Origin of the sequence: Mitsuokella sp. AF33-22, from assembly GCF_003475755.1 — a bacterium.
GTDB lineage: Bacteria > Bacillota > Negativicutes > Selenomonadales > Selenomonadaceae > Mitsuokella.
This window is the reverse complement of record NZ_QRQA01000008.1, coordinates 1-115,343: the sequence shown is the minus strand read 5'-3', so window position 1 is coordinate 115,343 and position 115,343 is coordinate 1. Positions and strand designations below refer to the sequence as shown.

General features: G+C 56.0%; 111 protein-coding genes and 3 tRNA genes. 15 read left to right on the top strand and 99 right to left on the bottom strand.

Translation table 11 applies throughout. From position 1 onward, the window contains the following. Positions 1 to 9 precede the first annotated feature (9 nt). From DWZ54_RS06685 to DWZ54_RS06660, 6 genes are all read right to left on the bottom strand, one after another. On the bottom strand, positions 10 to 492 hold the full coding sequence (locus DWZ54_RS06685; protein ID WP_118474993.1) for a mannose/fructose/sorbose PTS transporter subunit IIB: 483 nt from the start codon (positions 490 to 492) through the stop codon (positions 10 to 12). Beyond that, on the bottom strand, positions 492 to 926 hold the full coding sequence (locus tag DWZ54_RS06680) for a PTS sugar transporter subunit IIA (protein ID WP_118015899.1): 435 nt from the start codon (positions 924 to 926) through the stop codon (positions 492 to 494). The genes DWZ54_RS06685 and DWZ54_RS06680 overlap by 1 nt, the downstream gene beginning before the upstream one ends. A 297-nt stretch (positions 927 to 1,223) precedes the next feature. Then, positions 1,224 to 4,022, bottom strand: a complete 2,799-nt coding sequence (locus tag DWZ54_RS06675; RefSeq protein WP_118474992.1) for a sigma 54-interacting transcriptional regulator — start codon at positions 4,020 to 4,022, stop codon at positions 1,224 to 1,226. A gap of 207 nt (positions 4,023 to 4,229) precedes the next feature. Next, a complete protein-coding gene (locus tag DWZ54_RS06670) occupies positions 4,230 to 6,827 on the bottom strand; it encodes a heavy metal translocating P-type ATPase (RefSeq protein ID WP_118474991.1) in 2,598 nt (865 codons plus the stop codon). Positions 6,828 to 6,875: 48 nt separating this feature from the next. Then, the gene (locus DWZ54_RS06665; RefSeq protein ID WP_118474990.1) at positions 6,876 to 7,229 is read right to left on the bottom strand and encodes a metal-sensing transcriptional repressor; all 354 of its coding nucleotides are present in this window, start codon (positions 7,227 to 7,229) and stop codon (positions 6,876 to 6,878) included. Between the two features lie 101 nt (positions 7,230 to 7,330). Continuing rightward, on the bottom strand, positions 7,331 to 8,371 hold the full coding sequence (locus DWZ54_RS06660; protein WP_118474989.1) for a tetratricopeptide repeat protein: 1,041 nt from the start codon (positions 8,369 to 8,371) through the stop codon (positions 7,331 to 7,333). Between the two features lie 179 nt (positions 8,372 to 8,550). Between DWZ54_RS06660 and DWZ54_RS06655 the strand changes: the two genes are divergently transcribed. The 3 genes from DWZ54_RS06655 to DWZ54_RS06645 all read left to right on the top strand — a co-directional run bounded on the left by DWZ54_RS06655 (position 8,551) and on the right by DWZ54_RS06645 (position 8,790). Beyond that, positions 8,551 to 8,626: transfer RNA gene (locus DWZ54_RS06655), tRNA-Thr, on the top strand. 6 nt (positions 8,627 to 8,632) lie between these two features. Beyond that, positions 8,633 to 8,708 (top strand) — tRNA-Thr (locus DWZ54_RS06650). A gap of 6 nt (positions 8,709 to 8,714) precedes the next feature. Further along, a tRNA-Thr gene (locus DWZ54_RS06645) sits at positions 8,715 to 8,790 on the top strand. A 116-nt stretch (positions 8,791 to 8,906) separates the two neighbouring features. On the opposite strand, the gene DWZ54_RS06640 is transcribed toward DWZ54_RS06645, so the two are convergent. From DWZ54_RS06640 to pyk, 7 genes are all read right to left on the bottom strand, one after another. Next, a complete protein-coding gene (locus DWZ54_RS06640) occupies positions 8,907 to 10,256 on the bottom strand; it encodes an amino acid permease (protein WP_118474988.1) in 1,350 nt (449 codons plus the stop codon). A gap of 139 nt (positions 10,257 to 10,395) precedes the next feature. Beyond that, positions 10,396 to 10,869 carry an SsrA-binding protein SmpB gene (smpB, locus tag DWZ54_RS06635; RefSeq protein WP_118474987.1) on the bottom strand — a complete coding sequence of 158 codons (474 nt, stop codon included), beginning with the start codon at positions 10,867 to 10,869 and terminating at the stop codon, positions 10,396 to 10,398. Positions 10,870 to 10,896: 27 nt separating this feature from the next. Further along, on the bottom strand, positions 10,897 to 13,602 hold the full coding sequence (gene rnr, locus DWZ54_RS06630; RefSeq protein ID WP_118474986.1) for a ribonuclease R: 2,706 nt from the start codon (positions 13,600 to 13,602) through the stop codon (positions 10,897 to 10,899). A 13-nt stretch (positions 13,603 to 13,615) separates the two neighbouring features. Continuing rightward, a complete protein-coding gene (locus DWZ54_RS06625; RefSeq protein WP_367180997.1) occupies positions 13,616 to 14,392 on the bottom strand; it encodes an alpha/beta hydrolase in 777 nt (258 codons plus the stop codon). Positions 14,393 to 14,462: 70 nt separating this feature from the next. Then, positions 14,463 to 14,675 (bottom strand): preprotein translocase subunit SecG, encoded by a 213-nt coding sequence (gene secG, locus DWZ54_RS06620; protein ID WP_118015889.1) that lies wholly within the window; start codon positions 14,673 to 14,675, stop codon positions 14,463 to 14,465. Positions 14,676 to 14,894: 219 nt separating this feature from the next. Further along, entirely contained in the window at positions 14,895 to 15,107 is a 213-nt protein-coding gene (locus DWZ54_RS06615) for a hypothetical protein (protein WP_118015888.1), read from the bottom strand. A 205-nt stretch (positions 15,108 to 15,312) separates the two neighbouring features. After that, entirely contained in the window at positions 15,313 to 16,740 is a 1,428-nt protein-coding gene (gene pyk / locus DWZ54_RS06610) for a pyruvate kinase (protein WP_118015887.1), read from the bottom strand. A 412-nt stretch (positions 16,741 to 17,152) separates the two neighbouring features. On the opposite strand from pyk, the gene DWZ54_RS06605 reads away from it, so the two are divergent. Next, positions 17,153 to 17,698: a glutathione peroxidase gene (locus DWZ54_RS06605; RefSeq protein ID WP_118015886.1), complete on the top strand. Its 546-nt coding sequence runs from the start codon at positions 17,153 to 17,155 to the stop codon at positions 17,696 to 17,698. Between the two features lie 67 nt (positions 17,699 to 17,765). Here DWZ54_RS06605 and DWZ54_RS06600 read toward each other — a convergent pair whose 3' ends face one another. Next, positions 17,766 to 18,359 carry a nitroreductase gene (locus DWZ54_RS06600; RefSeq protein WP_118474984.1) on the bottom strand — a complete coding sequence of 198 codons (594 nt, stop codon included), beginning with the start codon at positions 18,357 to 18,359 and terminating at the stop codon, positions 17,766 to 17,768. Between the two features lie 242 nt (positions 18,360 to 18,601). On the opposite strand from DWZ54_RS06600, the gene rpiB reads away from it, so the two are divergent. Next, positions 18,602 to 19,063 carry a ribose 5-phosphate isomerase B gene (gene rpiB / locus DWZ54_RS06590; RefSeq protein ID WP_118015879.1) on the top strand — a complete coding sequence of 154 codons (462 nt, stop codon included), beginning with the start codon at positions 18,602 to 18,604 and terminating at the stop codon, positions 19,061 to 19,063. A gap of 6 nt (positions 19,064 to 19,069) precedes the next feature. Next, positions 19,070 to 19,915 carry a deoxyribonuclease IV gene (locus DWZ54_RS06585; protein WP_118474982.1) on the top strand — a complete coding sequence of 282 codons (846 nt, stop codon included), beginning with the start codon at positions 19,070 to 19,072 and terminating at the stop codon, positions 19,913 to 19,915. Positions 19,916 to 19,944: 29 nt separating this feature from the next. On the opposite strand, the gene DWZ54_RS06580 is transcribed toward DWZ54_RS06585, so the two are convergent. From DWZ54_RS06580 to DWZ54_RS06510, 15 genes are all read right to left on the bottom strand, one after another. Further along, positions 19,945 to 20,718 (bottom strand): response regulator, encoded by a 774-nt coding sequence (locus tag DWZ54_RS06580; protein ID WP_118015877.1) that lies wholly within the window; start codon positions 20,716 to 20,718, stop codon positions 19,945 to 19,947. A gap of 229 nt (positions 20,719 to 20,947) precedes the next feature. Further along, on the bottom strand, positions 20,948 to 22,252 hold the full coding sequence (locus tag DWZ54_RS06575) for an RNA-guided endonuclease TnpB family protein (RefSeq protein ID WP_118474981.1): 1,305 nt from the start codon (positions 22,250 to 22,252) through the stop codon (positions 20,948 to 20,950). Beyond that, positions 22,200 to 22,856, bottom strand: coding sequence for an IS607 family transposase (locus tag DWZ54_RS06570; RefSeq protein ID WP_118474980.1), 657 nt, complete (start codon positions 22,854 to 22,856; stop codon positions 22,200 to 22,202). Before DWZ54_RS06570 ends, DWZ54_RS06575 begins: the two co-directional genes overlap by 53 nt. A gap of 76 nt (positions 22,857 to 22,932) precedes the next feature. Beyond that, entirely contained in the window at positions 22,933 to 24,639 is a 1,707-nt protein-coding gene (locus tag DWZ54_RS06565) for a sensor histidine kinase (RefSeq protein WP_118474979.1), read from the bottom strand. A gap of 87 nt (positions 24,640 to 24,726) precedes the next feature. Beyond that, the gene (locus DWZ54_RS06560; RefSeq protein WP_118014992.1) at positions 24,727 to 26,394 is read right to left on the bottom strand and encodes an iron ABC transporter permease; all 1,668 of its coding nucleotides are present in this window, start codon (positions 26,392 to 26,394) and stop codon (positions 24,727 to 24,729) included. Then, positions 26,391 to 27,458 (bottom strand): ABC transporter ATP-binding protein, encoded by a 1,068-nt coding sequence (locus DWZ54_RS06555; RefSeq protein WP_118015006.1) that lies wholly within the window; start codon positions 27,456 to 27,458, stop codon positions 26,391 to 26,393. Before DWZ54_RS06555 ends, DWZ54_RS06560 begins: the two co-directional genes overlap by 4 nt. 68 nt (positions 27,459 to 27,526) lie before the next feature. After that, on the bottom strand, positions 27,527 to 28,552 hold the full coding sequence (locus DWZ54_RS06550) for an ABC transporter substrate-binding protein (protein ID WP_233519460.1): 1,026 nt from the start codon (positions 28,550 to 28,552) through the stop codon (positions 27,527 to 27,529). Positions 28,553 to 28,758: 206 nt separating this feature from the next. Continuing rightward, positions 28,759 to 29,490, bottom strand: coding sequence for an energy transducer TonB (locus DWZ54_RS06545; protein WP_118474978.1), 732 nt, complete (start codon positions 29,488 to 29,490; stop codon positions 28,759 to 28,761). Then, complete coding sequence (locus tag DWZ54_RS06540) at positions 29,487 to 29,903, bottom strand: biopolymer transporter ExbD (RefSeq protein WP_118474977.1); 417 nt, start codon at positions 29,901 to 29,903, stop codon at positions 29,487 to 29,489. Before DWZ54_RS06540 ends, DWZ54_RS06545 begins: the two co-directional genes overlap by 4 nt. Next, entirely contained in the window at positions 29,903 to 30,529 is a 627-nt protein-coding gene (locus DWZ54_RS06535; RefSeq protein ID WP_118014989.1) for a MotA/TolQ/ExbB proton channel family protein, read from the bottom strand. Before DWZ54_RS06535 ends, DWZ54_RS06540 begins: the two co-directional genes overlap by 1 nt. A gap of 51 nt (positions 30,530 to 30,580) precedes the next feature. Then, entirely contained in the window at positions 30,581 to 31,678 is a 1,098-nt protein-coding gene (locus DWZ54_RS06530; protein WP_118474976.1) for an ABC transporter substrate-binding protein, read from the bottom strand. After that, the gene (locus DWZ54_RS06525) at positions 31,671 to 32,477 is read right to left on the bottom strand and encodes an ABC transporter ATP-binding protein (protein ID WP_118474975.1); all 807 of its coding nucleotides are present in this window, start codon (positions 32,475 to 32,477) and stop codon (positions 31,671 to 31,673) included. Before DWZ54_RS06525 ends, DWZ54_RS06530 begins: the two co-directional genes overlap by 8 nt. A gap of 48 nt (positions 32,478 to 32,525) precedes the next feature. Next, positions 32,526 to 33,530: an iron ABC transporter permease gene (locus DWZ54_RS06520; protein WP_118474974.1), complete on the bottom strand. Its 1,005-nt coding sequence runs from the start codon at positions 33,528 to 33,530 to the stop codon at positions 32,526 to 32,528. After that, positions 33,527 to 34,540 carry an iron ABC transporter permease gene (locus DWZ54_RS06515; protein WP_233541640.1) on the bottom strand — a complete coding sequence of 338 codons (1,014 nt, stop codon included), beginning with the start codon at positions 34,538 to 34,540 and terminating at the stop codon, positions 33,527 to 33,529. Before DWZ54_RS06515 ends, DWZ54_RS06520 begins: the two co-directional genes overlap by 4 nt. A 17-nt stretch (positions 34,541 to 34,557) precedes the next feature. Continuing rightward, on the bottom strand, positions 34,558 to 36,783 hold the full coding sequence (locus DWZ54_RS06510) for a TonB-dependent siderophore receptor (RefSeq protein WP_118474973.1): 2,226 nt from the start codon (positions 36,781 to 36,783) through the stop codon (positions 34,558 to 34,560). Positions 36,784 to 37,054: 271 nt separating this feature from the next. Here DWZ54_RS06510 and DWZ54_RS06505 point away from each other — a divergent pair, with 271 nt between their 5' ends. Next, positions 37,055 to 37,369: a helix-turn-helix transcriptional regulator gene (locus DWZ54_RS06505; RefSeq protein WP_118474972.1), complete on the top strand. Its 315-nt coding sequence runs from the start codon at positions 37,055 to 37,057 to the stop codon at positions 37,367 to 37,369. A 66-nt stretch (positions 37,370 to 37,435) separates the two neighbouring features. Further along, positions 37,436 to 38,485 carry an ACR3 family arsenite efflux transporter gene (gene arsB / locus DWZ54_RS06500; protein ID WP_118474971.1) on the top strand — a complete coding sequence of 350 codons (1,050 nt, stop codon included), beginning with the start codon at positions 37,436 to 37,438 and terminating at the stop codon, positions 38,483 to 38,485. A 144-nt stretch (positions 38,486 to 38,629) separates the two neighbouring features. On the opposite strand, the gene DWZ54_RS06495 is transcribed toward arsB, so the two are convergent. The 56 genes from DWZ54_RS06495 to DWZ54_RS06220 all read right to left on the bottom strand — a co-directional run bounded on the left by DWZ54_RS06495 (position 38,630) and on the right by DWZ54_RS06220 (position 93,703). After that, on the bottom strand, positions 38,630 to 39,073 hold the full coding sequence (locus tag DWZ54_RS06495) for an Hsp20/alpha crystallin family protein (RefSeq protein WP_118014982.1): 444 nt from the start codon (positions 39,071 to 39,073) through the stop codon (positions 38,630 to 38,632). A 267-nt stretch (positions 39,074 to 39,340) separates the two neighbouring features. Further along, positions 39,341 to 40,117 (bottom strand): histidinol-phosphatase HisJ family protein, encoded by a 777-nt coding sequence (locus tag DWZ54_RS06490; RefSeq protein WP_118474970.1) that lies wholly within the window; start codon positions 40,115 to 40,117, stop codon positions 39,341 to 39,343. An 8-nt stretch (positions 40,118 to 40,125) separates the two neighbouring features. After that, positions 40,126 to 40,386, bottom strand: a complete 261-nt coding sequence (locus DWZ54_RS06485) for a TIGR03905 family TSCPD domain-containing protein (protein WP_118014980.1) — start codon at positions 40,384 to 40,386, stop codon at positions 40,126 to 40,128. A gap of 52 nt (positions 40,387 to 40,438) precedes the next feature. Next, complete coding sequence (locus DWZ54_RS06480; protein ID WP_118474969.1) at positions 40,439 to 41,965, bottom strand: Na+/H+ antiporter NhaC family protein; 1,527 nt, start codon at positions 41,963 to 41,965, stop codon at positions 40,439 to 40,441. A gap of 77 nt (positions 41,966 to 42,042) precedes the next feature. Further along, positions 42,043 to 42,921 carry a 16S rRNA (adenine(1518)-N(6)/adenine(1519)-N(6))-dimethyltransferase RsmA gene (gene rsmA, locus DWZ54_RS06475; RefSeq protein ID WP_118014978.1) on the bottom strand — a complete coding sequence of 293 codons (879 nt, stop codon included), beginning with the start codon at positions 42,919 to 42,921 and terminating at the stop codon, positions 42,043 to 42,045. Then, a complete protein-coding gene (gene rnmV / locus DWZ54_RS06470; RefSeq protein WP_118014977.1) occupies positions 42,921 to 43,493 on the bottom strand; it encodes a ribonuclease M5 in 573 nt (190 codons plus the stop codon). The genes rsmA and rnmV overlap by 1 nt, the downstream gene beginning before the upstream one ends. Before the next feature lie 31 nt (positions 43,494 to 43,524). After that, positions 43,525 to 44,199, bottom strand: a complete 675-nt coding sequence (locus DWZ54_RS06465) for a thymidylate kinase (RefSeq protein ID WP_118475015.1) — start codon at positions 44,197 to 44,199, stop codon at positions 43,525 to 43,527. Then, positions 44,192 to 45,733, bottom strand: a complete 1,542-nt coding sequence (locus DWZ54_RS06460) for an aminotransferase class I/II-fold pyridoxal phosphate-dependent enzyme (protein WP_118474968.1) — start codon at positions 45,731 to 45,733, stop codon at positions 44,192 to 44,194. Before DWZ54_RS06460 ends, DWZ54_RS06465 begins: the two co-directional genes overlap by 8 nt. A gap of 112 nt (positions 45,734 to 45,845) precedes the next feature. Continuing rightward, positions 45,846 to 46,040: a hypothetical protein gene (locus DWZ54_RS06455; protein ID WP_147369903.1), complete on the bottom strand. Its 195-nt coding sequence runs from the start codon at positions 46,038 to 46,040 to the stop codon at positions 45,846 to 45,848. Between the two features lie 39 nt (positions 46,041 to 46,079). Then, positions 46,080 to 46,535, bottom strand: coding sequence for a nitrous oxide-stimulated promoter family protein (locus DWZ54_RS06450; protein ID WP_118014974.1), 456 nt, complete (start codon positions 46,533 to 46,535; stop codon positions 46,080 to 46,082). 111 nt (positions 46,536 to 46,646) lie between these two features. Next, complete coding sequence (locus DWZ54_RS06445) at positions 46,647 to 47,411, bottom strand: TSUP family transporter (protein WP_118474966.1); 765 nt, start codon at positions 47,409 to 47,411, stop codon at positions 46,647 to 46,649. Between the two features lie 175 nt (positions 47,412 to 47,586). Beyond that, entirely contained in the window at positions 47,587 to 48,021 is a 435-nt protein-coding gene (locus tag DWZ54_RS06440) for a F0F1 ATP synthase subunit epsilon (RefSeq protein WP_118474965.1), read from the bottom strand. 3 nt (positions 48,022 to 48,024) lie between these two features. After that, on the bottom strand, positions 48,025 to 49,434 hold the full coding sequence (gene atpD, locus DWZ54_RS06435; protein ID WP_118474964.1) for a F0F1 ATP synthase subunit beta: 1,410 nt from the start codon (positions 49,432 to 49,434) through the stop codon (positions 48,025 to 48,027). Between the two features lie 22 nt (positions 49,435 to 49,456). Continuing rightward, positions 49,457 to 50,314 (bottom strand): ATP synthase F1 subunit gamma, encoded by an 858-nt coding sequence (gene atpG / locus DWZ54_RS06430; RefSeq protein ID WP_118474963.1) that lies wholly within the window; start codon positions 50,312 to 50,314, stop codon positions 49,457 to 49,459. Between the two features lie 16 nt (positions 50,315 to 50,330). Further along, positions 50,331 to 51,848, bottom strand: coding sequence for a F0F1 ATP synthase subunit alpha (gene atpA, locus DWZ54_RS06425; RefSeq protein WP_118474962.1), 1,518 nt, complete (start codon positions 51,846 to 51,848; stop codon positions 50,331 to 50,333). A 24-nt stretch (positions 51,849 to 51,872) separates the two neighbouring features. Further along, complete coding sequence (atpH, locus tag DWZ54_RS06420; protein WP_118474961.1) at positions 51,873 to 52,415, bottom strand: ATP synthase F1 subunit delta; 543 nt, start codon at positions 52,413 to 52,415, stop codon at positions 51,873 to 51,875. After that, the gene (atpF, locus tag DWZ54_RS06415) at positions 52,409 to 52,912 is read right to left on the bottom strand and encodes a F0F1 ATP synthase subunit B (protein ID WP_118014967.1); all 504 of its coding nucleotides are present in this window, start codon (positions 52,910 to 52,912) and stop codon (positions 52,409 to 52,411) included. Before atpF ends, atpH begins: the two co-directional genes overlap by 7 nt. A gap of 39 nt (positions 52,913 to 52,951) precedes the next feature. Then, positions 52,952 to 53,203, bottom strand: coding sequence for a F0F1 ATP synthase subunit C (gene atpE, locus DWZ54_RS06410; RefSeq protein WP_118014966.1), 252 nt, complete (start codon positions 53,201 to 53,203; stop codon positions 52,952 to 52,954). 69 nt (positions 53,204 to 53,272) lie between these two features. Beyond that, positions 53,273 to 53,950 (bottom strand): F0F1 ATP synthase subunit A, encoded by a 678-nt coding sequence (gene atpB / locus DWZ54_RS06405; RefSeq protein WP_118014965.1) that lies wholly within the window; start codon positions 53,948 to 53,950, stop codon positions 53,273 to 53,275. A gap of 32 nt (positions 53,951 to 53,982) precedes the next feature. Continuing rightward, complete coding sequence (locus tag DWZ54_RS06400) at positions 53,983 to 54,354, bottom strand: hypothetical protein (RefSeq protein WP_118474960.1); 372 nt, start codon at positions 54,352 to 54,354, stop codon at positions 53,983 to 53,985. A gap of 295 nt (positions 54,355 to 54,649) precedes the next feature. Beyond that, positions 54,650 to 54,916, bottom strand: a complete 267-nt coding sequence (locus DWZ54_RS06395) for an AtpZ/AtpI family protein (protein ID WP_118014963.1) — start codon at positions 54,914 to 54,916, stop codon at positions 54,650 to 54,652. Positions 54,917 to 55,041: 125 nt separating this feature from the next. Beyond that, positions 55,042 to 56,187 carry a non-hydrolyzing UDP-N-acetylglucosamine 2-epimerase gene (gene wecB, locus DWZ54_RS06390; protein ID WP_233541642.1) on the bottom strand — a complete coding sequence of 382 codons (1,146 nt, stop codon included), beginning with the start codon at positions 56,185 to 56,187 and terminating at the stop codon, positions 55,042 to 55,044. A gap of 40 nt (positions 56,188 to 56,227) precedes the next feature. After that, entirely contained in the window at positions 56,228 to 57,280 is a 1,053-nt protein-coding gene (locus tag DWZ54_RS06385; RefSeq protein ID WP_118474958.1) for an MraY family glycosyltransferase, read from the bottom strand. A gap of 157 nt (positions 57,281 to 57,437) precedes the next feature. Further along, positions 57,438 to 57,899 carry a dCMP deaminase family protein gene (locus DWZ54_RS06380; RefSeq protein ID WP_118014960.1) on the bottom strand — a complete coding sequence of 154 codons (462 nt, stop codon included), beginning with the start codon at positions 57,897 to 57,899 and terminating at the stop codon, positions 57,438 to 57,440. After that, on the bottom strand, positions 57,892 to 58,305 hold the full coding sequence (locus DWZ54_RS06375) for a pre-16S rRNA-processing nuclease YqgF (protein WP_118475014.1): 414 nt from the start codon (positions 58,303 to 58,305) through the stop codon (positions 57,892 to 57,894). Before DWZ54_RS06375 ends, DWZ54_RS06380 begins: the two co-directional genes overlap by 8 nt. A gap of 113 nt (positions 58,306 to 58,418) precedes the next feature. Further along, positions 58,419 to 59,675: a DUF3084 domain-containing protein gene (locus DWZ54_RS06370; protein ID WP_118474957.1), complete on the bottom strand. Its 1,257-nt coding sequence runs from the start codon at positions 59,673 to 59,675 to the stop codon at positions 58,419 to 58,421. 57 nt (positions 59,676 to 59,732) lie between these two features. Then, positions 59,733 to 60,827, bottom strand: coding sequence for an LptF/LptG family permease (locus tag DWZ54_RS06365; RefSeq protein WP_118474956.1), 1,095 nt, complete (start codon positions 60,825 to 60,827; stop codon positions 59,733 to 59,735). 14 nt (positions 60,828 to 60,841) lie between these two features. Then, positions 60,842 to 61,561 carry an LPS export ABC transporter ATP-binding protein gene (gene lptB, locus DWZ54_RS06360; RefSeq protein ID WP_118474955.1) on the bottom strand — a complete coding sequence of 240 codons (720 nt, stop codon included), beginning with the start codon at positions 61,559 to 61,561 and terminating at the stop codon, positions 60,842 to 60,844. A 42-nt stretch (positions 61,562 to 61,603) separates the two neighbouring features. After that, a complete protein-coding gene (locus tag DWZ54_RS06355; protein WP_118014955.1) occupies positions 61,604 to 62,299 on the bottom strand; it encodes an LptA/OstA family protein in 696 nt (231 codons plus the stop codon). After that, complete coding sequence (gene lptC, locus DWZ54_RS06350) at positions 62,296 to 62,862, bottom strand: LPS export ABC transporter periplasmic protein LptC (protein ID WP_118014954.1); 567 nt, start codon at positions 62,860 to 62,862, stop codon at positions 62,296 to 62,298. The genes DWZ54_RS06355 and lptC overlap by 4 nt, the downstream gene beginning before the upstream one ends. Then, positions 62,859 to 63,773 carry a lysophospholipid acyltransferase family protein gene (locus tag DWZ54_RS06345; protein ID WP_118474954.1) on the bottom strand — a complete coding sequence of 305 codons (915 nt, stop codon included), beginning with the start codon at positions 63,771 to 63,773 and terminating at the stop codon, positions 62,859 to 62,861. The genes lptC and DWZ54_RS06345 overlap by 4 nt, the downstream gene beginning before the upstream one ends. 56 nt (positions 63,774 to 63,829) lie before the next feature. After that, positions 63,830 to 64,390, bottom strand: a complete 561-nt coding sequence (locus tag DWZ54_RS06340; RefSeq protein ID WP_118014952.1) for an HAD family hydrolase — start codon at positions 64,388 to 64,390, stop codon at positions 63,830 to 63,832. Between the two features lies 1 nt (position 64,391). After that, positions 64,392 to 65,360 (bottom strand): SIS domain-containing protein, encoded by a 969-nt coding sequence (locus DWZ54_RS06335; RefSeq protein WP_233519458.1) that lies wholly within the window; start codon positions 65,358 to 65,360, stop codon positions 64,392 to 64,394. Positions 65,361 to 65,374: 14 nt separating this feature from the next. Further along, a complete protein-coding gene (gene kdsA / locus DWZ54_RS06330) occupies positions 65,375 to 66,199 on the bottom strand; it encodes a 3-deoxy-8-phosphooctulonate synthase (RefSeq protein ID WP_118474953.1) in 825 nt (274 codons plus the stop codon). A 67-nt stretch (positions 66,200 to 66,266) separates the two neighbouring features. Continuing rightward, a complete protein-coding gene (gene kdsB, locus DWZ54_RS06325) occupies positions 66,267 to 67,001 on the bottom strand; it encodes a 3-deoxy-manno-octulosonate cytidylyltransferase (protein WP_118474952.1) in 735 nt (244 codons plus the stop codon). Next, entirely contained in the window at positions 66,998 to 69,517 is a 2,520-nt protein-coding gene (gene lpxK, locus DWZ54_RS06320) for a tetraacyldisaccharide 4'-kinase (RefSeq protein ID WP_118474951.1), read from the bottom strand. Before lpxK ends, kdsB begins: the two co-directional genes overlap by 4 nt. A 14-nt stretch (positions 69,518 to 69,531) precedes the next feature. Beyond that, positions 69,532 to 71,262, bottom strand: coding sequence for a lipid A export permease/ATP-binding protein MsbA (gene msbA / locus DWZ54_RS06315; RefSeq protein ID WP_118014947.1), 1,731 nt, complete (start codon positions 71,260 to 71,262; stop codon positions 69,532 to 69,534). Position 71,263: 1 nt separating this feature from the next. Next, a complete protein-coding gene (gene lpxB / locus DWZ54_RS06310) occupies positions 71,264 to 72,412 on the bottom strand; it encodes a lipid-A-disaccharide synthase (protein ID WP_118474950.1) in 1,149 nt (382 codons plus the stop codon). Positions 72,413 to 72,533: 121 nt separating this feature from the next. Next, a complete protein-coding gene (locus tag DWZ54_RS06305; protein WP_118014945.1) occupies positions 72,534 to 73,337 on the bottom strand; it encodes an LpxI family protein in 804 nt (267 codons plus the stop codon). Positions 73,338 to 73,380: 43 nt separating this feature from the next. Beyond that, positions 73,381 to 74,193: an acyl-ACP--UDP-N-acetylglucosamine O-acyltransferase gene (gene lpxA, locus DWZ54_RS06300; protein WP_118475013.1), complete on the bottom strand. Its 813-nt coding sequence runs from the start codon at positions 74,191 to 74,193 to the stop codon at positions 73,381 to 73,383. Between the two features lie 179 nt (positions 74,194 to 74,372). Beyond that, a complete protein-coding gene (gene fabZ / locus DWZ54_RS06295; RefSeq protein ID WP_118014944.1) occupies positions 74,373 to 74,813 on the bottom strand; it encodes a 3-hydroxyacyl-ACP dehydratase FabZ in 441 nt (146 codons plus the stop codon). Positions 74,814 to 74,857: 44 nt separating this feature from the next. Then, positions 74,858 to 75,700, bottom strand: a complete 843-nt coding sequence (gene lpxC, locus DWZ54_RS06290) for a UDP-3-O-acyl-N-acetylglucosamine deacetylase (RefSeq protein WP_370245749.1) — start codon at positions 75,698 to 75,700, stop codon at positions 74,858 to 74,860. 63 nt (positions 75,701 to 75,763) lie between these two features. Then, a complete protein-coding gene (locus DWZ54_RS06285; protein ID WP_118014942.1) occupies positions 75,764 to 76,630 on the bottom strand; it encodes a lysophospholipid acyltransferase family protein in 867 nt (288 codons plus the stop codon). A 72-nt stretch (positions 76,631 to 76,702) separates the two neighbouring features. After that, positions 76,703 to 77,722, bottom strand: a complete 1,020-nt coding sequence (gene lpxD, locus DWZ54_RS06280) for a UDP-3-O-(3-hydroxymyristoyl)glucosamine N-acyltransferase (protein ID WP_118474948.1) — start codon at positions 77,720 to 77,722, stop codon at positions 76,703 to 76,705. A 15-nt stretch (positions 77,723 to 77,737) separates the two neighbouring features. Beyond that, on the bottom strand, positions 77,738 to 78,175 hold the full coding sequence (locus tag DWZ54_RS06275; RefSeq protein WP_118014940.1) for an OmpH family outer membrane protein: 438 nt from the start codon (positions 78,173 to 78,175) through the stop codon (positions 77,738 to 77,740). 53 nt (positions 78,176 to 78,228) lie between these two features. Further along, positions 78,229 to 79,353: a hypothetical protein gene (locus DWZ54_RS06270; RefSeq protein ID WP_118474947.1), complete on the bottom strand. Its 1,125-nt coding sequence runs from the start codon at positions 79,351 to 79,353 to the stop codon at positions 78,229 to 78,231. A 106-nt stretch (positions 79,354 to 79,459) separates the two neighbouring features. Next, a complete protein-coding gene (locus DWZ54_RS06265) occupies positions 79,460 to 79,924 on the bottom strand; it encodes an OmpH family outer membrane protein (RefSeq protein WP_118014938.1) in 465 nt (154 codons plus the stop codon). An 85-nt stretch (positions 79,925 to 80,009) separates the two neighbouring features. Beyond that, positions 80,010 to 81,302 (bottom strand): acylphosphatase, encoded by a 1,293-nt coding sequence (locus DWZ54_RS06260; RefSeq protein ID WP_199663281.1) that lies wholly within the window; start codon positions 81,300 to 81,302, stop codon positions 80,010 to 80,012. A 59-nt stretch (positions 81,303 to 81,361) separates the two neighbouring features. After that, positions 81,362 to 83,383: an outer membrane protein assembly factor gene (locus DWZ54_RS06255; RefSeq protein ID WP_370245748.1), complete on the bottom strand. Its 2,022-nt coding sequence runs from the start codon at positions 83,381 to 83,383 to the stop codon at positions 81,362 to 81,364. Between the two features lie 39 nt (positions 83,384 to 83,422). Further along, positions 83,423 to 84,001 (bottom strand): hypothetical protein, encoded by a 579-nt coding sequence (locus tag DWZ54_RS06250; protein ID WP_118474945.1) that lies wholly within the window; start codon positions 83,999 to 84,001, stop codon positions 83,423 to 83,425. A 158-nt stretch (positions 84,002 to 84,159) separates the two neighbouring features. After that, complete coding sequence (locus DWZ54_RS06245) at positions 84,160 to 84,792, bottom strand: sigma-70 family RNA polymerase sigma factor (RefSeq protein WP_118474944.1); 633 nt, start codon at positions 84,790 to 84,792, stop codon at positions 84,160 to 84,162. A gap of 33 nt (positions 84,793 to 84,825) precedes the next feature. After that, entirely contained in the window at positions 84,826 to 89,157 is a 4,332-nt protein-coding gene (locus DWZ54_RS06240; RefSeq protein ID WP_118474943.1) for a translocation/assembly module TamB domain-containing protein, read from the bottom strand. Between the two features lie 49 nt (positions 89,158 to 89,206). After that, positions 89,207 to 90,802 (bottom strand): TolC family protein, encoded by a 1,596-nt coding sequence (locus DWZ54_RS06235; protein WP_370245746.1) that lies wholly within the window; start codon positions 90,800 to 90,802, stop codon positions 89,207 to 89,209. Positions 90,803 to 90,880: 78 nt separating this feature from the next. After that, on the bottom strand, positions 90,881 to 92,167 hold the full coding sequence (locus DWZ54_RS06230; RefSeq protein ID WP_118474942.1) for an MlaD family protein: 1,287 nt from the start codon (positions 92,165 to 92,167) through the stop codon (positions 90,881 to 90,883). A gap of 20 nt (positions 92,168 to 92,187) precedes the next feature. Further along, positions 92,188 to 92,922, bottom strand: coding sequence for an ABC transporter ATP-binding protein (locus DWZ54_RS06225; RefSeq protein WP_118474941.1), 735 nt, complete (start codon positions 92,920 to 92,922; stop codon positions 92,188 to 92,190). Positions 92,923 to 92,935: 13 nt separating this feature from the next. Beyond that, the gene (locus DWZ54_RS06220; RefSeq protein ID WP_118475010.1) at positions 92,936 to 93,703 is read right to left on the bottom strand and encodes an ABC transporter permease; all 768 of its coding nucleotides are present in this window, start codon (positions 93,701 to 93,703) and stop codon (positions 92,936 to 92,938) included. Between the two features lie 160 nt (positions 93,704 to 93,863). On the opposite strand from DWZ54_RS06220, the gene rnhA reads away from it, so the two are divergent. Then, a complete protein-coding gene (gene rnhA, locus DWZ54_RS06215) occupies positions 93,864 to 94,574 on the top strand; it encodes a ribonuclease HI (protein ID WP_118474940.1) in 711 nt (236 codons plus the stop codon). A 12-nt stretch (positions 94,575 to 94,586) separates the two neighbouring features. On the opposite strand, the gene DWZ54_RS06210 is transcribed toward rnhA, so the two are convergent. The 3 genes from DWZ54_RS06210 to DWZ54_RS06200 all read right to left on the bottom strand — a co-directional run bounded on the left by DWZ54_RS06210 (position 94,587) and on the right by DWZ54_RS06200 (position 97,402). Next, entirely contained in the window at positions 94,587 to 95,141 is a 555-nt protein-coding gene (locus DWZ54_RS06210) for a UbiX family flavin prenyltransferase (protein WP_118474939.1), read from the bottom strand. 56 nt (positions 95,142 to 95,197) lie between these two features. Then, the gene (serS, locus tag DWZ54_RS06205) at positions 95,198 to 96,478 is read right to left on the bottom strand and encodes a serine--tRNA ligase (protein WP_118014929.1); all 1,281 of its coding nucleotides are present in this window, start codon (positions 96,476 to 96,478) and stop codon (positions 95,198 to 95,200) included. Positions 96,479 to 96,676: 198 nt separating this feature from the next. Continuing rightward, on the bottom strand, positions 96,677 to 97,402 hold the full coding sequence (locus DWZ54_RS06200) for an aspartate/glutamate racemase family protein (protein ID WP_233541639.1): 726 nt from the start codon (positions 97,400 to 97,402) through the stop codon (positions 96,677 to 96,679). A gap of 157 nt (positions 97,403 to 97,559) precedes the next feature. Between DWZ54_RS06200 and DWZ54_RS06195 the strand changes: the two genes are divergently transcribed. Beyond that, the gene (locus DWZ54_RS06195; protein WP_118474937.1) at positions 97,560 to 98,513 is read left to right on the top strand and encodes a LysR family transcriptional regulator; all 954 of its coding nucleotides are present in this window, start codon (positions 97,560 to 97,562) and stop codon (positions 98,511 to 98,513) included. A gap of 95 nt (positions 98,514 to 98,608) precedes the next feature. On the opposite strand, the gene DWZ54_RS06190 is transcribed toward DWZ54_RS06195, so the two are convergent. Beyond that, positions 98,609 to 99,595, bottom strand: a complete 987-nt coding sequence (locus tag DWZ54_RS06190; protein WP_118474936.1) for a diaminopimelate dehydrogenase — start codon at positions 99,593 to 99,595, stop codon at positions 98,609 to 98,611. A 254-nt stretch (positions 99,596 to 99,849) separates the two neighbouring features. Here DWZ54_RS06190 and DWZ54_RS06185 point away from each other — a divergent pair, with 254 nt between their 5' ends. The 4 genes from DWZ54_RS06185 to DWZ54_RS06170 are packed head-to-tail and all read left to right on the top strand — an operon-like array spanning position 99,850 to position 103,266. Next, positions 99,850 to 100,353, top strand: a complete 504-nt coding sequence (locus DWZ54_RS06185; RefSeq protein ID WP_118474935.1) for a PTS glucose transporter subunit IIA — start codon at positions 99,850 to 99,852, stop codon at positions 100,351 to 100,353. 23 nt (positions 100,354 to 100,376) lie between these two features. Then, a complete protein-coding gene (locus DWZ54_RS06180; RefSeq protein ID WP_118475009.1) occupies positions 100,377 to 101,207 on the top strand; it encodes a PRD domain-containing protein in 831 nt (276 codons plus the stop codon). A gap of 44 nt (positions 101,208 to 101,251) precedes the next feature. Next, positions 101,252 to 102,634, top strand: coding sequence for a PTS transporter subunit EIIC (locus DWZ54_RS06175; protein ID WP_118474934.1), 1,383 nt, complete (start codon positions 101,252 to 101,254; stop codon positions 102,632 to 102,634). Continuing rightward, on the top strand, positions 102,631 to 103,266 hold the full coding sequence (locus tag DWZ54_RS06170) for an HAD family phosphatase (RefSeq protein ID WP_118474933.1): 636 nt from the start codon (positions 102,631 to 102,633) through the stop codon (positions 103,264 to 103,266). The genes DWZ54_RS06175 and DWZ54_RS06170 overlap by 4 nt, the downstream gene beginning before the upstream one ends. Positions 103,267 to 103,351: 85 nt before the next feature. On the opposite strand, the gene DWZ54_RS06165 is transcribed toward DWZ54_RS06170, so the two are convergent. Both DWZ54_RS06165 and DWZ54_RS06160 read right to left on the bottom strand, forming a co-directional pair. Beyond that, positions 103,352 to 104,395: a ribonucleotide-diphosphate reductase subunit beta gene (locus DWZ54_RS06165; RefSeq protein WP_118474932.1), complete on the bottom strand. Its 1,044-nt coding sequence runs from the start codon at positions 104,393 to 104,395 to the stop codon at positions 103,352 to 103,354. A gap of 74 nt (positions 104,396 to 104,469) precedes the next feature. Beyond that, positions 104,470 to 106,737, bottom strand: coding sequence for a ribonucleoside-diphosphate reductase subunit alpha (locus tag DWZ54_RS06160; protein ID WP_118474931.1), 2,268 nt, complete (start codon positions 106,735 to 106,737; stop codon positions 104,470 to 104,472). Positions 106,738 to 106,977: 240 nt separating this feature from the next. Here DWZ54_RS06160 and DWZ54_RS06155 point away from each other — a divergent pair, with 240 nt between their 5' ends. Next, positions 106,978 to 107,223, top strand: a complete 246-nt coding sequence (locus DWZ54_RS06155) for a DUF896 domain-containing protein (protein ID WP_118014920.1) — start codon at positions 106,978 to 106,980, stop codon at positions 107,221 to 107,223. Positions 107,224 to 107,310: 87 nt separating this feature from the next. Here DWZ54_RS06155 and DWZ54_RS06150 read toward each other — a convergent pair whose 3' ends face one another. From DWZ54_RS06150 to DWZ54_RS12160, 8 genes are all read right to left on the bottom strand, one after another. Continuing rightward, positions 107,311 to 108,249, bottom strand: a complete 939-nt coding sequence (locus DWZ54_RS06150; RefSeq protein WP_118474930.1) for an NAD-dependent epimerase/dehydratase family protein — start codon at positions 108,247 to 108,249, stop codon at positions 107,311 to 107,313. A gap of 38 nt (positions 108,250 to 108,287) precedes the next feature. Next, the gene (locus DWZ54_RS06145; RefSeq protein ID WP_118475008.1) at positions 108,288 to 108,980 is read right to left on the bottom strand and encodes a response regulator transcription factor; all 693 of its coding nucleotides are present in this window, start codon (positions 108,978 to 108,980) and stop codon (positions 108,288 to 108,290) included. Between the two features lie 6 nt (positions 108,981 to 108,986). Next, a complete protein-coding gene (locus tag DWZ54_RS06140) occupies positions 108,987 to 110,486 on the bottom strand; it encodes a HAMP domain-containing sensor histidine kinase (protein ID WP_158573630.1) in 1,500 nt (499 codons plus the stop codon). A gap of 30 nt (positions 110,487 to 110,516) precedes the next feature. Beyond that, on the bottom strand, positions 110,517 to 112,067 hold the full coding sequence (locus DWZ54_RS06135) for a glycosyltransferase family 39 protein (protein WP_233541638.1): 1,551 nt from the start codon (positions 112,065 to 112,067) through the stop codon (positions 110,517 to 110,519). 151 nt (positions 112,068 to 112,218) lie between these two features. Further along, positions 112,219 to 113,967, bottom strand: coding sequence for an autotransporter outer membrane beta-barrel domain-containing protein (locus DWZ54_RS06130; protein WP_158573629.1), 1,749 nt, complete (start codon positions 113,965 to 113,967; stop codon positions 112,219 to 112,221). Between the two features lie 233 nt (positions 113,968 to 114,200). Then, a complete protein-coding gene (locus tag DWZ54_RS11855) occupies positions 114,201 to 114,377 on the bottom strand; it encodes a hypothetical protein (RefSeq protein WP_158573628.1) in 177 nt (58 codons plus the stop codon). 374 nt (positions 114,378 to 114,751) lie between these two features. After that, a complete protein-coding gene (locus DWZ54_RS06125) occupies positions 114,752 to 115,120 on the bottom strand; it encodes a P-II family nitrogen regulator (RefSeq protein WP_118014915.1) in 369 nt (122 codons plus the stop codon). 77 nt (positions 115,121 to 115,197) lie between these two features. Beyond that, a complete protein-coding gene (locus tag DWZ54_RS12160; protein WP_370245750.1) occupies positions 115,198 to 115,299 on the bottom strand; it encodes a hypothetical protein in 102 nt (33 codons plus the stop codon). Between the last annotated feature and the right edge of the window lie 44 nt (positions 115,300 to 115,343).

Below are 115,343 nucleotides of genomic sequence, written 5' to 3'. Positions count from 1 at the left end.
TGAAATGGATTACTGTTTGTTCAGCACATCCATCATCATCACTTTCTTATCGGAGTCCACCTTGCGGATCTCAAGCTCAATCCCCATTTCATTGAGCTTCTTGAATGCCGCAATGTCTTTGTCGTCAACCGATACGGCGCTCGTGATCTGATGCTTGCCTTCGTGGAAGCTCATGCCGCCGATGTTGACACTCTTGATTGGCACGCCGTGCTCGACGAGGTACAAGACACTCGCCGGATTCGTAAAGAGCAGCAGGCAGCGGTCGTTCTCATACTTCGGATTGTTGTAGACACGCACGGCCTTCGCGAGGTCTACGACGTGGCTCTTGATGCCAGCCGGTGCGACCTGTTTCAGAAGCGTCGAACGGATCTTGTCCTTGGCGACTTCATCGTCACAGACAATGATGCGCTGGCAGTTCGTTGCCTTCGACCACACGGTTGCGACCTGGCCATGAATCAGGCGGTCATCGATTCTTGCCAATACGATCTTCATTATAAATCATCCTCCTCATCTTCTGCGATCTGGCTTGCATGGAATACCTGCAGGCCGCTCTTGCCCGCCTCCACTGCTTTTGCCATGATATCCTGGATCGTAAGGGATTTATCATCCATCATCTGCAGGCTGCACATCTCGATGAGCATCGGCAGGTTGACACCCGTCACGATGCCGTACGATTCATTGCTGATGACAAGACGGCAGGCGGCGTTGTACGGACTGCCGCCGAACAAGTCGTTGAGGAACAGCACGCCATCCGTGCAGTCCAGCTCCTTGATCGCAGCCTCGTACTTCTTGACCACGTCATCTGGTCCTTCACCCGGGACGAGCGTTACGGCGCGGACATTTTTCTGCTCACCGCAAATCATCTCACAGGATTTGACAAGTTCCTCGGAAAAACGGCCATGCGTGCCAACAAGAATAGCAAACATCCAACATTACCTCCTTGAATGACCTCGAATGATTTCATAATATTTTACGCTATGTCCTCACGTCCTTTTATAATGCAAGATTCATGCCAACTTTGTGTATCAAAATTTTTGATATTCTCGAATGGCCTAATTTCGTAACCTTTTGCTTTCGATACGGATAAAACAATACTATTACTGTTCAAATAATACTCTTTTCTATTATTTTCCACGCGTTTCGATACAGTATCAACGATGTTTATGCGAAAAAAATACACTATCGCACACATCCAAGCGATAGTGTATTCAGTGTATCAAAAGTCAGATCATTTCTGCCATAAAGCAGAGTTCATCCTCAGGGACATGCAGCTGCAGGCTTTCCTCAAAGACTTCTGCCGCGGTCTGCAGTGCGGCCAGTTTTTCGGCGGGAAGCTCGCTTCGGTCAGCCGTATACGTCAGGGGACTGCGCGTGACGATGCGTTCAAGTGCGCAGCCGCAGTGAACGAGCAGGCGGATGCGCATCGGATTCGGCAGTTTCTTCTGCAGGCGTTCCTCCAGCCGCTGGTCAAAGGAGAGCAGCAGCGGCAAGACCTTGGCGGGGTTGAGATACGTCAGGAATTTCTGCAGGGATTCCTCGCAGAGTTTCTTGACGACGAGGCTGCGGTTTTCGGGTGAAGGAATCGTATGGCGGCGGCCCGTGACGAGCTCGCGCAGGATGGCTTCGCCTTCGCCGTCGATGAGCTGCTCGAGCGGGATGAAGGGAATGCGCATCTTCGGCTTCTTCATGCCAACGGCCGCCACGATGCGATGGTCTTCAGCGATTTCCGCCAGACGCTCCTCGAGGTTGACGAGACCTACGGGAATGACTTCCATGACACAGCCGGCCTGACGCAGGATATCCTTGACGAGGGCCTTGAGTTTCAGCGCCGTTCCCTGCCCCGTCGAGCAGATGGTCACGATGACTTCGTGAGCCTGTTCGGCCAGCCGTTCTCCTTCGGCCATGTCGACAGCTTCATAGCCGTGGAAGCTGCGCAGCGAATCATAGACCGTATCAAGATCCATGCCCGCGACATCCACCTTGCGCATGGCCTCGAGGATCAGCGGCGTCGACACCATATCGATCGTGCGCACGGGGACCCTGAGACGTTCGGATAGCAGCGGGCCGAAGTTGCAAAGCGAGCCCATGTCCGCGAGGATCAGGATTCCCTTCTGGCAGCGCACGGCACGCAGCATGGCCGTAATCTTGTCGAGGACCTCCTGCGGATTGACGTCGAGCGGCATATCGACGGCCAGCGTGCTGTTGTCGGTATTGCCGAAGAGGCGCTGGGCGACCTCAAGCATTGAACTGGCCGTGCCCTTGCCGTGCGCCAGCACGAGGATGACGATCTTGTCCTCGAGGTCATCGTCTTCAGCCGATTCGAGCAGCAACGCGATGTATTCGATTTCGACACGCGGCACTTTGATGTGATAGTGCTGCTCGATGAGGCCGCCGATCTCCATCGCTACAGCCAGGCACAGGGAATTTTGCGGCACCGCACCTTCGATTTCCGTGTACGGGATGGTTTCCTTGGCCTTGACGCGCTTGAGGAAGGCGGAAAGGTGCAGGCTGAACGCATAGAGGAAACGGTCCCGGTAACTCCTGTTCATGCGCTTCTGCACGTAGAGCGAGATCTGCTCCGAGAAGTCCACGAGAGAGGCGTCGACGATTTTCAGCAGGCGCTCCCGCGTCGTCATGTTGACGGAGTTCTTCTTGTTGTAGAGATTCTTGACGTAAACGTTGACATCCGTGGCCACGATCTGCTTGATGAGATCGCTGCTGATGCCCTCCTCCTTGAGCAGATCGACCTTGTCCTCGACGACCTGGTAAAGATTGAAGGGTTCCCGCGCTTCATCATCGTCCTCGAGCTGAAGCTTACGCCCCGGTGGCAGGATGACGAGGAACTGTTCGCCGCCAAGCCGTTTCGTCAGTTCCATCAGGTCCTGGCGGTTGGCTGAGAGCGTCAGGAGGCCCTCCTTGAGCTGCGTCGGCAGGATCTTGAAATCCACCTCCATGCATTTCGGGTTGTCGATGCCGTTGAGGAAGGCCTGTGCACAGAGCAGCTTGATGTTCGATTTGAGCTGGCCCACATTGCCGTTGCCGATGCTGCCGACAAGCGCCTTGACGGATTCGACGCCGACGCGGATGGGCTTCTTGACGCGCTGTGCTTCATCCTGGAACATCAGCCGGATAATATCGAGCTTTTCATCGAGTGTGCGCTCTGAGAGCGGGTGAATCCGGATGATGTTCGGAATGCGGCGCACGAACGTCTTGGTCAGCGCAGAATTGGGGTCTTCCGTCGTCGCGCCGATGATCAGGACTTTCGCGTGGCGGCTGCGCGTCGTCTCGCCGAGGCGGTTGAAGGTGCCCGTGTCCATGAAGTAGAAGATCATCTCCTGGCCTTCGGGCGGCAGGCGATGGATCTCGTCGAGGAAGAGCACGCCGCCGTCCGCCTCCTCGACAAGGCCGGCCTTGGCCGTATCGGCGCCGGTGAACGCGCCCTTCATATGGCCGAAGATGTGCGAGATCAAAAGCTGCGAGTTGTTGTAGTAATCGGCACAGTTGAACGTGACGAACGGCGCATCCTCAGCAAAGCGATGCATGACCTTGCCGTATTCGAACATCAGGTGCGCAAAGAGGGTCTTGCCGACGCCCGTCTGGCCAACAATCAGCGTGTGCAGGCCATCCGGCGGATAGAGGATGGCTGCCTTGGCCTGCTCGACCTGCTTCCTGAGGCTGCGGTCTGCACCGATGAGACGCACAAAGGGGTTGACCGGCTTCGCCTCAGCCAACGGCGCGATCTCCTCAACCGACTCAAACTGGAAGGGGCCCACTCCGAGCTGTACGCCGAGACGGCTCTCGAGTTCCCCTTTATCAAAATAGCGCACAGGACGCCCGAGGAACTTGACAATCATGCCCTGCCGGTAGAGGGAATTGAGTTCCTTCGAGACATTGTTGCGCAGGATGTCGAGCGCCGATGCGATTTCCTGGGCGTCAAACCCCACGCGCCCCTTGAAGTCGTCCCCGGCCATATTCTGCGACTGTGTCTGGATGTATTCGTAAATCCGTTCCTCACGCTTCATCTGCTCGCCTCCGATCAGTGAGATACTTCCATTATATCAACATTGAAAAAAGGACGCAAAACATACTGTCGCCACAGCCCTGCGGATTCCTTCTAATTGCAAGAACAGCCTGAGGAAACAAGGAAGCTTAATAAGAAAAAAATCCCAGCAGATAAGAAATAAATTCCATATCTGCCAGGATTTTTCCAGTTCAAATTCTCAAGAATATCAGCCTACGAGTTCGTAACCAGCCTCTTCGATGACCTTGCGGAAATCTTCCTGCGGAATCTCGCGGCTGGCTTTGACATCGGCCTTGCCGCCCTCGAGATCGACGGTGACATCCGTGACGCCATCCATCTTGGCGAGTGCATCGTGAACGTGTTTCTGGCAATGTGCACACATCATGCCTTTGATCGTGAGAGTCTTTTCCATGGTATCTTCCTCTTTCTGCTTGATAGAATGATGGTCCGCCGCAGCCGGTACAGCCGGCGCGGCATCTTTATGGACAACGGCGGCCTCCTGGGCTTCGCCGCGATCGGTCTTGAAGAAACGCAGGCGCAGGGCATTCATGACGACGCAGACGCTCGACATGCTCATCGCGGCAGCGCCGACGACTGGCGAGAGCTTGATGCCGAAGGCCGGATACAGGATGCCTGCCGCGACGGGGATGCAGATGACGTTGTAGATGAGCGCCCAGAACAGATTTTCCTTGATGTTGCGCAGCACGGCCTTCGAAAGGCGGATGGCGCTGACGGCATCGAGGAGGTCGCTCTTCATCAGGACGGCATCGGCACTCTCGATGGCCACATCCGTGCCGGCGCCGATGGCCATGCCAAGATCTGCCTGCGCGAGCGCCGGCGCGTCATTGATGCCATCGCCGATCATCGCAACCTTGTGGCCTTCAGACTGAAGCTTCTTGATGTGTTCTGCCTTGTTCTCCGGCAGGACGCCCGCAATGACCTTCGGGATGCCCATGCGGCGGCGGATGGCTTCCGCCGTACGCTCGTTGTCACCGGTCAGCATGACGACATCGATGCCCATCTCGCGGAAGCGGGCGATAGCCTCTTTGCTCGTCGCTTTCTCGACATCAGCAGCCGCGAGGATGCCGATCACGTGGTTGTCCTCGGCAAAGATCAGCGGCGTGCAGCCGTCATCGGAGAGCGCACCGAGATGGCTTTCATACGAGGCAAGATCAATCTGCTGCTCTGCCATGAGCTTGGCATTGCCCGCATAATATACATGCCCGTCGGCCCTGGCCTCAACACCGCGGCCAAAGAGTGCCCTGAAATCCGTCATGGCTTTTGCCGCGATCTTCTTCTCTTCGGCATAATTCATGACGGCTTCGGCGAGCGGATGCTCGCTGCCCTTCTCAAGGCCTGCCGCAATCGCCAGGAGCTTCTGCTCCGAGAAGGCGTCAGCTGCCAAGACGGACGTGACCTCCGGACGGCCCTCGGTGATCGTGCCCGTCTTGTCCATGACAACCGTATCGACGGACTGCGCGATCTCGAGCGCCTCACCGGATTTTATGAGAATGCCGTTTTCCGCGCCCTTGCCCGTACCGACCATGATGGCCACCGGCGTGGCAAGGCCGAGCGAACACGGACAGGAGATGACGAGGATGCAGATGGCGATGGAGAACGCGAATTCCACGCTCGCGCCCATCGCGAGCCAGGCGGCACCGGCAAGGACGGCCACCGTGATGACAGCCGGCACGAAAACACCGGCAATCTTGTCAGCCATGCGCGCAATCGGCGCCTTCGAAGCACTGGCCTCATCGACGAGCCGGATGATCTGACTGATGGTCGAATCGGCACCGACACGCTCTGCGCGGAAATGGATGAAGCCCTGCTTGTTGATGGTCGCCGAGGTCACCTTATCCCCCTGCTGCTTCTCAACGGGGATGGGCTCACCCGTGATGGCCGATTCATCGATGCTCGTCGTGCCCGAGAGCACGACACCGTCAGCGGGGATGCGCTCGCCGGGGCGCACGACAATCTCATCGCCGACGGCGAGCTGCTCGACAGGAACGACCTGTTCCACACCACCGCGCACAACGGCCGCCTGCTTCGGCGCAAGATCCATGAGCTTCTCAAGGGCCTTGCTCGTCTGCCCCTTCGCGCGGGCCTCGAGGTATTTGCCCACGGTGATCAGCGTGACAATCATGCCGGCCGACTCAAAATAAAGATTCGTGCTGTACTCGGTGACAAGCGCCCAGTCGTTATGGCCAAAGCCCCAGCCCATGCGGAAAATCGCAAAGGCACCGAAGAGCGCGGCAGCCATCGAGCCCATGCCGACAAGGCTGTCCATGTTCGGCGCCCCGTGCAGGAGATTGCGGAAGCCTGCGATATAATAGCGGCGGTTCAGGTACATGATGGGCAGCACGAGCAGGAACTGGGAGAACGCAAACGTGATGGCATTCTCGGGGCCGTCGAAGACCTGGCTGATGAGCTGCGGCACCGGCAGGCCGAAGAGCTTCTGGAAGAGCCCGTGCATCGAGATGTAGAGCGTCGGCATCAGGAAGATGATGGACCAGATGAGGCGATGCTTCATCTCGGCAATATTCTTCCTGACGGGGTCTTCCTCGGGAAGCGCGGCGGCCTTTGCCCTCTCCGCACCTTTGACCGAAGCGCCGTAGCCGGCTTCAACGACGGCCGCAATGATGGCCGGCACATTCGTCTTCGACTCATCATACTCGAGCTGCATGCTGTTCGTCAGCAGATTCACGCTGACATCCTTCGTGCCGTCGACCTTGCTGACGGCTTTTTCCACACGGGCCGAGCAAGCCGAGCACGTCATGCCCGTGATCGTGAATTTTTCTTTTTTCATCTTGGAATTGAGCCTCCTTGGTGGCTGTTGGGAAAACGATGGGATAACTTACTTCATGACCTTCTGGAGCGTCGCGACGAGTTCGTCGACGACCTCATCATGCCCCGCGCGGATATCGTCGACGACGCACGACTTGATGTGCTGCGCGAGCAGCTCTTTATTGAACGCATTGAGCGCTGACTGGATCGCGCTGACCTGCGTGAGGATATCAACGCAGTAGCGGTCGTCCTCGACCATCTTGCAGACGCCGCGGACCTGGCCCTCGATGCGCTTGAGCCGCGAGACGAGGCATTTGTATTCCTTGCTGTCCTTGTCGCGGTATTTATGCTTGACACAGCCGCAGCAGCTCTTTTCCGCATTCTCTGCGGCGGCCTCGCCTTTTGTTCTTTCACATGCACACATAAAATATACCCCCTAACGGTATTTTATAATATACCACTAGGGGGTATCTGTCAAGCAAAAATATATCCCCCGGCAAGCGGGGGAATCCTGCTCAAACAGGTTCAGCCATTGGAGCCCTTGTCAATCGAATGGATGATGACATCCGTGAGGATCTTCGTCCAGTTGATCCGTCCATTGTCTTCCGATCCGGATTCCTGCTGCGGCTCCGGCGGCGGGTTCTTCGCGCGTTCGGCAGCCATGCGCGCCGTGCGCAGGTCATCTGCCAGCGCCCGATCCCGTTTATCGGAATAGTTCCAGGCAATCTCGAGCTCGCGCACGGCCTCGTCGTAGCGGCCCTCATCGTAATAGATTAAGCCCTCATACTGATGGCAGCGCCAGATGGGATATGTCGTATTGTCATGGTCCGTGTTGTTGGCCATGCTGAAATCCTCGAGGGCATCGTGCGGACGGTTGAGCCCGTAATAGGCCCGGCCGCGCAGATAGTAGGCATAGGCGCGCGGATTACCCTTGACGGACCGGTCTTCGATGAGCGTCGTGAGCTCATCGATGGCCCGCGTGTACTCGCTGCGCTGGATATAGCCCATGCTGCGGTCAAAAATCTTCTCGTAATCGTAGCTCGACTCGAGACGCGTGCCGAGCCGTTTCTTCTCCTGGCCATTGGCCTTCTGGTATTCGGCAAGCAGTTCCTCATTCTGCTTCTTCAGAGCATCGCGTTCCTGCTGCAGCTTCTCGAGCTCCGTCTTCTTGTCCATCATGGCCTTGAGGTCGATGTCATCCGTATCCACTTCGGCGACCAGATGCACCGTGTATTTCCAGGTCGTTCCCGAAAGCTCCGGTACCGAATCCTCCTTGATGACCTTGAGCACGGCACCCGAGATCATCTTGACGTCATCCTCCGTGAGCTGCATGTTTTTCGTGCGTGAATAGCTCTCGACGTAGACGCCGGCTTTCTCCACCGCCACGCGCATGGCCTCCTGGCGCGCGGCATCGCGCGCGATCTTCGGGGAGTCGTTATCCCCCATGACGTAGACGCCCGTCGCCTCGATGCGCTGCGGCGCAGCCTCTACAGTTCCGCCCTGCCACAGGCAGCAGACAGCCAGGAACGTCAGCAGCACCAGGCAGGCCGTTCCTATTCTCCTCATATCGAAACACCATCCTTCGTAATAGTGTACCTCGTCAAATACTATTATACGGAACTCCCGTCCGCTTTCCAATTAGAAACGCATAAATTTCCCGCTCCGTAAAATTTTTAAAAAAACCAGTTGACACCGGGCGGCAAAACCGATATACTATATTCTGTCAGTTGCGAAAAGCGACAGATGCTGATTTAGCTCAGTTGGTAGAGCAGCTCATTCGTAATGAGCAGGTCGTAGGTTCAAGTCCTATAATCAGCTCCATATCTTGCTGATTTAGCTCAGTTGGTAGAGCAGCTCATTCGTAATGAGCAGGTCGTAGGTTCAAGTCCTATAATCAGCTCCATATCTTGCTGATTTAGCTCAGTTGGTAGAGCAGCTCATTCGTAATGAGCAGGTCGTAGGTTCAAGTCCTATAATCAGCTCCATTGGAAAAGCAAGGCTTCCGTGTGCGGAAGCCTTTTTTGTATCTTCTGTTTACATGTCAGGAAAAGGCACAACCCCTTCCCCACCGGGAAAGAGATTATGCCTTTTCTTTATTTCTTCATTTTTTCCGGCGATAGCGGCAGTAGCCGAGCCAGAGCACGAACAGCCAGATGGGCAGGAACAGGACTGCCAGCTGCATATCCGGGATCTGTGACACGAAGAAGACGACACCGGCCAGGAAAAGCAGCGACAGGTAGTTGGCCCATGGATACAGGATGGCATGGAATTTCGTTTGCTTACCATGCGCCTTGCAATAAGCGCGGAATTTCAGATGCGTGATGCAGATGACCACCCAGCTGATGACGGCCGCACAGGTCGCGATCATCATGAGATACATGAAGACGTGTCCCTGCAGGAAATAATTGAGCGCGACGACAATCAGCGTGATGCCCGAGGAAACCAGGATGCCGCGCACCGGCACGCCGTGCGGCGAGAGCTTGCGGAAGAAGGCCGGAGCCTCGCCCGTGCCCGCCAGACCGTAGAGCATTCGGCTGTTGCTGTAGATGGCAGAATTGTAGACCGAGATGGCCGCCGTCAGCACGACGAAATTCAGGATGTGCGCCGCAGCGGGGATGCCAACATTGTTGAAGATTTGGACGAACGGACTCGCCTCCATACCGACCTTGTTCCACGGCCAGAGCGCCATGAGCACAACCATCGTGCCGACGTAGAAAATCAGGATACGCCAGATGACCTGGTTGATGGCGCGCGGAATCGTGCGGTCCGGATCCTCCGCCTCACCAGCCGTGATGCCGATGAGCTCGATGCCGCCGAACGAGAACATGACGACGGCGATGGAGAGTGCGAGTCCCCAGAGACCGTTCGGCAGGAAGCCGCCATTTTTCCAGATGTTGCTGAAGTTCTCGGGGAAGGGCTGCCCGCTCGAGAAGATCAGGCCGAGCCCCAGGAGTATCATGCTGACGATGGCGGCAATCTTGATGAGCGCCATCCAGAATTCGGCCTCGCCGTAGGCCCGGACATTGACGAGATTCAATGCCGTAATGGCCACGAGACAGACCAGCGATGAAATCCACTGCGGCAGGTCCGGGAACCAGAAATTCATGTAGATGCCAACGGCCGTGAGTTCCGCCATCGACACGAGCACGTAATTGAACCAATAATTCCAGCCGGAAAGGAAGCCCGGGAACCTGCCCCAGTACTTCGTCGCATAATGACTGAATGAGCCTGATACCGGCTCATCGACAGCCATCTCCCCCAGCATGCGCATAATGAGGAAAATCACGACGCCACCGATCAGATAGGCGAGCATGACGGACGGTCCCGCCAGCGCAATCGTCGAAGCCGAACCATAGAACAGTCCCGTGCCGATGGCGCCGCCGAGCGCAATCATCTGCAAATGACGGTTCTTGAGTCCGCGCTTCATCGTTATATTCTTTGCATCCTCCATAGATTCATCTCCAATCAAGAAAATATGCTTCCATTATAGCATTATTGGACATCGCTTTACAATTTATCAAAATAAGACAAAGAGCTGCCGGCCACAGGATGTTCCCGTGACCGGCAGCTCCTTTGCTGTCAGTCTGCCGTCAATAACGCTGACGGTCCTTGAGGGCACGCTCAATCTCACGTTTCGCGGCCTTCTCATGAAGGTCCTGACGCTTGTCGTAATTGTGCTTGCCCGAAGCCAGCGCCAGCTCGAGCTTGGCCCGGCCGTGCTTGAAATAGATCTTCAGGGGCACGAGCGTGAAGCCTTTTTCGCGCGTCTTGGCAAAGAGCTTCACGATTTCCGCCTTGTGCATCAGAAGTTTCCTGCGGCGCAGCGGGTCGTGGTTGAAGATATTGCCCTGATCATAGGGGCTGATATGCAAGTTCTCGACGAAAAGCTCGCCGTTCTGAATGCTCGCATAGCTGTCCTTGAGGTTGGCCCGTCCGGCGCGCAGGGACTTGACTTCCGTTCCCTGAAGGGAAAGGCCGGCCTCAAACGTTTCGTGTATGAAGTAATCGTGACGAGCCTTGCGGTTCTCGCAGACCGTCTTGATTCCTGCATTCTTTCTTCCCATCGTATCACCTGAATGGTTCTTTATCGCTTATTTATTGGGTGCCGTGCCGCCTTCCGTCTTGCGGTGCGGGCGCGGACGATGCTTCGAGGAAGCCGACGCAGACTTCTGCTTCTCGGCCTTGGCCTCCTCGCGCATTTTGCGCTCATGGTAGCCCGGCGGATCCGGCCAGACGGCACTGTTGAGCCCCGTCACCCTGACGCGGTGATAGTCGCGGCTCTCCTCTCCGCGCGCTTCCTCGCGGCGTTCCCGGCGGTTGGGCTTGCGCTCCGGACGGTCGCTGCGCTCCAGGCGCTCATGCTCGCGTTTCTCGCGGCCCTTCTCCCTGCGTCCTTTCGCCGGTTTATGCTCCGGCTGCGGCAGCTTCTCACCCGAGGCCCCGCGATTCTTCCTGCGGCCGCCGTTCTTCGGGCGCCGCTTCTGCTTCGAGGCATCCTCTGCAGGCGTCAGCGATTCCGCAATGATGTCGTCTTCCTTGCGGCGCGGCGGACGCGTGCCGCCCTTGCGGTCGTCCTTCTTGTCCCGGCCATTGCCGCCTGACTTGCCGCCCTTGCTGCGGCCGCCGCGCACGGCATTCTGCATGGCCTGCGGGTCATAAGCGCCATTGTCCTTGAGTACGAAGTCGAGATTGCGTTCCTCGACATTGGCGCGTACAAGCAGGACTTCCACCTCGTCGCCGAGACGGTATGCCTTTCTCGTGCGCTCGCCGATCATCGCATACTGTTCTTCCACGTATTCGTAATAATCGTTGACCATGGTCGAGACGTGGACGAGGCCCTCGACGCCGTTATCCAGCTCGACGAAAATGCCAAAGGCCGTGACACCGCTGATGATGCCGGAGAATTCCTCGCCGACGAACTGTGCCATGTACTCGATCTTCTTCATGTCCGTCGTCTCGCGCTCCGCCTCAATGGCAATGCGCTCGCGCTCCGAGGCATGCTCGGCGATGCCCGGCAGGATGGAGCGCAGTTTTTCCTGGCGCTCGCGCGGAATCGTGCCCGTCGCAAAAGTCTCACGCAGCAGGCGATGGACGATGAGGTCCGGATAGCGGCGGATTGGCGACGTGAAATGCGTGTAATAGCGGGCTGCAAGGCCAAAGTGACCGAGGCTCAGGTCGCTGTAACGCGCCTGCTGCATCGAGCGCAGGGCCACCGTGCTGATGATGCGCTCCTCCGGCTTGCCCTCGACCTTCTCGAGTACCTGCTGGACATCCATCGGGACAATCTCGCCATTCTCATTCTGCTTGACGAACAGGCCGAACGTCGAGAGCAGATTGTTGAGGCGTTCGATTTTCTCCGTCGACGGCTGCTCGTGAACGCGGTACATGAACGGCAGGTTCTTCGTATCCATATGACGCGCCACCGTCTCGTTGGCAATCAGCATGCATTCCTCAATGATGGATTCTGCCAGCGAACCCTCGCGCTTGATGAGTGCGACCGGATGGCCCTGCTCGTCGAGCTTGACCTTGACCTCGGGCAGATCGAAATCGATTGAACCGCGGCGATGACGCTTGGCCTTGAGCGCATTGCGCAGGTCGGCCAGCGTTTCGAGCATGCCGCGGATATCCTGATTGTCCGAATAGAACGGTTCCTCATGGTCGACGAGGACCTTGTTGACGATGTTGTACGTCAGGCGGCGGTAAACATGGATGACCGTCGGCACGATCTCATAGCTCAGGACTTCGCCGTCTACCGAGATCTGCATCTCGCAGGCCATGGCCAGGCGGTCGACGCCGGCATTGAGGCTGCAGATGCCGTTGCTGAGTTCCTTCGGCAGCATCGGGATGACGCGGTCGACGAGGTACACGCTCGTGCCGCGCTCATACGCCTCGCGGTCAAGCGGCTGGTTCTCACGCACGTACCAGCTGACATCGGCAATGTAGACACCGAGGAAGAAGGAGCCGTCCTCGTTGCGGCGGGCAAAGACGCCGTCGTCGAGGTCCTTGGAATCCTCACCATCGACCGTGACAATCGGGAAGTCGCGGCGGTCGCGGCGGCCGCGGTACTCCTCCGGAGCCGGCTCCTGCTCCATGGCAGAAGCGGCTGCCTGTACATCTTCAGGGAACGTCTCGGAAAGATCATACTGACGCATGACTGAGAGGACATCGACACCCGGATCGCCCACCTTGCCGAGTACTTCGATGACCTTGCCCTCCGCATTGCGGCGGCGGTCCGGCCACTTCGTGATCTCAACGACGACCTTGCTGCCCGTCTTCGCACCGTGGAATGCCTTCTTCGGCACGAAAATATCCTGACTGAGCTTCGTGTTGTCTGGCGTCACGAAGCCAAACGTCTTGCTGTTCTCAAACGTGCCGACGATCTTCTCATTGGCACGTTCGAGGATGCGGATGATCTCGCCCTCGCGCGAACGGCCTTCTTCGACAGCCGGCGCCACGCGCGCCACGACACGGTCGCCGTGCATGGCCGTATTGAGATCTGCGCCCGGCACGAACACGTCCGTCTCATCCTCGGAAGCACGCACATCGGGGATGATGAAACCAAAGCCCTTGGCCGTCATCGACAGGCGTCCGACCACGAGGTGCATGCGGCTCGGAATGCCATAGAGATCGCTGCGGTTTTTGATGACCGCGCCCTCTTTCTCGAGTTCCTCGAGCGCAGCATCAAACTCCACAAGCTCTTCCTGCGTCAAATGCATGCCTTCTGCCAGGTCTTCCGCCAGCAGCGGTTTATAAGCCTTCTCTTTCATGTAGGCTAAAATACGTTCTTTTAAATCCATGTTCTTCTCTCCACTACTTCCTTTGTGTACGTTCTATGAAATCCTGACCGCTGCCCGTCAGCCGCGAGAGGAAGGCGGCCGCGGCCGCAAAGACCTGATCGCGCTCCTCGCCTACGGGAATCAGATGGCCAGAGGTCTTGAGCCAGACAATCTCTTTTTCACTGCTGCCGAGATGCTCCCGGATGTAGATGGCGCTCTCGGCATCGGCCGTGCGGTCGTTCAGACTGTGCAGGATCAGTGCCGGCACCCGTATGGACGGCAGAGCCTGCTTCGTCCTCTCCATGAGCCCAAGCAGCTCATGGACGCCTGTGAGCGGCATGGAGCGATACGTCTGATTGACAGCCGGAGGTACATTGCGCAACCGGCGCCTCGCCTTCGGCACGAAAACTCCAGCACAAAGGCGGCGCGGCGGCAGTTTGGCAATGCCTCGTTCTTCCGCAATGTAGATGGGCGCAGACATCGAGATGACACCCATGACCTCCTGTTCCGCCGCCAGCAACAGGGCGAGCAAACCGCCCATGGAGTGGCCGCCTGCCACCACGTGATCACAGCAGCCGCGCAGTAGGGCATAGCCATCGCGAACGGAATCAAGCCAATCCTCGCCCGTCATATGGCTCATGTCCTCTGCCGTCGTGCCGTGTCCGGCCAGCCGGACACCGAGCACCGTGCAGCCCTGTGCCTGCAGGTATTTGCCCATGAGCAGAAGTTCCGCCGGCAGGCCCGTAAAACCATGGATGAGGAGCACGCCCGTCCTGCCGCCCGGCAAGAAGAACGGCTCTGCACCGGACATGATCACGGGCAATCCCCCCTTTCAAGAAAAGTACCCCCGCTCAGCAGCAGGGGGTACAGATAAGCCGATATCAATTCGTCATGCGAGCAATCACGAGTGTAATCACTGCAAACAGGATGGCGAAGACAACCGTCACGCGAGCCAGCAGGGCATCCATGCCGCGGGCTTTGCTCGAAAAGACCGTATCGGCGCCACCGCCCATACCGCCCATGCCGGCGGACTTTGCCTCCTGCCCCAGAACGGATGCAATGAGGATGATCGCAATGATGGCGTCCAATATCATCAAAATGGTAAGCAAATGTATGGCCTCCCTTATTTCCTTTACACTTTCTTTCCTATCATACCATAGATGGACCGCCTTCCGCAAGAAAAAGCAAGGCCTGCGCCCTCCAATAAAAATGCGCAGGCCACAACGGGTCTGCGCATCTCAGCAGGGGCAGAATACCCCTTTCCTCTCATAGCCGTCTGCATGTACGATTCATCATGCAGGATTCTGTAAATTTTACTGCTGCTTTTCTGGCATCATAGCAGCTCTCTGCTTGGACAAGGGAATGCCGTTATAGCATTTGCTGACATATTTTGCGGAAAGATACACCGAGTCATCTGCTGTCGTAATCGAATAGATTGACTCATGGACAACAGCCGCATCATCGTCAACATGGAACTCTGCCTGATGCCACTCTCTTTTCGGTTTCGCCGTATCCAGCCAACCCATAGATACGTCCCCCTTTCTATCCAATTCTATCTCAATCATATCATATTCAGGCTTATTTAACAAGATAAAATACGGTTTTTATAAAAAATATTCATCACAGAAAGATTTATATATTCTGAAGCAGGACAAAGTAAAACCGCAATGAAACAAAAAATGAGGAGAACCGGACGGTTCTCCTCATAAAAGTGTCAGAATAGAAACAAGATCAAATCTTGTAAACGCGAATCATATTCGTGTTGTTGCCAACGCTCGTCTTGCTCTGGAGCTTGATGCCAGAGGTGATGATCGTCGTATCGCCGCGCTTGACGAAACCGTCCTTGACGGCCGCAGATACGGCGTTCGTGATCATCTCGTCGACGTCGTTCCACTGCGTGCCGAGAATCGGGTATACGCCCCAACGCAGGTTGAGCTGACGGACAACCTTCTCATGCGGCGTGTAAGCAACGATGGCTGCTTTCGGACGGAAGCGGGATACAATCTTCGTCGTGTAGCCGCTGTCGGTCGGCGTGATAATAGCCGGAACATCGAGCTCATAAGCCATCTGTACCGTGGCATGTGCAACGGCACGCGTACGGCTCTCGCTGTGCTCGAAACCACGCTCAACGAAGAGGTTCTTGTACTCGAGAGATTCCTCGATGCGACGAGCAATGCGGTTCATCGTGGAAACAGCCTCGACCGGATAGTCACCGGAAGCCGTCTCACCGGAGAGCATGATGGCATCCGTACCATCGAGGATGGCATTACCGACATCGGAAACCTCTGCGCGCGTCGGACGCGGGTTACGCTCCATGGAATCGAGCATCTGCGTAGCGACGATAACCGGCTTGCCGGCCTTGTTGCACTTCTTGATGATCTCTTTCTGGATCAGCGGAACATCCTCGGCCGGAACCTCAACGCCGAGGTCGCCACGAGCGACCATGATACCGTCGGAGACTTCGAGGATAGCATCGAAATTCTTGACGCCTTCGAGGTTCTCGATCTTCGGCAGGATCTCCATGTGGCCGTTGTGCTCCTCAATGAGCTTGCGGATGGCCAGGACATCTTCCGGACGCTGGATGAAGGAAGCGGCAATGAAGTCCATATCCTGCTCACAGCCGAAGATAATGTCCTTCGCATCCTGCTCGGAAATCGGCGGCAGGCCAAGGGAAACGCCAGGAGCAGCAACGCGCTTCTTCGTGCTCATCTTGCCGCTGTTCTGGATCGTCGTGATAATGTCCTTGCCCTTGATCTCATCGACTTTGAGCGCAACGAGACCATCGGAGAGAAGCAGCGTATCGCCCGGCTTCACTTCCGTATAAAGGCCTTTGTGGTTGACGGATACATGCGTTTCATCGCCCGGCGTGTCTTCATACGTCAGCGTGAACTTGTTGCCCTTCTCGAGCATGACCTTACCGTCTTTGAACTCGCCAAGACGCATCTCCGGTCCCTTCGTGTCCAGGATCAGGGAAATGACCTTACCTGCCTTCTTGGCTGCTTCACGAACCATTTTGATGCGGCCAAGATGCTCTGCATGATCACCATGGGAGAAGTTGAAGCGTGCGCAGTTCATGCCATTGGCAATCAGCGCATCGACAACGCCCGGTCTCTCCGTGGCAGGTCCCTGCGTGCAGATAATTTTCGTCTTCTTTAACATGTGTGAATCCCCACCTATTCCTTTATTCTACTTATATTTAGACGGATGCTGACTTTATTGGTCATTGTCGCTGCTCAGCCTCCGCCTCGGCCTGTTTTATGAGGAAAACGGGTCCTCGTACACCCCTATTCTACACTGTTTAAACAGAGAAGTAAAACGCTTTCCAGCAAATTTATTCAAAATAAATTTATTCTGAAAAGTCACCGTCATAATCCTTATTTATTGAGTATATTTGCCCTGTCAGAAGGCAAAAATCATAGGAATCCGCACGAAAACGGCAAAGAAAAAAATCCATAATTCTCCTTTTTTTGCTTAAATAATTTTGTAAAATTTAATTTGACAAAATTATAAAAGTACAGTACAATGAATTCACATAGATAAAACGACAACTCGATTATATAGGAGAAAACACATGAATATTTATGATTTCACCGTCAAGACCAACCAGGGCCAGGAAAAGTCCCTGGCAGACTACAAAGGTAAAGTACTGCTGATTGTCAATACAGCCAGCAAATGCGGCTTTACGCCGCAGTTTGAGGAGCTGCAGAAGCTCTACCTCACCTACAAAGATCAAGGACTCGTGATTCTCGGCTTTCCTTGCAACCAGTTTGCCGAGCAGGATCCGGGCAGCAATGCCGAAATCGAGCAGTTCTGCCGTTACAATTACGGTGTAACGTTCCCAATCTTTGCCAAGGGAGATGTGCGCGGTGAGCACGCCCAGCCCCTCTTCCAGTATCTGACGAAAGAGAAGGGGTTCGCCGGGTTTGACGAGGATCACCCGAACGCCCCGATCCTCAAAGATGTCCTCGAAAAGAATTTCCCGGAAATTCTCGAGGGCGATGGCATCAAATGGAACTTCACGAAATTCCTCATTGACCGTGAAGGCCATGTCGTCAGCCGCTTTGAGCCAACCAGAGTGCCGTCGGCCATCGCCAAGGATATCGAAGCACTTCTCTGACGCCCCCAATAAAAACGCCGTTCCGTGCAGCCAGCAAGGAACGGCGTTTTTCTATGCGTTTAATTGCTCAATCAACATATGTGACCGGATTGCCCGTCACATCGAGGATGCGGCGATTAGGCAGGCCATCGGGCAGAGCCGAATAGCCGAGGCTCAGGGAAGCGTAGACACGCTCATCCTCTGCCATGCCGAGCTCCCGCAAATAAGACAGCAGCACCGGGTTCTCATTGAGCCAGCGCAGCTGATTGATCCAGCAGCTGCCAAGATCAAGCGCATTGGCCGCGAGCATCATGTTTTCCATGGCGCACGAGGCATCGGCCATATTGTTGCCATAAGATGCCTTGTTGGCCACAATGATGAGCACGGGCGCATTGTAGCGGAACACATAATCCCCCTTCTTCGACCGCTTGATGGCCCCACCGAAATTCGCCTCATTCTCCGGCGTGACCTCCATCTTGGCAAACTCCTCGCGCACGAGATTCGTCAGGCGCTCCAGCACCTCCGGCTTGCGCACGACGAGGAAATGATTCTGGTTCATATGCTTGCCGCTCGGCGCCAGCCGCCCAGCCTCAATGACCTGATGCAGCAGCTCATCCGGCACCATATCGGGTTTAAAGTTGCGCGTGCTGTGACGTGTGGCAATGCAGGATAACGTATCCATGAAAATCCCTCCAGTCCACTATGACATTATTATCATCCTTATTGTATACCATTCTCAGCCGAAAGAAAATGCCGGAAAACAGCTCACTCCTGCATACAGCCAGCAGCAGGTACACGATATTTTCCTTGCCAGGCAGTCATTTGACCATCTCAAGCACAGACTTGACGTCGCCGGGCCGCATCAGTAAGATGAAAGTACAGAAGTCAGTCAAAAATCCACGTTATTATCGAGGAGGAATCATCATGAAAATTGCAATGGCAAATGATCATGCCGGTACGAAGCTTAAGGAAGAAATCAAGGCATACCTTGAGAGCGAGGGACATGAAGTCAAGGACTTCGGCACGTATGACGAGGAGTCGTGCGACCTGTCGGATTTCGTTTATCCGGCGGCCAAGGCTGTAGCTACGGGAGAATGCGACCGCGGCATCTTTGTCGATGGCGTCGGCTATGGCAGTGCGATGATTGCCAACAAGCTGCAGGGCATCTTCGCCGTGGTCTGCCAGGATCCATTCTGCGCCGCACTTGCCCGTCAGCACAATGACAGCAATGTACTCTGCCTCGGCGGCAAGATCATCGGACCGGCAATTGCCATGGAAATCGTCAAGACCTGGATGCACACGGAGCCCCTGACGGCTGAAAAATATCAGCGTCGCATCCAGAAGGTCAAGGCCATCGATGCCGCTCACTGCGTCCCGGTGAAATAAAGCATCATGAACGAACAGACTTTACACATCGGCTGCCATCTGTCTTCGGCCAAGGGCTTCCTCGCCATGGGCAGGGAGGCTGTAGCGCTTGGAGCTGATGTCTTTGCCTTTTTCACGCGCAATCCGCGCGGCGGCCGGGCCAAGGAACTCGATCCCGCGGATATCGAGGCCTTCCTCGCCTTTCAACAGGAACACGGCATCGGCACGCTGGTCGCCCATGCACCGTATACCATGAATGCCTGTGCCGCCAAGGAGAATCTGCGGACCTTCGCGCGTGAGACCATGGCCGACGACTTAAACCGGCTCGACCATCTGCCGGGCAACCTCTACAATTTCCATCCCGGCAGCCACGTCAAGCAGGGTGCCGAAACTGGCATCGAATTGATTGCGCAACAGCTCAACGAAGTCCTGCACCCGGAGCAAAGGACCACGGTGCTGCTTGAGACCATGGCCGGCAAAGGCACGGAAGTGGGACGAAGCTTTGAAGAGCTCCGCGCCATCATCGACCGCGTGGAACACGCGGAGCTGCTCGGCATCTGTCTCGATACCTGCCACGTCTGGGATGCCGGCTATGATATCCAGAACCATCTCGATGAGGTACTCACGGAATTTGACCGCATCATAGGGCTTTCACGCCTGCGCGCCATCCATCTCAATGACAGCCAGAACGGGCTCGGCAGCCACAAGGACCGCCACGCACGCCTCGGCGAGGGCGAGATCGGCCTCGAAGCCCTGACCCGCGTCGTGCGCCATCCGGCGTTATGCCACCTCCCCTTCATTCTCGAGACACCAAACGATGCCGCCGGCTACGCCCGCGAAATCGCCATGATGCGCGAGTTTGCCTCAAAATAGAACGTACAAACGAACACATTACCGTTACATCAGGCCTGACGTCCTTCTTTATATTCAGAAGGTGTCAGGCCTGTTATGCGTCGAAATACCATACTGAAATAACGAGTATCTTTATAGCCACAAAGCTCCGCAATTTCATAAATCTTGCGGTCACCGTCATGAAGCAGACGTATTGCCCGCCGTATACGGCACATGGTCAGATATTCTCCAAACGTATAATTCGTATATTTAACAAAAAGACGATGAAGATACGACGGACTGATTTTTACTATGTCGGCTACGTCACGGATCGTCATATTGTTTTGACACTCAGTTTCCATATAACAGATAGCTTTTTCCAGATATTGATTTTTACTCTTACCTTCTCCAAAGTTACGAAATATATCCAGCTGGCTTCCATTTGCCAGCTCTATTTTCTTGCGCCTTTTTTCTTCATCCACGTAAGAAGCCGCTTTCCGAACAGCTTCAAGCAACTCATCATCATCAACGGGCTTTAACAGATAGTTACGCACCCCTAAACGAATCGCCTGCTGTGCATAGGAAAATTCTCCATAGCCTGATAAGATAATATATTCTACATGCATCTCTCTTTGCATCTTTTCGATTAGTTCCAAGCCTGATTCACCCGGCATGCGTATATCGACGATTACAATATCCGGCTGTAATTTCCGCATGATTTCCATGCCTTCCTGTGCATTGGCAGCTTCTCCTACGACCTGACATCCCACTTCTTCCCAGGGCGTCATAGAAACCAGCCCCTGTCGCTGGATCTGCTCATCATCAATCACAACAACTCGTTTCAAGACTGCGGTACCGTTACTGAAAACTTATAAAAAGCCATAGTCTATTGATGAAAAACTGACTTTTACGTTTCATTCCTCGTTCATCGCATTCGTTTTTGCCATCCCGAAGGACAAGCTACTCACGTTTGATATAATGCTCCGGAGGCTTTGACATGACACTCCTTACCATCGCAAGAAGGCACGTCTGTTCCCGACTAACGAATCGGTACATATCTGCATGGACTTCTTTCTAGTAGTTTGCCAATTTCACTTGCTCTGCTTCCCCATAACGTTTGAGGTTCAGCGCTGCCTGGAAGTCACGATCAATTATATTGCCACATACAGGACAAATATACGTCCTTTCCAATAGGTTCAGTTCTTTCTTTACATGACCGCAGATAACACAAGTTTTGGAGCTCGGATACCATCTATCTGCTATGACAACGGGTATCTTGGCCCAGTGTGCCTTGTATTCAATCTGTCTGCGGAATTCATAAAGATTCTGTTCCTGAATCTTCTCGGATAAATATCGATTCTTCATCATACCACGAACATTCAAGTCTTCGAGGCACACAAAGCTTGGTTTTCGCTTTATGATTGATGTCGTAGCCTGATGCACATGATTCTGACGAATATTTGCCAGTCTGTGATTGATCCGTAAAAGTCGTTTTTCACTTTTTATAAGGTTGCTCGTTTTGCAGTAACTATCTCCTTTCTTATTCATCTGGTATTTTTGAGATACCTGACGCTGCAACCGGCGTCTTTTCTTCTTGAGTTTTCTTATTGCACGGGTCTTGTTGATATTCCCGACTTTCGTGGCGTCAGAAAGTACCGCCAAGTCCTTGATGCCTAAATCAATGCCAATTCCTTCTGAGCGAGCATATCGCCGTTTCTTGCAAACAAACGACAGTCCGCGCAAAGGTTTCAGTTTTCGGGCTGTCTGTATCCCTACCGAGAGCCACCAGCGCTCACCATCGAACGCGATCCGCGGGTTCGTGTATTTCGCTCGGACAGGAATCCTGTTCCTTTCAGCAAGCCGAACCCAGTTCAAACGCTGACGGTTCTTCCGCCTGCTTCCTGCAAGGCTCTCCAGTTTGACGTGCGTTCCTGTGAATTGAATCTTGACATTGTCCTGATAGAAACGGAAGTCTCCGTTCTTCTTGCTCCTGAACTTGGGATGCCCGTTCATGTCATAGACAGTCAAACTCTTGCCGATGCGGTTATAATGAGTAATTTTCTTAGAGGAATACTTGATGTAGATGGGCTGCTTCTGCTTGTGAAAGAAATTCTTGTAAGCAATGCACAAGTCTTTGATGGCCTGCTTCGTGACGTTGTTCGATATATCCAAAAGCCACTTGTTTTCCTCTGAATGCCGCAAGAGCGTGAATGCTTTGCGAAGCTCATGGTCCGTCTGGAGTTTGCGGCCTTCACGGAAGTTATCCATCTGCTTGTCCAACGCCCAATTGTAAGCATATCTTGCAGCACCAGCGAACTGGAATAGTTTAGTCTTCTGTTTGTTGTTCGGCAACAGCTGTACTCGGATTGACCTTATCATCTGAATCGTCTCCTGCCAACTCTCGTATCATCTTCTTCGCTTGATGCGCTCGTTTTCCCTGAAGCTCGCAACTGAACACTGTGATGATTTGGACCAAATCTTCAACCAGTTCCTGTTGCTCGCTTTTCCGGGCCATATCGACAATCTCAATCTTACATCCATGGATGGTTGCAATCGTTTCAAGAAGCTCAAAACCGAAACGTACGAGCCTGTCCTTATAGAGGACAACCACTTTCTCGACCTGGTTGGCTTCTATCCTGTGAATCAGCTCTTGGAGTCCATCCTTCTTGTAATTGATTCCAGAACCGATATCTGTGATGATTTCAAATGGATTTCCTTGTGCGTACAGATAGGTCCTCAGATTCTCTACTTGTCGTTCAAGATCATCCTTTTGCTTGCGGCTTGATACCCTGCAATATCCGATGACTTTTCTGGGTGCGAACTGAATCCCTGTCACAGCACATAATTGCTCTTCTGAATAGTAGCGGTAGCCATTCGTCGAAGTATGATGAGGATGAAGCCTGCCGCTTCTATCCCAGTTTCTGAGAGTTTGTGGGGTGACCCCGATGATCTTAGCAAATTTATTGATCGTATAGTATTTCAATGGTATCACCTCAATACCATTTTACCAATAAATTGACTTTTCAGCAAGAGTATTTATAGTATTTTACAACTTAACTTCAACTGTTAGTTCCCTCCTCCAAGACCAATAAACGGATAATCACACGAGTTCCCCCTTCTGCCTGAGGCTTGATCGTAACACCACAAGTCGCATCTCCATTAAGTTTAGCACGCAGATGTACGTTATAGAGTCCCACATGCTGATCATCATGACCTTCAAGATATTGTTGAGCTTTGGCAAGATCCATTCCTGCACCATTATCTGCAATCTCAAATTCCATGTATTTTCCTTTCAAGCGGCTCGAAACACAGATTCTTCCTTTTTCTGTCACGCTCCCCAGCCCATGCTTCACGGCATTTTCCAACACAGGTTCCAAAATCAGTTTGGGCAGATACTTGTCTGCCAAATCCGGTTCCAATAAAAATTCGACTTGAATCCGGTCACCAAATCGCTTTTCCTGTATCGTCATATACGACTGTAAAATCTCAAACTCTTCCCGAACCGTGATAAACGCCGACTTCCCCAAAATCTTACGCAGCAACCGTCCCAATGATACCGCTAAAAGTGCCACCGTCTTCGTATCGCCAGCTTTGGCACTCCATTTGATCAGATCCAGTGTATTATAGATGAAATGCGGCTTGACCTGTTCCTGCAGTCCTTTGATCTGCGCAATGCGCAAGGTTTCTTCTTTTTGCTTTGCCTCTCGCAGCAGACGACGGATATGGTAAACCATTTTATTAAAAGTTGCCGCCAGAGCACCAATTTCATCCCTTCTTCGAATCGGGATTCGCACGTCTAAATTATTTTGCCGAACACATTCCATCCCCGTAACTAAATCCCCCATAGGTTTCCATAAGTCACGTGTCAACTTATACGAGAGCAGAATAATAATAGCCAATACGACCAAATCAAAAATTGCAATAGTACGTCGCAATGCATAAAAGCCACTTCTATCCGTGATTTCTTTTTGCATCACGCCAATATGGTATTTGGGTTCGTGAAAATAATAAAGCTTTTTATCCGGATTGTCGGGGTCCCTGACAATTCCACTAGTCGAAGAAAAAGATCCGCTGCCGGTAATCCCGGATACCACACCCTCTTTACTGCTTCCCAGGGTATCATAAAAAACATAATGATACTGATCCGTCAGAATAATATCCTGCGAAGAATAGTTATTCAAGATATCCCATATGGCCCGGCGTTCAATATCAATAATGACATAACCGATAATCTGTTGATCTTTGCGTACAGCCCTGCACACGGTCAAAACGACATTCCGAAAATCAGGATCCTGCTTTGGTGCCGATATCAGTACGGCATCCTTGGACCGTGCAGCTTTTGCAAATACGCCCCAGCCATTATTCTGAGGCAGTTTATAGCTATGCGGTATGTCCGATGTAGAAAGGGCTACCTGTCCATTCCCAGATAAAACATATAGCGTAGCCTGCTCATGATTGCCCCGCATCAATAAGAACATCTGCGCATATGCTTCGCGTACATTATCAGAGGATTGTTCCAGGACATGTTCAATAACCACAGATTCAGATAACGTATCTACCAGCTTAACATATCCATCGACAGAGCTTGAAACCTGCTCAGCGACACTATGAATATTTTGATATGCCTCCTGTGCCTCCGTTCTATCAATATTTTGATAAACAATCAGCAAAACACCTGCAGATAGTACCAGAACAGGTAAAAAACCGACGAGAAACATATAGGACAGGAGACGCAGCCGATAACTCATTTTCCATTTATGGAGCATCCTGCTTACCTCCTGTCCCCAATTCCCGCTTACCACTATGGTATCATTTTATCACAGGTAAGCCTTGTTGGTAATATTTAGAACATTTTATAAGGAAATCTTACCTCCTGACAAGCGCTTGCAAAGCCAAAGAGAGCAAATCGTGGCAACTGTAAGGACTGTAGCCAGAGCCGCTGCTGTACCAAAATGAGCCTTACTCGTAACCTCGTTGAAAATGGCTACCGATATTGTCTGCGTTGCGCCAGTATAGAGAATCATCGAAGAGCTCAATTCATTCATCGTCGCAATCCAGCTCAAGATGGCTCCCGATATGACTCCCGGCAGCATCAGCCGCGCCGTAATCTTAAAGAATGTCTTAAACGGCGGCACGCCCAGACTAATGGATGCTTCTTCTACGCTTGATTCAATCTGATACAGTATGCCAATGCTGGAACGCAGCGTAAATGGCATCTTGCGAATCACATACGAGAGGATCATGATGCCAGCCGTTCCGGTCAACAACAAAGGCTTGGAGTTGAAAGCTGAAACGAGCATGATACCAAGTACGGCACCTGGTACAACGTAGGGGAACATGACCAGCATATCAATTAAATTAACGACACGAGAGCTTTTACGCACAATCAAATAAGCCAACAGCATGGCACAGAAAATCATAATGGAAATCGCGATAATGGAGAACATGAACGAGTTAGAAATTGCCAGAGACATTTTAGAAAAGGCTTCGCGGTAGCTGTCCAAGCCAACACCAGGTAAAAAGACAGGACCGCTTGTCTTGACAAAGGAGGTGGCCACTACCGTGATCTGCGGCAAAACCCCCAAGAAGGCAACCAGGTAGACGCCTGCCGTAACGACCATACGAGAAATCGGTGGCAGAGATTTTACTTTAGGCGGCCGCAGGTTGCTCATGGTATAATTGCGCCCTGCAATTGCCTTTTTTTGCAGCAGCAGCACCAGCATCGCAAAAGCAATCACCACGACGCTCAATACGTTGGCAAAAGCCGTATTTCCACCCAGTTCACTCATGTATTCATCGTAAATACATACCGGCAATACGCGAAACCCTTCACCAATCAAAGCAGGAGTACCAAAATCTGCCAAAGAAGTCATGAACACCATCAAAGCAGCGGATAAAATCGTCGGCATAATCAAGGGAAATGTTATCGTACGCAATTTCTTCCAGCCTCCAACGCCGAGGCTTTCCGCTGCTTCCTCCAAAGAAGCATCCATGCTTCTCAAGGCTCCTGACACATAAAGATACACATAGGGAAATAGTTTTAACGTGAAAACCAATAAGATGCCCACAAATCCATAGATGGACGGCATGGAAAAACCAAAGTGCGACTGCATGAATTTCGTTATGAAGCCGGCTCGACCCAGGAGTACGACCCAGGAGTAGGCGCCAATAAAAGGTGGCGACATCATGGCCAGGATACAAAGATTATCAATCAAGGGTTTTCCCGTAATGTGATAGCGCGACGTGAAATACGCCATAGGAATGCCGATTATACAGGCCAGTACCGTTGCACTCAACGATACAATGAAGCTGTTGAACAAAGTCTGAAGATAGTAGTCGCTATGGAAAAATGTTACATAGTTGGCAAAAGAGATCTCGCCTGTTTCTGTAACAACAGAATGAATCACCAGGACCGAAAATGGATAGATGATGAACAGCAGGATCAGGCACAAAGAAGCAACGGTAATAATGGTCCAACAGTTGAAACGATCGTAAAGAGACATCGTATGCCAATTTTTCATGACAACAGCACCTCCCCGCTCGCATCATAGATATTCATATGTTGGGCAGACAAACGTAAGCCCACTTTATCGCCAGCATGATAGACCTCATCCGAATGGATGTTATAGGCATTGACTTTGACGTGTGTTCCATCCGCAATCGCAATCTCATATTCGTACCGTGTGCCGAGGAAAACCGCGCGTACAATCTCCCCTGGAATACCTTCACCATGTCCGCGTAACAGAACAATCTGTTCCGGACGTACAGAAATCTGTACATCGCCTTCGTATGGCGTTTTTGGCGAAAAATCATACATAGCCTGATCCAGGATTGCCAACTGTCCTTCCTTCACCGTACCATGAATAAAATTCGATGTACCGATGAAATTGGCAACAAAAGTATTGGCAGGATGTTTATAAATATCTTCCGGATTGCCAACCTGCATGATCGTGCCACTGTTGATTACCGCAATACGGTCGGAAATAGCCAGTGCTTCTTCCTGGTCATGCGTGACATAAATCGTCGTGATACCCAGAGTCTGCTGGATATTCCGTATCACAGAACGCATCTCCAAGCGTAATTTTGCGTCCAAGTTAGAAAGAGGCTCATCCATCAGCATGACATCCGGTTCAATCACGATAGCACGTGCCAAAGCCACGCGCTGCTGCTGGCCGCCGGATAACTGCGATGGCATGCGGTCTGCCAGGTTTTCGATCTTCATCATGGCCAAACCTGCCCGCACCTTTTTGTCTAATTCTTCGCCTTTAAAATTGCGCGCCTTCAAACCATACGCAATATTGTCAGCTACACTCATATGAGGAAATACGGCATAATTCTGAAAGACCATGCCAATATTGCGGAGATAGGAGGGAACATCATTGATGACGCGATCATCAAACGATATGGTGCCGCCGTCAATCGGATTAAAGCCGGCAATCATGCGCAAAAGCGTTGTCTTACCACAGCCGGACGGCCCCAGCAGCGTGAAGAATTCTCCATTCTTTATAGAGAGCGTTATATGGTTAACCGCTAAAAAATCGCCATATTCCTTGACTACATCTTGAATATGTACAGCAAAACTCATTGGATTTTCCCCCTTTTTCATGATTTAAAAAGGAGGGTGGTCATCCACCCTCCTCCACCTGTTTACTTTTACTGTGTTACAGCTTTGCGCCAGAGGCCTAAGAACGTATCTTTGTATTCAACAGCATGCTTCGTGTCAAATGGCACATAATTGATTTCCGAAATCGGCTTCAAATCCGATGGGGCTGGAATATCGGTACGCGTCGAACGACGCTGATACTGAGCAAAACGTTCATGAACTTTTTTACTCATAGCAAAATCGATGAATTTCTTTGCATTCTCCATGTGTTTTGCACCTTTGATGATGCCAATGCCGCCCGTGCTGATTGCCGTTCCTTCTGATGGATAGACAATCTTCATATGCGATCCATTGACGATATATTTCATAACCGCTTCTTCAAATGTCGCGGTCAACGCATACTCGCCATCCGAAAGGGATTTAATTTGTGCAGCCGAGCCACTTGCGATCTTGCCATCCAGATTTTTAACCAGTTGATTGACAATAGCCGGATCACCGCCCAGTTTATCCATCATAGTTAAGAGGACCGCATACGTGGAGCTTGATTTTGCCGGATCAGCAATGGCAATTTTGCCTTTCCATTTTGGATCCAGTAAATCCTTCCAGCCCGTCGGTGCTTCTCCCGGATTGACTAAATCTGTATTGTACGCTATGACATAGGGATCCATGGTAATGTTGTAGAACGAATTGTCTGCAACAACAAACTGCGGATTGATATTTGCCTTCTCGGGGGATTCATATGGTTCCAGATACGGCGAAAGCGCCAGATAAGAATCACCAGAGCCGCCCCACATGACATCGCCGAGCGGATTGTCTTTCTCCGCTTTCACACGTGCCATCAATTCACCAGAGCCACCTGAAACAAGCTGTACCTCGATACCGGTTTCTTCCTGGAATTCCTTGACAATCGGTGCTGTCCAATCATCCGTATTGCAGTTGTAGACGACCAGCACGTTTCCATCGTCCTTGGCGTTTGAACTGCTGGAAGAATTGCTTTCGCCACCACACCCTGTCAAAAGCATGCTGCCCGCCAGAGTCGCCGCGGTCAAGAACATGGTTATTTTCCCGAATTTCATATTTGCTCCTCCTTTGCCTTTTGATTCGTTACTTTAATTCTCCTCCTTTGTCCTTTGATTCGTTACTTTAATTTTATGATTTTTCTCAATTCAAAACAATGCGTTGATTCTGGACTTTGGTAGGGCAATTCTGCAAAAAAAATTGACCATCTGACGAGTTGACGTCAAATGGTCGTTTTGCTGATTCTCACGAAAGAGTTATACCATCATAGATGGAAGTTGAAGGTCTTGGCCCAATAGCTCTTGACGGGTTCGTCGTAGTCGTTGCGGGCCGGTGTGTAGCGGTAAGTCATGATGGCCGACGTGGCGGCGGCATCGAGCTCCGGCGTGCCGGAGGAAACCGTGATTTCGGGGTTGCTGACGCTGCCGTCTTCATTGATGACGTACTTGACCGTCACGCTGCCCGAGACGTTGCGGGCACGCAGGCTTTCCGGATACGACGGCGCCGAGCCGCCGAGCTCCTGCGCACGCATCTTGACGTGCTTGGCTTTGCCCGGGTCATGCGGTGCGGGGCCCTGCTGGCCGCTGCCGCCATGGCCGTCCGGCTTGCCCCGCGCATCCCCATGGGGATTCTTGCCCGCAGCCTTGGCATCGCCGGCGGGTTTATCCGCATGCTTCTCCTTGTCCGGCTTTTTTTCATCCGGCTTTTCCTTCTGATCCTGTTCCACCGCCGGCGCCGGGACATCGGGATTGACGACGATGGGATCCACAGCCGGCGTTTCCGCGGGCTCAGCTGCCGCATCGTCAGCCGCTGCTTCCTCGGCGGACGAGTCATCTTCATCCGTCATGTTCTCGTAGATCTCGACATCGACGGGACGGCTCTCGCTCGAAACGGCCTGGAAAAGGCCGGTGGCGGCGACCAGCAGCAGAAGGATGACATGAACGCCCACGGAGGAACACCAGCCGATCAGCCGGTCTTTATCTTCTGTGGTCTTCATGATTTTCCTCCCGCCGAATCGGCAGCCAGGCCGAAGCGGCTGATACCAGCTGCGCGGAAATGATCCAGAAGCTCGACAACCTTGCCGTAATCGATGCCTTCATCGGCGCGCACGACAATCGCGAAATGCGAGTTCTGGCGGTTCTCTTCCTTGGCACTCTTGATGAGCGCCGCTTCTTCAATGGGCTTATCCTCAAGGTACAACGTGCCATCCTTCTTCATTGTGACGAGGTACGTCACGTTCATCTGGGTCTGGGCGTGCTGTGCCTGCGGCATGTTGACATCAACCGTCTTGAGGTTGACCATGTAGAGCGTGCTGATCATGAAAAATACGAGCAGGAAGAACATGATATCGATCATCGGGATGATCATGACTTCCGGCTTGGCAAAGCTCCGTCTGTCTCTAAGTCGCATCAGGCCGCCTCCTCACTTGCCCCGGCCGTCGCTTCGACCAGCGAGAAGCACTGCTCCATATCCGTGACGATGTTCTCGACGCGCTGCGTGAAGTAAGCGTGAACAGCCAGCGAGAAAATCGCAACACAGAGGCCCATGGCCGTAGCGATCAGGGCCTCGCCGACGCCGCCCGTGATGGCCGTGGCCTGACCGGACTCCAGATTGAAGACCGAGAACGAGGTAATCATGCCGCTGATCGTGCCGAGCAGGCCCAGAAGCGGTGCCATCGTGACGATGACGCTAAGGTAGTACAGGCGGTTGCGGAGCTTTGCGAGAGCGATGCCGGACTGGATTTCCATGTAGGCGGCAGGGTTCACGGCTGCTTCCGGCTTCTTTGTGATGACGGTGAAGAGGATGTCCGCCAGGGCTCCGCGGGAATCATCGGCCAGCTTGCGCGCCTTCTGCCAGTTGCCGTTGGAAAGTGCCAGATAGAAGTCACGGGCAAAGCCGCGGCCGGAATCCATGCGGCGGAAATACAGTGCACGCTCCACGCCGATCGAGACGACGAAAATCGAGCAGAGCAGAAGGATGTACATGACGATGCCGCCCTTCTGGAAAAATTCAAAACCGGTTGCGAGAAGTTCCATAATGTTTTTTCCTCCTGTGTTCACGTATATTCACGAATAGAGATATGCTTGTCATCGGTCTGCTGCGGCCCCATGCCCCAGCCAGTTCACGAGGTCCTCGATGGCCAGTTCCTTGGCGATGAGGCCATGCGCATTCCAGACGACGGAATTGACTTCGAGCAGATGGCCCTTGCGCACGGCAGGCAATGTCTGCCAGAGCGGGTCCTCACGCAAAGCAGCATAGCGCTTCGCGGCAGCCTCCTGATTGCCCGCCGCACCCGCGCCGTACCCGCTGGAAAGCACGAGATAATCGGCGTCAAGGTCCGGCAGGGACTCCATGGAAAGCACCATGTTGTTCTTGTTTGCATCGAGCGCCACGACCATGTCCGGCGGGCGCAGATTCAACAGCTCGTACATGAAGCGGTTGGTTGCATTGGCCGAGTAGGGATAAAGACGGATTTCCTTCTGCAGGACGCGCAGCAGTGACACCGTCTGATTGCCGATTTGCTGCTTGATGGCCAGACGGGCCTGCCTGACCGTGGCATAGTACGAGAGCAGGCGGCTCTCGCCGAGCTCCGGCCGGCCCACGGCTTCTGCCATGGCCAGCTCCGTCACTTCCTCATCCTGCAGGTCAAGCGGCGCCACCGGCGCAATTTTCGAGAGTGCCAGATACGTATTCTTGTCATAGCTGTCACGAAGCAGGATGAGGTCCGGATGGACGTCCTGGACCTCTTCAAGGTTGACCGTGCGCGTATCCGGGTTGATATGGATATTCGCAAGGTCCATATCCTTCATGAAGGGATAGAGATACGACGTAGATACGACATGCGCGGCGACGATGGGCAGATGCATGGAAACGGCTGTATCCTCCAGCCCTACCACGGCAATGCGCTGCGGGTGATCCGGCAGCATGGTCTGCCCGTATTTATGCATCAGGATCTTATGGCCGTCCTCCTCCGTGAATTTCTTGCGCGCTTTTTTCTGTATGGATTGGAAACGGGCCGTAAGTTCCGCGTCAATCGCTTCAGGCGTATCCTCGCGCGGCACGGCAGGGTCAAAGAGCGCCGTGCTTTTCTTGGGTGCTGCCTGTTGTGCGCCGCAGCCTGCCAGGCAAACGGCGGACAACAGCACGAAAAGCACGAGAAGAATGGCGTACGGCCGCTTACGCATGCTGTGGCTCCTTTCTCTCCCGTTGCACGTAGGGAATGCAATACGGGCTGCCGGAGCGCGGATCGCGCAGGATTTCCGCATCGATGCCAAAGACCGTGCGCAGCATGTCCTGCGTGAAGATTTCCGCCGGCGCTCCTTCGTAGAGCAGCTGCCCCTTCTTCATCGCCAGCAGATGGTCGGCAAAGCGGGCAGCCTCGTTGAGTTCGTGAATGACCATGACGATGGTCTTGCCGTACGCCTGGTTGAGGTGGCGCACGAGCGTCAGCACGTCGAGCTGATGTGCCACGTCGAGGAAACTCGTCGGTTCGTCAAGTAACAGGATTTCCGTATCCTGCGCAATGGCCATGGCGATCCAGGCACGCTGACGCTGGCCGCCCGACAGAGCTTCCACGGGACGGTCGACAAATTCCATCATGTCGGTTTCCGCAAGTGCCCACTCCACCATCTCGCGGTCCTTCTTCGTCGTGCGGGCGAAAAAGCGCGGACGGTACGGTGCCCGTCCATAATTGACGAGCTCGCGTACCGTTAGCCCGGAAGGGGCCGTCGGGTTCTGCGGCAGGATGGCGAGTTTCCGCGCGAGCGTGCGGCTGTCTTCGTCGTGAATGGGCCTGCCATCCAGGAGGACCTCGCCGCCCAGTGCCGGCTGGATGCGGCAGATCGTCTTGAGAAGAGTCGATTTGCCGCAGCCGTTGGCACCGATCAGTGCTGTCACGCGGTGAGCCGGGATCTTGAGATTCATCCGTTCAATGATGACGGCATTCTCATAACCGGCCCTGAGATTGCGAGCTTCAAGCTCCATGTATCTGTAACCTTCCTTTCTGAGGCTGTCTGAGCGTTTGCGGCTGCATCAGCCTCTGCTGCGCGCCAGGATATAGAGGAAATACGGCGCGCCGATCAGCGAAACGATGAGGCCCACGAGCATCTCGTCCGGTGCGATCACGACGCGCGCGACGCCATCGGACAGGACGAGCAGGATGCCGCCCAAAAGTGCCGTCACCGGCAGGAAGCGCCGATGCATGACACCCACAAGGCGGCGGGCGATATGCGGGCAGATGAGCCCAATGAAGCCGATGCTGCCGGCTACAGCCACACAGGAGGCAGCGAGCACCACGGCCGCCATCAGGTAGAGAAAACGCGCCCGGTTGATGGGAATACCGAGGCCGATGACCGTTTCTTCCTTGAGCGACAGGATGTCGAGCGTCTCATGGCTGGCAAAGAAGAATGCGAGGAAAAGGCAGACAATCACCAGGAGCACCGTGACCTGACTCCAGCTGTTGCCGAAGATGCTGCCGATCAGCCACGTATTGACCTGATGGAATTTCGTCGAATCCAGGCCGACGAGGCAGAGGATCTGCAGGGCGTGGAGCCCGGCGGTCACGGCAATGCCGTTGAGCACCAGCGTGTACGTCGAGGTCATATGCCCGCTGCGGTACGTCAGGCGGTAAATGGTCAGTGCCGCCAGCGCGCCGCCGAGTACCGCGGCCAGCGGCTGCTCCCAGATTTCAAGGCCCTTGGCTGCATCCGTCATGTAGATGAGCAGCATGACCATGAGCCCGGCGCCGGCATTGACGCCCAAAAGGCTCGGACTCGCGAGCTCATTCTTGGAGACGGTCTGGAAGATGGCGCCGGAAATGGCCAGCCCCATGCCGATGAGCACGGCCAGCAGGGAGCGCACCATGCGGAAATCGTAAACCGTCAGCATCTCCTGCGGCGTCCCTCCAAAAATCAGGATGGAAGCCAGCTGTTCCTTTGACAGATAGTGATACCCCAAAGAAAGATGCCAGAAGAACAGTACCGCCAGGAAGAGGACCAGCACGGTGATCAGTGCGGGATAACGCAGGGTGGATTTCATCCGCGGCGCACCTCCTTCCGGTTGGCCAGGTACAGGAAAAACGGCACGCCGACGACAGCTGTCACGGCACCGAGCGGCGTCTCAAACGGAGGCGCCACCATGCGTGCCAGGATATCGGCAATCATGACGAGATTGGCGCCGAGCACAGCTGAAAACGGAATGACCAGACGGTAATCGATGCCCACCAGCCGCCGCACGATATGCGGGACGACGAGGCCGACAAAACCGACGGGACCGGCCACCGCCACGGCGGAACCGGCCAGCAGCAGCACGGAAAGTCCCGCGAACACGCGGATGCGCGGGAGCCTGCCGCCGAGGCCGATGGCCATTTCCTCACCGAAGGACAAAAGCGTGATGGAGCGCGAGATCGAGAGCGCCGTCAAAAGACCAACAGCTGTCCAGGGCAGGACGGAAAGGATTGTCGGCAGCTTGATGCCGGAGATACCGCCCGCTGTCCAATAACTGAGTTCCTGCGCCACATCGAAGTAGACGACGAGCACTTGCGTGACCGCGAGAAAGACGGCGCTGACGGCCGTACCAGACAAGGCGATGAAGACAGGCGATACCTTGCCCTGGCGCGCGGAGGCCAGAAGCAGGATGAGGGCCGTCGCCAGCGCCGCACCGGCAAACGCGCAGAGAATCGTGGCCTGGAACGATGCCAGCGGCCAGGCGATCATCGCCACGGCCAGCCCGAAGCTCGCCCCCGCATTGATGCCCAGGATGGACGGGCTTGCCAGCGGATTGTTGGTGACGCCCTGCATCAGGGCGCCTGCCACCGCAAAGCTCACACCACAGACGATGGCTGCCAGCAGGCGCGGAAAGCGCAGCGTGCGCACGATGAGCCCCTGCACATCCGAGGGATCGGCCGCCGTAAAAGCATGCAGGATATCCCGCAGCGGGATATCCTGCATGCCGATCGTCAGGAAAAAGAGAGAAAGTCCGAGGAAGAGAACAACCGAACAGACCGCAAAGAGTGCACAATATCTCGTTGAAATCAGTCTCGCTTGCAAGATATACCCCTTCCCACTCAGAAATCGGCACTCAGCGACAGCATGAACGTCCTCGACTTGCCGAGGAAGACACCGTCATTGATGAGTGCACGCCAGTAATTGCGGTTCGTGATGTTGTAGACATCACCGCGCAGCGTCATGGGGATGTGGCCAGCCTTGAATTTGTAGCGGGCACCCATGTCCCAGGTAGCCCATGGCGAAACACGGAAGCTGTTGCTCTCGTTCGTATAGGCATCGCTGTTGTACGTGAGGTTCGTCGTGAGCGTCAGACCCGGCACCGACGGGATGTCCTGCTCGAGGCCGAATACGGCATTCCAGCGCGAGGTTGCGGCCACGCGGTTGCCGTCGTACTGGCCGTCCTGCGTATTGCGGTATTTCGCATCGAGGAACATGATGCCGCCCATGATGCGCGTGCCCTGATGCGGCTCACCGTAGACATTCCACTCAATGCCGCGATGACGGATCTCGCCGCTCGGGGAGTAATAACCGGCACCGTCACTGATCAGCGTCGGCGACTGGATATCGAAACCGGCGAGTGTCGTTGCCCATTTGCCGAAGTCGTATTTGACGCCGACCTCATACTGCTTCGTCTTGAACGGTGCAAAGGCTTCGCCGTAGTTCTTGGCCGTCGTATCCGAGACAACGGAATCACCGGCATCGAGGCCCTGCATGTAGTTTGCATAGAGCGAGACATTCTTGCGCGGCTTGTAGACGGCGGCAAAGGCCGGCGTAAAGACGGATTCATCGTAATGCGCTTTGACGGCACCGGTCTTCGTATTGTACGTATCGACCTTGACATTCTGCTCGCGGGCACCCATGATGAGCTGCCATTTCTCGTTCGGCGATGAGATGATATCGGAGATGGCCATGCCCGTGAAGGTATTCTCATCGTTTTTCGGCTCAGACCAGGAATACGGGTTTTCCGGCGTCTGGAAATCAATGTTCCAGAGGTTCGTCTTGAGTGACGACCCCACCTTGCGGTTATTCATGTAGCGGGTGTAGTGGATGCGGTTGGCCGAGAGCGTCAGCTCATGCTTCCAGTCACCCGTGAAGACTTTACCGCGCACGCCGACTTCGCCGGAATCCGCCTTGTTGACCTGATTGTTGTAATTGTACTGCATCGTGGCATTGCCCAGGGCATCCGACAGCTTGAAATTGTTGTAGAAGTACTCCATCTTCGTATTGCGCAGGCCATACGAGAAATACGCCGTCCAATCCTTGTTCAGGTCGTATTCACTGTGGATCATGCCGTAATTCTCATGGATGGAGCGATAGCCGCCATCCGCGCCGAATTTCGTATCGCGCGGCACGCGGAACATGCTGTTCATCGTCTTGAGGGCACCGGCACCGATCGTCAGCTGATACTGCTGATCGGAAACCTTGTTGTAGACCGAGCCGAAATCAAAGCTCGTGCGCCAGCGGTCCGTCTTGTAATCGGCGCCGATCGTGATGGACGAAGTGCGATTGTGCTCGTCGAGGGAAGATTCACCATTGCGGTTGAGGATGTTGATGCGCAGGCCAGCCTTGCCATCGTCCGTGCGGCGGCCGATATCGAGGTGCTGCGTAAAGATCGTGCCGTCACCGAATGAGAGAGTCAGGCGCGTCAGCGGTTCCTGATCTGCTCGCTTCGTGACGTAGTTGACCGTGCCGCCCAGCGAGCCGTTCGGTGCGATACCGGCCAGAAGGACACTCGGTCCCTTGAGCACATCGACGCGCTCGACGCCTTCGATGCCACCGTAGAAGCGCGGCGCCACACCGTAAAGACCATTGAGCTGGACATCCTGCTGCTGCGCCTTGAAGCCGCGGATATTCCAGGCGCTCGAAACGCCCGACAGCGTCTGATTGCTGATGGATGGATCATTGGCGATGAGGTCTGCCACCTGCGTGACTTGTTTGTTCTCAATGGTCTGCTCCGTATACCCCGTGATGCTGAACGGCGCATCAAGTGCCGGCTTATCCCCCAGGATGCCAAGGTCAACATTCTTGGCCACCTGACCGCCTGCATAGGCATTCTCAGCCGGCTGCTCCGGTTCTGCTACCGGTTCCACAGAAGGTGCTTCGGGAGCTGCCTTCTCTTCCACCGCTGGCGCCGGTTCGGCATTCTTGGCGGCATAGATATCAACCGCACCAGAATCATAGACTTCTTCATCGGCCGCTAAAGCAGAATGCATCGAAAACGGTGCAAACAGACAGCCGCCTACTACGGCCAACGCGATTTGACGTTGGATGAATCTCTTTTTCATAATGTGTCTTTCCCTCTCTTTTTCACAATTGATACTCATTACCATCCATTTTCTTTTCTACCATATTATCAAAACAGAAACTCATTATCAACTGTCAAAGCAAAATATAATGCAAATTTTATGTTATAATCATCTTCTTAATTATAATTAATATTTATGTATTCATATGAAATACCACATCAGTGCCATCATTCTCTCTTATATATTGACGTATGTAAATGTATTATCTATAATGAAAACAAGAGATCGATGAAGGAAAGGAAGATACAACATGATATCATCCGCACAACGCGTAAAGGTATTCAAAGCCCTGGGCGATGCCAACCGTCTGCATATCCTGCAGCTGTTGCAGCAGGGGGAGCAATGTGCCTGTGTCCTGCTTGAGAATCTCAATCTCTCCCAGCCCACGCTCTCCCATCACATGAAGATTCTCTGTGATGCCGGTCTGGTCCGGAGCCGCAAGGACGGCAAATGGGTCTATTATACGCTGCAGGCCGATACCATAAAGGAAATTTCCAACTGGCTCTCAGAGCTGCAGCACGTATCGGCAGCCGTCCCCGGAAAAAACTGCCGCTGCCAGGACTGAGCTCCTGGTTTTATCCCTTTTTAATTCATATATTTCAATCTGTCTATTTATAAGGAGTCTTTTGCCATGCGTTCGCCAAACAGCAGTCCCATCAATTTCTTCCAGCGGTACCTGACAGTCTGGGTACTGCTCTGCATGCTTGCCGGTGTCGCCATCGGCCATTTCCTGCCGGCCATCCCCGCCGCCCTCGGGAAGATGGAGATTGACGGCATTTCCATCCCCATCGCCATCCTGATCTGGCTGATGATCTACCCCATGATGATCAAGGTCGATTTTGAGAGCATCCGTGCGGTCGGCCGGGCACCGAAGGGGCTCTTCGTCACCTGGATTGCCAACTGGCTCATCAAGCCATTCACGATGTATGCACTCGCGTATGCGTTCTTCTTCGTCCTGTTCCGTCCGCTCCTGCCCGCAGATCTTGCGACCTCCTATCTGGCAGGAGCCGTCCTTTTGGGAGCCGCGCCCTGCACGGCCATGGTCTTTGTCTGGAGCACGCTGACACGCGGCAATCCGGCCTATACGGTTGTCCAGGTCGCCACGAATGACCTCATCATCCTCGTGGCCTTCGTGCCCATCGTCAAATTCCTGCTGGGCGTCTCACATGTCAGCGTCCCGTACGATGTGCTCTTCCTGAGTATCTTCCTGTTCGTCGTCATTCCGCTCGCCGCAGGCGTTGCCACGCGCCTCTTCGTCGTGCGGAAAAAAGGCCTTGCTTATTTCGAACAGGAATTCGTTCATTCCTTTGACGGCATCACGACGGCAGGCCTCCTGCTCACACTCGTCATCATCTTCAGCTCACAAGCCCAAATCATTCTTGAGAATCCGCTGCACATCCTGCTGATTGCCGTGCCGCTGATCCTGCAGACGTTCCTGATTTTCGGCCTGACCTACGGCGCCTGCTGTCTGCTGCGCCTGCCCTTTTCCATCGCGGCACCGGCCGGGTTCATCGGTGCGTCGAATTTCTTTGAGCTGGCCGTGGCCGTAGCGATTGCCCTGTTCGGTGTGACAAGTCCCGCTGCACTCGCGACAACCGTCGGCGTGCTCACGGAAGTTCCCGTCATGCTGACGCTCGTGCGACTGGCCAACCTTACCCGGGACCATTTTCCAAGGCCATGAGTAAGGACACGGCATGTTCCCTGCCTCTCCCGATCCTCCTCTTATGTACAAAAGAGCGGGGACCGCAAGATCTGCGGTCCCCGCTCTTTTTATCGTTAGAGAGAGTTATGAGGGAAAGCTAAAGTAATGGTATTCAAGCCGACATCAGCCATTGATGGCAATCGTATGGCCTGCGGCGGATTCTTCCGTCTTTTTCGGCATGTGGACACAGAGGACGCCATCCTTGTAATCGGCCTGGCATTTCGTCTCATCGATGTTGTCGATGTAGAAGGAGCGGCTCATGGAACTCGTGCGGCGTTCACGGCGCACATAATTGCCTTTCTCGTCCTTCTTGTCTTCATTCTCATCCTGCTTCGTCGCAATGGTGAGGTAGTTGTCTTTATAACTCAAGGAGATGTTCTCTTTCTTGAGGCCCGGCAGCTCAGCCATGAGATCGTAGCTGTCGCCGTTATCCTTGACATCGACCTTGAAATCCGGTGCCTTGAAGTTCGTCAGGAACGGTTCGTCAAAGACATCAAACAGGCGGTCGAAATCATTTTCTTCTCTTGCCAGATCTTTACCGGATACAAATGGAACTAAACCAAACATAATCAAAATCCCCTTTCTGCAAGCTTGCCTGAGCGGCACACCCGAAGCGGTGCTCGCTGCCCGGGAACTTTTTGGAAATATTGTCATCGTGGAGTTCCGGGTTCCTTGCGGTTCCCTTTCCTCTTTACAATTCTTATTATAGCTCAAATGGTCAAAATGTCAATAGGTCAAAATAACAATTCATCAAAAAAAATAGAGGTGCCGCGGCAGCAGGTATTTTGCCTGTTGCCGCAGCACCTCTATGCAACAGAATGCTGCAGGTGATGTTCAGCTTTGCTGGCAGAATTCCAGCTGGCGGCTGCGGAACGTGACAATCTGCAGCCCCAGCGTGTCCACAAGCTCTTCCGCCGTGTGGAAATGACAGGCGACGGCATCGGCCGTATGGGCATCGGAACCCACCGTCACATAGCGGCCGCCGAGTTCCCGGTAGCGCTGGTAGACGGGCACAAGTTCCTTGAGTGCGCGGCGGCTGCCGAGGCGGCGCGTGTTGAGCTCAAGCACCGTTCCCGTCTCGATGACAGCGCGCAGCACGTCATCGATATCTTCTCGGAAATCTCCATACGAGATTTCCGGATTATCGTACGGCGCATAGCGCGCGATGTAGTCGATATGCGCGAGCACGTCGACAAAATCGTGACGGCGAAGATTTTCTGCCATCTGTTCATAATAGCGGTGGTAAACCTCCGCTTTCTGACGGCCAGCATAGAATTCCGGGTAGTAGATATCGCCGCCGTCGACGAGATGGATGGCGCCGATGACGAGATCAAACGGCACCTCTTTTGCAAAGGCTGTGCTGCGCTCTCTCGTCTGCTCCCACATGCCGATCTCCACGCCAAGGCGGACGCCCTCGCCCCGCAGCGGCTCATATGCCTGCCAGTAGGCATGCGGATCAAAGGTAAAGTCAATCTCCCCCGGATAGTCGAGGTCGAGATGCTCCGTGAAGACGATGCCGACGCCGCGCTCCTGCGCGTTCTTCAGAGCATCCTGCGCCCGCATCTCAGAGTCAGCTGAGAAGGCCGTATGGCTGTGACTGTCGAAGATCATGAGCCACCTCAGCCTTTCTGCTCAGCTTCGTAAGCGGCCTGCAGGGCCTTGGCCAGCTGGTCGGGGCAGGAAGTCGGACGCGCGCCACAGGTATTGCCCTTGAAGCGTCCGATGACAAAATCGATATCGAGGCCCTCGACGAGCTTCGAGATGCCCTTGAGGTTGCCGTTGCAGCCGCCCTCGAAGGAGACGTGCCTGATGGTCTTGCCATCGAGCTCAACCTGGATGCGGCGGGAGCACGTGCCCTTCGTCTGATACGTGTAAATCATGTGTATCGCTGCCTTTCTTTCCATCAGAGAATATCAGGGAATACGATGAGAATCAGCGCTGACTCTCATCATTGGCGATTGCTGGGACACGGGCCAGGATATAGGCCATGCAGATGCCCAGGCAGATGAGAGCCGTCACAAGGCCCAGCCAGCCGTTTGCCGTAAAGCCGTCCACGAGGTAGCCGAGGAAACTGCAGGATGCCACCACTGCGACATAAGGAATCTGCGTGCTGACGTGGTCGATATGGTGGCACTGTGCACCCGCAGAAGCCAGGATGGTCGTATCGGAAATCGGCGAAGCATGGTCGCCGCCGACAGCGCCCGAAAGGATGGCGGCAACGCAGACGACGAGCATGTTGGGGTCATTCGTGCCGAGCACGGCGATGGCAATCGGGATGAGGATGCCAAACGTCCCCCACGAGGTTCCCGTCGCGAAGGCCAGGCCGATGGCCACGAGGAAGAAAATCGGCGGCAGGAACAGGATGATCGAGGCATGCGCGCTGACGACGGCGCCGACAAAGCCGCCGAGGTCGAGGTATTCCTTGCTGCAGATGCCCGAAAGCGTCCAGGCCAGGCAGAGGATGAAGATGGCCGGCGTCATGGCCTTGAAGCCCCAGCCAAAGCTGTCACAGAACGCATTGAACGTGACGATGCGGCGCGGCAGGTACAAAAAGCCCGTGAAGACGAAGGCGATGAACGAGCCGAGTACGAGGGATTTCGAGGAATCGCAGTTTGCAAAGGCCTCTGCGACGCTCTTGCCCTCATAGATGCCGCCCGTGTAGAGCATGCCGAAGATGCAGGCGGCAATGAGGACGAGCAATGGCAGCAGCAGATCGATCATCTTGCCATGCCCCTGATCCTCATGCTTGATCTGGGATTCATCGGTATCCTGATATTCCTTCGGAATCTCAAAATGCTTCTTGTTGGCGAGGATGCTCTTGCCCATAGCTGCAAAATCACGCCCCGTCCAGATGATGAAGACCATGAAGAGGATTGTGAGCCAGGCATAGAGGTTGAATGGAATCGTGTGCAGGAAGAGCGCGAAGCCGTCGATGGTCGTATCTTCCGGCAGGGAGGAGCCGACGGCGGCTGCCCAGCTCGAGACGGGAGCGATGATGCAGACCGGCGCAGCCGTCGCATCGATGATGTACGCGAGCTTCGTGCGCGCAATCTTGAACTTGTCGGTGACTGGACGCATGACGGTGCCAACCGTCAGGCAGTTGAAGTAGTCATCGATGAAGATGACGACGCCGAGCAGCGCCGTCAGGAGCAGCGCGCTGCGCGGGCCGTGGATGGTCCTGACGGCCCAGTCACCATACGCCCTGGTTGCGCCCGAGCGCGTGATGGCGGCCACGAGGATGCCGAGGATGACGAGGAAAACGAGGATGTTGACGTTGCTGCCGACTTTATCGGCCATGACCTCAAACATCGTGAGGATTGCTGTGAGGACGTTGCCGCCCGTGAAGAGCAGTGCTCCCGAGAAAATGCCGATGATCAGCGACATGTAGACCTCTTTGGTCCACAGTGCCAAGACGATCGTGATGATTGGCGGGAGGATTGACCAGGCTGTTGCTGCCATTATCATACCTACTTTCTTTGCTTATTCCTAGTGTTACAAAGGTATTCTATAACAAAAGCATCATACTAGCAAATGTTTTATGCATTTTTCTGCGCGGCAAAGGCATCGGCCAGCTGGCCAAACTCCGCGAGCGTGAGCGTCTCTCCGCGGCGAATCGGGTCAATGCCGGCAGATTCAAGGGCGTCGCGGACCTGCTCCTTCGGGAAGCCGGCGCCGCGCAGGGCATTGGCCAGCGTCTTGCGGCGCTGTCCGAAGGCGGCCTTGACGACACGGAAGAAGAGCTTTTCATCCTGGACATCTACGGCCGGCTTCCGGCGGACGCGGCACGAGACAACGACGCTCATGACCTCCGGCGCGGGGATGAACGAGCGCGGCGGCACATCGAGCACGATTTCCGGTTCCGTGTAGTACTGGACGGCAACCGAGAGTGCCCCATAGATGCGTGAACCCGGTTTGGCGGTCATGCGCTCCGCCACTTCCTTCTGGACCATCGTGACCATGTGCGTGATGGGCAGGCGGCGTTCGAGCAGCGTCATGAGGATTGGCGTCGTGATGTAATACGGCAGGTTGGCCGCGACCTTGAACGGTCCTTCGCCCATGATCTCGGGGATATTGACCTTGAGGATATCGCCCGGCACGATCGTGACGTTGTCGTAGGCCTTGAGCGTTTCCTTGAGCACGGCGGGCAGCTTCTTGTCAAGCTCGACGGCCGTGACCTCAGCCCCGGCTTCCGCAAGGCCCTGCGTCAGCGTACCGATGCCCGGGCCGATCTCAAGCACCCGGTCGCCCGGCTTGATCTCAGCGGCATCGACGATGCCCTGCACAATGCGGGCATCGATGAGGAAGTTCTGACCGAGCTTCTTGCTCATGCGCAGTCCAAAGGCCTTGAGAATGTGTGTCGTCACTTCACGGCTCGCGATCTTGGGCTGCAATACCTTCTCGTCTTCTGCGTTCATCAGATTCCCTCCTGCTTTCCTGCGTGTTCTTCGTCTTCCTGTGCCATCTCGGCGATGGCGCGGTCAAATTCCTCGCGGCTCACGCCGTAATGATTGAGGCGCGTCAGGAATGTCTTGGCATTGGCAAAGCCGAGTCCGAGCTTCTCGCCAAGGCGCGCCCGGCGCGAAGAAGCCTCCGGTGCACCCGAAAGGCCGTGAATGATGAGATCGGCCCCCGAAAAGATCTGCTTCGGCTCCCAGTCGAGCGTGCGGACTTTTGCGAGTGCCTTGCGGATGGCCTCCGGCTTCGCCTGCTCAATGCCGATATCGTCATGAGCCGTCGCTTCCTCGACCGGCACGAACGCGTGCTTGGCCTCGGGGAAACGCTTCGACAGGAATTTGCGGATGCGTTCCCCTGCCGAATCCGGGTCCGTCATGATGATGATGCCCCGTTTCTTATAAGCCTGCTCGATGTTTTTCAAAGCCTGCGGCTTCAAATTGAAGCCCTCCGTGATGATGCAGTCGGCTTCGACTGCCTTGTCGATGGCCACGACATCCATTTTGCCCTCGACCACCAATACTTCTTTAATCATGTCGTTCCTTTCCTGTTCGATGAAATGCAATTTACGCCAATACCGATTGAACGGCCGCATAGACGTCCCGATGGATTGCTTCGACGGCGCGCGGCTCGCCGCCTTCGCTGCAGGCCACGCGCGCCCAGCCGTACTGCCGGGCCAGGCTGACATAGGCCGCATGGCAGCGGTGCAGGTAGTCCGTATCGCGTTCATGGATGTCCTTCTCCGTCTGCATCTTGGCCGCACGGGCAGCGATCAGGCGGTCCGCGACGGCGGGGTCCATGTCGAGGAAGACGACCTTATCCGGTACGGGCAGGCCGAGCTTCGTGAATTCAAAGTCCCAGAGCCAGTCGAGGAACGCCTTGCGCTCGTCCTCATCCGCAATCTTGATGGCCTGATGGACCATATTCGAGGTCGTGTAGCGGTCAGCCAGGATGATGTCGCCGGCATCGTAAAACGATTTCCATTTCATGCGGAAAGAGGCGTAGCGGTCCACAGCAAAGAAGGTCGACGCGGCAAAGGCATTGACATCTTCCGCATGGCCGCCGAAGTCCCCCCGCAGGTACATGCGCACGGGCATGGAGGCATCTGAGGCGTAATCGGGGAATTCCACGCGATGGACGCGGTGGCCGTCACGGCGCAGATGCTCGTAGAGCGCTTTGGTCTGCGTAGCCTTGCCCGAGCCGTCTCCGGCTTCAATGATGATGAGTTTTCCCTTATTCATATCCATATCTCTTTTCTTCATCCTGTACATGCGTGGAGTCCTCCGCCAGAACCTGCAGATGCTGCAGGGAGGCGTCCTGCGGCCCCACGACCTTGAGTCCGAGCTCCTGCATATACCGGATGTAATGCAGGCTCGCCTCGTCGATGCGGTCACCGGGGCAGAGAATGGGGATGCCCGGCGGGTAAAACATGACCTGTTCAGCCGCCACTCGTCCAGCAGCCGTCGCAAAGGACACCGGCTCCTTGCGGGCAAAGAAGGCCAGACGCGGCGAGCAGCCGGCGCCAGGCAAAGGCGGCAACGGCGGCACATCGAATCTGCCCTCTCTGTCTCTTGAGTGATGATGTGCGGCCAGCTCCTGCAGCGCATGGAGCAGATAAGACGTCTCGCGCTCCGTGTCGGCATAGGAAATGATGAAGAGCACGTTGCGCGCATCGGAGAGTTCACACTGGATCTTGTACGTATGGCGCAGGATGGCTTCGGCCTCGACACCGGTCAGGCCGAGACCTGTCACCGTGACCGTAACCTTCGTCTCGTCGAGTCCCGAGGCGCCCGGATGTCTGACGTATTCAGGGCCGAAGGACCAGAGGCCGTCGATCTCATTGATGCCGGCGCGCAGCTGCCGTGCCAGGCGTACCGCACGGCCCACGAGCCTCTCCCCGTCCTCTGCCATCTGCAGCCGCGCGATGTCAAGGGATGCGAGCAGCAGCTGATTGGGGCTCGTGGACTGCAGCAGGCTTGCCGCCTCGCGCAGGCGTTCAAAATGAACGCGCGGCCCCTTGGCGAGCAGCATTGAGGTCTGTGTCATGGAGCCCAGCATCTTGTGCGTGCTCTGTGCGACGATATCCGCGCCACAGTCAAGCGCCTGCGGCGGCAGTTCCCCGCTGAAACGCAGATGCGGGCCATGGGCCTCGTCAACGAGCAGCAGCATGCCGTGCGCATGGACGAGCTTCGCCAGCACCGAAAGATCGAACGTCACGCCGTAATACGTCGGGTGGACGAGCACGAGAGCCCGCGCTTCCGGATGCGCGTCAATGGCGGCTTTGACTGCGGCCGCAGTCAGCCCCATGGCGATGCCGAGCCGCTCATCGATTTCCGGCTGGATGAAGACCGGCCTGGCCCCCGAGAGGATCAGGCCGCCGATCACCGAACGATGCGCATTGCGCGGCACGAACACCGTGTCGCCGGGACAAAGGCTGCCCATCAGCATGGCATGGATGGCTCCCGTCGTGCCGTTGATCATGAAGTAGGCCTGATCGGCACCGTAAAGCTCAGCTGCGAGTTCCTGTGCCTCGCGGATGCACATGGTCGGCTCATGCAGGTCATCGAGCTCTTCCATCAGCGAGACTTCCTCGCGCAGCCCCTCCGGCGTCACGAGTTTGCGCAGCAGCGCATGCGCGCCGAGTCCCTGCTTATGCCCCGGCGTGTGGAACGCCAGTGCCCCATCCTCTGCGTAGGCACGCATGGCCTCGGCAATCGGGGCGTGATGCGCCCGTTTCTCCTTCCTTTGATCGTTTCCCGGCAATCTGCCATCCATCCTTTCTCTTTTCCACATGCAGATGCGGGTTATCCACCGCTTCTGTTGAAAATGTGCATAAAAATGTGGATAACTGCGCCGCAAACAGCCGAGTTATCCACAGGTCGTACCATTATTTTTTCTGCTGCCGCTTCGTCAAGCGATGAATCACGATGAGGACAACCACGGATCCTATCAGGATATAGCCATCCCTGGTGCGCACCAGGGATTCCGTCCCTTCCGTCTCCATCTTCGCATATATGGCAGCCAGTACGAGCAAGGCAACCAGGATATTCATGATTGCCTTGGCGTGTCGTTTCCAGAACAAAGAAACCGCCCCCTCGTCATGCATCGCAAAATGCGGAGATTATTTCTTCCCCTTGCGCTCCTTGGCACGCTCCTTCGATGCCTTCTCCTTGGCCTTGACTTTATCGTCAAGCTTCTTCTGCTGCTGATACTTCGCGTAATCGACGCCCATGCTGGCCAGCTTGTGCTTGAACGTCATGACCGGATGGCGCAGGAACATGCGCTTCTGCGTGCTGTTCATGATCTTGAGGAATTCCTGCGTCTGCTTGGCGCCGAAGCACGGACGGTCACAGCGGTCGCAGATGGGCTTCGTGATGCCATAGGGGCAGCGGTTCATCTTCGTCATGACCGTTGCGAGAAGTGCCGTGCACTTCGGGCAGAGCTTGTCGCCCGAGGTGCCATGATGGCTGTGGCAGTAGATGCCGAACGTCTTCTTTATGTTCGCTTTTTCCTTCGGGATATTATTTTTGATCTCTACCGGTTTCTTTTTCGGCAGGAATCGCGAAAAAATGCTCATAGTCAATCACCTTTCACCATGATTCAGATATAGATTAGTACTTTTCTATTTTACGGTTATTCGCGTATAAAAGCAAGAAAACTTTCCTCAGGGCAGATCCCCTGCCATCACTCATTTGAAAAGCTCCAGCAGCTGCTTGCCGATGAGGACCGTCGTCATGATGATGAAGAGCGGCCGCACGTAGCCGGCACCCTTGGACAACGCAACGCGCGCACCGCACCAGGCCCCGACGATCATCGAGAGGCCCATCGGGATGGCATGCGCAAAGTCCACGATGCCGAAATAACTGAACAGCACGGCCGCCGCGATGTTGCTGGCAAAATTCAGCGCACGCGCATTGGCCGCCGCACCGAGGAAATCGAAACCGACCATCAGGAAGGCAAACAGCAGGAAGGAACCCGTGCCCGGGCCAAAGAAGCCATCATAGAAGCCAAAAGTAAAGGCGACCACCCCCGAGAGCGCGAGCAGACGCGTGCTCATGCCGCTGTAAGTGGACTCCTTGCCCCAGTCCTTCTTGAGCACGCTGTAGATGAGCACGAGGATCAGCATGACGACGACGAGCGGGCGCAGGAATTCCGAAGGGATCTGACGCACGGCCAGCACGCCGACGGCCGAGCCGATCAAAGAGATGGGGAACAGGCGGCGGATGAGCCAGCCGTCGACCTTGCCCGAGCGCACGAAGGTCATGAAGCTTGTGAACGCGCCCATGACGGCCGCAACCTTATTCGTGCCGAGCACCGTAAGCGGCGGCAGGCCCGTCCACATGAGGGCCGGGATGGAAATCAGCCCGCCACCGCCGACAACGGAATCGATGAACGCTGCCATAAAGCCGAAAAATACGAGGAACCCCAAGGTATTGATATCCAATAACTCCATACATAACGCCCTTTCCATGTACTCACGCGTGCATATCGCAAAAGCTTTGTTTATTATATCATAGCCAGGGCTTTACTGTCCTCCCCGTGCTCATGCTTCGCTGCTTTTACCGCAAAAAAACTGCTGCGCAGAGCATTTGCTTCGCGCAGCAGTTTTCAAGTCCTGTATGACCGGATCAGTCTTCAAACTCTGTTTTCGTGGCACGCAGACGCGCGATGGCGCGCTGCAGGGCGAGTTCCGCCCGTTCCACATCGATATCCTTCGATTCCGGCGTATGCTGGTGGAACGCCTCGATGCGGGCCTTGGCGCGGGCCATGGCCTCCTTGGCGCGGTTGATATCGATATCGATCGGCTGCTCAGCAGCCGTGGCGAGCACCGTGATCTTTTCCGGCGTGACTTCCATGAAGCCGCCGGCCACTGCGATGAGCTGCTCGTCGCGGTCAGCGCCGAGGCGCACGCGCATGGCATGCGGCACCAGGCCTGTCACGAGCGGCGCATGATGCGGCAGGATGCCGAGCTCACCGCCCGTCGAACGGACGATCAGCATGCTGATGTCGTTCGTATAGACCACTTTATCCGGAGAGACAATCTCTAGCTTGATAGTCGCCATCGATTACTCCTCCTCTTTGATCTTCCGTGCCTTCTCCACTGCCTCATCGATCGTGCCGACCATGTAGAATGCATTCTCCGGCAGGTCATCGTACTTGCCTTCGAGAATCTCCTTGAAGCCGCGTACCGTCTCCTTGAGCGGCACGTACTTGCCCGGCGAACCCGTGAATACCTCTGCAACGAAGAATGGCTGCGAGAGGAAACGCTGGATCTTGCGGGCGCGCGATACCGTCAGTTTATCCTCATCGGAAAGTTCTTCCATACCGAGGATGGCAATGATATCCTGGAGTTCCTTGTACTTCTGAAGCACAGCCTGGACGCCGCGGGCGACCTGGTAATGCTCCTCGCCGAGGACCTCTGCATTGAGGATACGGCTCGTGGAATCGAGCGGATCAACGGCCGGATAAATACCGAGCTCTGCGATCTGACGCGAAAGAACCGTCGTGGCATCGAGGTGCGTGAACGTACCAGCCGGTGCCGGGTCCGTGAGGTCATCGGCCGGGACATAGACAGCCTGGACCGACGTGATGGAACCATTCTTCGTCGACGTGATGCGCTCCTGCAGAGCACCGATATCCGTGGACAGCGTCGGCTGATAACCAACGGCCGACGGCATGCGGCCGAGCAGGGCCGAAACCTCAGAACCTGCCTGAATGAAACGGAAGATGTTATCGATGAAGAGGAGCACGTCCTGATGCTGGACATCGCGGAAGTACTCTGCCATCGTGAGGCCCGTCAGTGCAACGCGCATACGTGCTCCAGGGGGCTCGTTCATCTGACCGTAAACGAGAGCCGTCTTGTCGATGACGCCCGACTCCGTCATTTCGCCCCAGAGGTCATTGCCCTCGCGCGTGCGCTCGCCGACGCCGGCAAATACGGAATAACCGCCGTGCTCCGTTGCGATGTTATGGATGAGCTCCATGATAAGGACCGTCTTGCCGACACCAGCGCCGCCGAAGAGGCCCGTCTTGCCGCCCTTCGAGTACGGAGCAATGAGATCGACGACCTTGATGCCCGTCTCAAGGATCTGTGCACTCGTCTCCTGTTCGTCGAACTTCGGAGCCGGACGATGAATCGGCCAGGATTCCTTGTTGCCGACCGGAGCCGGATTATGGTCAACCGTCTGACCAAGGACGTTGAATACGCGTCCAAGGCATTCCGTGCCGACCGGGACCATGATCGGATGGCCCGTATCGACAGCTTCCATGCCACGCATCAGACCATCCGTCGAGCTCATGGCGATGCAGCGCGTCACGCTGTCGCCGAGGTGCTGCATGACTTCGACCACGAGGTCAATCTTGACGCTCGTCTCGCCCTTGATGGTGACTGCGTTGAGAATTGCCGGCAGTTCACCTGCCGGGAATTCGATATCTACGACAGGTCCGATGACCTGTACGACTTTACCTTTTGCCAATGGTAAACCTCCTTATATGCCCTTATTTGAGGGCTTCGGCGCCGCCGACAATCTCCGTGATCTCGCGGGTGATGCCAGCCTGACGTACCTTGTTGTAGTGCAGGTTCAGCTTGTCCATGAGGTCTTCTGCATTGTCCGTCGCGTTGCTCATCGCGTTCATGCGCGACGAGAGCTCGCTGGCTGCCGACTGCAAAAGTGCCGCGTAGATAACCGTGAAGAGGTACTGCGGAAGCATGAAGCCGAGCACCGTAGCTGCGTCCGGCTCATAGATGTACTCCGTATGCAGGGTATCTTCTTCCTCAGCCTCCAGCGGTGCAAACGGGAGGATTGCTCCCGACTTCGGCTCGCAGCTGATTGCGGAAACGAATTTCGTATAGATCATCGTCACTTCACGATACTTACCGCTCTTGTAAAGGTCAATGAGCGACATTGCAATCTCATGTGCCTTCTCTGGTGTAGGACGCTCGCTGATGCCGATGTATTCCTGAATGACCTTATAGCCCCGGCTCTTGAAATGACCGACGCCTTTGCGGCCGACAATGACGAACTCCGTATCGTCTTCCTTCTCGATGAGGGCTTCCGCCTCTTTGCAGGCATTCGAAGAATACGCACCTGCGAGGCCCTTGTCCGACGTGATGAGGAAGATGAGCTTCTTGCCGTCTTTATGCGTTTCAAGCAGGGGATGCGAGAAATCCGTACCCGCATTCTTCGCGATGGCATGAACGACTTCGCTGACCTTTTCTGCATAGGGACGATTCGACGTCGCAGCCTCTTTGGCGTGACGCAGACGGCTCGTGGCGACCATGTTCATGGCACTCGTGATCTGCTTGGTACTCTTTACACTCCTGATGCGATGGCGAATATCCTGTAAACTAGCCAAAAAGAATCACCTCGCCTTATGCCATTTTATACGGTACAGTTTCCTTGAACTCCTCGATGGCCTGCTTGAGCTGCGTCTCAAGAGCATCATCGAGCTTCTTCTGCTCGATGATCTTCTGTGCGACTTCCGGATGCTGCGTGTGCATGAAGGCCAGGAAATCCTTCTGGAAATCGACAACCTTCTCCACGGGAATATCCGCAAGATAGCCCTTGACAGCCGTGTAGATGATCATGACCTGATCCTGGACGAGCAGCGGGCTGTACTGAGCCTGCTTCAGCGTCTCGACCATGCGTGCGCCACGGTCGAGCTGTGCCTTCGTCTCCTTGTCGAGGTCCGAGGCGAACTGCGAGAACGCTGCGAGTTCGCGATACTGAGCGAGATCGAGTCGCATCGTACCGGCGACCTGCTTCATAGCCTTGATCTGAGCCGAACCACCGACACGCGATACGGAAAGACCGACGTTGATAGCCGGACGGATACCGGAATAGAATGCATCCGTCTCGAGCATGATCTGACCATCAGTGATGGAGATGACGTTCGTCGGGATATAAGCAGAAAGATCACCAGCCTGCGTCTCAATGATTGGCAGTGCCGTGATGGAGCCGCCGCCGAGTTCATCGTTGAGCTTGGCTGCGCGCTCGAGCAGACGGGAATGCAAGTAGAATACATCGCCCGGATATGCCTCACGTCCTGGCGGTCTTCTGAGCAGCAGGGACATGGCGCGGTATGCAGCTGCATGTTTCGTGAGGTCATCGTAGATGCAGAGGCAAGCCTTGCCCTGATACATGAAGTGCTCCGCCATGGCAACACCGGCATACGGTGCCAGGTACTGCAGCGGCGAGGAATCAGCAGCCGTTGCCGCGACGACGATCGTGTACTTCATGGCGCCGCGCTCTTCGAGCGTCTTGACGACACGTGCAACCGTCGAAGCCTTCTGGCCGATGGCAACATAGACGCAGATACAGTTCTGGTCATGCTGATTGAGGATCGTATCGATGGCGATTGCCGTCTTGCCGATGCCGCGGTCGCCGATGATGAGCTCGCGCTGGCCACGGCCAATTGGTACGAGGGCATCGATGGCCTTGATACCAGTCTGCAGCGGCTCCTTGACCGGCTTGCGGTCTGCAATGCCAGGTGCCGGATACTCGACCGGACGCGTGGCTTCCGCATTGATCTTGCCCTTGCCATCGATCGGACGGCCGAGTGCATCGACGACGCGGCCGATCATGGCCTCACCGACAGGAACCTGCATGATCTTGCCCGTACGCTTGACCTGCGTGCCCTCTTTGATTTTCGTCTCACCGCCTAAGATAACGGCACCGACGTTGTCCTGCTCAAGGTTCAGGACCAAACCATAAATATCATTGCCGAAATCGAGCAGCTCGCCCGCCATTGCCTTCTCGAGGCCATGGATATGCGCGATGCCGTCACCGATTTCGATAACCGAACCAACATCATCGACATTGAGATCCACATCGTAGTTCTTGATCTGGTCTTTGATGATGGCCGTTATTTCTTCCGGATTCATTTTCATAACTTCGCTGTCACCCCAGTTTCATCACTCGTTAGCCAGTAATTGTTTCTTCAGCGTGGCAAGACGGCCAGCTACACTGCCGTCGATGCGGCGGTCGCCAATCTGGACGACGACGCCGCCGATGAGGGCCTTGTTCTCATGGAGGCGGAGCTCCACTTTCTTGCCCGTCACCTTCTCGAGCTTCTCGGCAATGGCCTTCTGCTGCTTCTTCGTCGCAGCAGAAGCCGTCGTTACATCTGCGATCAGGATGCCTCTGGCCTCATTTGAAAGTGCGCGGTACTCTTCCGTGATGGCCGGCAGCAGGGCAAAGCGATGCTTGTCAACCAATAACAGCAGAAAATGGTACACATTCTGCGAGAGTTCCTTCTCGAAGCATTTCTTCAAGAGGTCCTTCTTCACCTTCGGCTCGACCTGTGGATTGGAGAGGAATTCAATGGCCTGCGGCACGGACTCCAGTCCCTCGCGCGCGGCATCGAGCTCCTTGCCATACTCCACAAGCTTATCCTCTTCCTGTGCAATCTCGAAGATTGCGCGGGAATACTTCCGTGCAAGCTGTATGTTTAGCATGGCAAATCACCAATCTTGTCTTTGTTGAGCTTGTCGACGAATTCCGCAACGAGTGCCTCGTTCTCGGATTTGTCGATATTCTTGGCAATGATCTTACCGGCTGCCGCCATGGACAGCGTAATCATCTCAGCGCGCATCTGCTCAACGGCATGTTCGCGCTCGCGTGCGATCTCAGCCTGGGCAGCCTTGCGCATCTGCTCGATCTCACGCTTCATCTCCTCACGTTTTGCCTCACGTTCTTCACTGGCGCGCTTTTCTGCGTTCATGACGATCGTCTCGGCTTTCGCGTTGGCCTCAGCAAGCTTTGCCTTGTACTCGGCAAGCAGCTTGTCCGCTTCAGCGACGTCAGAATCCGCTTTGTTCAAGCTTTCCTGGATCCTGTCCTGACGAGCCTTGAGCATGCGGATAACCGGTTTATAGGCAAACGCGCGAAGGATTCCCACTAAGATCAAGAAGTTCAAGATCTGAGCGATCAATGTGGCATTGATATCTATCAATTGCTATGCCTCCCTTTTACGTTTTTCATCAAAATGGAATTATTTGATGAGCGGGTTAGCATAGAGCATGATCAGGGCTACGACCGTCGCAATGATGGCCATGGACTCGATCAGACCTACGGAAATCAGCGTATTCGTGAAGAGCTTGCTCTGTGCTTCCGGCTGACGCGTGATACCCTCGATGAAGCGGCTCGTGACGAGACCATCACCAAGACCTGCACCGACTGCTGCCAAGCCCATGCAAACACCTGCACCGACCAGAGCTGCTGCTACCATGATTGCGTTTTCCATGAAAAGATCCTCCTTAAAGTAAAAAGAAAGTAAAAGATTGAATGAATGTTCCTTGAACCATTTTCGACATTACGACTCTTCTTCATCTTCCTTGACGGCATTGGCGAGATACGCCATTGTCAGCATCGTGAAGATGAAGGCCTGGACTCCGCCGATGAAGATACTGAACGCCAGCCAGATAACTGACGGGATCGGCATCCAGATTGGCATCAGCTTGAGCAGGATGATGATCAGGATCTCACCTGCCAAGATATTGCCGAATAGACGGAAAGACAACGTGATCGGCTTTGCGATTTCTTCGATGGCGTTGATGATGACAAAGACTGGCGTTGGTTTAAAGAAATGAGCGATATAATGCCCGCCTTTCATATGTACGCCCAGTACATGTACCATCACGACGACGAGGAGCGCCAGCCCCAAGGTGGTGTTCAAGTCGTTCGTCGGCGAAGACAACGTAGGAACAAGTCCCAACCAGTTCGACACCAGCAGGAACATGAACAGCGACACGATGAACGGCGCAAGGAAATGACCTCGCTTGCCCATCATCGAGTCGACCTGTGCTTCCAGCCCCGTGACGATGATCTCGACCACATTCTGCCAGCCCGTCGGAACCATCTTGAGATTCCGCGTGGCCAGCCATGCGATCAGGATGACGATCGCCATCGTGAGCCAGGTCATGCACAGGGTTTCCCAGTTGAACGTCAAGCCGGCGCAATGCACTACTTCACGAACACCGATTTCATGCATAACCTATACCTCCCTCCCAGGTAAAACCCGAGTTATTTTTTATCGAGATTCATGCGGATCATCAGGAACAGGGACAGCCCGTAGCAGGTCAAAAAGCCGATTGCCACGACGTTGAAGACGTCGACGGAAATCGCTGCCGCCGCAAACAGGACCAGGAAGAGCAGGAGCATCCGGAGCACCATGCCCCAGAGCATCTGCCGCTTGCCTCCCTGCCGCAGGAATGTCAGGCGCCAGAGGCGCCATGCCTGATTCCAGACAAACACCAGCGCTGTCAGATACCCGAGAAAAAGCGCTGCGATGAGTGTCCCGTCTCCTCTTGCGAAGAGCCCGGCACCAATCACGAGCGTGGTGATTCCCAGGGCCAGTGACAGCCGCTTCACGAATATCGATAAAAGTTGTTTCATATTCCTCCTCTGACAGCGACCCCGCCGTCTTCGATGAATATCACAGGAAAACCGGAGATATCATGAATCTCCATCTTTTTTATTTCGACAAAATCCATCATACTCCTGCTCCACAAAAATTCTTTGTCATCTGCATTTTGTATCACGATTTATGCCGTAAATAAACAGTGTTTATCATTCGATAAATCAACGGTATTGTTTTCTATTGATTCATCGCATGGACTATTATATGCGATAAAAGAAGATATAGCAAGCCTTTTTTACCAGAAAAGCAAAATACCTCATCATCCGGTCTTCAGACGACGCCATTCCGCTTGAGCTGGCGAAACAGCGTGTAAAAGGCACCGGGAAAACCGATCAGGATACCGGTCAGTTTGCCACCATAACCATCCCCCAGCAGGAAGCGGTCGGCAAGGTCGCCGAGGAACAGGCAGATGCCGACAAAGACCACGAGGTAGATGCCGACGCCGCTCAAGACGGCAAATGCCTTTACCGCCTGATGCAGTCCCGCCCTGAGTCCCTCATGCGAATCCTCATGCTCTTTCGGTTTCTTCTCCGTCATTCCCTCTCCCCCTATCGTTTTATTATCTCTGTAGTCTTTGCAATTCGATGCAAACCGACAAAACAAATAAAAAAGCAAGACGGGATATGCGTTTCCTGTCTTGCTTTGACATGCTGGATATGCGTTTAGCGGATGTGGCTCTCAAAGACATCCGGGCGGCCATCGGCCAGTCCGTAATGATACAGGATGGCGTGGATGATGCGGCGGGCTGCCTGGCCGTCGCCATACGGGTTGACCGCTTCGGCCATGCGGCTGTACTCATCCTTGTCCGTCAGGAGCTTTTTCGCTTCCGCATAGACGCGCTCACGGTCCGTGCCGATGAGCTTGACTGTTCCAGCAAGCACGGCCTCCGGACGTTCCGTCGTATCGCGCAGCACGAGGACCGGCTTGCCGAGTGCCGGTGCTTCTTCCTGCACGCCGCCCGAATCCGTCAGAATCAGATACGCCTTGTTCATGAGGTTCGCGAACGGCTCATAATCGAGCGGATCGATCAAATGGACCTTCTCGAGGCCGCCAAGTTCCGCATTGACGACCTCGCGCACCTTTGGGTTCTTGTGTACGGGGAAGACGATTTCCACATCGTCGAATTCTTCCGTCAGAGCTTTCAGTGCCTTATAGACGTGGCGCATCGGCTCGCCGAGGTTCTCACGGCGGTGCGTCGTCACGAGAATCACGCGCTTATGAGCGAAATCCACGTGCTGCAGCAGCTCATCGTCAAAGGAAAAATCATCACGTACCGTGTGATGCAGGGCATCGATGACCGTATTGCCCGTCACGAAGATGGATTCCGGCGCTGCATTCTCTGCCAAGAGGTTCTGCTCCGACGTCTCCGTCGGGGCGAAATTGAGATCAGCAATGCAGCCCGTGAGACGGCGGTTCATCTCCTCCGGGAACGGCGAATACTTGTTGTGCGTGCGCAGACCGGCCTCCACATGGCCGACCGTCGTCTGATGATAGTAGGCGGCCAGAGCACCGGCAAAGGTCGTCGTCGTATCACCGTGCACGAGGACGATATCCGGCTTCTCTTCCGTCAGGACCTTGTCGAGGCCGCACATGGCCTTCGTCGTGATGTCAAACAGGGTCTGGCCTGCCGCCATGATGTTGAGATCGTGATCCGGCTTGATATGAAAGAGATTCAGCACTTGGTCAAGCATCTCGCGGTGCTGTGCCGTAACGGCCACCACCGGCTCAATCGTATCCGGATGCTTCTGGAGTTCCAGCACGATGGGCGCCATCTTGATGGCTTCCGGCCGCGTGCCGAACACAGTCATGACCTTGATTTTCTTCTTTTCCACTACAAGCCCCTCCTCTTCAATGCTGATGCGCGGAATCATTCATATGGAATATGCCGAGTTTCTTGGCGCCGAACAGGACGACGACAACGACGACACAAACGATGGCTATGGCAATCTGGCTGCTGACCTCCGTCAGGGCCACGGCGCTAAGACCGAGCATCGCGCTGATGACGTACATCAGCAGGACAGCCTGGCGCTGCGAGAAGCCCAGATCGAGCAGGCGATGGTGCAGATGACCCTTATCCGGCTTGAAGATCGGCACGCCACCGCGGTAGCGGCGCACGATGGCAAAGGTCGTATCGAGGATGGGCAGGCCAAGGGCAAGGATTGGGACGATGAGCGCAATCGTCGCTGCACTCTTGACCGCACCGATGACCGAAATGCCCGCGAGCATGAACCCCAGGAACTGACTGCCGGAATCCCCCATGAAAATCTTGGCCGGATTGAAATTGTAATAAAGGAACCCGAAGGCAGCGCCCGCAAGCGCAGCCGTCAGCACGGCCACGAGCATGATGCCCTGCTGCAGGGCCACGAGGAAAATCGTGATGGATGCGATGGTCGATACGCCTGCTGCCAGGCCGTCAAGACCATCAATGAGGTTTACGGTGTTCGTCAGCCCGACCAGCCAGAAGACCGTCGCCGGAATGGCAAGCCACTCGAGATAGAAATAATCGCCGAACGGGTCCGTGATGAAGTCGATGCGGACATCGAAGGCAATGACAAGCACACAGGCCGCGATGATCTGGCCCAGGAGCTTGACCTTGGCCGGCAGATTCTTGTAATCATCGATGACACCGACGATCACGATCAGCGTGCCGCTGACCATGAGCCCGATGAGCTCCGTCATCACCTCATGCGTCACTTCCGTGAAGGACAGGACGCTGAGGACAGCAATCATGAACGCAAAATAAATGCCAATGCCGCCTATGCGCGGAATCGGCTTCTTGTGAACCTTTCTCGGATCTGGAGCATCCATGGCTCCCGTTTTCGCTGCAAAACAAATGACCCCTGGCGTCACCAACAGTGCCACACCGGCAGCGATGATAAACGCCAACATATAGTCTGGCATACAAGCGCACTCCTTTTCAAAATCCATAACTGCCCCATTCAAGGGACACCATACAGCATATCTATTTTAACGCACCGCCAGAGTAGTGTCAATCACTTCCAGCCCCTGATGATGGTTCTCGAAAGTGCCGTCAGGCCTTGTGAAATCAGCACATCGGTCAGTCATGGATCTCATCTGGACGGCAGGAGACGACGCTGCCGTCCGTCTCGTAATAAACGACCTTTGCGAGCTTGGCATTGCGCAGCATGCGGCGGCAGAGCAGGCACGGCTTGCCTGAGGCCAGGCTGCCATCGGCATTGATGCCGACGATGTAGATCGTCGCGCCCTCCATCGCGGCGGAATCCGCGTTGATGATGGCATTCTGTTCCGCATGCACGGCCACGCAGAGCTCATAATTCTGTCCCTTCGGCACGTGGAGGCGTTCGCGCTCGCAGATGCCCGTGTCGATGCAGTTGGCCTCGCCGCGCGGTGCGCCGTTGTACCCCGTGCTGATGATGATCTTGTCCTTGACGATAATGGCGCCGTAGCGGCGGCGCAGGCAAGTGGCGCGGCGGCCTACGGCTCTGGCAATGTCCAGGAAGTATTCCGTCCAGTCAGGACGATGCTGTTTCTCATTCATGATGGTGTTCCTCCAAAAAGCGGTGACCGAGGATGACGGCCACGAAATCATCGACAGGCACCGGCGGCACCTGCATCGTGACGGGCAGCAGGCGTCGCCAGCCATGCGGCGGATTGGCCTGCCAGTAGGCTTTCTTCGCCATGTCCGTCGTGCGGTATTCATCGACGACCTCGATGCGAAGATCCGGCAGGACCTCGCGGATCCTGCTGCGTGCGGCTTTGCTCGTCGTGCCGTTCCCTTCCACCAGCACCTCAAAGGAAAAATCGGCCTGTGCCTGCTGCACCTCCGCTTCCAAGTGCTGCGTCTCGATGACGCGCTGCATGAGCACGCGGCCATCCTGCCGCAATATGGCAAAGCCGCATTTGTCGCGGCCGGGATCGAGCGCCGCAATCGTTCGTTGCTTCATATCCATGCATCCTGCCTCACTTTCCTATAGAAAACGGGCCCGCGCAGAGCTGCCTGCTGCGGGCCCGGAACGTTTCTTCATCTGCATGTGCTCCCGCACCCGGCTCAGCGCCTTCAGGGCTGGTCGGGCAGCTGCTCGGCCTTGATATTGAGGCGCAACGGTCCAAGTGCATCCGTATTGCCGCGGGCGTAGGCGGAGAGCACCACCGTGCCGCGGCGGCCGGCCAGATCATTGACGATGTCGTAGAACTGAGCACCATCCATGACACCCACGGATCCGCGGATTGGATCCTGCAGGATTCCCTTGCCGGAAGCCGCGATATTGACCTCCTTGAGGAAGCTCATGACCGTCTGCTCGGCCTCACCGCTGGATCCCTTGAGCTGATAAGCGCGGGCGATGATGAATTCCTTGTCTTGGTAAATGACACTGTTCTTGTAAAGCTGCAGCGAAGCGCGAACCTCTTCACCGCGCACCAGATTGCCGGCAGCCACCACGCGCACGACCATATCCTGCGGGCTCTTGGCGATGGTCTGGACGGCTGATTCGAATTCCGGCTTGTAGATCCAGACATCCTTGTCCGAGACATCCTGTCCGAGACGCGCCGATACATTGCGGCTTGCGAGCTGTGCGAGCGCCTGCATGTCCGCCTCGACTTCCGCGACCGGACGGTTGCCGCGGATGACACCGCTGGCGATGACCTCGCCGGCCCGGAAGATGATATCGCCCTCGCGAATCGTTATGAGGCCATTACGCAGCGCTTCGGTACGCTGCTCAAGCGTCTTGTTGTCCGCGGTCAATATCTCATTGCGGCCGGAAAGCTCAGCGTTGCGGCTCGTCAGTGAGTCATTGGCGGAGAGCAGCATATCGTTCTGCTGCCCCAGCTTATCGTTGTCGGCAGCCAGCACATCGTTGCGCTGCATGAGTTCCTGCTTGGCAAGCTCCAGGAGGCGGTTGCCCTCCTGCAGCTGACGCGATTCTTCCTCCAGCGACTTCTGCTGCTCCTGAAGATCCGCAATCTCCTTATGCGACTGCTCCAACGCTGCATTGGCCGCTTCCTGCTCCTGCTGAGCAGCGGCGAGATCCGCCGACACCTGGTTGAGATTGTTCTGGGTCGTCTGCATGCGCTGATTGAGCTTTTCCATGCCGAACAGAGCCGTGCGCACGTTCTTCGACGTCGCTGCCATGACGCCGAACGTCAGCGTCGTAATGCACACGCCGGTAAAAATCGTGACAATGATTGATGTATGACGCGGACGCAGGCCGAAGATGGAAAGTTTTTTCTTGCCTACCTTCGTGCCGAGCCGGTCACCGATAAAAGCGATGGCTCCGCCAGTGATGATCAAGACTACAATGAGAAGGACACCATACATCCTGTTTCTGCCACCTTTCCTGAAAGTTTTTCTGCTCCCGCAGCGACAGGCCCCGGATCAGAGGGATGCCCTGCGTATGAGGATAACGCCTGCTATCAGTCCGACAATATTCGGAATCCAGACGGCGATAAGCGGCGCCAGCATGCCGCTGCGCGCCAGGGCATTGCCCATCGTCATCAGCGCGTAATAGAAGAAAATGATGATGACGCTCATCGCAAAGCCGGCCGATGAACTGTTGCGCGTCGGCTGCAGCCCCAGCGGCACGCCGATGAGCGCGAAGATCAGGCTCGCCATCGGCACCGTGATGCGCTGATAGAGCTCTGCCTCAAGCTTGTTCGTATCGACATACTGCGTCTTCATGATGTTGATCTGAGCACGCAATTCTTTCATCGTGAGTTCTTCCGGATCCTTCTGTTCCCGCACGATCTGCTTCGGATTGGCCTTGATCGGCAGCACCTGCGTATCAAAGCGCATGCTGTGCTCGCTCTGGCCCTCCGAGATGTCATAGAGCATGCCGTTGTGCATGACCCATTTGTCCATGCTGTACTCGGCGTACTCGGCATTCTCCACGTGACGGACCTTGCCCTCTTCGTTGAAATCCTGCATCGTCACGCCCTGCAGCGTCTGTGTATCGCCATCGTAACGGCGCGCGTAGACGAGGCGCTGGATCTTCCCGTTCTCGATATCCTTGAGGATGATGTGTTCCTGGGACTTCATGCCGTTGTTGCCCTGGATCTCATAGTAGAGCACGTTGCGGTAAGCCGTATTGGCCCACGGCACCACGTACTCGTTGAACGCGATAGCGCCGATGCTGACGATGAGGCCCATGAGCACGGCAGGTGCCGCGATGCGGTAAAAACCGATACCACAGGATTTCATGGCCGTGATCTCACTGGAACTCGACAAACGGCCGAACGTCAGCAGCGTGGCGAGCAGCATGGACATCGGGAAGGTCCACATGATAACGGACGGCAGCCCGAAAATGAAGATCTTGACGACGGCCGGCAGCGAAGCGCCGTAGTCGGTGATGTACTTGGCAATCTTGAAGAGCGTACCGGAGCCGATGAATACGGCCGAGAACGCGCAGATGCCGAAGAGGAAAGCCTTGAACACTTCCCTGAATATATACTTGTCTAGGATTCTGATGTGCATGGCTTGTCTCTCCGTTACAACGTGAAATTATCGCCGAGGTAGAATTTCTTTGCTACCGGGCTGTTGGCAATCGTCTGGCTGTCGCCCTCCAGCAGGATCTTGCCGCTGTTGAGGATGTAAGCGCGGTCGACGATCTGCAGCGTCTCGCGGACGTTGTGGTCCGTGATTAGGATGCCCATGCCCCGTTCCCGGAGATACTGGATGATTTCCTGGATATCAGCCACGGCCAGCGGGTCGACGCCGGCAAACGGCTCATCGAGCAGGATGAACTGCGGTTCGAGAGCCAGGCAGCGCGCAATTTCCACACGTCGGCGCTCGCCGCCGGAGAGTTCCGTGCCCTTGCGTTCCCGCACATGCGTGATATGGAATTCCTCGAGGAGTTCCTCGAGCTTGTCTTTCTGTTCAGCCCGCGAGAGCTTTGTCGTCTCCAGGATGGCCTTGATATTCTCGTCGACGGTCAGTTTGCGGAAAATCGAGGCTTCCTGCGTCAGATAGCTGATGCCCAGAGCTGCACGGTGATACATCGGCTCATCCGTGATATTGACATCCGACAGGAATACCTCGCCGGACGTCGGACGTTCCAGGCCGACAATCATGTAAAATGTCGTGGTCTTGCCCGCGCCATTCGGCCCCAAAAGGCCGACAATCTCCCCTTTTTCCACGCGCAGAGACACGCGGTCAACCACCGTGCGCTTCTTGAATGTCTTTACCAGGTTTCTTGCCTCGATATGCAAAATCGTGTCCTCCAACATACGCCTTACGCTATTTCCATCACTTTATTGTACCTTAGCTGACCCGTCATCGGCAAGATAAATCGTCATGCGGTTGCTGCGCATTGTGTTATTTTCCTGTACAGCCCAGGCATTGCCCGTGATGACCGCCTTTTTATCTTCCTTACCGTAGTAATCCATCTGGTCACCTCCGGCTTCCATGCCGCGGGACGGGCTTACCACGTGGGCATTGCCCTGGCCGATGTAATGCTCATCCTTGAGCCAGCCGTAGATGCGGTTTGCCGTGAAGGTATCGTCGCCCTGCGTCATCGTGCCGCCGCGATCGATGACCACGTAGTCATTCTGCTGCGGGAAATAGTCCACCTGCTCACCGGAGAAGCTCTTGTCGCCCTGCGTCGCATGGACATTGCCCGTCGCCATCATGTGCTCCTGGCCATCGGACATCAGGTGATCGCAGGTCATGCGCAGATCGTCGCGCACGGCGATGACGTTGCCGTCAACCGTGGCGGCCTGCGTCTTGGAATTATACGTGGCATGCGCACCGGCCACCTTCGACGTGCCACGCTTCAGGAGCACGTTGCCAACGGCCACGGCCTCACCGGTATTCATGTCGTATTCCAGCGTATCGGCATCGAGGGATGCCGGGACATCCCCGCTCTCGGCCGCATAGATTGTCCCCATCTGCAGGGAAGTCAAAGCGGCCAGGGCAATGAGCAGCCCTTTCAGTTTACCATTCTTCATTGTTGCGTCTTCTCCCCTTCCAACAGTTTCTCAATATGGGCCTTGCCAGAAATCTTGATTTTCTTGAATCCGTCTGTACTGTCGATGCGATCGCCCCAGGCCCGGATTGTATCATTCGAAACCTTGGCCTGACCGACAGCCGAGAGCATCTGCTGCTCAGCAGTCCACAGGAGCTGGTCGCTCGTCAGCTCAGCACCGTCGCTCGTCGTAATGATGACATTGCCGTCGATTTCGATATCCTTGCTCGTATTGTCGTACGAGGCATGGTCTGCCTTGACCTCGGCCGAACGGCCGTCCTGCTGGTAAAAATGCCCGGTGATCCCGGTCATCTCCGCGTTGCGCGTATCGATATCGACATCGATGTGGTCAGCCGTCAGATCCCAGATCTTCACGCCATCCTTCTCTTCGCTGATGGTGTTGTTATCGTACGACATGACCTTCGGGCCGTCATTCTGGTCCTTGTTGACCTGCGGCGTCTCCGGGACTGTCCGCACGGCCCAGACCACAAGGCAGACAAAGAGGAGCAGACCAAGTGCCACAAGGGCTTTTTGTTTCCCATTCATTTCTTGCTTTCCTGCCCCCTTACCGTATGGTGCTTGCCGGTTTTCTGCTGTTCCGGCTTCGTGTTCCAGCGTTTCTGGAACCAGAGCCACTGCGTCGGATTCTCACGGATGATGTTCTCCACGACTTTCGTCATGCGCGCCGTGAGTTCCAGGAGATCCTTGTCAGTATCCCCTGTATCATGATACCGCATGACCTCGCCGACGACAACCTTGTGCTTGCCATTCGGCTGGCGCAGGATGAAAGCCGGCAGCACCGGCGAGTTGAACTTGCGGGCAAAGACGGCAGGCCCCATCGGCGTCGCGGCGATGCGGCCGAGGAACGGCAGAAACGCACCGCCGGGGCCCGCATCCTGATCGACGAGAAAGCCCAGGATCTTGCCGCTCTTAAGCGCCCGGGCCGCTGCGATGAGCTCGCTCGTGCCGCGCGAGAAAATCTCGACGTGGATCGTCTTGCGCAAATCGTTGAGCGCATACGTGTACTGCATGTTCGGCTGCGGCTTGGCGATGGCCGTGACCGGCAGGCCATTGAGCGTGAAGGCAGCCGAAAGCCATTCCCACGTGCCGATGTGACCCGTTACGATGGCCACGCCATGCCCTTCGGCCAGCGCCGCCTTGAGCCGCTCCAGATGATCGATCTCGATGTACTGCTCAAAGTTCTTTTCATTGAGATGCGGCATATAGAGGATTTCCAGCACGTTGCGCGCGAGATTCACAAAGGATGCGCGCACCAGGCGGCGCGCTTCCTGCTCCGGAATGCCGAGAGCCGGCATCATCTGCGCCACTGCGCGCTCCCGCTCCTTCTTGACGAGGAGATAGTAGAGATTGCCGAGCACATAGCCGATTGCCATCAGCAGCCGGTAAGGCGTATGGCAGGCTACCTTGCTCAAGAACATCACAAGTTTATACTGCATGGATGAAATGCCTCCAATGTCGTTCGCAAATAATATCCCGTATCATCACGGGGCGTTCACTGTGCGAGGCCGTCCGCCTCGTCGAGTGCCTTGAAATCATCGAGGAGCGCCTGCCACTTGCCCTGTGCCTTGAGGATGAACTCGATGAGCTCGCGCACGGCGCCATGCCCGCCCGGGAACCCCGAGACGGCCACGGCAGCCTCCCGCACCTCCGGCACGGCATCGCCCACGGCTGCCGGGAACCCGACCTGGCGCATGATGGCCAGGTCCACGAGGTCATCGCCAAAGTAAGCGATTTCCTCATCGGCAAGGCCCAGCTTTGCCTTCAATTCCCGATAAGCCGCACGCTTGTCGAGATTGCCCTGGAAGACCTCCGTGATGTGGAGTTCCTGTGCGCGGTACAGGAGATGACGCGACTGTCGGCCCGTGATGATTGCCGTCTTGAGGCCCGAACGGTGTGCCATGGTCACGCCGAGGCCGTCGCGGCAGAAAAACGGCTTGAAGAGTTCGCCCTCCGCACCGATATAGATGCCGCCGTCCGTCAGGACGCCATCGACATCAAAGATGATAAGCCGTACCTTTTCGGCGCGGCGAATCGCTTCTGCTGTAAATTCCATATCAGACCACTCCCTGACGCAGGAGGTCGGTCAGATGCACGATACCGACCGGCACGCCCTTCTCATCGATGACTGGCAGGACCGTAACGGGACGAGGCTTGTGCTTCTCCATGACGGAGAGCGCCGCCGCCGCCATCTGCTGCGGTGCAATGGTCAGCGGTTCCTTGAACATGATGTTCTCGACGGCTTCATCGAGGAACTTGTAATCCTTGGCCAGAGCACGGCGAATGATGCCATCGGTGATGAGTCCGACGAACTTGCCGTCGTCATCAATGACGGAAACGGCGCCGAGGCCCTTGTCCGTCATGACGAAAAGCGCATCCTTGGCCGTCTTGCCGCAGTGGATGAGCGGATTCTCTTCACCCGTATGCATGACATTCTCCACCTTGAGCAGCAATCTGCGGCCCAGGGCTCCGCCCGGATGATAGAGTGCAAAATCCTGCTTCGTGAAATTGCGTTCCGACATGAGTGCCATCGCGATGGCATCGCCCATGGCGAGCGTTGCCGTCGTGCTGGCCGTCGGCGCGAGGCCGAGCGGGCAGGCTTCGCGCTCGACGCTGATGTCGATGAAGTAATCGCAGAACTTGCCGAGCTGGGAGTCGCGGCGGCCGCTCATCGCGATGATCGTCGCACCGATGCGGCGGATGATAGGCAGGATGTTGACGACTTCCGTCGATTCCCCGCTGTTGGAAATCGCGATGACGATATCCTTCTCCGTGACCATGCCGAGGTCGCCGTGGAACGCCTCGGCCGGATGCATGAAGAACGATGGCGTGCCCGTGCTGGCGAGCGTGGCCGCAATCTTGCGGCCCACATGGCCCGATTTGCCCATGCCCGTCACGACGACGCGTGCCGGACAATCCAGGATGCAGCGCACGGCCGCAACGAATTCATCGCCGATGCGGTCCTTGAGTGCCAGCACCGCCTTGCCTTCGATATCAAGAGTCTCGATTGCCTTTTCCTTGATCACGTTTCCCGCTCCTCTCACGCCTGATGATGTACGTATTTGTGAATAGCCAGGGCATCCTTCAGGAGGCCTTCCAGCTTGTCAAGATAAACCATGTTGGCACCATCGGAAAGTGCCTCCTCCGGATTGTCGTGGACCTCGAGGAACAGGGCATCGACGCCGACACCGACGGCCGCGCGCACGAGGTATTCCACATATTCGCGGTTGCCCGCCGACGTCGTGCCGTTGCCGCCCGGCAGCTGAACGCTGTGCGTGCCGTCGAAGACGACCGGATAACCGAAGCTGCGCATGATGGGCAGGCTGCGCATATCGACGACGAGATTGTGGTAGCCGAAGGACGCGCCGCGCTCCGTGAGCATCATCTGATCGCAGCCGCTCTCATGGAGCTTGTCGACGACATTGCGCATGTCTTCCGGTGCCAGGAACTGGCCTTTCTTGACATTGACGACGCGGCCCGTCTGAGCAGCTGCGTGCAGGAGATCCGTCTGACGGCACAGGAAGGCCGGGATCTGCAGGATGTCGGCGACCTCCGCCGCCGGAGCGGCCTGATACGTCTCATGAATATCCGTCACGACCGGCACGCCGAGCTCATTCTTGATGCCCTGCAGCATCTCCAGGCCCTTCTCGAGGCCCGGACCGCGGAAGCTGTGGAAGGACGAGCGGTTTGCCTTATCAAACGATGCCTTGAAAACGTAATTGATGCCGAGACGCTCGCAGATTTCCTTGATGGTGCGGCCGATCAGCAGGCAGCGGTCCAGGCCCTCAAGAACGCAGGGGCCGGCCAAAAGAGCCAGCGGCTCACCTTCGCCAATCATGAAATTCCCAACTTTGACCTTATTCATATCATTCACCTTCCACTTTCTTTCGCAAGGAACAGCCGGCACCTGAACGGCCGGCCCATCTGTCGTGTTACGCGTTGGCCATCTGACGGAAAATCTCGTTTACCTTCGCGAGATCCTCCTCCGTATCGACGCCAACAAAACGGTAGGGCGTCTTGATGACCTTGATGCGGTAGCCGTTTTCAAGGGCCCGCAGCTGCTCGAGGCTTTCTGCATGCTCAAGCGGTGTTTCCTCCATTTTCGCATAGCGGAGCAGGAAGTCGCGCTTGTAGGCATAGATGCCGATGTGCTTGTACACGGGCGTGCCCGCGTGGCGCGGATACGGCATCAGGGAACGCGAGAAATAAAGGGCATAGCCGTTTTTGTCCATGACGACCTTCACGTTATTCGGGTTCTCCTGTTCTTCCTTATCCTGGATTTCCGTGCAGACGGTCGCCATCTTCAGCGCCGCATCCTCCTCAAAGGCTGCGGCCAGCTCATCGATGAGCGACGGCTCAATGAGCGGTTCATCGCCCTGGACGTTGATGATGAGATCGACATCCGGATACTTCTCCGCCACTTCGGCCAGGCGGTCCGTCCCCGTCGGATGGTCCTTACGCGTCATGACAGCCTTCCCGCCATGCTGGCGTACGGCCTCATAAATGCGTTCGTCATCCGTGGCCACGATGGCGGCCGCGATTTTCTCCGCTTCAGACGCGCGGTCATAGACACGGCAGATCATCGGTTTGCCGGCAATATCCTTGAGCGGCTTGCCGGGCAGGCGCGTCGATGCATAACGCGCCGGAATCACACAGAGAACCTTCATGACTCAATCGATCCTTTCTCTTCTTTCTCTCGGCTGCCCAATCGTTCAGCCAGCCGCTTGCGCAGCATATCCTTGAATGTCTCCGCCTCCTGCTGGAAGGTAACCTCCACGCAGATGACGTAGACCGGGATGGACCATTTCTCCCGCGCGACATCCGCGGGAATCTTGACGGCATCCTTCTCTGTGATTACGATGGCCTCGACGCCGACATTTTCAGCCTGCTGGAACACATCGGCCATCTCGGACATCGTGTAATCATGATGATCCGGGTAGCGAAGGCTCTCGACGATCACGGCACCGATATCCGAGAGCGTCTGTTCAAACGAAGCAGGGTTGCCGATGGCCGAGACGGCCATGATGCGCTTGCCCTTCATGAGGCTGACGTCAATGCCCTCACCGGCGATATTCACATACCAGTCCGACAGGGGAATGAAGCAGCGCGGCTGATGGATGCTCTCAAAGATCTGCGCCTTCGGATTGTAATGATGGACGGTCTTGCGGATGTAATCGCAGGAACCCTCCGCCGCCTGATCGACCTTCGTCATGAGGCAGACATCGGCGCGGCTGATATGGGAAACCGGCTCGCGCAGCGTGCCGCGCGGCAGGATGTAGCCGTTGCCAAAGACATTGACCGCATCGACGAGCAGGATATCGAGGTCGCGCTCCAGCTGCCAGTGCTGGTAACCGTCGTCGAGGATTGCGACTTCAGCGCCGAAATGCTCCATCGCGTAGCGTCCCGTCTTGGCGCGTTCTGCGCCGATGAGCACGGGGACCTGCGGCAGGTGCTTCGCGAGCATGTACGCTTCATCGCCGGCTTCCGCCGCATCCATGTGCAGGCGGCGGCCATCGGAGACAATGCCGACATCGCCGTGCCACTTGGCGCGGTAGCCGCGGTTGAGGATGACAACGCGGTAGCCCATATCGCGGATATCCCGTGCGAGACGCTGCGCCGTCGGCGTCTTGCCCGTACCGCCGACCGTCACATTGCCCAGGCTGATGACGAAACAGTCGAGATGGTCACGCTTGAACACCCCGTATTTGTATCCGGCCAGCTTGATGTTGACGAGCAGACCGTAAATCAGCGAGAAGATGTAGAGAATTCCCATGATGACATTGGGAAAGAAGCCCTCTACCTTCTTACTATGGACAAGGTCGATGAAATAGGTCTGGAAGTTCGTGATCTTCTGCGTCGATCGGACCCGGTGGAAATTCTCCGCACAGCTCTCGTATGCATCGAGCATCTGATGGAGCAGGATGGCGGATTTGCGCGAGGCGCCCTTGTTCTCGGAGACGATGGCGCGCGTCTCCTCCTCCATGCGATGACGGTGCTCCGGTTCGTCGAAGAGGCGCGTGACCTCCCGGGCCAGTTCGGCGCCGTGGTGGACCGTGATGCAGGCATCGCGGTTCTTGAAGAGCGCGTACGTATCCTTGAAATTGAACATGTGGGAACCGACGATGATGGCCTTGCCATGAGCGGCCGGCTCGAGAATGTTGTGGCCGCCATGCGGCACGAGACTGCCGCCGACATAGACCACATCGCCGATGCTGTAGACACGTCCAAGCTCGCCGATGGTATCGAGGATCACGATGTCCTCATCATGCGGCTCCTCATGCTGCAGGCGCGTGCGCGTCGTGACCGTGAAGCCGGCCTTGCGGCAGAGATGAACGACTTCCGTCGTGCGCAGGAGTTCACGCGGCGCAATGACGAGGCGCGCGTGCGGGTGCGTCTTGCGCACGGCGCAAAATGCCTGCAGCACGGGTTCTTCTTCCCCGCGATGCGTCGATCCGGCCAGGAAGATGCCGTCGTTCTGCTCCAGCCCCATGCTGCGGATGATGGCCTGCTTCTCCTCAGGGCTGACATCCGTATACGTCTGATCAAATTTCGTGTTGCCCGTAATCGTCACGAGCTCCGGCGGAGCCCCGAGGCGCTTGATGTATTCCGCATCGATGGGCGACTGCATCGCAAAGAGCTTGACTGTGCCGATCATATCGCGCAGCAGGCTGTGCAGGTGCTTGTACTGCTTGACGCTCTTGTCGCTGATGCGGCCGTTGACCATCATGACCGGCACGTGAATCTTGCGCGCCGTCTTGAGGAAGTTCGGCCAGAGCTCCGTTTCGACCGGCAGGAAGACGCGCGGGCGGATGCGCCGCAGCACGTGCCCAGCCAGCCATGGCAGATCGAGCGGGAAATAGATGATGGCGTCGGCATCCTTGATGATGCGATTGGCCATCTCATAGCCGCTCGTCGTGACCACGGAGACAAGGATCGGGCTCTTCGGGAACTCCTTGCGGAATTCCTTGATGAGCGGGCTGGTCGCAACGATCTCGCCGACAGAAGCGGCATGCACCCAGATGCAGTCCTTCTTCTCAACCTTGTCGAGTGCATGCTCGGGGAAGAAGCCCAGGCTCTGCCGGATGCGTTCGACAAAGCCTTTCTCACGCACCGAGCGGACCATGAACATCGGGATGACGAGCACCACGATGATGACAGCCGCTATATTATAGAGTAGTTGCATATCCTCTTCCCTTTCTACATGGTTTTCTTGCTGAACTGGATATTGTAGAGATAACTGTAAAGGCCGCCGAGCTTCAGGAGCTCTTCATGCGTGCCGTGTTCCTTGATATGGCCGCCGTCGATGACGTAGATCTGGTCTGCGTTGAAGATGGTCGACAGGCGATGCGCAATGACGAACGAGGTGCGGCCGACCATGAGCTTGTCGAGCGCAGCCTGAACGATTTTCTCACTTTCCGTATCGAGAGCCGAAGTCGCCTCATCGAGGATCAGGATCTGCGGATTCTTGAGGATGGCGCGGGCAATGGCCATGCGCTGGCGCTGGCCGCCCGAAAGGTTGAGACCGCGTTCGCCGATCTGCGTATCGTAGCCCTGCGGCAGCTCGCGAATGAATACATCGGCATTGGCCGCCCTGGCAGCCGCCTCCACTTCTTCATCCGTGGCATCAAGACGGCCGTAGCGGATATTCTCACGAATCGTCGTGGAGAAGAGCATCGTCTCCTGCGGCACGATGCCGATCTGCTCGCGCAGGGACGATACGGTCACATCGCGGATGTCGTAACCGTCTATGGAAATGGAGCCTGACGTGACCTCATAGAAGCGCGGAATCAGATTGGCAATCGTCGACTTGCCGGCACCGCTGGGGCCGACAAACGCGATCATCTGGCCGGGCTTCACTTCGAGGCTGACATCCGAGAGAGCCGGCACGCCCTTCTTGTACTCGAACGAGACGTGATCAAAGACAACATGTCCCTTGACCTTCGGCAGCGTCTTGGCATCCGGCTTGTCCGTGATCGTCTCCTCGAGATCGATGACGGCAAAGACGCGGTCGACAGCAGCCATGGCGCGCTGCAGGTTGCCGTAGACACGCGAAAGGCGCTTCACCGGATTCGCGAGGTTGACGGCATACGTGAGAAAGGCGACGAGAGAGCCGGCGGTGAGCACGCCGTTGACAACCTCATAGCCGCCGAACCAGATGATGACCGTGACCGAGATGGCCGCGAGGAATTCAACGGACGGCGTCAAGAGACTCGTGAGCTGCACGTTCTTCATGGCCGCCTGGAAATTGAGGTCATTCTGGCGGCAGAACCGCTTGATCTCATAGTTCTCGCGCACGAAGGACTTCACGACGCGAATGGAGGAAATGCTTTCCTGCAGCAGGGACGTGATATCGGCCATGCGTTCCTGGATGACCGTGCCGTTGCGCTTGATCTTGCGCCCGAAGATCTTCATGGCCTGCCCGACCAGCGGGATGACCACCAGCGTCAGGATGGAGAGCTTCCAGTCCAGGATGACCATGAAGACCAGGGAGCCGATGAGGATCGAACCTTCCGTGACCATCTCAATGAGCTGATCGACGAGTGCCGACTGGATGGCCGCGACATCGTTCGTGATGTAGCTCATGACCTCGCCCGTCTGATGACGGTCAAAATACGACATCGGCATGCGCTGGAACTTGCGGAACATGACCTCGCGCACATCGATGATGACCTTCTGGCCGATGAACGACACGAGATACGACTGGCCGTAGAAGAAGATACCGCGAAGCAGGAAGACCACGACGATACCCACGCAAATGATGTTGAGCATCACCATATCCTTGTCCGCCAGCACCTTATCGATCATGTCCTTGATGATCCACGGCAGGTAGAGGTTGGCTGCAGCAGCCATGATGATGCAGATGATGGCCAGGACCAGCTGCCTGACATAGGGCCGCATGTATTGGAGCAGCCTTTTGTAATTCTTCATGTTATTCTCCTGAATTCCTTGTTCTTCGTGCAGCAGCCAAAATCTTTGCCGCTACCCGGCCGGCCGCTCCCGGCGGGCCGAGGCGCTCGCAGGCCTTCCTGAGCTCTTCTGCCGTTTGCTCCCGCCTGGCTGTGCCGCGGTAAAGCTGCGCGAGCTCTGCGGCAATGCGCTGCGGCGTGACCTCATCCTGCAGGAGTTCCGGCTGGATGGTCTTGTCGAGCAGGATGTTCGGCAGCGTGAAGTGCTTCACGTGCACGAGCGCCCTGCCAATGAGGTAGTTGAGCGGTGCCAGCCGGTAAAGCGAAACGCAGGGCAGTCCCATCAGCGCCGCTTCCATGACCACCGTGCCGGAAGCCGCGGCCGCCACATCGCCAAGGCCCATCAGGGCGTAGCGGTTCTCATGGGTCAGCACGACTGACACGCCGCTCTGCTTGACCTGAGTGCGGATCAGGCCTTCATACTCCGCGGCCGCCACGGGCAGGAAGAAGCGCGTCTGCGGCTTTTCCCGCTTCAGGATGGCCGCTGCCTGCAGCATGGGAGGCAGCAGCATCTCGATCTCCTGGCGGCGGCTGCCGGGCATCAGGAGCACGGCATGGTCTTCGGGGTGAATCCCGAAAAACGCCCGCGCTTCTTCCTCGGGAAGCTCCGGTTTGACCGTATCGACGAGCGGATTGCCCACGAAGGATATCTTGGCGCCGGCTGCCTCATAAACGGGCAGCTCATGCGGGAAAATGGCCACGAATTCATCGGCGAGAGCCGCGCAAGTCCTGGCACGGCCCTTGCGCCACGCCCAGGCGGATGGCGGGATATAGGAAAACACGGGGATGCCGAGCTTCTTGGCCCGCTTGGCGAGGCGCCAGTTGAAATCCGGATAATCGATGAGGACCAAGAGATCCGGCCGCTCCTGCTCCATATAAGCCGCCAAGTCGTCGAGCAGCTTCAGGATACGGCGCAGATTCTTGATGACTTCCCACACGCCCATGACATTGTAATCGGCAAAATTACGGAACAGATGGACGCCGGCCTCTGCCATGCGGCTGCCGCCAAGCCCCATGAGCACCGCTTCCGGTTCCTGTTCATGGATGGCGCGCGCCAGGCGTGCACCGTGCAGATCGCCGGATACTTCTCCGGCTGACATCATGATTTTCATAGGCTCCTCGTTCACTTCCCCATCCTGGTCTGGCATCCCGCAAATCAAATGACGCGAAAACGCCGAAAGAGACGCGTGGATACCATTGGCCTGGTTCCGCCGCGCCTCAAAAAATCCCGCCTCAGAGGGCTGCAATCGTTATGTTGTTTGCCTCAGCCAATGCGACCATCTCTTCGCGCTCGACGAGCAGCGTCTTATCGGCTTCGATTGCCAGGGCCGCAGCTCCGACCTCGGCCATGGCCTTGATGGTCGCAAGGCCCACCGTCGGCACATCGAAGCGGTCATCCTGCTGCGGCTTCGCAACCTTGGCCACGACAGCGCCGCCGCGTGCCAGCTGACCGCCGCGGCGGATGCAGGCGTCCGTTCCCTCAATGGCCTCAAGAGCCATGACAGCCATGTTCTTGACGACTGCCGTCTGGCCGACATCCAGGCGGCCAATCTCCTTGGCCATGCGGAAACCGAACTCCATGTCCTTGCGTTCCTCCGGCGTCGGCTCACGCTTGGTGATGACGCCGCGATGCGGCATGAGCCGGCGAATCAGAGCCGTCTGGTCGAAGGCTTCCATGCCCGCCTTGGCAAGCTCCCGCACGAACATCATCATGATGGTATCGTCCTTGCGGTCCGGCAGCTCCATGATGAGCTTCAGCATGCGGGCATCCGGCTGGACCTTGCCCGAGAACAGCAGCTCCTTCGTGACCTTGCCGATCATCGTGACCTTGCGGACCTGTTTTTCCTTGAGGTAGTTCAGCACGGCATCGAGATGTGCAATGCTGATTTCCTGGCAGTCCGCCGTGCAGGTCTTGAGTTCTGCATCCGTTTCCGGCAGCAGTGCTACCGCGTAGACTTCATAGCCCAGGAGCTTCGCCGCCTTGGCACATTCAACCGGCAATCTGCCGGCTCCGGCCAGCAGTCCAATCTTTTCCATAATGATCCCCCGAATCCCTGTGATTCACGGCCTTGCGGCCCTTTTATTCTGCTTCGCGGCGCTCGCGGCAAATGCCGCGCTCGGCATTGCGCAGGAAACGCAGGAAATGCTCGACCTCCTCGCAGGAATCCACTTCCTGCTCGATGACGGCAATTGCCTGCTGCAGGCTGAGCCCCGACCGGTAAAGCAGCTTATATGCCTTCTTGATGTTGCGGCGCGACTCGAGCGGGATGCCCGCACGCGAGATCCCCACCGCATTGAGACCCACGACCTTGGCCGGGCGTCCATCGACAATCGTGTACGGCACGACATCCTGTGTGAGCTTCGACATGCCGCCGACCATGGCATTGCGGCCGATCTTGACGAACTGATGCACGCCGGCCATGCCGCCGACGACCGCACGGTCCTCGACAATGGCATGACCTGCAAGACTGGCCAGATTCGACATGATGACATGGTTGCCGACCACGCAGTTGTGCGCGACATGCGTGAGTGCCATCAGCAGGCAGTCACTGCCGACACGCGTCTCCTCGCCCTCACCCGTAGCGCGGTGAATCGTTGCTCCCTCACGGATGGTCGTGCGGTCGCCGATGAACGTATAGCTCTTCTCCCCCTTGAACTTGAGGTCCTGCGGCTCCTCGCCGATGGAAGCCCCCTGGAAGATACGGCAGTCCCTGCCGATCTGCGTCCAGCCGTGGATGACGACATGAGGGCCGATCTTCGTACCCTCGCCAATCTCAACATTTTCGCCGATGACCGAGTAGGGCCCGATCTCGACATTCTTCGCAATGCGCGCACCCGGCGCGATTACAGCAGTTTCATGTATATATGCGATGACCTTATTGTCCGTATTCATCTGCTCCAACTCCTTAACCTTCCTCTTATGCCGGCAAAGAGCCGGCCAGCTTTGCTCTGTCCTTTTCTATATACTCCTGAATACACTTCAGATTTTTGTATCTCATATGACAGCAAATCCGGGCGTTTTACGAGTTGAACAAAGACTGTCTGCGTTTATGCGAGTAACACAGGCGAAAATCAAAGCTTTTCTGGTTTTTTCAAGGCGAACTTAAAATCTGCCGAAGCAGCGAGTTCACCGTCCACATAACCGTCGCAGTGAAGCAGACCGAAATCACCGCGCACGCGAACGAGCTTCGCCTTCGTGACCAGCTGGTCGCCGGGAACGACCTGGCGCTTGAATTTCACATGCTCCATACCGCCGAACAGGGCAATCTTGCCGCGATGCTCCTCAGGGTAAAGCATGGCAACGCCGCCGACCTGTGCCATGGCCTCGAGGATCAGCACGCCCGGCATGATCGGATGATCCGGGAAATGGCCGAGGAACTGCGGCTCATTCATCGTGATGTTCTTGATGCCCGTAGCAGACTGGAACGGCTCAATTTCCGTGATGCGGTCGACCAGCAGCATGGGTGGACGATGGGGCAGGATCTTCTTGATTTCGTTAATGTCTAATACCATGACGTTATCCCTCTTCCTCAAATCTATACTGTAGTTGGATTTCTTTATTTTGCCAGATGAGCAGCGGCGATCTTCTTGGCCAGCTGCGTATTCAGAGCATGGCCTGATGCAGCGGCGATGACATGTCCGCGGATGATGCCCGCCAGCCTCAAATCACCGATGACATCCAGGATCTTGTGACGCACGAGCTCATCCTCAAAGTGGAGCGGATTGAGCCAGCCGTCGTCATTGTAGACGATGACGCTCTCCAACGTGCCGCCGAGCCCGAGGCCCATTTCGCGCAGCTGCGCGATTTCCTTTTCATACGCAATGGTGCGTGCCGGAGCGATTTCCTTATGATACGTCTCCTCATCGATGTGGAAATCCTCGTACTGGACACCGATTAGCTTGTGCGGATTGAGCGACGTGAAGCTCACGCGGAAACCATCGTATGGGACGACCATGACAAAACGGCCCGTTGCCTCATCATCGATGCGGTATACCTTGTCGATGATAACCTCGCGGCGCTCTGCCTCCAGCTCCCGGACGCCGGCTTTCGCCATGAGTTCAAAGAAGACGAGCGAGGCGCCATCCGCGACCGGAGGTTCCTCAGAATCCAGCTCAACAAAAGCGTTATCGATACGATGCGCATGAAAGGCACTCATCAGATGCTCGATGGTGAACACGCGCAAGCCATTCTCTTCCACCGTCGTAGCCCGCAGCGTCGAGGTGACATTTTCCGCCTTGGCGTGAATCATCGGCTGCCCCGAAAGATCCGTGCGCACAAAGACGATGCCGGTATCGGCCGGCGCAGGCTTGAGAACTGCATGGACCTCACGGCCGGAATGCAGCCCGATGCCCGTATAGGAAACCGCTGTTTCCAATGTTGTCTGCTTCTGCAAAATCATACCCCCTGCCGTAATATGCCTCCCTATATTGTACAAAACAATTGCCCGCGATGCAAGCTGCGATTAATCATCCCGCATGGACTTCCAGCGGTCATGGAGCCAGAACCATTCCTCCGGGTACTTGCGGACGTGTTCCTCGATGTCCTTCGTGAGAATCTGCGTCGTCCGGCGGATGTCCTCGCGCTTATCCTTCGTCTTCTCCACGAAGACAGGGTCGCCAACGATGAGCGTGTGGAATCCGTGCTCGTCGCGATGCATGAAGGCGGGGAAGATTGGCACGCCCTGGAAGCGGGCCATCGAGGCTGCACCCGGCACGCAGTTGGTCGGTCGGCCGAAGAAATCGAGGATGATGCCGTTGTGGCGGCTCGTGTCCTGATCCATGATGAGGCCGATGGCCCAGCCCTTGCGCAGCATGTCGAACATCTCGCGCACGCCGGATTTATACGTGATATGCATGCCGATGAGCGTGCGATACTCATTGATGAAGCGGTCCGCTGCCCCCGACCGCTGCTTCATCGCAACGCCCACGAGCGGGATGCCCGCCTGCGCAAAGGCGCCGCCCATGAGCTCCCAGTTGCCGCTGTGCGCCGCAGCGATGATGCAGCCTTTGCCGAGGGCCAGGCCCTTCTGCAGCTTGTCGAGCCCTTCGATGCGCACATAGTCGTCAATATGGCGGCGAATGACGGGGAAGCGCAGGACCTCCATGAGCATGGGACCAAAGCGCACGGCGCTGGCCTTTGCGAGGCGCGCGGCCTCCTCGTCACTGACTCCGAGACACATCTTGATCTGGCTGCGCGCGAGCTCCTTGCGGCGTTTCGGCACGAAGATCCAGGCAAAATTCCCGAGCCCGCGTCCAATCACCTCGCAGACGCCACGCGGCAGGATGCAGCAGATCTTGCTGATCGCTTTCAACAGGTAATAAGAAAACATCGTCTACACCCTCCTGGAGTTTCTCGATAAAAGAAAGCCTTCCCGAAAAGGAAGGCCTGCTTTGCTTCGTTTTTATTTCGTCTCGTATTTTGCCAGCTTCTTCTCGAGCTGCTTGACCTTCTTGTAAATCTCCGGCAGATGCTTCATGGAAGCCTGCATGCGCAGCCACTCCGTATGGCTCTGAACGGGGAAGCCTGCACAGAAAACGCCTTCCGGCATGTCGCCGATAATGCCCGAACGCGCAGCATAGACGGAATTGGCCCCAATCTTGATGTGGCCGACCGTGCCGACCTGCCCGCCAAACGTGACGTTGTGGCCGACTGTTGTCGAACCCGAGATGCCCGTCTGCGCGACGATCAGGCAGTTCGGGCCGATCTTGCAGTTGTGGCCGATGTGAACGAGATTGTCGATCTTCGTGCCGTGGCCGATGACCGTAGAACCCATCGCCGCGCGGTCGATGCCATCGTGTGCGCCGATTTCGACATCATCCTCGAGGACGACATTGCCCACCTGCGGCACCTTCGTGTGAATGCCGTCCTTCGTCGTAAAGCCGAAGCCGTCCGAGCCGATGACAGCCGAAGGATGGATGACGCAGCGCTTGCCGACGTGGCAGTGCTCGCGCACCGTGGCGCTGGAGTAAATGACCGTGTCTTCCCCAATCTCAGTATACTGGCCGATGTACGTATGCGGATAGAGCGTCACGCGGTCGCCGATGACGGCATGGTCATCCACGACGGCAAACGGCATGATGACGACATCCTTGCCGATCTTGACGTCTTTGCCGATGTGTGCCTGCTCGCTGACTCCCTGCGGGAACTTCAGCTTCGGCGTGAAGAGCTCAAGGAGCTTCGCAAAGGCAGCCCTGGGTTCCTCCACGTAAAGTGCCGTCTTCGGGAAATCCTCGACGCCTTCCGGCAGCATAACAGCCGCTGCGCCGCATTCCTTCGCCGCTTCGATATGCGGCTCGACCGCAAACGTCAGATCATGGGCACCAGCGCCCTCGATATTATCGAGCCCGCTGATGACAATGCTGGCATCTCCGACAATATGGCCGCCGACATACTCCGCGATTTCCTGCAATGTCTTTTTCATATCCAATCCCCATCCTTACTGCAGCTTGGCAATGACATCATCCGTCACGTCCGTGCAGCCATAGATGGCTGTCGGCTGCGACTTCTCGCTGTCGATGACGGCATCGAGTTTCTTCTGCTTGGCAATATCCTGCAGAGCTCCGTTGATCTTCTGCTGGAGCTGCATCTGGTACGACTGGTTCAGACTCATCATCTTGCGCTGAGCTTCCTGCTGGGCCTTCTGTGCGTCTTCCTGACTCATGTCCGGATTATCCTGCAGGGACTTCTCCGCTTCCTCACGGGCCTCATTGATCTTCTGATTGCCCTCATCCACCAGGGATTTGACCTGCGGTGCTTCCTGCATGACACGCGAACCGTCGATATAACCGATCTTAGCCTGTCCGCAGCCGCTCATGAGGAGCGTGGCAGCAAATGCTGCCGCCAGCAGTCCCAGGGATTTCTTTCGTAATTTCATTTTATGACTCGCTTCTTTCTCTATATAATGTCAATATCTGATACAAAGGATCGTCATGATTCCTCAGAAGAAATGGTGCCTATCTCTGTGACGAGCTCGTCTGTCACATCCTCGGTATCCGTACCGATGACGGGATAGAACCGCTGCATATCGGGATCTGGCGTGCTGCCCAGGGGCAGCGCATACTCAAGATTCTCCGCCGGCGTTGCCAGGATCAGCGTGAAATGATGCAAGATGGCGATCTTGGCTGCCTTGCCGGCAATATCGTTGCGGATATGCGTGTCGAGCACCTCGATCTGCTGCTGGAGCTCCGAAAGCTGCTGCTTGATGGCCTCGCGCTGCTGAAGATTCAGCGACACGTCCATCTGCTGCTGCATAGCCTCCGTATTGCGCGCCTGCACTTCAGACTGCTTGGCCATGGCGCCGGACTGCCGCTCAGCCATGGAGTCCTTCGCCTTCTGTTTCCATTCGGCAAGCTTCGGCCCCATCACCGACTGCACATACGCGGCGACCTGCTTGTTCCACTGGCGCTCAAGCTCCGCCTGACGCATGCCGCGCTCCTGCTGCAGGTTCGCGCGTTCCTGTTCCCATTCCGCCTTTTCCTGGTCAAGCGTCTCCTGCTTCGTCCAGGGATGATGCATGGCCTTCTGGTTGTCGATCTTCAGATTGAGGTTAAAGATGGCAAGGCGGTAATCCTCATCAATGGCCTTCCGGCGGCTTTCGTATTCCTCCTGATGTGCTTCCCGATACGCCTTCTCGACGGCTTTTGCCTCGCGCTCCAGCTCCGTCCTGCCGCCGATGACCGCCTGTGCATTCTTCTGCCAGACAGAATCATCAAACGGCTTGGAGTCGGTCTGCGGCGGCTGCACCGTCGCCGGCGGCAAAGCAGCCGTATCCTTGAGGGAAAGGGACAGGCGCTGGTACTGAGCGCGCAAATCCTTGAGCTTCTCATAATCCGGATGCGCTTCCATGGCCTTCTGTATGTCGACAAGGCCAACGGTCGCGGCAGCCGTCTGTGTGGCAGCCGGTTTGCCCGGCATCAGGGCCCGCAGGCCCCAGGCGCCGAGGAACACGAGAGCAAGGGCGACCGCCGCTCCCAGGATGATTTCCCTGCGCTTTTTCTGCCAAAGGCCAGGCTGTTTTTCCCCGGCAGTATCCGGCTTGTCCTGCTCTTCCACGGGCCGTGTCCTCCTTCACTGTGATACCGGTGACAACTCGTCCTTACAAGTAGTACCGAGCGCAATAAATGGCTCGGTACTCAACGACTGATATGACCCGCAGGGATTATTTGCTGAGCTTATTGATGACATCCTGAGTGATATCCTGGCCGCCATATACGACCGTGCTCTTCTCCAGGACAACCGAGAGGCCTTTTGCTTCGGCTACGCTCTTGACAGAATCCTCAATGCTCTTCTGGATCGGCTCCATAAGCTCCTGGTTCTTCTGCTGGAGGCGCTGCTGCGTCTGCTGATAGTAGTCGTTCTTTTCCTGATCGCTCATGTTTGCGGATTTCTCCTCAAACTCCTTCTGAGCATCCTGAACGGCTTTCTGCATCTCTGCATTAGCGCTCTGGAGCTGCGGATGCTGCTGGGCAATCTGACGGTAATCCACGACACCGACGTTGGAGCTTGCCGCGCTGGCGATGCCAGAGCCGGACTGCGTCAGGGCCAGGGCCACGACCGAACCGATAAAGACGAGTGCAATGAGTACACTGATGATCTTGACCTGTTTCTTCTGTAACTTAACCATTTTCTCTTCTCCTTTTTGTGATTCCACAGAAACACGTTTATTATAACAAACTTCGCATAGGTCTACAAGCATGCGGTTTGACCCGTCAGAAATTTCCTATGAGACGGAACCAGCCCTGATCGGCATCGCGCACATACTCGAGATTGAGGAAATCATGTACCTTGAATGAGAGGCCGGCCTCACCGAGCTTATCGGCAAACCGGTATTCATAGCGCAGACCCCAGCGCGGCGCGAGCTGCTGGAAGGCGCCAAGCACGGGGCGCTTGCGGCGCATATCGTAGCGCAGCTGCGCTTCCGTTCCCACGCCGATGCGGTAGCCGTAGCCGGCTTCCCAGCCCCAGTTGACATTCTGCGGCATGAAATCAAACTGCAGAAATACTTCGTCGCGCGGACCGATCACGCGCCCCGCATGCAGGCGGAAGCGCAGATTGTCCTGCTGATCGTGATGATCGTCATCCTTGCGGTCGATATCCAGCCAGCCCGTCAGCCGCAGGCGGTAACGGTCCGTATCGGAACGGCTCATCACCTGCATGCGCTCCGCCGGCTCAATGCTCACGCGGCTCTTCATGTGCAGGGCCTTGAAATCCGGCTGGCTGTCAAGTCCTTTGGCCAGGGAATCCGAGAATGCCTCCCGATGGCGCGCCACAAAGGCAACAGGCACGCCGACCAGCTGGTCGACATACTCCTGCATGAGCTGGCGGTGATTGAGCAACGTGAGATTCGGGATGGTATCCGAACGCATCGACAGGTCTATCGTTCGCACGACGGGCAGCCGCGGATAAACGGTCAGATGCACATGCGCCGTATCCCCCGTGGTATCAACCTCGAAGTCACCGCGAAATTCCGGCAGATGCTCGGCCAGGAAATCATTGAGATGATGCTTGAGCACACCGTTTGTCCAGTCCGTCGCCGCCACGGGCAGCCCGTAAAGCGCATCGGAAAACACGCCATCCACATCGGCAAGATCCTGCCGCACGAGCTCTTCTACGGCTGGCGGCATGCCTTCGACTGCCGTATCCACCTCGATGGTGCGGATGACATCCGACCAGGGTAAAAGATGCGCCGTCACCCGCACGCTCTCGCCGGGCTCGATGTCGACGCCCCGCACGGTGTAGCCGACGAGGACCTTGTCGAACACCTGGCGGATCACTTCCGCCTGGGTCCCGCTGTCTGCCGCCACGTCTGCCACGGGACGTCCCAGGAGCAGCTGCTCCGCGATGACGCGGACGCTTGTCTCCATGCGCTGCTGCACGAGCGGCGGCACGCCGGAATCGGCCTCAACGACCGCCGTCACCGCATCGACGCGTGCAGAAGCCTGCGCCCGGACCGGCAGGAAGCACAGGCATGCCAGCAGCAAGCAAAGCCAACGCACCGGCATGGTTGATCCCCTCTTTCCTTCAAGCCCTGGCGCAGGCAGATGGTACCCGGCAGTCAGCATCAGAACGAGCTGCCAACCGTGAAGTGCACGCGGCCGCCATCCTCACCCCAGCCGTAATCAAAGCGCAGCGGTCCAATCGGTGTTGTCAGCGAGAGGCCCACGCCGATGCTGCCGTGCAGATCATCCGGCGTCAGGCCGCTGTTCCAGGCATTGCCCCAGTCCGTAAACAGTGCACCCTGTACTTTCTTCATGAGCGGGAAGCGGTATTCCACTGTTCCGAGGAACATGTGGTCACCGCGGAACTGATCTTCGCGATAGCCGCGCAGCGAGCTCTGGCCGCCGACGCGGTACTGGTTGAACTCGGAAATCTCGCCGTTGCCGTAGCCGTAGCTGGCGCGCAGGGCGAACACCTGCGCATGGCCGGCGCGGATGTAATGCTGTCCTTCAACCGTATACTTCTGGAACGTGAAGTCGCCGCCCAGGCCGGCAAACTCGCCGGAAAGGCTCATGCGGCTGCCACTCATCGGGTTATAGACGTTGTCGCGCGTATCCGTGACATTCTGGAACGTGACGCTGCGCGTCAGGCCGAAGTTATTGGCACGCCAGTCTGCATATTCCGGCGTGCTGCGGTCAATACCGTCGTCAGAATGGCGCTTGTAGGAATCCGTGCGGTTGCGCAGCGTCAGGTAGTTCGTCGAATACTCGCTGATTGGGCGGCCGAACGTCAGCTCACCGCCGGAATACTTGCGCATGTACGACTCAATAAGATTGCCGTCCGTGTTGTAATCATCATATTCATACGTGCGGTTGTAGAGACGCAGCGTGCCAACCGTCTCTTTCTTGTCGAGCCACGGGCGGCGGTAGGAGAACGTGTAGCCCTGGGCATCCGTGTCATCGCCGCTCTTCTCATACGTCAGGCTGACAGCGTCGCCCGTGCCGCGGAAGTTCGTGTCGCCGATGGAGACCATGCCGAGCACGCCATCCTCACTGGAATAGCCGGCGCCGATACCGAAGGAGCCCGTGCGCTTCTCTGTGACATCGAGCTCCATGACGACGGCATTTGGCTCGACACCCGGATTCATCTTGATGTTGACATCCTCGAAGAAACCGAGGTTGTAGACGCGCTGCATGCTGCGGCGGGCCAGCTTGGAGTTGAACGGTTCACCCGGCTTCTGACGCATCTCGCGCAGGATGACGCGCTCCTTCGTCTTCGTATTGCCCTTGACTTTATAGCCCTCGAGGACACCTTCGTTGACCTTCAGTGTCAGGATGCCCTCCTTGTTGATGTTCATATCCGTGATTTTGGCGAGGATATAGCCGTCGCGGCGATACTGCTCCTGCAGAGCCATGACATTCGCATTGAGCTCACGGCTGTTGAGGATGGCCCCCTGCTTCACCGTGATCAGCGGGTAGAGCGTCTCATTGCTCTCAACCGTATTGCCTTCAATCTTGATGCCCTTGAGCACCGGGTTCTCGAGTACATGGTAGGTGATGACCACGCCTTCCGGCACTTGCTCAAACGTCGGGTAAAGATCGTAGAAATATCCGGTATTGTAAATCTTCTCCCGGTCTGCATCGAGCCCCTTGCTCGTGAACATATCCCCGGCCTTCATGGAAATCGCGGCCTTGGCCGTGCCCTCCGTCAGAGACGACGTGCCGTCAAAGACCACATCGACAACGGTCTGACCTTCGTACTGCTTCATGAGCTTGCTGACGACATCTTCCTGCGGACGGGATTTTCCCCAGTCCACGATGCGGTCGTCGACGCTGCCTGCATCATTCCCTGCCGCTTTCGCCGCTTCCGCCGATGCTGCCCCGTCAGATGCCGCAGCAGCCGTTTCCGCAGCCGTGGCGGCCGGCGCAGAGGAACCGGCAGGCGGAGCCGCCGTCTCAGCAGCAGCCGGCTCCGCAGAAGAAGCTGCAGGCGCAGCAGCCGCAGTGCTTTCTGCCGATGCAGCCTGCACAGCTGCGGCAGAACTATCCGCCCCGCTCTCTGCAGCCCACGAAGTACCGGGAACTGCGGAGAAACTCATGGCCAGAGCGACGGCATAGGCAAGAGATCTATAGTTCTGTTTCTTCAAAGGTCAAACCTCCTAAATCTTTCTTTCATCGGTGCAGGCTCATTGGCGCAGGGCCTTGCCTGCTGCCTGCATCAACTTCTGCATATTATCATTGGGAACGGCTGACGCCTTGCTTGGGGCCTTGCCCGGAGCCTGCTGCTCCTGCGCGGCAGGCTGTGCCGCAGGGCCTGGCACAGGCGCAGCCGGCTGCTGCGCAGCTGCCTCAGAAGACGCATAAACGGGGGGCTGTGACACAGGTTCCGAAGAAACCGCATCATCCGCAGCCGCCGTTGGCGGATCTTCTGCTGCCGGCGGCAAGGCTGCCGCAGGCGTCTCAGGAGTACTGGGGGCATTCTCCACAGCCAGTGCAGGGGGCCTGCCTGGCTGAACAAGCTGAAGTCCCAGCCAGCCGCCGCCAGCAATCAGGAACGCCGCTGCGGCCGGCAGGAGACGCCGCCCCCATCGTCGCAGGGGACCGGCTTCAGCTCCCTGCCGGGCCTGCGCGAGCTCCGCCTTGGCCAGCATGACTTTCAGCTCGCCCCGGACCTCGTTATCCTCTGCCAGCGAATGCTCCGCCTTGCCCAGCCAGTCCCTGGCAGCACGGATATGATGCCGCTGCCTTTGGTTCTGGTCTTTCATGGCACACCCTCCTGTCCTTTCATCATATCTGCGATAGATATAATATCTGCCAGACGTTCAAAATCCTGACAGCCCGAATCCGGCAATGACAGGGAATACAGCGCTATTACGCATGTTTTTCTTGCAGAATCAATGCTTTCTTACTATTTTGCTTTAATTTACCAGTATTGCATGAAACGCGACAGCATGCCGCGCACGCGGCGGATGCCGCTTTTCTGCAGCCGGTAGATATGGGAAGAGCTGACCTGCAGGCTGTCCGCCATCTGCGCCGCATCTTCACTGCGCAGATACATCCCCTCCAGGACGGCCCGTTCCTTGACCGGCAGGCGTTCCATGGCCTGATGCAGACGGCCGGAAAGCTCATGGCTTTCCGCCTGCTCCGAAACAGACGCCGCCGTATCGACGAGGTTCTCCTTGAGATTGCCACTGGCATCCTCCAGGGTCTCCTCCATGCAGGCGATGTCCACGCGGCCTTCCCGCCGCAGGAAATCCAGCATCCGCCCGCGTATCCGGTGTACGGCGAACAGGCTGAACGCCACACCGCGCGTATGGTCATAGCGCTCCACAGCTTCGATGAGCCCCACCGTCCCCTCCTGGATGACATCCATGATGCAGGTGAGGTGCGAGAATGGCATGGCCTGCTTGAAGACCAGCGGCTGATAAGATTCAATGAGACGCTGCCTTGCCGCTGTATCGTTTTCTTCCTTGAAGGCCTGCCAAAGCGCCCGTTCTTCTTCCGGTTCCAGCAGCTGAACCCGGTTCAACTCTTTCATGTACTGATCCAGACGCACCGTCTCACCTCCTCTGCCATTATCAGTTCATCATCAGAAACGGATGCGTGCCTCCACGCCCACGATGTAATCATCGGACTCCCGGTCGAGCGTGAGCCCGAGTCGATCGTTCATATCGTATTGGACACCAAAGCGATGCATGTCGTTGCCGCCAATCTGCTGGACGTATTTGAGCATCACCTTATCGGAAATATACTTGCCCATCTCGACATGGTAGACATCGAGATCCTTGTTTGATTCCTCATCGTGATGATCAAAATCCGAGCCACTGCCGCGCGCAATCGTGAAGCGGTCAAGCCAGAGCATGTTGCGCATGACATCCTCAACCTCGGACAAGAAGCTCATCTGCAGGCCCACAATCAGGAGATCGCCGGCATCAAGATTGGCATCACCGTTCTTGTATGCGTCGCGCAGCGTGAGCATGCGGATGATTTCCGTCTGGCTCATCTCCGGCGACGACGTGAGCTTCAGGGTCATATTGTCGAGCGGGCCACTGAGTGCCAAATATACTTTGGCCTGCGTCAGGCGCGTATCGGCCAGGAAAACAATACTCGGCAGGAACGAATCCACCTGATTGAAGTAGGCCGCGCCCTCTCTTACATTGAAGGCCGTCTTGAGGTAGCTGACGGTACCGCCGCGCTTGACGGAAATCGTGCCCGACGATTTCGGGTGAGCGGTCGAGCCGCCGAAATGAACCTTGCCCGTCAGATACATATCGTAAAGATACGAGCTGTAGGCATGTACCTTATCCCCGACATTGATGTCAAGGTCCAGCATCACTTCCGGCAGAGAGCTGTCTCCTTCCGGCAGTGACGGCACGGAAATCGTGCAGTTGCCGAGATTGACGGCGCCGGCGATTTTCGGCATCTCCTTGCCAAAGAACTTGTCATTGCTCACCGTCAGCGAAGCGTTGAGCGGTCCACGGAAGAATTCACATTCGATGTCCAGGTCCTTGGCATCCAGCGTAAAATTGTACTTGGAGGGTTTGAGCCCTGCCATTTCCAGCGTACCCTGGACATCATAGGTACCTTCGCCCATTTTACCAGAAAAGTTTCGCACTGTCATGCTATTCCCGTTAAAATCAAGCTCCATCGCCATATCCGTTATGGGCTTTTCAAGCGGCTTGAGCTTCATGGCGCCGGACGGCACCGCCACGCTGCCGTTGATGAGCGGGTGTGCCACCGTGCCTGTGATCTCAAGGCCGCCTTTGGTGGCGCCGAGCGCCCAATCCACCTGATCCGAGACAAACGGCAGCAGCGAAAGGTCCGCCTGATCGAGCCGCACGTCGAGCTTGATCTGCTCGTAATCATCGCTCGGGTCATCGCCCGTCGACGTCAGAGCCCGCAGCGGCACGATGCCATGCGCACTGGCTTCGTAATCCTTTTGGTTGATGGTCTTCTTGACACTGGCATTCTCGACATTGACCAGGCCATTCTTCAGGTGGAACACGCCGGAGAGCGAATCGAAGACCGAGCCTTCAAAGCCGCCGTTACGGCCGGCAATCGTGACATCGGCCGACGGATTGCCCGTCGTGCCGCCAAAGGAGGCATCGATATCGGCTGTGCCGTGCACATCGCGCTGCAGCCCAGCCGACTTCGTGAACATGCCGAGCGCCAGATTGCGTGCCGTAAAGGTAGCCGCAATGGGCCCGCCGATCGTCACAGAGCCGTCGGCCGAGAAGCTTCCTTCCGTGCCCTGACTGCCCGAGAGCTCGTCGATGTAGATGACCGAATCCAGCAGACGCAAGTTGAGCGCCACATCGTGGATGTCGTAGCCGGCCACCTGTCCCTCCGGCATCGTGCCGACCACGGTAAGGCTGGGATTGTCATACGTGCCGCCGACATCAATATCGCTTGTCAGGCGCCCCGTCACGATATCATTCTTGAGATTCAGCACGGCCGAAATGGCGTTGATATCGCCATTTTCCACCTTGACATGGCCGCTGGCGTCATGCGAAGCCATATCAACGGACATGACCAGCGCATACTGGCCCTCGTTCTGCTGAAAGCCGAACTGATCGACGCTCAGGACGCTGTCGCGGTAACGCATCATGCCGTGTACGCTCTTGAGCTCCTGCCCATTGAGCGTGATGGAAGGCGCATCGAGCATGCCGTAGAATTCCGGCGCGGAAAGATTGCCGCGGATCTTGCCCGAGAATGTCCCCTTGCCGCTGACCGGATACGGGAACTTGTGATCAAAGCGTTCCATGTCGATTTCATGGACACTCGCATCGAGTTCGAGATTCATCTCGCGGTCAACAGTGCCGTTGAGATCCATATCGACCATCGGGGAGAAAATATGGAAGTCCTGCAGCCGCGTATAGCCGTCCTTCATGAAGTAATCGCCGTCCATACCAGAGAGCAGGACGCCATTGTAGCTGCCGCGGTAAAAATGGATGTAACCGACGGCATCGGGATGATCGAGCGTTCCCGTGAAATGAATGGTGTTGTCGACATTACCCGTGATGGGCTGGTCCGGGAAGGCCAGCGCAGCAATGTCTTCCATGCGAGCGCCGACCGTATCGACGCGCAGATTGATGCGGCGTTCGCCCGCCAGGCCGACGGTACCGTCGACATACCAGGTCTGTTTGCCATCCTTGACCAGCGAGAAATCCTTGATGGCCACGCCATCCAGGCTGCCCGCCGCTTCAAAGCGCAGGTCGTCGTAAGGCTGCTTGAAGAGCGTCCCGTGCGTCGCCGTGAACTTGAGATCCACCTGCGGGTCCGTCATGTTGCCATGAACGGTGCCTTCGAAATCGCCGAGGCCGGACAAATCAAGCTGTGGTTCCAGTTTGCTCGCGAGCGAGAGATCGACATGCCCGCCGTAGAAGGCCAGATCCAGGCGCTCGCCGCCCATGACCGTGCCCTCGATGCCAAGCGTTGTACGGTTTGGCAGGTTCAGGCTGGCATAATCAATCGTCACATCCTGCCCCTGCGCATAGAACGAGGCGTTGAGATTTTCAATTGGCAGAGCCTTGTACGCCCCCGCCTGCAGCGAAGCACTGCCATAGACCTGGAGAGACGAGACATCCGTCCCCACACCGGCCGCGCCGATATCGAAAGAAACGCGCCCCTGCAGGTCTGACAGCTGCGGCACATAAGCGGCGGCCTGCTGCACATCGGCATTGCTGGCCTGCAGATGCGCCGTATACGAAAGATCATCCGCGGACAATTCCATTTCACCCTGGATTGTACCGCCAAACGCGGCGGCAAAGAGATTCTGCACATAGATCCGGCTGTCCTCGTAACGGATATGCGCCGCAGCATTCTGGAACGGGATATCCTGGACTTTGCCCTGTGCGACCTTGAAATCGCCGTCGACGACAGGATCCTTGGCCGTACCTGTCACATGTGCCGTAAAGGCAGCCGCGCCCTCATACGGGATGTTGCGGAGCACCTGTGCAGGGTCAAAGCCATCCGAAGAAACCGTGAGGTCAAGATACGGGGAATCCGTATCGAGGCGCACGCTGCCGTGAACGCGCGCACTCTGCCCGTTCGCCCGGGCATCCGCCAGCACCAGCATCTCCGTATCGTTGAAGCTCGTAAAGCCGTGAATATCTTCAACCTCCGTATCCTTCACGCGCACGGCAACGTCCTTGTACTCGGCCTGACCCGTGAAGGAAAGCTGGCTGCCCATCTTCTGCCCCGAGATTTTCGCCTTGACGATGGTGCCTCCCTCGATGGAGAGTTCCGATGGCAGCAGGCCATCCGGCAGCAGCGGCAGGACCTGAGCGATATCCAAGCCTTCCGTCTCCGCCTGCAGGATCTGATTCTCCTTGCGGTATGACCCCGATGCCTTTACAGGCGCACCAAAACTTTCGCCATTCACCTGGAACTGCAGGACCGGATATGCCGAAAAATCCAGTGTGCCGGAAAGTTGGCTGACCGTTGCCGTCTTCCCCTGCATCGAAGCCGTTACCTCACTGTCCTCAAGGCGTACCAGGCCATAGAACGAGCCGCTGGTCGAGGATTTTGTCTGGATGTCCTCGACATTCCACGTACCGTCCTCACGCTGCCGCAGATTGCCTTGAACACCGGAAAGCGTGACTTCTTTCACCGCATGTGAAGGGTCCTGAAACGCAGAAAACAGACGGAAGTCCACGCGGGCTTTATTCGCCCGCGCGATGCATTCCGCCTGTTTATCGTAAATAGCCAGGTCCTGTATTTCAATTTCATGGTTGGAGACAACGGTCACGGAACCGATTTCTACAGGGACGCCCAGGGAATCGCTGGCAGCAGACGAGGCCGTCTGCTCCACCTTCTGCATGAAGGCATCCGTCTGCACGTAATAATAAATCCCGCCCAGTACCAGCATCAGTACACCCAGGAGTGCACCGATGCCTATCCCGATGTTTTTCCGTTTCATGATAGCTGCTCCTTAATATGGTCAATCGTTCCGCGATGAAACGAAGCGATCACTTGGCCATATCTGCAGCGACCGTTTCGCTGGAAACCGGCTCTGCCGAACTGTCGGCATTGTCAGCAGCCTGCTGTACCGTCGTATCCGGTGCTGCTGCCTGTGCCTGTTCTGCCTGCTTCGCTTCTTCTGCTGCCTGTTTCTTCTGCTGCTCAAGCTGAGCCATCTCAAAGACGGCGTTCTCATTCAGCGCAGCATCCTTGCGTGCCTGCGGAGCCGCCTTGCCCGTCTCCTCGGCTGCCGTGTACTTCACGACATCGAGGTCAACCGGGATGCCCATGGCCTTGTCAAGGGATGCCTTGCTCGTGTTGTAGTTATAGAGGGCCGTGTAGTAATTCGTGCGGGCCGTCGTGAGTTTTTCCTCGGCATCCATGACGTCGAGGTTCGTGCCGACACCGGCGCTGTAGCGGACCTGCGCAATCTTGTAATCTTCCTCTGCCTGCGTGACAGCGACGGACGTCGTCTGAATGTTCTTCTCTGCAGCCTGCAGCCCCAGGTAAGCCGTGCGCACATCGAGGCGGATCTGGTCATCCGTCTGGGCCGAGGCCTCCTGTGCCTTCAGCAGGGCCATATTGGCCGAATTGACGCTGGCCTGAGTTATACCATTATCAAAGATATTCCACGAGGCATTGACACCGGCCGACCAGCTGTCGCTGCTCGTGTGATCATTGTCAAATGGCTTCTCACCACCAATGGCTTTGCTGACAGCTGCGTTGACAGTTGGCTGGTATCCGGCCTTGGCCGTCTGCACAGCAGCCTCTGCCCTCTTTACCGCATAGCGCGCTGCCGCGCCGTCTGCGCGGTTCTGCAGGGCGTAGGCCGTGCAGTTATCCTGGCTCAGATCGTACTTCGTGTACTTGAGCTGATCGCGGATATCGAGCACCGTATCCGTTGGCAGGCCGATGACGTTGTTGAGCGTCGAGACGGCAATGTCGTAATTGTTCTGCGCCGTCACGAGCGACTGCTGGGCATTGGCCAGCTGCACCTGCGAGGCCAGCACATCGGATTTCGCCACGGTACCCACACGGTACTGCGCGTTGACATTGTCGAGGTGTTCCTGGAGCGTCATCACGGCATCCTGCTGGACATCGATGAGATTGCGGCACTGCAGGATCTGATAGTAATCCGACGTTGCCTGCAGGCGGATGGCCTGTTTCGTTTCCTCGAGCGTCAGGTCTGCCGCGTTGAGGCCGTAGCGGGCCTGATTGATCTGTCCTCTGACCGCTGCATTGTAAAGCGGCATTCCCACTTGTGCCGTGTTATTCCATGCATAATCATAGGCAGGACCCAAGCCAGCTGCATGTGCAGTATGTGCACTATCCAGAGAATCACCACCGATGCGGTTTGCCGATGTCGTCCACGTCAGCGTCGGGCCCATCGTGCGGCGAGCCGAAGAAAGGCTCCACTTTGCCGTATCGACATCCGTCAGCGCCTGGCGGATTGTGCGGTTGTTCTCCAGTGCCATCTGCACGCTGTCGTGCAGGTCGAGCTGCACCGTATCAGCGGCCATGACCGTACCCGTGGCCATCATGGTCATGAGGCCGGTCGTGATGAGAGTCGTCAGTTTTTTATAGAAGCAGTTTTTTTTGTTCAAGGTCAATTCCTCCTCAAAGAAATGTAACATCTCTTTCTTAAAGCTTCATTTGAAGATGCAATCGAACAATCGTATCCATCAAAACGTCTGGCGAATCCCCAGATAAGCCGCCCGTTTGTCGCTGTCGTTGACATCATTCCACTGGCCCATGAGCCAGGTTCCTGCATCATTGAGCTCGTACTGAGCTCTGAGTCTCAGGGAAGGATCGTTGAAATCATAGGTGTCCGCCGAGAATTGGAAGCGCTTGCCCATATAGGCGTCGAACCCCACCCCGGGATCACCGTTGATGACGCCGCCGCGCACGCCGAAATGCTCGCTCCTGCGGCCAACCTGCAGGTTCCCGTGATTGCCTTCCCCGATATCATCTACCCCGAGGCTCAGGTAATTCCCTGTCTCCGGGCCAATTTCCACATTGAAGTTCGTCTGCCAGTCATCCTTTGCGCCGCTGTAAAGGACATCCGCAGCAGGCTTTACCTTGATGTTTTCGAGCTTGCCCATCATATCTCCTGCCTTATCGGACATCTTTCGCGCATTTTGGACCGTGGCCTTGAGATCCTCCGCCGTCTGCGGGTCACCAGCCACCGAATCGAGATTTTCCGCAATGTGCGCGATGCGGTCACTGGCGTCCTTGATGTTCGTGAGCGTCAGCCGCAGATTCTCAGCGGTCTGCGGATCTGCCCCGACAGAAGCCAGATTGGTCATCATGGCTTCGACCTGACGCATCGTGCGGTCCATGCTGGCCGTCGCCATATTGAGGTTCGTCAGCATCTGGCCGATATTGCCCTGATTATTCACCATGGTCTGCTCCATGGCGGCCACGAGGCCATCGAGATGCGCCGTCATCTCACGGATGTTCACGGCCATCTGCAGGAAATTCTGCTGGAAGTCCGGATTGCCCATGACCTGATTCATCGAATCGAGCAAAGCCTGCACCTGGTCAAGGACGCCGCCGGCCTTCTCCATCAGGGAATCCAGCCCCTCTTCCTCCTGGCCGATCAGGTAATCGCCGTCGCCGAGGTAGATTCCCTGGTCTTTGGCGGGCAGGATGTTGACGAATTTATCACCCATGACGCCCGAGGAACCGACGGTTACCTGAGAGCCCTTCGGGATCTTGGCATTGCCCTGGATTTCCATCGTGACGGTAACGCCGCCGCCTTCATTGCGGATGCTCTTGACCTTGCCCACGGGCACGCCAGAGAGCCGTACAACGGACTGCGGCTCCACGCCGATGACCTGCTTGAAGCCGGCATAAAGCGTGTAGCCCTTCTCTCCCGAGAAGGAAACACCGCTCAAGAGCGCTGCCACCGCTGCAAAGAGCAGGATGCCAATCACCGTAAATGCACCGACCTTTGCCTCTGTCGTCATGAACTCTTATCCCCCTTTACTCACTTGACGGTGCGCAGCGTATGGAAGAACGCCTGCACCCGTGCATCCTGTATCTTCTTGAACCGCTCAACCGTGTCGACGGCGACCAGCTCTCCTTCATAAATCATGGCAATGCGGTCCGATATGCGGCAGGCACTGGCCATGTCGTGCGTGACCACGACACTTGTGACCGAGAGCGCCTGCTGCGTGTTCACGATGAGTTCATCGATCTTTTCGGTCATGAGCGGGTCAAGGCCGGAGCTCGGCTCATCGTAAAAGATGACGGATGGCTCAACCGCTATGGCACGGGCCAGTCCCACGCGTTTCTTCATGCCGCCTGAAAGCTCATTCGGCATCATGTCCTCGACACCGTCCAGGCCGACGAGATGGAGCTTGTCCTTCACAATGGCCTGGATGTCCGCGTCGCTGAGCTTCGTGTGCTCGCGCAGGCCGAAGGCGACGTTTTCCCCGACGGTCATCGAATCGAACAGAGCCGAATACTGGAAGACCATGCCCATATGGAGGCGGACCTTGTTGAGTTCCTCCTCATCCATCGGCACGATATCCACGCCATTGACGAGGATCTTGCCGCTCGTCGGCTTGATGAGGCCGATGAGCAGCCGCAGCAGCGTGCTCTTGCCGGAGCCGGAGCCACCGATGATGGCCAGCGTCTCCCCGTCCTCGATGGTCAGATTGATATGCTTCAAAGCGTCTTTGTCATCAAAACGCTTGCATACGTCAACGAGTTCAATCATAAGCTGCCCCCGATCAATACAGGAAGAATGTCAGCACGGCATTGAGGATGAAGATGACGATGATCGAGGAGACAACCGTCTTCGTCGTCGCCCGGCCCACACCTTCTGCCCCATCCGGGCAGTGCAGGCCATAGTAGCAGCCCAGCACGGCAATGACATTGCCGAAGAACACCGCTTTGATGACGCCGCCTGTCAGATCGAACAATTCCACGAAAACATGGATGGAATTCATGTAGGCATACGAGCTGATGCCCTCATAGCAGACGGCAATGAGCCAGCCGCCGAACACGCCGATGACATCGCCAAAGACGGTCAGGAGCGGCACGACAATCATGCAGGCCAGCATGCGCGGCACGAGCAGATAATCGATGGGGCTCACGGCCATGACACGCAGCGCATCAATCTGTTCCGTGACCTTCATCGTCGAGATTTCCGCCGTGATGGCGGCTCCCACACGGCCGGCGCAGACGACAGCCACGAGGACCGGGCCGAGCTCGCGGCCGATGGCGATGGATATGATGCCGCCCACCGTCCCCTGTGCGCCAAAGCGAATGAGGACATCGGCCGTCTGCAGCGTAAAGACGACACCCGTAAAGAGCAGCGTGAGGCTCACGATCAGCAGGGAATCCACGCCCAGATGCGACATCTGGTTCAGGATATGGCGCATGCGCGGCTTGTGGCGCAGCGCCCGCATCGTCTCGCCGTAAAGCATGACAATCGTGCCGATTTCCCCAAGCCTGCGAAGAACAAATGAGCCGATTGCCTCCAGTATCTTCAGCAGCATCTCCTGCCCCCTTTTCTCTTCTCTCCCATAATCATGATTTTAACAAGCAAAAAACAATTAGTAAAGATAAGTTTACTATTTTTAGGCGGAAATTTCAACTTCTTTTCCATGCCGGAAAGCCTTATAATAGTAGAAAACACGGTAAAAGGAGAATCATATGACCAAAAAAGTATACGCCGTGCGCGTGGGCCGCACGACCGGTGTCTTCAACAGCTGGGCCGATTGCAAAAAGCAGGTGGACGGCTTCCCCGCCGCCCGCTACAAGAGCTTTACGGACCTCGCCGAAGCGCTGCAGTGGCTGAACGGCAGCGATGCCCCGCGCCGTGCGCCGGCAGCCTCGGCAGGGACGGCCGCCAGAAAGAGGTGGAGCACGAATGTTCCGTCGTCAGCCAGCGAAGCAGGCGGGCGGCCGGACAGCGAGCAGGACTTCGTCATCTATACGGATGGCTCCTGCCTGCGCAACCCGGACGGTCCCGGCGGCTGGGCCGCTGTCATCCGCGACGTGCACACCGGGAAGATAACGGAACTCGCTGGCGGAGATCCACGCACGACCAACAACCGCATGGAACTTTCGGCAGCCATCGCCGCTCTCACCTTCCCTCAGAAGTCCGCAAAAATCGCCCTCTACACGGACAGCCAATACCTCAAGAACGGGTTTACGCGCCATTGGCTCACAGCCTGGAAAAAACGCGGCTGGAAGAAGGCCGATGGGCAGCCCGTCCTCAACCAGGATCTCTGGAAACAGCTCGACGCACTCTACGCCAGCCACGATGTGACCTTCCACTGGGTCAAGGGGCATGTCGGCGTCGAACTCAACGAGCGCTGCGACCAGCTTGCCAAGCGCGAAGCAATGCGCTTCGCGCGCTGAAATCTGTCGTCATCAGCCCTGCCAGCGCGCAAAGAGGTCTGTCTCTACCCCCAGCTGGTCGCAGATTTTGCCGACGAGCATGTCGACGAGTTCCCCGATATTCTGCGGGCGATGGTAGAAGCCCGGACAGGCTGGGATGATGCGCGCGCCGGCCTGCGCAAGCTTCAGGAGATTCTCGAGATGAATGGCATGCATCGGCGTTTCGCGCGGCACGAGCAGGAGCGGACGTCCTTCCTTGAGCGCGACGTCGGCCGCCCGGGTCAGCAGGTTGTCCGTAATGCCATGAGCCACACAGCCTGCCGTGTGCATGGAGCAAGGCAGGACGACCATGGCCTGCATGCGGAACGAGCCGCTGGCAATCGCGGCACCGACATCGTGATTGTCGTAAAGCACGTCAACCCGCCTGCTGAACGCGTCACGGCTCACCTGGCATTCATAGTCCAGGACCTGCCAGCCGCTGTCCGTCACAACGGCATGGATCTCATGCCCCGCTTCCCGGAGCACGTCAATGAGGCGCAGCGCATAGATACTGCCGCTTGCCCCGGTGATGCCAACTACAATCTTCATGGAAATCCCCCTTCAAAAAAGCCTCCCCGCAAACGCTGGGAGGCTTTTCTATACCATTATTCCGGCTTTCTGATGACTTCTACACCGCCCATGTACGGTACAAGGACCTTCGGTACAACGACGGAGCCGTCCTCCTGCTGATAATTCTCCAGGATGGCAGCCACCGTGCGGCCAACGGCCAGGCCCGAGCCATTGAGCGTATGGACGAATTCCGGCTTGCTCTTGGCATCGCGGCGGAACTTGATGTTGGCGCGGCGTGCCTGATAATCCGTGCAGTTCGAGCACGAGGAAATTTCACGGTACTTGTTCTGCGCCGGGAACCAGACCTCAAGGTCATACGTTGTCGCCGACGTGAAGCTCATATCGCCCGTGCAGAGCTTGACCACGTGGTACGGCAGCTCCAGGAGGCGCAGGACATCCTCTGCCGCATCGACCATCGTATCGAGTTCATGCCAGCTCGTTTCCGGCTTGACGAATTTGATGAGCTCGACCTTGTTGAACTGATGCTGGCGGATCAGGCCGCGCGTATCACGGCCGGCGCTGCCCGCCTCCGCGCGGAAGCAGGCCGTGTAGCAGCTGTAGTACTCCGGCAGCTTATTGCCGTCGAGGATCTCGTCGCGATGATAATTCGTCGTCGGTACCTCAGCCGTCGGCACGAGGTAATAGTCAAGGCCTTCGAGCTTGAACATGTCATCGGCAAACTTCGGCAGCTGGCCCGTGCCCGTCATGCTGTCCTTGTTGGCGATGTACGGTGCGAGCATCTCCGTATAGCCGTGCTTATTGGCATGGAGATCCATCATGAAGTTGATGCAGGCGCGCTCGAGGCGGGCGCCGAGGCCCTTGTAGAACGTGAAACGCGCGCCCGTGACCTTGGCCGCACGGTCAGCGTCGAGGATGTCGAGCTCCGTGCCGAGATCCCAATGTGCCTTCGGCTCGAAATCGAACTTCGTCGGCTCGCCCCATTTGCGCACTTCCGGATTTTCCGTATCATCCTTGCCGATCGGCACATCCTCGCGCGGCATGTTCGGGATGTGAAGCATGATGTCGCGCAGCTGCGCCTCCACGCTCTTGAGCTCCTTGTCGAGCGCCGAGATCTTCTCGCCGACGGCGCGCATTTCGCGGATCTTGTCCTCAGCATCTTCCTTGTTCTTCTTCATGACGCTGATTTCTTTCGATACCGCATTGCGCTGCCCCTTCAGAGCTTCCGATTCCTGCAGGAGCTCCCGGCGCTTCTTGTCAAGGCCCTCAAAGTCATCAAGGTTCAGGGGATTGCAACGATTCTTGAGCATCTGGCGAACCTCATCGAGATGTTCGCGGACAAATTTGATATCTAACAATTCACTCACACTCCATATTCCAGCGCAACGCGCAGATCCCCGCAAGGATCTTTGGTTCACAATTCTTCTAAAATATCATTATATCAGCTTTGTCATACCGTGACAACCGAGCCGCACGCCCCAATGCAGCCTCCATGCATAAAAAGAGCAGGGATGCCGAAAGCACCCCTGCCAATATGCGTATGGTAACATATGACCTTAATTCGCTGCGGCCATGCGGACCGGCAGATGCGAGAGGACCTTGGCGCCTGCAGCTGCGACGGCGCATTCCGCCAGGACCTCCGTGGCGTCAATGAAGTTCCCTTCGAGATGATACATCGAGACGGCCACCGGCACCTCCGTGCAGCCGAGCACGAAAGCCTCGCAGCCAGCGGCTGCCATGTCTGACAGAGCCTTGCGTACATCCGTCGTGTCAAAATCCGGATTCCCGGCTTTGACGCCGTCGTAGATCATGCGATGAACGGCCTCCTCCTGTGCACCGGCCGGCTGGACGACTTCCACGCCGGCGCGTTCAAGTGCGCGCTGATAGATGCCGGAATGACAGGTCCCAGCCGAAGCCAGCAGGCCGACTTTACGATAGCCCTGCTCCGCGCAGAATCTGGCCGTCTCTTCAATCATGTTGATGACCGGCACCTTGAGATACGGCATCATGAGCGGCAGGAAGTAATGCGCCGTGTTGCAACCCATGATCAGGAAGTCTGCCCCCTGCTCCGCCAGACGATTGGCCGATTTCATCAGTTCCGGGACCGGGCTCTCACCTTTGCCCATGATGGCAGCCGTGCGGTCGGGGATGTTCGTGTTGTTGTCGACGAGAATGGGAATATGATCCTGATCCTCGCGCGCATCCGTCGCCAGGATGACCTTCTTCATGAGGTCTACCGTTGCCATGGGGCCCATACCGCCAATAATGCCAATCGTCTTCATGATGAACACTCCTTTATGCCTTCAGCCGGCTCCTGCGGCCGGCATCCCTTGCTCTGTTCTTGTTATCATCTTATCATTCTGATATTATATAAACAAATACATATAATAATATAATATCTATCGATTTATTTTATGGTATAAAGAAAGGAATATTCATATGCAGGGAATGGATTACGTTTACGCCGTCTGGCAGGAAAAGAGTTTTTCAGGTGCCGCACGCAAGCTCTTCGTGTCGCAGCCGGCACTCTCCGCCTCCGTGCGCAAGGTCGAGAAAGAACTCGGGCTGCCCATCTTTGACCGCAGCACGAGCCCTCTGCAGCTGACCGACGCCGGGCGGGCCTATATCGAAGCAGCGGAGCGCATCTTCCGCATCAAGAAAGATCTCAAAAGCTACTGTGACGACCTCGCAGGACTTGAGAGCGGCACCCTTTCGCTCGGCGGCACGAATTTTTTCGCCTCCTGCTTCCTGCCGCCCATGATTGAGGCCTTCAGCAGCCGCCATCCGCATATCGCACTTGCCGTCACGGAATCCGACTCAGCTGACCTCTTCAACAAGCTCGCCACAGAGGAACTTGACATCATCGTCGACAGCGGCGTTTATGATGAATCGCTCTACGAGACCATTCCCTTTTACCAGGATCACCTGCTGCTGTCCGTGCCGGCCTTCCTGCCCATCAATCGGGAATTTTCCCCGTATCTGCTGACGCAGCAGGACATCATGCTCGGCCGCCACCTTCGTTCCGATGTACCGGCCGTACCGCTCGCAGCTTTCCAGGATACAGATTTCCTGATCCTCGGAAAAGGCAACGACATGTTCCGCCGTTCGCGCAGGCTGTTCCAGAACAACGGCATGACGCCGCACATCCGCCTCTACCTCAACCAGCTCATGACGGCTTATCACATGGCCCGGCAGGGACTCGGCGCCACCTTCCTGACGGATACGCTCGTGCGGCTTTCCGCGCCCAACGAAGCACTCGTCTACTACAAGCTCGATGACCCGAATGCCCAGCGTCAGATCTTCCTCGCCCTGCAGCGCAAAGGCTACCGCACCAAGGCCATGCAGGGCTTCATCCAGAGCAGCCTGAACCTCTATCGAGATGCATCCGCCTGACGCACTGCCGCCCGCGCAGGCGATGCAAAAACGCTGCTGCACCAGACAAGCGTCTGGCACAGCAGCGTTTTTTACAGATGATATCGGAAATGGAATCAAAGCAGATGCGCGCGCAGCTCCTCCCCGCTCTGCTCGCAAAGATAAGCGGGCGCAATGTCAAGCACCGTGCGGCAGCCCGTCTGACCTTCTTTGGCCAGGCGGTAAGCAGCCCGGGCGTAGGCAACGAGGACGCTCGTCGTGAACTCCGGATTGGAGTCGAGCTTCAGCGAGAACTCGATGATATGGTTATGCTCCTTCTCATGGCCCGTGTGTCCCGAACGGATAACGAAGCCGCCGTGCGCAAGGCCGCTGTGATTCTTCTTGAGCTCTTCCTCACTGATGAAATGTACCGTCGTGTCGTACTCATCAAAGTAGTTCGGCATCGTCTTGATGGCGTTTTCCACATAAGCTGCATCGGCACCCTCTTCGAGGACCACAAAGCATTCGCGCGTGTGCTTCTGACGCGTCGTGAGTTCCGGATTCGAGCCGGAGCGCACAGCCGCAAGAGCACTCTCAACGGGGACCGTGTACTGCTTGGCATCCTTGACGCCCTTGATGCGGCGGATGGCATCACTGTGACCCTGGCTGACGCCTTTGCCCCAGAACGTATAATCCTTGCCATCCGGCAGAATCGCATTGCTGTAGACACGTGCCAGAGAGAACAGGCCCGGATCCCAGCCCACCGAGATGATCCCCAGATGGCCGCTTTCCTTGGCCGCCTTATCCACGTCAGCAAAATGCTCCGGGATGCGCGCATGCGTATCAAAGCTGTCAATGACATTGAAATACTTCACGTATTCCGGCGTCTGCTTCGGCAGATCCGTCGCACTGCCGCCGCAGAGAATCATGACGTCGATCTTGTCCTGCCAGGCTGCAACATCCTTGACGCTGACAACCGGTACATCCTGCGACCAGATCTTGACCGATGCCGGATCGCGGCGCGTAAAGACCGCCACAAGCTCCATATCCTCATGCTCCCGCACGGCGCACTCCACGCCGCGGCCCAGATTGCCATATCCCAGAATACCAATGCGAATACTCATGAAAAAGCCCTCCTATGCCGATTTATTATTACAACAACATTATACTATGCTAAAAACCTATAATCAATAATACAAAACTTATGTTTGTATTATCTGAAAATTTATTATTGACAAAACAGCTAAAAAATGATATCCTTGGCACAGATACAAGGAATGTTACTGCAAAGCAGGCATAACCGCGATCGAGACGGGCTTCGTCCGCCGATCTTGTTATGCCTGCTTTTTATTATGTCTGAAAACTGGAGGTACACATCATGAACTGGCACAATCTATTCAAGAAAAAGACTCCGGCCCTGCGGCCGCAAATCCTCAAGGACAATGTCCTTTACGTCCCCGCTCAAGGGACATACCTGCCACTCGATCAGGTATCCGACCCTGCCTTTGCCAGCAAGAGCATGGGCGATGGTTTTGCCATCATGCCGGAAGGCAAAATTCTCTATGCACCGGTCAGCGGCGAAGTGGCCGGAACATTCCCGACCGGACACGCCCTCACACTCAAGAGCGAGAACGGACTGGAAATCCTGATTCATGTCGGCATTGATACGGTCGAGCTCAACGGACGGGGCTTCGAGCCCATCGCACAGCAAGGCCAGCAAATTACAGCCGGTGATCCCCTCCTGCGCTTTGATCCGACAGCCATCCGGAAAGCCGGTTACGATCCCACCATCATGGTCATTGTCATGAATCCCCGGGACGTTCACCTGACACCACTGGCAGAAGGCAGCGTCCAGGCGCTTGACGAGGCAATGCAGTTTTGATTATGGAAGGGAAGGATGCCATTGTGAAAATTGAACGAATCTACAACAACAATGTCATCTTGGCTCATGACGACAAGAACGAAGAAATCATTGCGATTGGACGGGGCTTGGCATTCGGTCGTCACGTCGGCGATACCATCGAAAAAGACCGCATTGAAAAGCTCTTCATCTTACGGGACAAATCCATCCAGTCCAAGCTGCAGGCAATCCTCAACGATATCCCCTCCGTCTACCTGGAAATCGTGGAAGAACTCATACAAGACATTCATGCAACGTCAAATCTAAAGCTCAATGAAAGCATTTATCTGACGCTGACCGATCACATCAGCGTTTCCCTCGAACGGGAAAAGCAGGGCATCATCTGCCACAATCCTCTACTGCCGGAAATCAAGCAATTCTACCCGCAGGAATATCGGCTGGCCCGTCTAGCGGTAGGTATCATTCGGCGTTATCTGCAGATGACGATATCCGATGACGAAGTTGGTTTCATCACCCTCCACATCGTCAACGCCAGCGTCAATCAGCAAATGATGGTAACGGTAAAAGCAACGCGCATGGTCCGGGATATACTCGCCATCATCCGACAGTCCTTTCCGGATAAGGTCACGGCCAATCCGATGCTTTATCAGCGCCTGGTCCGTCATCTGCAAATTTTTACAAGGACCATACTTACAGTTGAAAAGGTGGAAGACAACAGCAACTATTTTTATAAGCTTGGCAAAGCACAATACAACGACGCCTATCGCTGCGTAAAAGCAATTAACCATTATGTAGAGGAAAAGACCGGCAAAACCATTACAGATGGTGAGCAAGGCTATCTCCTGCTCCATATCATCAATTTGATTTATTCCTGAAAGCAAAATCCCTGCATCATGTCACTCAAAAAGGAGGAAATTTCATGGATGCAAAAATGATTGATCAAATCGTCGATGCCGTCGGCGGAACCGACAATATCTGTTCCGTCGTCCACTGCGCTACCCGTCTGCGCTTCTCGCTGCGCGACGAAAAAAAAGCCGATGACGCCAAAGCACAAAGCATTCCTGGTGTCCTGTCCCTGGTAAAGAAAGGCGGTCAGTATCAGCTGGTCATCGGCAATGATGTGGATCTCGTTTACGATGCTCTGATTCAGAAATATCCGCAGCTGCAAAAAGACCAGGCAGCGAAGCCAGCCACGCCTGCCAAGAAAAAAGGCATCGTCAATGCCGTTCTCGGCGCCATCACTGGTTCCATCGCCCCAGTCGTCCCCTTGCTGGCCGGCTGCGGCATGGGCAAAGTCCTGCTGCTCGTCCTCGTCATGAGCGGGTTGCTCACCAAAACATCATCTTCTTACATCCTGCTCAATATGATTTTCGATACAGGATTTTACTTCATGCCGGCCTTCATTGGTTTTTCCGCAGCCAAGATGTTTGGCTGCAATGCCTTCATGGGCGGCTTCATCGGCCTGGCCATGGTTCATCCGACCTGGACAGGGCTCGTGGCCAAAGGGAATCCCATTGACTTCTTCGGTGTACCTGTCCTGCTTGCCAAATATTCTTCTACTTTAATCCCGGTCCTGTTATCCGTCTGGATCATGTCTTATATCGAAAAAGGTGTCAAGAAAATCGTACCGGGGATGGTCAAGGTCTTCCTCGAGCCCATGCTCATCGCCCTCATCAGCGTACCGCTGGCCCTCGTCTGCATCGGTCCGCTCGGCAATCTCCTCTCGCAGGCCATTGCCGATGGCAGCATGTTCATCTACGGAGCCCTCGGAGCTGTTGCACTGGCCATCCTGGCGGCTCTCTACCCCTGGCTCGTTTCCGTTGGACTGCATAAGGCCCTGAGTCCGATCAGCATCATGCTCGTTGCCCAGCAGGGTTTTGACCCCGTCATCCGCGTGGTCGCACTCTGTTCCAACATGTCTCAGGCGGCAGCCGCCCTGGCCGTTGCCTGGAAGACGAAGAACAAGACCCTGAAATCCCTGGCCTTCTCTTCCAGTATGACCGCTTATCTCGGCGGTATCACAGAGCCTGCCATGTACGGTGTCAACCTCAAGCTCAAACGTCCGATGTACGGCTGCATGATTGGCAGCGGCATCGCCGCACTCTTCGCCGGTTTTGTGAAGCTCAAGGCATTCATCTATGTCACACCAGGGCTCCTGAGCATGGCTATGTGGATTGGTGAAGATGAAAACTTTATCCTGCAGGCGCTCATCACCCTCGTGATTGCCTCCGTCGCCACGTTCATTGCCACCATCATAATCGGCTTCGAAGATCCTGAAGAGAACAAGGAGGAACAGGCATGAAAGCATTCATATTCGATATGGACGGAGTCCTCATTGACAGCGAACCGCTGCACATTGAAGTAAAACTTGAGACATTCCGTCATTTCGGCATACCGTTCCCTCCGGAGGAACTGCCATCCTTTGCCGGCCGCACGAGCAAGGATCTCTTTACCAAGGCGTTGCTTGCGCATCCCCAGGAAGGACTCACTTGGCAGGAGCTCGCCTCCTTTAAGCACCAGCGCTATATCGACCGGCTTATACACGATCCTTCCATTCAGCCCATCGCCGGGGTAACCGCGCTTTTACAGCGCTTACGCGACAAGAAGTTCCGCATTGGACTGGCCTCCTCATCCGGCCGCAATATCATCGAGATGGTACTGAACCGCTTTGGCATCCGGTCCTACTTCGACACCATCGTCAGCGGTGCGGAACTGCCGCACAGCAAGCCATGTCCCGATATCTACCTGAAGGCTGCTGAAGGGCTGGGCATACCGCCATGTGACTGCACAGTCGTGGAAGATGCCACAGCCGGCATCGCTGCGGCCAAGGCTGCGGGCATGACCTGCATCGCCTTCCACAACCCTCATTCCGGCGAGCAGGACCTCAGTCAGGCTGACCGCATCGTCGAGCATTTCTCAGAGATTCTTGTTTAACTTCGCCCCCTGTCCCCTTCATATAGCAAAAAGCACGCCACACGGCGTGCTTTTTGCATGCATAATTGTGCAGGATATGAATACATTATAAATCGTCGACGAGTGCCGTGCTCTTGGCGTACGCCGTGCTGCGGCCCTCGATGAAGTCCGTCTTGACGAAATTGGGGTCGGCGTACTGGCTGACCCAGCGCATGGAGGAGGGTTCCTGCTCATATCCCTCGTAAAGCGTGCCGAGGCCGATGCTCTTGGCGCGCAGGTTGCCGAGGTAGCGGACATAGTCCTCGATCATCCGGCAGCTGAGCCCTTCGACCTCGTCACCGATTGCGTACATACCCCAGGCGATTTCCTGGCGCACGCCCTCCCGGATCATCGCGCGCATCATTTCCTCATGTTCCGTCGAAAAGAGTTTGGGCTCCTCCTCACGCAGGGCCAGCAGGATATTGCGGAAGAGCCACAGATGCGTGTTCTCGTCGCGGTTGATGTAGCGGATCTCCTGTACGGACCCCGGCATGCGCCCCATGCGCCCGAGGTTGTAGAAAAACATGAAGCCCGAATAAAAGTAAATGCCCTCGAGGATGTAGTTGGCGACCAGCACGCGCAGGAAATTCCGGCGCGAACGGTCCTGCTGGAACTCATTGTAGAGATTGCCGATGAAGGTATTGCGCGTGAGCAGATGCTCGTCATCCTTCCACTGAAAAATAATGGCCCGGCGCTCATCGGGGCTGGCGATGGAATCGAGCATATAGCTGTAGCTCTGCGAATGGACGCATTCCTGGAAGGACTGGATGGAGAGACAGAGATTGACTTCATTCGCCGTGATATAAGCCGAGACATTCGGCAGGTTGGCACTCTGGACTGAATCGAGGAAGACGAGAAACGAAAGGATCTTGTCGTAAGCCCGGCGTTCTGCCGGCGGCAGCTGGCGGTAATCCTTGACATCCTGCCCGAGATTGATTTCCTCAGGAATCCAGAAATTGTTCATGGCCTGACGGTACCAGTCCGCCGTCCACGTATACCTGAGCTCATTGAAATCGTTCATATTCGTCGTGTTGCCACCGATCAGCCGGCGGTGCGTCACGTCGATATCGCCGCCCGGATTGAACAACGGGCGTTTCTGCAATTCATCCATACTGCTTTTCCTTTCCTGACAGATACTGACAGATGCAAAATCGTGCTGCTTTTCCTGCAAGGCCCTGCATCGCGTTACGAAGAACAGCTCTCACAGGACTCCACCTCGAGGGCCTTGCTGCGCACATAATAAATGGTCTTGACACCTTCCTCGAACGCCTCCAGGTAGAGGCGGAGGACCTGGCGGAAGGTATAGTCGTTCGTGATGTAGAGATTGACGCTCTGAGCCTGGTCGATATGGCGCTGGCGCACGCCTGCCGCCCGGATTGACCAGGTCTGGTCAATGGTATGCGCGCTCTTGTAATACCAGTACGTCGCCTTGCCGAGATCCGGTGCGATGCGCGGCAGAATCGTGCCCTTCTTCTCCTCCAGGAAAAACCGGTGCATGATGGGGTCGATGCCTGCCGTCGTACCGACGAGAATGGAGGTCGAGCTCGTCGGTGCCACGGCCAGGAGATACGCATTGCGCATGCCCTGCGCGGCGACGCGATGCCTGAGCTCCTGCCAGCGCGGCGACGTGTAGCCCCGCTTCTCAAAATAGCGGCCCGTCTGCCAGTCACTGCCGGGAAACAGCCGGTAACTGCCCTTTTCCCTGGCGAGATCACTGCTGGCCTCAATCGCTGCAAAATTAATCTGCTCAAACACCTTGTCGACAAAATCGAGATGTTCCTGGCTCTCCCAGCGGATCCTGTGACGTGCCAGCATGTGATGATAGCCCGATACGCCCAGGCCAATGCTGCGGTATCTGGCATTCGTCAGAGCCGCGTACGGCAAAGGTGCCTCATTGAGGTCAATGACATTGTCGAGTGCCCGCACAGCCGTGCGCACAACGTTCTTCACGGCCTGCTCATCCGTAACATCGATGCGGCCAAGATTCAGGCTTGCGAGGTTGCAGACCACGAAATCACCGGGGCGCGTCGTGACCTGCACGACCGTATCGCCCTCTTCCGTCTTTATATCGGTGCGGACCGTCTCCACCGGCGACATGTTCTGCGCGATTTCCGTGCAGAGATTCGAGCAGTAAATGATGCCCGCATGCGGATTTGGGTTCAGACGGTTGACCGTATCGCGGTTAAACGCGAAAGGCGTTCCCGTCTCCACCGCTGAGCGAAGGATCAGGCGGATGATTTCCTTGATGGAAATCGTGCGCTTCGCGATGCGCGGTTCTTCCACGCAGGCCCGGTAACGCCGTTCCCACTCCTCGCCCCAGGAATCCTCGAGCGCATAGCCCATGACCGTTTCGATCTCATGCGGATCCATGAGATGCCACAGCGCATCGAGGTTCTCCCTGGCCGTGCGCCAGAACAGATTGGGGTAACAGACGGCCGGGAAGATATCGTGCGCCTTCATGCGGTCATCGCCGTTATTCGTGCGCAGCTGCAGGAATTCCGGCAGATCCTTGTGCCAGGCATCGAGATAGACGGCACAGGCGCCCTGACGCACGCCGAGCTGGTCGACAGCCACAGCCGTATCGTTGACGAGCTTGATCCAGCGGATGACGCCGCCTGCAGCTCCTTCAAAGCCGCGGATGGCCGAGCCTGTCGCTCGGACCTTACCAAAATAAAGGCCCATGCCGCCGCCCCACTTGCTGACCTTGGCAAACGAATCCAGGCTGCGGTAAATTCCCTCAAGAGAATCCGGCACCGTATCGACGAAGCAGCTCGACAGCTGATGATACGGCTTGCGCGCATTGGCCAGGGTCGGCGTGGCCATCGTGACCTGCTGCAGGCTCAGCATGTCGTAAAATTCCCGGACCCACTCGAGCCGCACGGCCTTGTCCTCCTGCATGGCCAGATGCAGGGCAATGCCAAGATACATCTCCTGCGGCGACTCGAGCGCCGTGCCCTGATGGTCATGGATGACGTAACGCGAGAGCAGAAAGTCGAGTCCCGCGTACGTGTAAAGCGCATTGCGCCCGGCATCGAGGAATCCCGCTGCCTGCTGCAGCTCCGCCTGCGTATAATGCTCCAGGATATAGCTGCCGTAAAGGCCCTCCGCTTCCAGATAGCAAAGCTTGCCGTAGAAATCCCGTATTCCCCGGCGCGCCTCTTCCTGCGAGAGCTTCCATGCAGCCTCGTGTGCCAGCAGGCGCGCGGCAATGAAGTCCCAGCAGGGAGACTCCGGCCGCACCATCTCGACGGCTGCACGCACGAGCGCGCGCAACTCATCGGCCGCCGTCATCCGCGTTTTATGGAAGGACGTGAACTTCTCGAGAAAAGCCGGATACTCGGCAGCTGCCTCCGGAAAATCCTGCTCAATCCCTGCCAGGCAGCCGGCCATATCCGGGATGTGAAGTTCTTCCAGCAATTGCTGGAAAGCAGACGTTGCGACAATACGATCCATGGTACTCTCCTAAACCAGATGTTGTGTTTATTGTTAAAATAATTATCTTTTAACACTATATATTGATTGCTACCCCAGTATAACAAAGCAAAGCCGCCTCTGTCAACGCACATCAGGAGAGGCCGGCCGTCATGAAAAACGCTGCAAAAAATCGTTCCGGACGTTCAAGAAAGTCTTGCATTTCGCCGTGATTCTTTTATAATAAAGGAAACGCAAGAAGTGTAAGAAAGGATTATCACAATGATCACGAAAGAACTCATCGCCCGCATCAACGAGCTTTCCCGCAAGCAGCGGTCCACGGGCCTGAACGACGCGGAACGGTCGGAACAGAAAATGCTGCGTGAGACGTATCTCGCCAGCATCCGCGAACAGGTTCAGAATATGCTGGGTCAGATCGAGATTGTCGATGCTCCGCTCGAAGAGCCGCCGGTCACGCACATCAACGAGATTGCGTTCTCCCTGCGCAGCAGCCATAAGCTTCACTGATTCAAGCCGGAAAAAGGTGCCATCGTTTCAAACTAGGTGAAACGATGGCACCTTTTTATTATTCCGTCAGATACGGTCAAGCTTTTTTCATTCTGCATGCGCCTGCTGATGGCAGAAATATTCATACGTGCGGCGCAGGCCTTCCTGCAGTCCGACGCGCGGCTCCCAGCCAAGCGAACGGCGTGCACGACCGTTTGCCAGCAGCGACTTGTAGATATCGCCGGGGCGTGCCGCCTGATACGTCGGGCAAATCGTTCTGCCTGCCACTTTGCCCAGGATCTCTACGAGCTCATTGAGACTTGTCTCGCTCTGCGTCGAGAGGTTATACGTGTGGTTGACATGCTCAGTCGTAAGCGCGGCATGGATTCCCGCCGCCACATCGCCGGCATAGATGAAGTCGCGCGTCTGCTGACCATCGCCGTAAATCGTGAGGCCCTTGCCCTCCGCAAGGCGCTTGGCAAAGATGCTGATGACACCGCCTTCGCCGCCGTCACCCTGACGCTCCCCGTAAACGTTGGCAAAGCGCAGGACGACGTAGCCGAGCCCGAATGCCTGCTGGTAGAGATGCAGATAATGTTCCACCGTCACCTTGGACAAACCGTAAAAGGACATCGGCGCCAGCGGCTCCGACTCCACGATGGGCAGGCGGTCTTCCGCCACATCGCCGTAACTGGCCGCCGTCGACGCAAAAATCACGCGCTGTACGCCATGGCGCCGAGCCTGCTCCAGGACATGGATGGAGCCGATGACATTCTCCTCTCCATCGAGCGAGGGATTCTCCATTGAGATATGAACAGTGGTCTGGCCAGCCAGATGAACGACGGCATCAAAATGACCGGCGTCAAAGACCGTCGCAAGTTCCGGGCTGTTGACATCCATCTCGATGACCTTCGTCGCCGCCGGCAGATTTGCAAGGAGGCCCGTGCTGAAATTATCGAGCACCGTCACCTGCTCACCGGCCGCCTGCAGGGTCCTCACGAGATGAGAGCCGATGAAGCCCGCACCGCCTGTCACTAAGATATTCACAATAAAGCCCTCTTTTCTATCAATATATGTCTCTTCTTTTAATCTTTATGAAAACGATATCCTGCCCCGCGCACCGTTGCGATATAGCAGGGACGAGCAGGATCCTCTTCAATCTTCTCTCGAATCCGGTTGATGTGAACGGCGACCGTAGCACTGTCGCCCAGCGCATCGACGCCCCAGATGCGTTCAAACAAATGCTCCCGCGAAAAAACGATGCCGGGATTTTCCATGAAGAACTGCAGGAGCTCGAATTCCCGATTCGTCAGATGGACCTCCTGCTGCCGGCAGAATACGCGGCGGGAGCCGGGCTCCAGGACGAGTTCTCCGCAGGTCAGCTGCTCTGCGCCCGGTTTGCCGGCTCCCTTGAGCTGCTCGTAACGCGCGAGATGCGCCTTGGCCCTCGCCACGAGCTCACCGGGGCTGAAAGGCTTCGTCATGTAATCGTCCGCCCCGAGCCCGAAGCCGCGAATCTTGTCGATATCCGTCTGGCGCGCTGAAACGATGATGACGGGAATATCGAGCTTGGTGCGAATGCGGCGGCAAAGGTTGAAGCCGTCGATATGCGGCAGCATGAGATCCAGGATCACGAGATCAAAACCGCCGTTCAAGGCAGCATCCTGACCCTTGATGCCATCTTCCTCGATGATCACCTCAAAATCAGATGCCTCCAGATAGTCCCGTTCCAATTCCGCAATCTCGCGGTCGTCCTCCACGATCAGAATCTTTTTCATGCTCACTCACACCTTTCCCTCTTGCTGCCGTGCGCTCTTTGCTTTTTTCGGCAGCCAAATACAGATGCAGAGCCCCTGCGGCAGGGACGGGCACGCCCAGATGCGGCCGCCCATCGCTTCAACAATCCGTGCCGTAACGGCAAGCCCGAGCCCGCTGCCCTTGGCGACGCCGGCCCTGGCCTTATCCGTGCGGTAAAATGACTCAAAGATCCGGCCGAGGTCCTCCTTGGCGACGCCGCGTCCGCGATCCTCGCCCTCGAGAAGATAGCCGCCGTCCTTTGCCTGCAGACGCAGGATCAGGCTGCCAGCACTGTCACTTTTATATTTTATCGCATTGCTGAGCAGGTTGTCGAGGACACGTTGGAACTGGATGCGGTCAAGCCGCACTACAGCCGTGTCTGCCCCGAGTTCATTCTCGAACGTCAGTGAGAAATCCTGATCGCGCAGCGTCTCGGCCTGCAGTGAAACATACTGCCGCAAGAACGGTACCAGCGCCGCATTTTCCCATTGGAACGAAGCCTTGCCGAGTTCCAGCTTCGAGAGCAGGAAGAGCTCATGCACCATATTCTCCATGCTCTGGCTCGTATGGTAAACGAGCTCGAGATAGTGCCTCTGCTTTTCCGGCGTATTGGCAATGCCGTCGAGTATACCGCCCGTATAGCCCTGGATCTTGGTCAGCGGTGTCGCCAGGTCGTGGGCGATGCCCGCAAAGAGCTCCTGCCGATTCTTCTCATACTGCTCGCGCAGCTTGCGGCCGGCCTGCAGCTGACGGCGCATCTCCTCAAAGACGACGGCCGTCTCGCCGAGCTCGTCGGTGCCATGACTCTGTATCGGCGTGTCGTAATCCCCCTGACCGATGCGACGGGCAGACCGCTGCAAATCCTCAAGCGGCTGGACGATATCACGTGACATCCGCCGAACGAGGAACGACCCGACAAAAATAATGATGCCCACGGCCAGCAGCAGGATGCCCCAGCCCAGGACCTGCCATACAAGCCCCATATGCGGCGGAAAATACCCCGCACCAATATGGAAGGGAACGGGTCCCATCGCCACGGCCACGGATTTCTTGTCCCCGGAAATGTAACGGTAGACCAGTCCTGCATCATCCCAGCGCATCACATTGCCATCGCCCGGTGCTGCCTGATACGATGCCGCGATCAGCTCCTGTGCGCTGCCAGGGTCCGTCTCATAGTCCAGTTCGCCATCGCGGATGACAGCGATACGGATGCCCAGGTCTTCCATGGACTGCATGTGGCGGTCAAGAATCTCATGCTCACCGCCAGCCACATTGGAAAAAAGATGACTGACCCCCATGAGGACAGGGACCGTATCGCCTGCCTCCGGCCAGAGAATCTCGATTTCGCGCTCCCGGAAATTACCGGTCGCACGCAGCCCATGAAAGATGCAGCTGCCAATACCGACGAGCAGCATGACGGGGATGAGGACCATGATGGCATTATTGAATAGCAGCCGGTGGCGCACGGAGAGATCACGCAATCTCATACGATTCATCCTTTCAAAATACCTGATGCATCAGGAATCCTGCAGCTTGTTTGTCTGGGTTCCCAACAGATACTGTTCTAAGATTCCATAGGATATATCGTTTTTCCTGCCAGGCAGCTCGACATGTCCATCATACGATACATCGGGCTTCAAGCGATAGACCACATAATCATAACTGCTGCCGACTTCCTGCCAAGCCCCCGGAACCTTCGTGCCAAGTTCCTTCGCATGTTCCCAGTCGGTCACGAGCAGCGTGTCCTTTTGCAGATTCATATCCTCGACGGCCGCAAACGGCATGATGTTCGTCGCCGTCCAGCTCATCTTGTGCGGACGCACTTCCTCGATATCGGCCTCCGTCTGCATCAGGCGGGCCGGACGCAAATCACTGTAGTACGCGATGGAAACCGGGTAACGGATGCCGTAAGTCACGACGACCGTGTCCGGCTGGCTCTGCTGCTGCAGAATTTCAGCCACGCCCTGTCCCGAATTCTTCTGCAGCGCAAACGGCAGGATGGTAAACACGGAAATGAGATAGATCACGCCCATACCCTTGGCCAGGCGCCAGAACATCGTCTCATGTGCGAGGAAGTAGTGGCCCATGAGGATGGCCAGCGGCATCATATACGGGAACGTATACGTCATGTATTTCGACGCCATGCATTCAAATGCGACGAAGACAGCCAGCGCCCAGACCACGAGGAAGCGCTCGCGCTCGTCCGTCGGCAGATGCAGTTCCCGCTTGAACAGGCGCTTGAAGAACGCCGGCAGTACGGCCAGCGACCACGGCAGGAAGCCCGCCAGGAACACCAGCAGATAATAATACCAGACGTTGTTGCGTGGATGCTCCGACACCGTCGCGCGCAGGACATTGTGCACACCGAGGAAGGTATCGAGAAAATCACTGCCATGCAGCAGGTACATGGGCGCATACCAGAGACTGACGACGCCGAGGAAGAGCATGAAGCCGCCGAGCAGGTGGATGTTCAGCAGCATCGGCAGGCAGCGCTGCCAGAGCAGGAACAGCAGGATGACGAGGCCCGGCAGCGCCAGGCCGATCGGGCCTTTGTCAAGAACGGCAATGCCTGCGGCCGCAAAGGCCAGATAATAATATTTTGCCTTGCCGCTTTCATAGCCGGCATAAAAGCTCATGAGCGTTGCGCTGACCGTCACCCAAAGTGTCATATCCGTGATGACCGCATGCCCAAGGTACCAGTATTCAACCGATGTCCCGAGCAACACCGCCGACATCAGTCCGACGCGGCGGCTGTACAGCTTCGTCGCAAAGGCATACGTCATGATGAGACCGGTCACGGCAAAGACCGCCGGAAAGAAGCGGGCCGCAAAGTCCGTCATGCCAAATACCTGGAAGGCTGCAATAAGCTGCAGATAGAACAAGATGGGTTTATCGTACCAGTAATTGCCAAAAATCCGCGGCGACAGATAATCACCGGCCTGGATCATCTCCTTGGCCGTTTCCACATAGTTGGACTCCACCGGGTCCGTTATTGGCAAGGCCCAGTTTCCCAGCATATAGAGCACGAGACCAAAAATCAGCAGCCCTGCAATATCGTTTCTCTTCACGCCTGCTTCACCTCTCACTAAGCAATAATGTCTTAACTAAAGCAAAGTATAAAAGCTGCCTTTAAACAGGCGTTAAACAAAACATAATGAAAAAGAAAAACCGCTCTATCCTGCCACACACAGGATAGAGCGGTTTGAACAAGGTATGTGTTTAATAGGCCACGCGGAAGCCGACATTCCACTGCCATGGCGTCGTGACATCGCCGTTCGTGCTCTTCTCGACATCGAGATAGAAATGGCTGTCCTTGCCGAAATTCAAATTCGTGCCAAGGCCGAACTCCCACCAGCTGCCGCCAAGGTCACGCATAAACGGCGTGTTGACCGAACCGTACGTCATATTGGAATCGGCATCCCCCTGGAACTCATGGAGATATGATGCCCGTGCATAAATATTCCCCGCCTTGATATCCTGGCCGGCGGAGAAGCCTAGGCGTCCCACGAGACTGTCCAGGCTGTCCTGATGAAGATGAACGCCGCGATTGCTCGTCACATCCGCTGACGTCACATGACCATACGTCAATTCAGCCTGAGGCTCAAGCCAGAAATTGCCGCTCTGCTGATAGCGCTTGCCGTATTCTGCACTGAGGCTGAAGCCGTTCGTATCATAGCTGCCGTTGCCGGCACCCGTCACCGTGCTGAATTCGTTCTTCATATGAGCAAAACGGCCGATGAGGTCGATAAAGCTGCCATCATTCTGCAGCTGGCTGCCATAAATGGCAAAGCCCGTGTGCTTATTGGTGCCATTGCCGCCGGAGAACGAACTCTGTCCGTCCGTATACGTCAGGGCGCCGCCTACGGTCCAGGTTGGTGATACCTTCGTGTCCCAGCCGAGCTGATAATAATTGTACTGGTTCTTGACGTTCTGCTCGCCATACTTCATCTCGCCGCGCGCCATGCGGAACCAGGTACCTTCCTTGCCCTTGCTGTCACGCAGTTCCCCCAGCCGCTTGTTCATATCGTTGTTTTCCTGGCGCCAGGTCATCAAAGAAATCGCCGCCATGTTGCTGATGGCACTGTTGCCCGTATTGATGGCCTGATGGCCCGTCACGGTACCATCGGCATTGATCGTGCCATTGTACGCGCCCGCAATGAGGCCTTCATCCGTCGTTACCTGCGTCGCCAAAGATTTTTGCGTATCTTCACTGGTAACGACGTTGGCCAGCTTCTGCGCCACTGAAGCATCTGCCGCAATCGCATCGGCCAGGTTGCCGCTGCCTTTTACGGTCAGGGATTTCACTGCCTTCTGCGCACCGGAAGCGAGTTTTAACTGGCTGTCCAGGCTGTCCGTCGTCACCACGCCGCCGTTACTCGTCAGGCTGTCCAGGACATCAACCTCATGTGCGTCCCCGGACAGATTGACCTGGCCGCCGTTCGTCAGCGTCAGCTGATTGACAAAGCTGTTCTTGGTCGTGTTCCATACGGCGCCGTTACTGGCGGTGAGCTTCATATCCTTCACCGTAATCTTATTTTCCGGAGGATTACCTGTCTTGATGATATTGCCGTTCAAGTAAGATTCTGCATTCGTCAAATTGATATCGACAGTGGAATCAATGCTCGTACCAGAAGTTTTGGCATCATAGTTAAAAGAAATATCGCCATTGAGCTTGACCGTTTCCGTTCCTTCAGGATTGATGGTTACCGTGGAATGGCCGCGCGTGCTGATGGCCGTCGGCGCGTTGATCGTAAGGTTGTTGTGAATCGTTACTGTTGAGCCGGAATAGCTGATTAAGCCAATAGCCGGATTTTCATCACCATCTTTCAGCGTGCTGGCATCCACATCAGTAGAGGCGTTGATGATGGTATTTTTCGTATTGATATCGATAACAGAAGCAGGATTGTTCGAATTACTCTGTGCCTGAGCGCCAATAGCCCATTTTGTCCCGTGAACGTTAATCGTCAAGGTATCGCCATTAACTACTACCTTAGAGGGAGTACCTGGATTCGTTTTTTTATAATCACCATCTTCAAATGCCATAATGCCATAAGCATTTTCACCGGTAGAATTTATTGTAACGGATTTGGTATTCGCATCACCCAATTGAATAGTGCCTCCATTATAGGCAAAGACATTGTATACGGTTCCACCATTCCGCGTATCTGCAAGTTTAATGCTCTGATTGTCAGCCCCCGTCGCTATAATCTTGCCCGTACAGATGACAAGGTATCGCTGACAGAAACATCGCTTAAGTCAGCTGACTTGGTTGCAGCATTCTCATAAACCGTATCCGATGCAAATACAGGCTGACTCATCCCGATGGTAAGCGCCAGTAAAACAGCAGTTGTCAGATTTCCCCGATTGAACGTTTTCATGTCCATATCCTCCCACTACTTTTAAAAATTTATTAACATACCATTAAGATGAATTATAGCACATATGTCCCCCCTACAAGACGTTCAATTTTTCAGCAGGTATAGAAAAAGCCCGCCTTCTCCTGCTGTTCCTGGCAGGACAAGGCGGGCTTCCATCATAAAATTTCGTTTATCAATAGTGCGGATGGAGACGAACATATTCCATAGATATGAAAACAAAGCTGGTCCAAGGTGGCTCAGTTCTTCGTTCGCACACGGCTCATTTTTTCATTGACATTCACAGGTATGACCAACAATACGTTTATAAAGGGCAAAAACGCTTATATGGTCTTCTCATAGAGTAGCCCCTTTCTTAGACGGATGCACAAAGGTGATTACGTTTCATCCTGCAGCGCATCATATCCTCTTTCCCCAGTGCGGATCTTGACGACGTCATCGATTTTGTTGATGAAGATCTTGCCATCGCCGAACTTCCCGGTATGAAGCACCTTTGTCGCAGTCTCCACGACTTTTTCTGGTGGAATCTTCGAAACGACGACTTCGACTTCAAGCTTTGGCAGGAGGTTCGAAGAAATCTCCGGATTGTGGAACTCGTGCGCATGCCCTTTTTCATGTCCATAGCCGAGAACGCGGCGCACCGTCATACCAGTGATGCCGATTCCCTCTAGGGCGACCTTCAATCCTTCAAAGCGATTTTCACTGGTGATGATGCGGACAGACGTTAATATCGTTTCGTTAACCATAATAAATTCTCCTTTTATTTTATCCAAATACGTACTAGCTTTTGAGGACATCTTAACACGTCTTTGTTTTACTTTTTTCAGGAAAGTGCTGACCGCTTGATTGCGGCTTTACCCTCTTCACCCGTGCGAACACGGATCACATTGTCTATGCCTGAAATCAGAATCTTTCCGTCCCCAATATGACCGTGTTAGCGCCGGGCGAAAAACGCCACTGAGTGTCGGG

Excerpts from the sequence above, each read along its gene's own strand:
- DWZ54_RS06675 (WP_118474992.1), bottom strand. The coding sequence starts at position 4,022 with ATGAAGCGTGAGGAACGGATTTACGAATACATCCAGACACAGTCGCAG.
- DWZ54_RS06680 (WP_118015899.1), bottom strand. The coding sequence starts at position 926 with ATGTTTGCTATTCTTGTTGGCACGCATGGCCGTTTTTCCGAGGAACTT.
- DWZ54_RS06530 (WP_118474976.1), bottom strand. The coding sequence starts at position 31,678 with ATGCGTAAGCGGCCGTACGCCATTCTTCTCGTGCTTTTCGTGCTGTTG.
- DWZ54_RS06510 (WP_118474973.1), bottom strand. The coding sequence starts at position 36,783 with ATGAAAAAGAGATTCATCCAACGTCAAATCGCGTTGGCCGTAGTAGGC.
- DWZ54_RS06355 (WP_118014955.1), bottom strand. The coding sequence starts at position 62,299 with ATGAAGAATGGTAAACTGAAAGGGCTGCTCATTGCCCTGGCCGCTTTG.
- DWZ54_RS06190 (WP_118474936.1), bottom strand. The coding sequence starts at position 99,595 with ATGAGTATTCGCATTGGTATTCTGGGATATGGCAATCTGGGCCGCGGC.
- DWZ54_RS06545 (WP_118474978.1), bottom strand. The coding sequence starts at position 29,490 with ATGAAGACCACAGAAGATAAAGACCGGCTGATCGGCTGGTGTTCCTCC.
- DWZ54_RS06175 (WP_118474934.1), top strand. The coding sequence starts at position 101,252 with ATGGATGCAAAAATGATTGATCAAATCGTCGATGCCGTCGGCGGAACC.
- pyk (WP_118015887.1), bottom strand. The coding sequence starts at position 16,740 with ATGTTAAAGAAGACGAAAATTATCTGCACGCAGGGACCTGCCACGGAG.
- DWZ54_RS06275 (WP_118014940.1), bottom strand. The coding sequence starts at position 78,175 with ATGAAATTACGAAAGAAATCCCTGGGACTGCTGGCGGCAGCATTTGCT.
- DWZ54_RS06600 (WP_118474984.1), bottom strand. The coding sequence starts at position 18,359 with ATGGATACGTTATCCTGCATTGCCACACGTCACAGCACGCGCAACTTT.
- secG (WP_118015889.1), bottom strand. The coding sequence starts at position 14,675 with ATGATATTGGACGCCATCATTGCGATCATCCTCATTGCATCCGTTCTG.
- DWZ54_RS06440 (WP_118474965.1), bottom strand. The coding sequence starts at position 48,021 with ATGGCGACTATCAAGCTAGAGATTGTCTCTCCGGATAAAGTGGTCTAT.
- DWZ54_RS06370 (WP_118474957.1), bottom strand. The coding sequence starts at position 59,675 with ATGTATGGTGTCCTTCTCATTGTAGTCTTGATCATCACTGGCGGAGCC.
- DWZ54_RS06305 (WP_118014945.1), bottom strand. The coding sequence starts at position 73,337 with ATGGAAAAGATTGGACTGCTGGCCGGAGCCGGCAGATTGCCGGTTGAA.
- DWZ54_RS06260 (WP_199663281.1), bottom strand. The coding sequence starts at position 81,302 with ATGCCGGTGCGTTGGCTTTGCTTGCTGCTGGCATGCCTGTGCTTCCTG.
- DWZ54_RS06535 (WP_118014989.1), bottom strand. The coding sequence starts at position 30,529 with ATGGAACTTCTCGCAACCGGTTTTGAATTTTTCCAGAAGGGCGGCATC.
- DWZ54_RS06385 (WP_118474958.1), bottom strand. The coding sequence starts at position 57,280 with ATGCCAGACTATATGTTGGCGTTTATCATCGCTGCCGGTGTGGCACTG.
- DWZ54_RS06210 (WP_118474939.1), bottom strand. The coding sequence starts at position 95,141 with ATGAAGATTGTAGTTGGCATCACCGGGGCAAGCGGCAGTATCTATGCG.
- DWZ54_RS06240 (WP_118474943.1), bottom strand. The coding sequence starts at position 89,157 with ATGAAACGGAAAAACATCGGGATAGGCATCGGTGCACTCCTGGGTGTA.
- DWZ54_RS06230 (WP_118474942.1), bottom strand. The coding sequence starts at position 92,167 with ATGACGACAGAGGCAAAGGTCGGTGCATTTACGGTGATTGGCATCCTG.
- smpB (WP_118474987.1), bottom strand. The coding sequence starts at position 10,869 with ATGGGAAGAAAGAATGCAGGAATCAAGACGGTCTGCGAGAACCGCAAG.
- DWZ54_RS06195 (WP_118474937.1), top strand. The coding sequence starts at position 97,560 with ATGCAGGGAATGGATTACGTTTACGCCGTCTGGCAGGAAAAGAGTTTT.
- DWZ54_RS06445 (WP_118474966.1), bottom strand. The coding sequence starts at position 47,411 with ATGGAGTTATTGGATATCAATACCTTGGGGTTCCTCGTATTTTTCGGC.
- DWZ54_RS06490 (WP_118474970.1), bottom strand. The coding sequence starts at position 40,117 with ATGATCTTCGACAGTCACAGCCATACGGCCTTCTCAGCTGACTCTGAG.
- DWZ54_RS06665 (WP_118474990.1), bottom strand. The coding sequence starts at position 7,229 with ATGTGTGCATGTGAAAGAACAAAAGGCGAGGCCGCCGCAGAGAATGCG.
- lpxD (WP_118474948.1), bottom strand. The coding sequence starts at position 77,722 with ATGAAAAAGACATTGCAGGAAATCGCGGAGTATGTCGGCGGCCATATT.
- DWZ54_RS06660 (WP_118474989.1), bottom strand. The coding sequence starts at position 8,371 with ATGAGGAGAATAGGAACGGCCTGCCTGGTGCTGCTGACGTTCCTGGCT.
- DWZ54_RS06400 (WP_118474960.1), bottom strand. The coding sequence starts at position 54,354 with ATGAAACAACTTTTATCGATATTCGTGAAGCGGCTGTCACTGGCCCTG.
- DWZ54_RS06340 (WP_118014952.1), bottom strand. The coding sequence starts at position 64,390 with ATGGAATTTACAGCAGAAGCGATTCGCCGCGCCGAAAAGGTACGGCTT.
- lpxB (WP_118474950.1), bottom strand. The coding sequence starts at position 72,412 with ATGAAAATCATGATGTCAGCCGGAGAAGTATCCGGCGATCTGCACGGT.
- atpE (WP_118014966.1), bottom strand. The coding sequence starts at position 53,203 with ATGGAAAACGCAATCATGGTAGCAGCAGCTCTGGTCGGTGCAGGTGTT.
- DWZ54_RS06640 (WP_118474988.1), bottom strand. The coding sequence starts at position 10,256 with ATGGAGGATGCAAAGAATATAACGATGAAGCGCGGACTCAAGAACCGT.
- DWZ54_RS06165 (WP_118474932.1), bottom strand. The coding sequence starts at position 104,395 with ATGGATGAATTGCAGAAACGCCCGTTGTTCAATCCGGGCGGCGATATC.
- rnmV (WP_118014977.1), bottom strand. The coding sequence starts at position 43,493 with ATGATTAAAGAAGTATTGGTGGTCGAGGGCAAAATGGATGTCGTGGCC.
- DWZ54_RS06225 (WP_118474941.1), bottom strand. The coding sequence starts at position 92,922 with ATGATTGAACTCGTTGACGTATGCAAGCGTTTTGATGACAAAGACGCT.
- DWZ54_RS06145 (WP_118475008.1), bottom strand. The coding sequence starts at position 108,980 with ATGAAAAAGATTCTGATCGTGGAGGACGACCGCGAGATTGCGGAATTG.
- DWZ54_RS06460 (WP_118474968.1), bottom strand. The coding sequence starts at position 45,733 with ATGGATGGCAGATTGCCGGGAAACGATCAAAGGAAGGAGAAACGGGCG.
- msbA (WP_118014947.1), bottom strand. The coding sequence starts at position 71,262 with ATGAAGAATTACAAAAGGCTGCTCCAATACATGCGGCCCTATGTCAGG.
- wecB (WP_233541642.1), bottom strand. The coding sequence starts at position 56,187 with ATGACTGTGTTCGGCACGCGGCCGGAAGCCATCAAGATGGCGCCCATC.
- lptC (WP_118014954.1), bottom strand. The coding sequence starts at position 62,862 with ATGAATGGGAAACAAAAAGCCCTTGTGGCACTTGGTCTGCTCCTCTTT.
- DWZ54_RS06670 (WP_118474991.1), bottom strand. The coding sequence starts at position 6,827 with ATGAAAAAAGAAAAATTCACGATCACGGGCATGACGTGCTCGGCTTGC.
- DWZ54_RS06185 (WP_118474935.1), top strand. The coding sequence starts at position 99,850 with ATGAACTGGCACAATCTATTCAAGAAAAAGACTCCGGCCCTGCGGCCG.
- DWZ54_RS06380 (WP_118014960.1), bottom strand. The coding sequence starts at position 57,899 with ATGAATGAGAAACAGCATCGTCCTGACTGGACGGAATACTTCCTGGAC.
- lpxK (WP_118474951.1), bottom strand. The coding sequence starts at position 69,517 with ATGCAACTACTCTATAATATAGCGGCTGTCATCATCGTGGTGCTCGTC.
- DWZ54_RS06200 (WP_233541639.1), bottom strand. The coding sequence starts at position 97,402 with ATGAAGACGATTGGCATTATTGGCGGTATGGGCCCCATGGCAACGGTA.
- DWZ54_RS06495 (WP_118014982.1), bottom strand. The coding sequence starts at position 39,073 with ATGTTTGGTTTAGTTCCATTTGTATCCGGTAAAGATCTGGCAAGAGAA.
- kdsB (WP_118474952.1), bottom strand. The coding sequence starts at position 67,001 with ATGAAGGTTCTCTGTGTGATTCCGGCGCGTTATGCATCGACGCGCCTG.
- DWZ54_RS06605 (WP_118015886.1), top strand. The coding sequence starts at position 17,153 with ATGAATATTTATGATTTCACCGTCAAGACCAACCAGGGCCAGGAAAAG.
- DWZ54_RS06585 (WP_118474982.1), top strand. The coding sequence starts at position 19,070 with ATGAACGAACAGACTTTACACATCGGCTGCCATCTGTCTTCGGCCAAG.
- DWZ54_RS06550 (WP_233519460.1), bottom strand. The coding sequence starts at position 28,552 with ATGAAATTCGGGAAAATAACCATGTTCTTGACCGCGGCGACTCTGGCG.
- kdsA (WP_118474953.1), bottom strand. The coding sequence starts at position 66,199 with ATGAATAAGGTCAAAGTTGGGAATTTCATGATTGGCGAAGGTGAGCCG.
- DWZ54_RS06520 (WP_118474974.1), bottom strand. The coding sequence starts at position 33,530 with ATGAAATCCACCCTGCGTTATCCCGCACTGATCACCGTGCTGGTCCTC.
- lpxA (WP_118475013.1), bottom strand. The coding sequence starts at position 74,193 with ATGAATACGGACAATAAGGTCATCGCATATATACATGAAACTGCTGTA.
- rpiB (WP_118015879.1), top strand. The coding sequence starts at position 18,602 with ATGAAAATTGCAATGGCAAATGATCATGCCGGTACGAAGCTTAAGGAA.
- lpxC (WP_370245749.1), bottom strand. The coding sequence starts at position 75,700 with ATGATTTTGCAGAAGCAGACAACATTGGAAACAGCGGTTTCCTATACG.
- DWZ54_RS06345 (WP_118474954.1), bottom strand. The coding sequence starts at position 63,773 with ATGCAGTATAAACTTGTGATGTTCTTGAGCAAGGTAGCCTGCCATACG.
- DWZ54_RS06170 (WP_118474933.1), top strand. The coding sequence starts at position 102,631 with ATGAAAGCATTCATATTCGATATGGACGGAGTCCTCATTGACAGCGAA.
- DWZ54_RS06465 (WP_118475015.1), bottom strand. The coding sequence starts at position 44,199 with ATGAATAAGGGAAAACTCATCATCATTGAAGCCGGAGACGGCTCGGGC.
- arsB (WP_118474971.1), top strand. The coding sequence starts at position 37,436 with ATGCGTTCGCCAAACAGCAGTCCCATCAATTTCTTCCAGCGGTACCTG.
- rnhA (WP_118474940.1), top strand. The coding sequence starts at position 93,864 with ATGACCAAAAAAGTATACGCCGTGCGCGTGGGCCGCACGACCGGTGTC.
- DWZ54_RS06555 (WP_118015006.1), bottom strand. The coding sequence starts at position 27,458 with ATGAGTTTTGCTGTACATATTCAAGATGTAGTCAAGGAATATGGCGAT.
- DWZ54_RS06395 (WP_118014963.1), bottom strand. The coding sequence starts at position 54,916 with ATGACGGAGAAGAAACCGAAAGAGCATGAGGATTCGCATGAGGGACTC.
- rnr (WP_118474986.1), bottom strand. The coding sequence starts at position 13,602 with ATGGATTTAAAAGAACGTATTTTAGCCTACATGAAAGAGAAGGCTTAT.
- DWZ54_RS06505 (WP_118474972.1), top strand. The coding sequence starts at position 37,055 with ATGATATCATCCGCACAACGCGTAAAGGTATTCAAAGCCCTGGGCGAT.
- DWZ54_RS06160 (WP_118474931.1), bottom strand. The coding sequence starts at position 106,737 with ATGGATCGTATTGTCGCAACGTCTGCTTTCCAGCAATTGCTGGAAGAA.
- fabZ (WP_118014944.1), bottom strand. The coding sequence starts at position 74,813 with ATGGTATTAGACATTAACGAAATCAAGAAGATCCTGCCCCATCGTCCA.
- DWZ54_RS06575 (WP_118474981.1), bottom strand. The coding sequence starts at position 22,252 with ATGATAAGGTCAATCCGAGTACAGCTGTTGCCGAACAACAAACAGAAG.
- rsmA (WP_118014978.1), bottom strand. The coding sequence starts at position 42,921 with ATGAACGCAGAAGACGAGAAGGTATTGCAGCCCAAGATCGCGAGCCGT.
- DWZ54_RS06560 (WP_118014992.1), bottom strand. The coding sequence starts at position 26,394 with ATGAAAAATTGGCATACGATGTCTCTTTACGATCGTTTCAACTGTTGG.
- DWZ54_RS11855 (WP_158573628.1), bottom strand. The coding sequence starts at position 114,377 with ATGAAAACGTTCAATCGGGGAAATCTGACAACTGCTGTTTTACTGGCG.
- DWZ54_RS06540 (WP_118474977.1), bottom strand. The coding sequence starts at position 29,903 with ATGCGACTTAGAGACAGACGGAGCTTTGCCAAGCCGGAAGTCATGATC.
- DWZ54_RS06140 (WP_158573630.1), bottom strand. The coding sequence starts at position 110,486 with ATGAGATTGCGTGATCTCTCCGTGCGCCACCGGCTGCTATTCAATAAT.
- DWZ54_RS06685 (WP_118474993.1), bottom strand. The coding sequence starts at position 492 with ATGAAGATCGTATTGGCAAGAATCGATGACCGCCTGATTCATGGCCAG.
- DWZ54_RS06485 (WP_118014980.1), bottom strand. The coding sequence starts at position 40,386 with ATGATTTACACGTATCAGACGAAGGGCACGTGCTCCCGCCGCATCCAG.
- DWZ54_RS06265 (WP_118014938.1), bottom strand. The coding sequence starts at position 79,924 with ATGGTTAAGTTACAGAAGAAACAGGTCAAGATCATCAGTGTACTCATT.
- DWZ54_RS06155 (WP_118014920.1), top strand. The coding sequence starts at position 106,978 with ATGATCACGAAAGAACTCATCGCCCGCATCAACGAGCTTTCCCGCAAG.
- DWZ54_RS06615 (WP_118015888.1), bottom strand. The coding sequence starts at position 15,107 with ATGGGTTGGCTGGATACGGCGAAACCGAAAAGAGAGTGGCATCAGGCA.
- atpA (WP_118474962.1), bottom strand. The coding sequence starts at position 51,848 with ATGAAAATGAATCCGGAAGAAATAACGGCCATCATCAAAGACCAGATC.
- DWZ54_RS06125 (WP_118014915.1), bottom strand. The coding sequence starts at position 115,120 with ATGGTTAACGAAACGATATTAACGTCTGTCCGCATCATCACCAGTGAA.
- DWZ54_RS06365 (WP_118474956.1), bottom strand. The coding sequence starts at position 60,827 with ATGCACATCAGAATCCTAGACAAGTATATATTCAGGGAAGTGTTCAAG.
- DWZ54_RS06450 (WP_118014974.1), bottom strand. The coding sequence starts at position 46,535 with ATGAGCATTTTTTCGCGATTCCTGCCGAAAAAGAAACCGGTAGAGATC.
- DWZ54_RS06250 (WP_118474945.1), bottom strand. The coding sequence starts at position 84,001 with ATGAAAGACCAGAACCAAAGGCAGCGGCATCATATCCGTGCTGCCAGG.
- DWZ54_RS06375 (WP_118475014.1), bottom strand. The coding sequence starts at position 58,305 with ATGAAGCAACGAACGATTGCGGCGCTCGATCCCGGCCGCGACAAATGC.
- atpB (WP_118014965.1), bottom strand. The coding sequence starts at position 53,950 with ATGCATGAAATCGGTGTTCGTGAAGTAGTGCATTGCGCCGGCTTGACG.
- DWZ54_RS06565 (WP_118474979.1), bottom strand. The coding sequence starts at position 24,639 with ATGCTCCATAAATGGAAAATGAGTTATCGGCTGCGTCTCCTGTCCTAT.
- atpH (WP_118474961.1), bottom strand. The coding sequence starts at position 52,415 with ATGCTAAACATACAGCTTGCACGGAAGTATTCCCGCGCAATCTTCGAG.
- DWZ54_RS06525 (WP_118474975.1), bottom strand. The coding sequence starts at position 32,477 with ATGGAGCTTGAAGCTCGCAATCTCAGGGCCGGTTATGAGAATGCCGTC.
- DWZ54_RS06480 (WP_118474969.1), bottom strand. The coding sequence starts at position 41,965 with ATGGCAGCAACAGCCTGGTCAATCCTCCCGCCAATCATCACGATCGTC.
- DWZ54_RS06625 (WP_367180997.1), bottom strand. The coding sequence starts at position 14,392 with ATGTCCGGTGCAGAGCCGTTCTTCTTGCCGGGCGGCAGGACGGGCGTG.
- DWZ54_RS06285 (WP_118014942.1), bottom strand. The coding sequence starts at position 76,630 with ATGTTTTCTTATTACCTGTTGAAAGCGATCAGCAAGATCTGCTGCATC.